General features: G+C 74.2%; 103 protein-coding genes and 3 tRNA genes (1 of these 106 only partly in view). 62 read left to right on the top strand and 44 right to left on the bottom strand.

Features of this window, described 5'->3' with window-relative positions:
- Positions 1–170, bottom strand: partial view of a histidinol-phosphate transaminase gene (gene hisC / locus AFE02nite_RS16700; protein WP_052114111.1) — the beginning only. Its footprint begins 889 nt before the window's first position; the window shows 170 of its 1059 coding nt (coding positions 1–170); its start codon is at positions 168–170; its stop codon lies off the left edge, out of view.
- Between the two features lie 88 nt (positions 171–258).
- Here hisC and AFE02nite_RS16695 point away from each other — a divergent pair, with 88 nt between their 5' ends.
- Positions 259–630 carry a phage holin family protein gene (locus tag AFE02nite_RS16695; RefSeq protein ID WP_034249392.1) on the top strand — a complete coding sequence of 124 codons (372 nt, stop codon included), beginning with the start codon at positions 259–261 and terminating at the stop codon, positions 628–630.
- A 7-nt stretch (positions 631–637) separates the two neighbouring features.
- Here AFE02nite_RS16695 and AFE02nite_RS16690 read toward each other — a convergent pair whose 3' ends face one another.
- From AFE02nite_RS16690 to AFE02nite_RS16660, 7 genes are all read right to left on the bottom strand, one after another.
- Complete coding sequence (locus tag AFE02nite_RS16690) at positions 638–2164, bottom strand: hypothetical protein (protein WP_146820072.1); 1527 nt, start codon at positions 2162–2164, stop codon at positions 638–640.
- 86 nt (positions 2165–2250) lie between these two features.
- Complete coding sequence (locus tag AFE02nite_RS16685) at positions 2251–2493, bottom strand: hypothetical protein (RefSeq protein ID WP_146820071.1); 243 nt, start codon at positions 2491–2493, stop codon at positions 2251–2253.
- A 75-nt stretch (positions 2494–2568) separates the two neighbouring features.
- Positions 2569–3222 (bottom strand): hypothetical protein, encoded by a 654-nt coding sequence (locus tag AFE02nite_RS16680; protein ID WP_146820070.1) that lies wholly within the window; start codon positions 3220–3222, stop codon positions 2569–2571.
- A gap of 16 nt (positions 3223–3238) precedes the next feature.
- Positions 3239–4693 (bottom strand): DUF58 domain-containing protein, encoded by a 1455-nt coding sequence (locus AFE02nite_RS16675; RefSeq protein WP_146820069.1) that lies wholly within the window; start codon positions 4691–4693, stop codon positions 3239–3241.
- Positions 4693–5628 (bottom strand): AAA family ATPase, encoded by a 936-nt coding sequence (locus AFE02nite_RS16670; RefSeq protein WP_034250231.1) that lies wholly within the window; start codon positions 5626–5628, stop codon positions 4693–4695. The genes AFE02nite_RS16675 and AFE02nite_RS16670 overlap by 1 nt, the downstream gene beginning before the upstream one ends.
- A 122-nt stretch (positions 5629–5750) precedes the next feature.
- Positions 5751–6284 carry a hypothetical protein gene (locus tag AFE02nite_RS16665; RefSeq protein ID WP_146820068.1) on the bottom strand — a complete coding sequence of 178 codons (534 nt, stop codon included), beginning with the start codon at positions 6282–6284 and terminating at the stop codon, positions 5751–5753.
- Positions 6281–7312 (bottom strand): DUF4129 domain-containing protein, encoded by a 1032-nt coding sequence (locus AFE02nite_RS16660; protein WP_034248635.1) that lies wholly within the window; start codon positions 7310–7312, stop codon positions 6281–6283. Before AFE02nite_RS16660 ends, AFE02nite_RS16665 begins: the two co-directional genes overlap by 4 nt.
- 263 nt (positions 7313–7575) lie before the next feature.
- Here AFE02nite_RS16660 and purB point away from each other — a divergent pair, with 263 nt between their 5' ends.
- The gene (purB, locus tag AFE02nite_RS16655; protein WP_034248632.1) at positions 7576–9027 is read left to right on the top strand and encodes an adenylosuccinate lyase; all 1452 of its coding nucleotides are present in this window, start codon (positions 7576–7578) and stop codon (positions 9025–9027) included.
- 74 nt (positions 9028–9101) lie between these two features.
- Positions 9102–9482, top strand: coding sequence for a VOC family protein (locus AFE02nite_RS16650; RefSeq protein ID WP_034248630.1), 381 nt, complete (start codon positions 9102–9104; stop codon positions 9480–9482).
- A gap of 13 nt (positions 9483–9495) precedes the next feature.
- Here AFE02nite_RS16650 and AFE02nite_RS16645 read toward each other — a convergent pair whose 3' ends face one another.
- Together AFE02nite_RS16645 and AFE02nite_RS16640 are read right to left on the bottom strand one after the other, a co-directional pair.
- Positions 9496–10143: an RDD family protein gene (locus AFE02nite_RS16645; protein WP_052114011.1), complete on the bottom strand. Its 648-nt coding sequence runs from the start codon at positions 10141–10143 to the stop codon at positions 9496–9498.
- Between the two features lie 165 nt (positions 10144–10308).
- Positions 10309–11583: a glutamyl-tRNA reductase gene (locus AFE02nite_RS16640; protein ID WP_146820067.1), complete on the bottom strand. Its 1275-nt coding sequence runs from the start codon at positions 11581–11583 to the stop codon at positions 10309–10311.
- A gap of 48 nt (positions 11584–11631) precedes the next feature.
- Here AFE02nite_RS16640 and hemE point away from each other — a divergent pair, with 48 nt between their 5' ends.
- The 8 genes from hemE to hemL all read left to right on the top strand — a co-directional run bounded on the left by hemE (position 11632) and on the right by hemL (position 20510).
- Positions 11632–12711: a uroporphyrinogen decarboxylase gene (gene hemE, locus AFE02nite_RS16635; RefSeq protein WP_034249746.1), complete on the top strand. Its 1080-nt coding sequence runs from the start codon at positions 11632–11634 to the stop codon at positions 12709–12711.
- 1 nt (position 12712) lies between these two features.
- Positions 12713–14137, top strand: coding sequence for a protoporphyrinogen/coproporphyrinogen oxidase (locus AFE02nite_RS16630; protein ID WP_146820066.1), 1425 nt, complete (start codon positions 12713–12715; stop codon positions 14135–14137).
- 73 nt (positions 14138–14210) lie between these two features.
- A complete protein-coding gene (gene hemQ / locus AFE02nite_RS16625; RefSeq protein ID WP_034249498.1) occupies positions 14211–14891 on the top strand; it encodes a hydrogen peroxide-dependent heme synthase in 681 nt (226 codons plus the stop codon).
- Positions 14888–16027 carry a ferrochelatase gene (locus AFE02nite_RS16620; RefSeq protein WP_034249499.1) on the top strand — a complete coding sequence of 380 codons (1140 nt, stop codon included), beginning with the start codon at positions 14888–14890 and terminating at the stop codon, positions 16025–16027. Before hemQ ends, AFE02nite_RS16620 begins: the two co-directional genes overlap by 4 nt.
- Positions 16028–16034: 7 nt before the next feature.
- Positions 16035–17063 (top strand): hydroxymethylbilane synthase, encoded by a 1029-nt coding sequence (gene hemC / locus AFE02nite_RS16615; RefSeq protein ID WP_146820065.1) that lies wholly within the window; start codon positions 16035–16037, stop codon positions 17061–17063.
- Positions 17060–18103 (top strand): uroporphyrinogen-III synthase, encoded by a 1044-nt coding sequence (locus AFE02nite_RS16610; RefSeq protein ID WP_146820064.1) that lies wholly within the window; start codon positions 17060–17062, stop codon positions 18101–18103. Before hemC ends, AFE02nite_RS16610 begins: the two co-directional genes overlap by 4 nt.
- Entirely contained in the window at positions 18100–19086 is a 987-nt protein-coding gene (hemB, locus tag AFE02nite_RS16605) for a porphobilinogen synthase (RefSeq protein WP_034249888.1), read from the top strand. Before AFE02nite_RS16610 ends, hemB begins: the two co-directional genes overlap by 4 nt.
- Positions 19083–20510 (top strand): glutamate-1-semialdehyde 2,1-aminomutase, encoded by a 1428-nt coding sequence (gene hemL, locus AFE02nite_RS16600; RefSeq protein ID WP_146820063.1) that lies wholly within the window; start codon positions 19083–19085, stop codon positions 20508–20510. Before hemB ends, hemL begins: the two co-directional genes overlap by 4 nt.
- Positions 20511–20586: 76 nt before the next feature.
- On the opposite strand, the gene AFE02nite_RS16595 is transcribed toward hemL, so the two are convergent.
- Together AFE02nite_RS16595 and AFE02nite_RS16590 are read right to left on the bottom strand one after the other, a co-directional pair.
- Positions 20587–22161, bottom strand: coding sequence for an HNH endonuclease signature motif containing protein (locus AFE02nite_RS16595; RefSeq protein ID WP_052113766.1), 1575 nt, complete (start codon positions 22159–22161; stop codon positions 20587–20589).
- Between the two features lie 170 nt (positions 22162–22331).
- Positions 22332–22742 (bottom strand): TraR/DksA family transcriptional regulator, encoded by a 411-nt coding sequence (locus AFE02nite_RS16590; RefSeq protein WP_261765683.1) that lies wholly within the window; start codon positions 22740–22742, stop codon positions 22332–22334.
- A gap of 173 nt (positions 22743–22915) precedes the next feature.
- On the opposite strand from AFE02nite_RS16590, the gene AFE02nite_RS16585 reads away from it, so the two are divergent.
- The 8 genes from AFE02nite_RS16585 (at position 22916) to AFE02nite_RS16550 (ending at position 33781) form a co-directional block, all read left to right on the top strand.
- Complete coding sequence (locus AFE02nite_RS16585) at positions 22916–24490, top strand: hypothetical protein (protein ID WP_034247037.1); 1575 nt, start codon at positions 22916–22918, stop codon at positions 24488–24490.
- A 186-nt stretch (positions 24491–24676) separates the two neighbouring features.
- Complete coding sequence (locus AFE02nite_RS16580; RefSeq protein ID WP_034247035.1) at positions 24677–24958, top strand: metal-sensitive transcriptional regulator; 282 nt, start codon at positions 24677–24679, stop codon at positions 24956–24958.
- A gap of 84 nt (positions 24959–25042) precedes the next feature.
- Complete coding sequence (locus tag AFE02nite_RS16575) at positions 25043–25273, top strand: heavy-metal-associated domain-containing protein (RefSeq protein WP_034247032.1); 231 nt, start codon at positions 25043–25045, stop codon at positions 25271–25273.
- A gap of 133 nt (positions 25274–25406) precedes the next feature.
- Positions 25407–27938 (top strand): heavy metal translocating P-type ATPase, encoded by a 2532-nt coding sequence (locus AFE02nite_RS16570; protein ID WP_146820061.1) that lies wholly within the window; start codon positions 25407–25409, stop codon positions 27936–27938.
- 47 nt (positions 27939–27985) lie between these two features.
- Entirely contained in the window at positions 27986–28801 is an 816-nt protein-coding gene (locus tag AFE02nite_RS16565) for a CPBP family intramembrane glutamic endopeptidase (RefSeq protein WP_034247030.1), read from the top strand.
- A gap of 106 nt (positions 28802–28907) precedes the next feature.
- The gene (locus AFE02nite_RS16560; RefSeq protein ID WP_146820060.1) at positions 28908–30833 is read left to right on the top strand and encodes a sensor domain-containing diguanylate cyclase; all 1926 of its coding nucleotides are present in this window, start codon (positions 28908–28910) and stop codon (positions 30831–30833) included.
- A gap of 73 nt (positions 30834–30906) precedes the next feature.
- Positions 30907–33444, top strand: a complete 2538-nt coding sequence (locus AFE02nite_RS16555; RefSeq protein ID WP_146820059.1) for a lysylphosphatidylglycerol synthase transmembrane domain-containing protein — start codon at positions 30907–30909, stop codon at positions 33442–33444.
- A gap of 82 nt (positions 33445–33526) precedes the next feature.
- Positions 33527–33781 carry a hypothetical protein gene (locus tag AFE02nite_RS16550; RefSeq protein ID WP_034248974.1) on the top strand — a complete coding sequence of 85 codons (255 nt, stop codon included), beginning with the start codon at positions 33527–33529 and terminating at the stop codon, positions 33779–33781.
- Between the two features lie 49 nt (positions 33782–33830).
- On the opposite strand, the gene AFE02nite_RS16545 is transcribed toward AFE02nite_RS16550, so the two are convergent.
- A complete protein-coding gene (locus tag AFE02nite_RS16545; RefSeq protein WP_222594429.1) occupies positions 33831–34346 on the bottom strand; it encodes a DUF5680 domain-containing protein in 516 nt (171 codons plus the stop codon).
- 95 nt (positions 34347–34441) lie between these two features.
- On the opposite strand from AFE02nite_RS16545, the gene AFE02nite_RS16540 reads away from it, so the two are divergent.
- Complete coding sequence (locus tag AFE02nite_RS16540; RefSeq protein ID WP_261765682.1) at positions 34442–35038, top strand: helix-turn-helix domain-containing protein; 597 nt, start codon at positions 34442–34444, stop codon at positions 35036–35038.
- Between the two features lie 58 nt (positions 35039–35096).
- Here the strand turns inward: AFE02nite_RS16540 and AFE02nite_RS16535 are convergent, their stop codons facing one another.
- A complete protein-coding gene (locus AFE02nite_RS16535) occupies positions 35097–35765 on the bottom strand; it encodes a ClpP family protease (protein ID WP_052113930.1) in 669 nt (222 codons plus the stop codon).
- A 138-nt stretch (positions 35766–35903) separates the two neighbouring features.
- Between AFE02nite_RS16535 and AFE02nite_RS16530 the strand changes: the two genes are divergently transcribed.
- Complete coding sequence (locus AFE02nite_RS16530) at positions 35904–36641, top strand: DNA alkylation repair protein (RefSeq protein WP_186814594.1); 738 nt, start codon at positions 35904–35906, stop codon at positions 36639–36641.
- A 53-nt stretch (positions 36642–36694) separates the two neighbouring features.
- Here the strand turns inward: AFE02nite_RS16530 and heR are convergent, their stop codons facing one another.
- Positions 36695–37477: a heliorhodopsin HeR gene (heR, locus tag AFE02nite_RS16525; RefSeq protein ID WP_052113928.1), complete on the bottom strand. Its 783-nt coding sequence runs from the start codon at positions 37475–37477 to the stop codon at positions 36695–36697.
- Between the two features lie 222 nt (positions 37478–37699).
- On the opposite strand from heR, the gene AFE02nite_RS16520 reads away from it, so the two are divergent.
- Entirely contained in the window at positions 37700–38302 is a 603-nt protein-coding gene (locus tag AFE02nite_RS16520) for a histidine phosphatase family protein (RefSeq protein WP_034247891.1), read from the top strand.
- A 3-nt stretch (positions 38303–38305) separates the two neighbouring features.
- On the opposite strand, the gene AFE02nite_RS16515 is transcribed toward AFE02nite_RS16520, so the two are convergent.
- A complete protein-coding gene (locus AFE02nite_RS16515) occupies positions 38306–39469 on the bottom strand; it encodes a class I SAM-dependent methyltransferase (RefSeq protein WP_034247890.1) in 1164 nt (387 codons plus the stop codon).
- 67 nt (positions 39470–39536) lie between these two features.
- Positions 39537–40913 carry a replicative DNA helicase gene (gene dnaB, locus AFE02nite_RS16510; protein ID WP_146820056.1) on the bottom strand — a complete coding sequence of 459 codons (1377 nt, stop codon included), beginning with the start codon at positions 40911–40913 and terminating at the stop codon, positions 39537–39539.
- Between the two features lie 335 nt (positions 40914–41248).
- Here dnaB and AFE02nite_RS16505 point away from each other — a divergent pair, with 335 nt between their 5' ends.
- Complete coding sequence (locus AFE02nite_RS16505; RefSeq protein WP_261765681.1) at positions 41249–42607, top strand: MATE family efflux transporter; 1359 nt, start codon at positions 41249–41251, stop codon at positions 42605–42607.
- 178 nt (positions 42608–42785) lie between these two features.
- Here the strand turns inward: AFE02nite_RS16505 and rplI are convergent, their stop codons facing one another.
- The 5 genes from rplI to AFE02nite_RS16480 all read right to left on the bottom strand — a co-directional run bounded on the left by rplI (position 42786) and on the right by AFE02nite_RS16480 (position 47299).
- Positions 42786–43241: a 50S ribosomal protein L9 gene (rplI, locus tag AFE02nite_RS16500; RefSeq protein WP_034249369.1), complete on the bottom strand. Its 456-nt coding sequence runs from the start codon at positions 43239–43241 to the stop codon at positions 42786–42788.
- 15 nt (positions 43242–43256) lie between these two features.
- Positions 43257–43493 (bottom strand): 30S ribosomal protein S18, encoded by a 237-nt coding sequence (gene rpsR, locus AFE02nite_RS16495; protein ID WP_034249367.1) that lies wholly within the window; start codon positions 43491–43493, stop codon positions 43257–43259.
- Between the two features lie 101 nt (positions 43494–43594).
- Positions 43595–44089: a single-stranded DNA-binding protein gene (locus AFE02nite_RS16490; protein WP_034249365.1), complete on the bottom strand. Its 495-nt coding sequence runs from the start codon at positions 44087–44089 to the stop codon at positions 43595–43597.
- A 60-nt stretch (positions 44090–44149) separates the two neighbouring features.
- Entirely contained in the window at positions 44150–44440 is a 291-nt protein-coding gene (gene rpsF / locus AFE02nite_RS16485; protein ID WP_034249363.1) for a 30S ribosomal protein S6, read from the bottom strand.
- Positions 44441–44656: 216 nt separating this feature from the next.
- The gene (locus AFE02nite_RS16480) at positions 44657–47299 is read right to left on the bottom strand and encodes a transglycosylase domain-containing protein (protein ID WP_146820054.1); all 2643 of its coding nucleotides are present in this window, start codon (positions 47297–47299) and stop codon (positions 44657–44659) included.
- A 355-nt stretch (positions 47300–47654) separates the two neighbouring features.
- Here AFE02nite_RS16480 and AFE02nite_RS16475 point away from each other — a divergent pair, with 355 nt between their 5' ends.
- The 3 genes from AFE02nite_RS16475 to AFE02nite_RS16465 all read left to right on the top strand — a co-directional run bounded on the left by AFE02nite_RS16475 (position 47655) and on the right by AFE02nite_RS16465 (position 50698).
- Entirely contained in the window at positions 47655–48287 is a 633-nt protein-coding gene (locus tag AFE02nite_RS16475; protein WP_034245636.1) for a PadR family transcriptional regulator, read from the top strand.
- A gap of 18 nt (positions 48288–48305) precedes the next feature.
- On the top strand, positions 48306–49400 hold the full coding sequence (locus AFE02nite_RS16470) for an inositol-3-phosphate synthase (protein ID WP_034245638.1): 1095 nt from the start codon (positions 48306–48308) through the stop codon (positions 49398–49400).
- Between the two features lie 353 nt (positions 49401–49753).
- The gene (locus AFE02nite_RS16465) at positions 49754–50698 is read left to right on the top strand and encodes a type IV toxin-antitoxin system AbiEi family antitoxin domain-containing protein (RefSeq protein ID WP_052113629.1); all 945 of its coding nucleotides are present in this window, start codon (positions 49754–49756) and stop codon (positions 50696–50698) included.
- 71 nt (positions 50699–50769) lie between these two features.
- Here AFE02nite_RS16465 and AFE02nite_RS16460 read toward each other — a convergent pair whose 3' ends face one another.
- From AFE02nite_RS16460 to AFE02nite_RS16450, 3 genes are read right to left on the bottom strand one after another with little or no spacing between them, the layout of a single operon-like run.
- Positions 50770–52128 (bottom strand): hypothetical protein, encoded by a 1359-nt coding sequence (locus AFE02nite_RS16460; protein ID WP_034245640.1) that lies wholly within the window; start codon positions 52126–52128, stop codon positions 50770–50772.
- The gene (locus AFE02nite_RS16455) at positions 52118–52699 is read right to left on the bottom strand and encodes an RNA polymerase sigma factor (RefSeq protein ID WP_146820052.1); all 582 of its coding nucleotides are present in this window, start codon (positions 52697–52699) and stop codon (positions 52118–52120) included. Before AFE02nite_RS16455 ends, AFE02nite_RS16460 begins: the two co-directional genes overlap by 11 nt.
- A gap of 54 nt (positions 52700–52753) precedes the next feature.
- Positions 52754–55612: a cation-translocating P-type ATPase gene (locus AFE02nite_RS16450; RefSeq protein WP_146820051.1), complete on the bottom strand. Its 2859-nt coding sequence runs from the start codon at positions 55610–55612 to the stop codon at positions 52754–52756.
- A 144-nt stretch (positions 55613–55756) separates the two neighbouring features.
- Here AFE02nite_RS16450 and AFE02nite_RS16445 point away from each other — a divergent pair, with 144 nt between their 5' ends.
- The 5 genes from AFE02nite_RS16445 to AFE02nite_RS16425 all read left to right on the top strand — a co-directional run bounded on the left by AFE02nite_RS16445 (position 55757) and on the right by AFE02nite_RS16425 (position 60374).
- Positions 55757–56203, top strand: a complete 447-nt coding sequence (locus AFE02nite_RS16445; RefSeq protein WP_261765680.1) for a nitroreductase family deazaflavin-dependent oxidoreductase — start codon at positions 55757–55759, stop codon at positions 56201–56203.
- Positions 56204–56244: 41 nt separating this feature from the next.
- A complete protein-coding gene (locus AFE02nite_RS16440) occupies positions 56245–57540 on the top strand; it encodes an MFS transporter (RefSeq protein ID WP_034245655.1) in 1296 nt (431 codons plus the stop codon).
- Between the two features lie 212 nt (positions 57541–57752).
- Complete coding sequence (locus tag AFE02nite_RS16435; protein WP_034245656.1) at positions 57753–58418, top strand: PadR family transcriptional regulator; 666 nt, start codon at positions 57753–57755, stop codon at positions 58416–58418.
- Between the two features lie 166 nt (positions 58419–58584).
- Positions 58585–59595 (top strand): daunorubicin resistance protein DrrA family ABC transporter ATP-binding protein, encoded by a 1011-nt coding sequence (locus AFE02nite_RS16430; protein WP_034245658.1) that lies wholly within the window; start codon positions 58585–58587, stop codon positions 59593–59595.
- Positions 59592–60374 (top strand): ABC transporter permease, encoded by a 783-nt coding sequence (locus tag AFE02nite_RS16425; protein WP_034245660.1) that lies wholly within the window; start codon positions 59592–59594, stop codon positions 60372–60374. Before AFE02nite_RS16430 ends, AFE02nite_RS16425 begins: the two co-directional genes overlap by 4 nt.
- Before the next feature lie 218 nt (positions 60375–60592).
- Here the strand turns inward: AFE02nite_RS16425 and AFE02nite_RS16420 are convergent, their stop codons facing one another.
- A complete protein-coding gene (locus tag AFE02nite_RS16420) occupies positions 60593–62122 on the bottom strand; it encodes a CCA tRNA nucleotidyltransferase (protein WP_034245662.1) in 1530 nt (509 codons plus the stop codon).
- Between the two features lie 40 nt (positions 62123–62162).
- On the opposite strand from AFE02nite_RS16420, the gene AFE02nite_RS16415 reads away from it, so the two are divergent.
- From AFE02nite_RS16415 to AFE02nite_RS16390, 6 genes are all read left to right on the top strand, one after another.
- The gene (locus AFE02nite_RS16415; RefSeq protein ID WP_146820050.1) at positions 62163–62708 is read left to right on the top strand and encodes an NUDIX hydrolase; all 546 of its coding nucleotides are present in this window, start codon (positions 62163–62165) and stop codon (positions 62706–62708) included.
- Between the two features lie 4 nt (positions 62709–62712).
- Positions 62713–64854, top strand: coding sequence for a DUF6049 family protein (locus AFE02nite_RS16410; protein ID WP_146820049.1), 2142 nt, complete (start codon positions 62713–62715; stop codon positions 64852–64854).
- Positions 64851–68621, top strand: coding sequence for a murein biosynthesis integral membrane protein MurJ (locus AFE02nite_RS17880; RefSeq protein WP_261765679.1), 3771 nt, complete (start codon positions 64851–64853; stop codon positions 68619–68621). Before AFE02nite_RS16410 ends, AFE02nite_RS17880 begins: the two co-directional genes overlap by 4 nt.
- 157 nt (positions 68622–68778) lie before the next feature.
- A complete protein-coding gene (gene trxB, locus AFE02nite_RS16400) occupies positions 68779–69780 on the top strand; it encodes a thioredoxin-disulfide reductase (RefSeq protein WP_034245471.1) in 1002 nt (333 codons plus the stop codon).
- A complete protein-coding gene (gene trxA / locus AFE02nite_RS16395) occupies positions 69777–70106 on the top strand; it encodes a thioredoxin (protein WP_034245474.1) in 330 nt (109 codons plus the stop codon). Before trxB ends, trxA begins: the two co-directional genes overlap by 4 nt.
- A 336-nt stretch (positions 70107–70442) precedes the next feature.
- A complete protein-coding gene (locus tag AFE02nite_RS16390) occupies positions 70443–71672 on the top strand; it encodes an aminotransferase-like domain-containing protein (RefSeq protein WP_456047860.1) in 1230 nt (409 codons plus the stop codon).
- Positions 71673–71884: 212 nt separating this feature from the next.
- On the opposite strand, the gene AFE02nite_RS16385 is transcribed toward AFE02nite_RS16390, so the two are convergent.
- The 8 genes from AFE02nite_RS16385 to rpmH all read right to left on the bottom strand — a co-directional run bounded on the left by AFE02nite_RS16385 (position 71885) and on the right by rpmH (position 78794).
- The gene (locus AFE02nite_RS16385) at positions 71885–72982 is read right to left on the bottom strand and encodes a ParB/RepB/Spo0J family partition protein (RefSeq protein ID WP_034245477.1); all 1098 of its coding nucleotides are present in this window, start codon (positions 72980–72982) and stop codon (positions 71885–71887) included.
- Positions 72982–73995: a ParA family protein gene (locus AFE02nite_RS16380; protein ID WP_307726062.1), complete on the bottom strand. Its 1014-nt coding sequence runs from the start codon at positions 73993–73995 to the stop codon at positions 72982–72984. The genes AFE02nite_RS16385 and AFE02nite_RS16380 overlap by 1 nt, the downstream gene beginning before the upstream one ends.
- A 116-nt stretch (positions 73996–74111) precedes the next feature.
- Complete coding sequence (gene rsmG, locus AFE02nite_RS16375; protein ID WP_052113616.1) at positions 74112–74804, bottom strand: 16S rRNA (guanine(527)-N(7))-methyltransferase RsmG; 693 nt, start codon at positions 74802–74804, stop codon at positions 74112–74114.
- A gap of 1187 nt (positions 74805–75991) precedes the next feature.
- Positions 75992–76513: a Jag family protein gene (locus tag AFE02nite_RS16370; protein ID WP_034245479.1), complete on the bottom strand. Its 522-nt coding sequence runs from the start codon at positions 76511–76513 to the stop codon at positions 75992–75994.
- A 23-nt stretch (positions 76514–76536) separates the two neighbouring features.
- Positions 76537–77904, bottom strand: a complete 1368-nt coding sequence (gene yidC, locus AFE02nite_RS16360; protein WP_186814593.1) for a membrane protein insertase YidC — start codon at positions 77902–77904, stop codon at positions 76537–76539.
- A gap of 17 nt (positions 77905–77921) precedes the next feature.
- Complete coding sequence (gene yidD, locus AFE02nite_RS16355) at positions 77922–78200, bottom strand: membrane protein insertion efficiency factor YidD (protein ID WP_034245481.1); 279 nt, start codon at positions 78198–78200, stop codon at positions 77922–77924.
- Positions 78201–78256: 56 nt separating this feature from the next.
- Positions 78257–78646 (bottom strand): ribonuclease P protein component, encoded by a 390-nt coding sequence (rnpA, locus tag AFE02nite_RS16350; RefSeq protein ID WP_034245483.1) that lies wholly within the window; start codon positions 78644–78646, stop codon positions 78257–78259.
- A gap of 10 nt (positions 78647–78656) precedes the next feature.
- On the bottom strand, positions 78657–78794 hold the full coding sequence (gene rpmH / locus AFE02nite_RS16345; protein ID WP_034245485.1) for a 50S ribosomal protein L34: 138 nt from the start codon (positions 78792–78794) through the stop codon (positions 78657–78659).
- Between the two features lie 533 nt (positions 78795–79327).
- On the opposite strand from rpmH, the gene dnaA reads away from it, so the two are divergent.
- The 13 genes from dnaA (at position 79328) to AFE02nite_RS16285 (ending at position 93625) form a co-directional block, all read left to right on the top strand.
- Positions 79328–80791, top strand: coding sequence for a chromosomal replication initiator protein DnaA (gene dnaA, locus AFE02nite_RS16340; RefSeq protein ID WP_407643108.1), 1464 nt, complete (start codon positions 79328–79330; stop codon positions 80789–80791).
- A 604-nt stretch (positions 80792–81395) separates the two neighbouring features.
- Positions 81396–82526 carry a DNA polymerase III subunit beta gene (gene dnaN / locus AFE02nite_RS16335; protein ID WP_034245490.1) on the top strand — a complete coding sequence of 377 codons (1131 nt, stop codon included), beginning with the start codon at positions 81396–81398 and terminating at the stop codon, positions 82524–82526.
- A gap of 10 nt (positions 82527–82536) precedes the next feature.
- Positions 82537–83448 carry a phosphogluconate dehydrogenase (NAD(+)-dependent, decarboxylating) gene (gene gnd / locus AFE02nite_RS16330; RefSeq protein WP_034245493.1) on the top strand — a complete coding sequence of 304 codons (912 nt, stop codon included), beginning with the start codon at positions 82537–82539 and terminating at the stop codon, positions 83446–83448.
- Between the two features lie 56 nt (positions 83449–83504).
- Complete coding sequence (recF, locus tag AFE02nite_RS16325; protein WP_034245496.1) at positions 83505–84755, top strand: DNA replication/repair protein RecF; 1251 nt, start codon at positions 83505–83507, stop codon at positions 84753–84755.
- A complete protein-coding gene (locus AFE02nite_RS16320) occupies positions 84748–85395 on the top strand; it encodes a DUF721 domain-containing protein (protein WP_261765678.1) in 648 nt (215 codons plus the stop codon). Before recF ends, AFE02nite_RS16320 begins: the two co-directional genes overlap by 8 nt.
- A 335-nt stretch (positions 85396–85730) precedes the next feature.
- Positions 85731–87803, top strand: coding sequence for a DNA topoisomerase (ATP-hydrolyzing) subunit B (gene gyrB, locus AFE02nite_RS16315; RefSeq protein WP_034248371.1), 2073 nt, complete (start codon positions 85731–85733; stop codon positions 87801–87803).
- A gap of 205 nt (positions 87804–88008) precedes the next feature.
- Positions 88009–90678, top strand: a complete 2670-nt coding sequence (gene gyrA, locus AFE02nite_RS16310) for a DNA gyrase subunit A (RefSeq protein ID WP_407643107.1) — start codon at positions 88009–88011, stop codon at positions 90676–90678.
- The gene (locus AFE02nite_RS16305; protein ID WP_222594428.1) at positions 90675–91385 is read left to right on the top strand and encodes a DUF3566 domain-containing protein; all 711 of its coding nucleotides are present in this window, start codon (positions 90675–90677) and stop codon (positions 91383–91385) included. The genes gyrA and AFE02nite_RS16305 overlap by 4 nt, the downstream gene beginning before the upstream one ends.
- 87 nt (positions 91386–91472) lie before the next feature.
- Positions 91473–91546 (top strand) — tRNA-Ile (locus AFE02nite_RS16300).
- Positions 91547–91571: 25 nt separating this feature from the next.
- A complete protein-coding gene (locus AFE02nite_RS17640; RefSeq protein ID WP_222594427.1) occupies positions 91572–91691 on the top strand; it encodes a DLW-39 family protein in 120 nt (39 codons plus the stop codon).
- A gap of 30 nt (positions 91692–91721) precedes the next feature.
- Positions 91722–91797, top strand: a tRNA-Ala gene (locus AFE02nite_RS16295).
- A gap of 259 nt (positions 91798–92056) precedes the next feature.
- Positions 92057–92953 carry a hypothetical protein gene (locus AFE02nite_RS16290; RefSeq protein ID WP_146820046.1) on the top strand — a complete coding sequence of 299 codons (897 nt, stop codon included), beginning with the start codon at positions 92057–92059 and terminating at the stop codon, positions 92951–92953.
- Between the two features lie 54 nt (positions 92954–93007).
- A complete protein-coding gene (locus tag AFE02nite_RS16285) occupies positions 93008–93625 on the top strand; it encodes a GNAT family N-acetyltransferase (protein WP_034247260.1) in 618 nt (205 codons plus the stop codon).
- On the opposite strand, the gene AFE02nite_RS16280 is transcribed toward AFE02nite_RS16285, so the two are convergent.
- Together AFE02nite_RS16280 and AFE02nite_RS16275 are read right to left on the bottom strand one after the other, a co-directional pair.
- Positions 93614–94159, bottom strand: a complete 546-nt coding sequence (locus AFE02nite_RS16280; protein WP_034247252.1) for an AAA family ATPase — start codon at positions 94157–94159, stop codon at positions 93614–93616. The genes AFE02nite_RS16285 and AFE02nite_RS16280 overlap by 12 nt on opposite strands.
- Positions 94160–94256: 97 nt before the next feature.
- Entirely contained in the window at positions 94257–95057 is an 801-nt protein-coding gene (locus tag AFE02nite_RS16275; protein ID WP_186814592.1) for a hypothetical protein, read from the bottom strand.
- A 158-nt stretch (positions 95058–95215) separates the two neighbouring features.
- On the opposite strand from AFE02nite_RS16275, the gene AFE02nite_RS16270 reads away from it, so the two are divergent.
- On the top strand, positions 95216–95755 hold the full coding sequence (locus tag AFE02nite_RS16270) for a peptidylprolyl isomerase (protein WP_034247250.1): 540 nt from the start codon (positions 95216–95218) through the stop codon (positions 95753–95755).
- A 15-nt stretch (positions 95756–95770) separates the two neighbouring features.
- Positions 95771–96685, top strand: coding sequence for a rhomboid family intramembrane serine protease (locus tag AFE02nite_RS16265; RefSeq protein WP_261765676.1), 915 nt, complete (start codon positions 95771–95773; stop codon positions 96683–96685).
- Between the two features lie 298 nt (positions 96686–96983).
- Here AFE02nite_RS16265 and AFE02nite_RS16260 read toward each other — a convergent pair whose 3' ends face one another.
- Entirely contained in the window at positions 96984–97229 is a 246-nt protein-coding gene (locus AFE02nite_RS16260; protein ID WP_034247248.1) for a cell division protein CrgA, read from the bottom strand.
- A gap of 116 nt (positions 97230–97345) precedes the next feature.
- On the opposite strand from AFE02nite_RS16260, the gene AFE02nite_RS16255 reads away from it, so the two are divergent.
- From AFE02nite_RS16255 to AFE02nite_RS16245, 4 genes are read left to right on the top strand one after another with little or no spacing between them, the layout of a single operon-like run.
- The gene (locus AFE02nite_RS16255; RefSeq protein WP_034247246.1) at positions 97346–98107 is read left to right on the top strand and encodes a DUF881 domain-containing protein; all 762 of its coding nucleotides are present in this window, start codon (positions 97346–97348) and stop codon (positions 98105–98107) included.
- Positions 98104–98940: a class E sortase gene (locus AFE02nite_RS16250; protein WP_034247244.1), complete on the top strand. Its 837-nt coding sequence runs from the start codon at positions 98104–98106 to the stop codon at positions 98938–98940. Before AFE02nite_RS16255 ends, AFE02nite_RS16250 begins: the two co-directional genes overlap by 4 nt.
- On the top strand, positions 98940–99095 hold the full coding sequence (locus AFE02nite_RS17545) for a hypothetical protein (protein ID WP_034247242.1): 156 nt from the start codon (positions 98940–98942) through the stop codon (positions 99093–99095). The genes AFE02nite_RS16250 and AFE02nite_RS17545 overlap by 1 nt, the downstream gene beginning before the upstream one ends.
- Complete coding sequence (locus AFE02nite_RS16245) at positions 99096–99752, top strand: aminodeoxychorismate/anthranilate synthase component II (protein ID WP_034247239.1); 657 nt, start codon at positions 99096–99098, stop codon at positions 99750–99752.
- A gap of 241 nt (positions 99753–99993) precedes the next feature.
- On the opposite strand, the gene pknB is transcribed toward AFE02nite_RS16245, so the two are convergent.
- The 7 genes from pknB to AFE02nite_RS16210 are packed head-to-tail and all read right to left on the bottom strand — an operon-like array spanning position 99994 to position 108846.
- Positions 99994–102033 carry a Stk1 family PASTA domain-containing Ser/Thr kinase gene (pknB, locus tag AFE02nite_RS16240; protein ID WP_146820044.1) on the bottom strand — a complete coding sequence of 680 codons (2040 nt, stop codon included), beginning with the start codon at positions 102031–102033 and terminating at the stop codon, positions 99994–99996.
- On the bottom strand, positions 102033–103424 hold the full coding sequence (locus tag AFE02nite_RS16235; protein ID WP_146820043.1) for a serine/threonine-protein kinase: 1392 nt from the start codon (positions 103422–103424) through the stop codon (positions 102033–102035). The genes pknB and AFE02nite_RS16235 overlap by 1 nt, the downstream gene beginning before the upstream one ends.
- Positions 103421–104878 carry a peptidoglycan D,D-transpeptidase FtsI family protein gene (locus AFE02nite_RS16230; protein ID WP_034248818.1) on the bottom strand — a complete coding sequence of 486 codons (1458 nt, stop codon included), beginning with the start codon at positions 104876–104878 and terminating at the stop codon, positions 103421–103423. Before AFE02nite_RS16230 ends, AFE02nite_RS16235 begins: the two co-directional genes overlap by 4 nt.
- Positions 104875–106323, bottom strand: coding sequence for an FtsW/RodA/SpoVE family cell cycle protein (locus AFE02nite_RS16225; protein ID WP_146820042.1), 1449 nt, complete (start codon positions 106321–106323; stop codon positions 104875–104877). The genes AFE02nite_RS16230 and AFE02nite_RS16225 overlap by 4 nt, the downstream gene beginning before the upstream one ends.
- A gap of 37 nt (positions 106324–106360) precedes the next feature.
- Positions 106361–107611, bottom strand: a complete 1251-nt coding sequence (locus AFE02nite_RS16220) for a PP2C family protein-serine/threonine phosphatase (RefSeq protein ID WP_146820041.1) — start codon at positions 107609–107611, stop codon at positions 106361–106363.
- Positions 107612–107621: 10 nt separating this feature from the next.
- The gene (locus AFE02nite_RS16215) at positions 107622–108128 is read right to left on the bottom strand and encodes an FHA domain-containing protein FhaB/FipA (RefSeq protein WP_034247767.1); all 507 of its coding nucleotides are present in this window, start codon (positions 108126–108128) and stop codon (positions 107622–107624) included.
- Positions 108129–108138: 10 nt separating this feature from the next.
- Positions 108139–108846, bottom strand: coding sequence for an FhaA domain-containing protein (locus AFE02nite_RS16210; RefSeq protein WP_034247768.1), 708 nt, complete (start codon positions 108844–108846; stop codon positions 108139–108141).
- A gap of 239 nt (positions 108847–109085) precedes the next feature.
- Here AFE02nite_RS16210 and AFE02nite_RS16205 point away from each other — a divergent pair.
- The 6 genes from AFE02nite_RS16205 (at position 109086) to AFE02nite_RS16185 (ending at position 114402) form a co-directional block, all read left to right on the top strand.
- Positions 109086–109169, top strand: a tRNA-Leu gene (locus tag AFE02nite_RS16205).
- Between the two features lie 365 nt (positions 109170–109534).
- Positions 109535–109954 (top strand): hypothetical protein, encoded by a 420-nt coding sequence (locus AFE02nite_RS16200; protein ID WP_146820040.1) that lies wholly within the window; start codon positions 109535–109537, stop codon positions 109952–109954.
- A 103-nt stretch (positions 109955–110057) separates the two neighbouring features.
- On the top strand, positions 110058–111242 hold the full coding sequence (locus AFE02nite_RS16195) for a site-specific integrase (RefSeq protein WP_034247770.1): 1185 nt from the start codon (positions 110058–110060) through the stop codon (positions 111240–111242).
- Between the two features lie 867 nt (positions 111243–112109).
- Positions 112110–112415 (top strand): hypothetical protein, encoded by a 306-nt coding sequence (locus AFE02nite_RS17540; protein ID WP_186814591.1) that lies wholly within the window; start codon positions 112110–112112, stop codon positions 112413–112415.
- Complete coding sequence (locus AFE02nite_RS16190) at positions 112412–113860, top strand: alpha/beta hydrolase (RefSeq protein ID WP_034247773.1); 1449 nt, start codon at positions 112412–112414, stop codon at positions 113858–113860. The genes AFE02nite_RS17540 and AFE02nite_RS16190 overlap by 4 nt, the downstream gene beginning before the upstream one ends.
- A gap of 95 nt (positions 113861–113955) precedes the next feature.
- A complete protein-coding gene (locus AFE02nite_RS16185; RefSeq protein ID WP_146820038.1) occupies positions 113956–114402 on the top strand; it encodes a hypothetical protein in 447 nt (148 codons plus the stop codon).
- Positions 114403–114846: the final 444 nt, after the last annotated feature.

Genomic DNA, 114846 nt, shown 5'->3' with positions numbered 1-114846 from the left:
TAGCGGTTGAGGTCGGCGGACGCGCGCGCGACGGCCTCCCGCACGCCGTCGAGCGGCGGGAACGGGTTCTCGTTGGACGAGAGCTTGTACGCACCGTCCGCGCCGGGGCGGGCGCCGGGGACGTAGGCGGGGATCTGCTGGACCACGCGTCGCGGGGCTGGACCGGTCACCGCGCCAGCATGCCAGCGCCGCGCGGCCGCCGAAGGTCCTGCCCGGATGGCGTTCCGCTCGGCGGGACGACCTGCCACGATGCCGACCATGAAGTTCCTGCTGAAGGTGATCATCAACGCCGTCGCGATCTGGCTCGCGACCCTCGTGCTGAGCGGGCTGGAGGTGGTCGGCGGCGACGAGACCGCCCAGCGCGTGCTCGTCTTCCTGGCGGTCGCCCTGGTGTTCGGCGTGGTCAACGCGATCGTCAAGCCGGTGGTCAAGCTCCTCTCGCTGCCGCTGTACATCCTCACGCTCGGCCTGTTCACCGTGGTGGTGAACGCGGCCATGCTGTGGCTCGTCGGGTGGCTGAGCGAGCAGACCGACTACGGCCTGCGGATCGACAACTTCTGGACCGCGGTGGTGGGCGCGCTCATCATCTCCGTGGCGTCCTTCGTCATGTCGCTGGTGGTCCGCGACTAGCACCGGGCTAGCCCCGTTCGGGCACGCGGGCGACCAGGAACGACTGGCTGGTCGCCCGCGACCCCTCGCCGAGCACGCGGTCGAGGGCCGCCCGGAAGCCGTCGACCGACGGGTCGGCGAGCCGCTCGACCTCCGCCGCCGTCCCGGCGTACTCCCACGCGCTGTGCGCCTGCCCGAGACCCGCGGGCGTCAGCCCGAGCTGCGTGCCCGCGACCGCCGCCCCGCCGCCGGGCAGCGTGCGGACAACGGTGGTGCGGTTCACGGCGTCCGGGTTCGGGGCGCCGTCGAGCGCCGGGACCCAGTCCTGCGCGTGCTCGAGGTGCAGCGCCGTGACGCCGGCCGGGACGGGCATCGACCCCACGGGCGAGCCCGCCGTCAGCACCGCCTCGATCGTGAACGTGCCCTGCAGCGACGTCGCCAGGCGCGTGGCGACCATGCCGCCCTGGCTGTACCCGGCCAGCAGCACCGGGTCCTGCGGGCCCACCCCCGCACGCAGCATCGCCTCCTCGACGCCGTCCGTCATCGCGTCGGGCAGGCCGGCCATGAGCGCGGCGTTCGTCGCGTTGTCCATGGGGTCCACCCCCGGCACGACGGCGCCGCTGCGCATTCCCGGCACGCTCACCACCCAGCCGGTCGAGCCGTCGGGGTGGTCCAGGCGCTGGACGCCGACCACCGGCCCGGGCGCGTCCCCGAGCTCGGCCACGCGGTGCATGACGTCGCCGATCCCCTCGGGCGCCGGCTCGCCCCGGCTCCCGCCCGCGCCACCGGTTCCGCCCGCGCCACCGGCCCCGCCCTTCCCCCGCGCGCCGACGAGCGGCGCGACGAGCACCTCCAGCGGGGGCCGCCCGCGCAGGGCTGCCCAGCCCGCCACGGTCACGCTCAGCAGCCGCGTCAGGTCGGCCACCGGGCGGGCCGTCGGCACCCATACCCCCGGCTGCGCACCCAGCGCGAAGGCCGCGAGGCCGAGCACCACCAGCTCCATCGTGTCGCCGTACGGGAGCCCGAGCCCGTCGGGCAGCAGTCCGCCGGCACCCGTCGCGGCGCCACCGAGCCAGCCCGCCGCGCCGGGCAGCCCGGAGAGGTCCGGGGCGTCGCGGAGCAGCAGGCCGAGCAGCCCCGGCGAGCCCCGGAGCGCCCGGAGCAGCGAGACCTGCGCCAGCGCCACCCCCGCCGACCCCGCGGCGCCCAGCCCGACCAGCCCCCACCACGCCGGTCCCAGGTCGCCGAGCGTGCCGCCCGTGGCGATCGCGACCGCGGCGAGCCGCGACCGGGCGTCGTGGTCGGCGTCCTCGTAGGCGCGCAGCGCCGCCCGCAGCCCGACGGCCAGGCGCGCGGCGCGCTCCGCGCACGCCGGGAGTCCGCCCGCGCCGTCGTTGACGTCGCCGAGCACCTCGGCCGGCCAGGGCCCGCCGCGGGCGCGGTGCACGCACTCGGCGGCCGAGGCGAGCGCACCCACCGCGCGCGTCACCCGGGCGGCGGCCGCCGCCACGCCCTCGAGGCTCGCCCGCGTGCCGCCGACGCCGCCGCGCACCACCAGCCCGAGCCCGCCCGCCCCGTCATCTGGCCCCAGCCCATCGGGCCCACCGGGCCCCGGCCCACCCGCCCTGTCCGACCCGCCGCCTACCACCGCCACGAGACACACCCGCCGCCGCCGTCGCGCGCGGCCACCACCAGCGCGCGCCCGCGCTCGAGGCGCCGTGAGGCCCGGACCAGCTCGTCGAGCAGCTCCTCGACCGCCTCGCCGAACCGTTGCGCCGCGGGGCCGTGCCACTCGACGCGCGCCGCGGCCAGCAGCTCCGCCCGCGCGTCGGCGATCCGCTCCGCCGCGGCCGCGCAGAGCCGCGCCACCTCGCCGTCGTCCATCCGCCACCTCCCGCGGGGGAGGCTAGGGACGCCGCCCCGACCCGACGGCGAGAGGCCCGTCCCGCCTGTGGACGGTCAGTCCTCCGGGGGCGGGGTGCGGCGACGACTCACCCACTCGCGCGGCACGAGCAGGAGCGCCGCGACCACGACGGCGAGCACCGCCACCCCACGCAGCAGCTCGAGGTTCCCGAGCACGCCCGTGCGCACCCACGCGACCAGCAGCAGCGCGCTCTGCGCGACCGCCTGCGCCGCGCCCACCGAGCGCGCGGCCCGGCCGAGCACGGCCGCCTCGACGAGCGTCGTCCAGCCGACGTGCGAGGCGAGCGCCGACGCGACGAGCAGCAGGTGCACGGCGAGCACCAGCGCCGCGAGCCGCCCCACGCCCGGGACCGCGCCCGTGACGGGATCGGCGGCGAGCCGGTTCCCGTCCGCCACCAGCCAGAGCGCAGCGAGGCCCACGTACCCGGCCGCCACCTGCGGCCGCGGCCGCGCGACCAGCCAGACGGCGCCGACGGCCGCCAGGACCCACCACGCCTCGCGGCACCCGGCGAGCGCCGCCACGACCAGCGCGAGCACGCCCGGCGTCAGCCGCACCAGCACCCCGGGCAGGGTCCGCCCCATCCGGACGACGACGCGCGGCACGGGCGGCACCGCCACGCCGTCGCGCGGCGGCAGCGGGGCGAGCCCGAAGAGCGCCCGCGCCCGGTTCCGCAGCAGCCAGAGCCTCATCGCACGCACCCCGCCGTCATCGGAGCGTCCCCGGCCGCCGGTGCGAGCGCCGCGCGGCCCGCTGGAGGGCCTGGGTGGTGCCGGCGACGTCGGCCCAGTGCAGCACCTCGACCCCCGCGGCGGCGAGCTCGTCGAGGCGGTCCTGGCGCTCGAGCGTGACGAGGCGGTACGCGAGCCAGTGCCGCGCGTCGAGCCGTCCGGTCCGCACCCGCGGGAGCACGTCGACGGCCAGCACCGTCGTCCCGGACCGCCGCCACGCGCGCGCCATGTCGGCAGCCTCCGGGTCGAGGAAGGTCGAGAAGACGTACACGAGCGACGCCGACGACAGCCGCGGCGGGCGCACCCGGCGCGACGGCTCCCCCTCGGGCGCCACCATCGCGAGCTGCTGCACCACGCGGTCCAGGTGCCGACGCCCGGTGCCGGGCCGCAGCGTGCGGCGGCGCACGCCCAGGTCCTCCACCGCGACGCGGTCGCCGACGGCGAGGTACCCCTCCGCCACGCTCATCGCCGCCTGCCGCGCGATGTCCAGGCTCGTCGCGTCGTCGGGCCGGATCGACTGGATGCCGCCCCAGGTGACGGGGTCCGGCCCGACGTCGTCCCGCGAGTCGAGCACGAGCACGACGGCGGCCTCGCCCAGCGCCATGGTGCGCCGCACGTACAGCTGCGTCAGGCCCGGGCTGCGGCGTGCGGTGACCTTCCAGTCGACCTGACGGACCGAGTCGCCGGGCGTGAACGGGTGCACGTCCCGCAGGCCGCCGCCCTGGCCCGGTCGCCGCGAGTCGTGCTGGCCGGTCAGGCCGCGCAGGCGCTGAGGGAGGGGCAGCGCCGGCATGCCGCGCCCGTGCGGCAGGACGGTGACGAGCTCGGCCGCCTCCACCCCGACCTCGCCGACCAGCAGCCCCGCCGCGCCCAGGCCCTGGTGCTCGATGCGGAACAGCGGCTGCGGCCCGGTGCGCACGGACGGCGCGGCGATCTCCAGGACCCGCCGGCCCGGGACCGCGACCAGAACCTCGGTGGACCCGTGCTCGACGCGCGCGGCCCGCAGCCGCACGGCCGTGCAGCCGGGCGGCACCAGGAGCCGGTAGCGCCCGCACAGCTCGTCGACGACGGCGCCCCCCGCCGCCGCGACGCCCGGCCGGTCGCCGTCCTCCCCGTCGAGCTGCTCGTTGCCGCGCTCGCCCTCCGCGGCGTCCCCCAGGACGGCGTCCACCCACACCTCGCCGCGCGGGCGGACCCACACCGCGTACGCCGCGGTGACGGCCGGGGCGACCCCCAGCAGCGCGACGTCGGCCCGGCCGACGAGCGCGCCCAGCAGGAGCAGCAGCAGGCCCGCGCCGGCCGTCCAGACGAGCGCGGCGTCCGGCAGCCAGGGCGCGCCGGGAGGGCGCGGGGCGTCGGCGAGACGCGGCCGCGCGGGCCGTTCGTCGTCGCCGGCCCACCCCTGCGCGGGCAGCCCCTCGGCGTCCGGCATCAGCGGCTCCGGACCGTCGCGGGCCCGGCGACGCGCTTGAGCACGTCGGTGATGACGTCGTCGGCGTTCACGCCCGCGGCCCAGGTGGCCGGGGTGAGCGTGATGCGGTGCGCGAGCGCGGAGACCGCGACCTCCTTGACGTCCTCCGGCGCCACGAACCGGCGCCCGTCGATGACGGCGAGCGCCCGCGCGACCAGCATCAGCGCCTGCGACCCGCGCGGGGACGCGCCGATCTCGACGGCCTCGTGGCTGCGCGTGGCGGCGGCCAGGTCCACGCAGTACCGCACGATGTCCGTGTCCACGTGCACGGCCTCCACGCCCGCCTGCATCGCGAGCAGCGCCCGCGCGTCGACCACGCGGCGGACGGGCGCCTCCTCCTGGCGGCGGGCCAGGCGCCGGGTGAGCACGTCCACCTCGGCGTCGTGGTTCGGGTAGCCGACCGCGATGCGCACCATGAAGCGGTCGAGCTGGGCCTCCGGGAGGGGGTACGTGCCCTCGTACTCCACCGGGTTGGAGGTCGCCATGACGTGGAACGGCCGCGCCATCGGGTAGGTGGTGCCGTCCACGGTGACCTGGCGCTCGGCCATCGCCTCGAGGAGCGCCGACTGGGTCTTCGGCGCGGTGCGGTTGATCTCGTCGGCCAGCAGCAGGCCCGCGAACACCGGGCCGGGCCGGAACCGGAACCCCATCGCCTGCGGGTCCCACACCGCCGAGCCCGTGATGTCGCTCGGCAGCAGGTCCGGCGTGCACTGGATCCGCCGGAACTCCAGCCCGAGCGCCGTCGCGAGGCTCCGCGCGGCGAGCGTCTTGCCGAGGCCCGGGACGTCCTCGAACAGCACGTGCCCGCCCGCAAGGACCGCCGCCAGGGCGATCCGCAGCGGCTCGAACATCCCGACGACGACGGTCGCCACCTCCTCCAGCACGGCGGCGGCGATGTGCGAGACCTCCTCCGGCGACGGCGGCGCAGCCGGGGCGGGCTCGGCGGGCGCGGGCGCGGCGGCGGCGGGCGCGACCGGGGCGGGCTCGGGCTGCTGGGCGGCGGGCGGGGTGGGTGCGGTCACGAGAGGCCTCTCGTCGTCGGGGCGGGCGGGGCTGGTGGCTCGAGGCGCTCGACGACCTCGACGCAGTGCGCGATGTCCGCGAGGGACGGCATCGTCCCCCCGGGCGTGGTGAGGATGAACCAGGCGCGGTCGCCGAGCAGGGCGCGCGCCTGGCTGCGGACGTCGTCGCTCACGTCCGGCGAGGTGCGGGTCGCCGCGCCGAGACCGCCCGGCACGACGACGCCGCGCTGGGCCAGGCGCCGCGTCGCGTCCAGCCGCACGCGGCGCACGGCGAACTCGCTCACCCGGCCCTCGCGGCCGATGAACGACCAGGTCAGGGCCATGACGTCACGCCGGGTGCCGGACTGGTCCGGCGGGCGGTACCGCGGCCAGGGGTCCGTCTCGCCGGCGCCGAGCGCCGACGCGACCAGCGCGACGACGCCCGCCGCGAGACCAACGAGGGCGGCGTCGCCCCAGCGCAGTCCCACGACGGCGGCGCCGAACGTCAGGCCCACGAACACGAGCACCGGGCGCCACGGTCGGAAGTTCATGCGCGCCCCTCCTCACCGGGCTCGCGGGCGCTCTCCGGACCGGGCTCGCCGTCCGGCTGCGGCTCGCCGTCCGGACCGCGCTCGCCGGGACCCGGCTCGCCGTCCGTCTGCGGCTCGCCGTCCGTCTGCGGCCCACCGAGCGTCGGGACGCCGCCGGGCTCCTCGAGCACGACCTCGACCTCGTCCAGGTGCGCGGCCTCGGGGTCGCCGAGCCCGTCGGCGAGGGTGGTCAGCGCCGCGAGCGCGGTGGCGACGTCGGCCGGCGTCATCGGGTCGTCCCCGAAGCGCGCCCGCAGGTAGAGGCCGAGGAGCGCCCGCGTGGCCGCGGGGTCCACCGGGGTGCGGTCGAGGACGTCGACCGTGAACTCCGTCGGCGTCTGGGTGCGCTTGCGCGGCACGCCGGAGCGCCCGGCCGCGTCCTCGAGGTGCACCCACGCGGCGACGACCGCCTCGGTGGGCGGCACCCGGCGTCGGACGAGCAGGTCCGCACCTGCGACGGCCGCGCGCAGGGACGGCAGGTCCGGTTGGGCGACGCCCGGGCCGCGCAGGGTGTCCCCGCGGTCCAGGCCGGCGTCGTCGGGCGCCTCGGGGGGAAGCTGCACGGGATGGCGGCGGAGCCAGCGCGCGACGAGGTAGGCCGTCCACGCGAGGACGACGGCCAGCAACCCCAGGCCCAGCCACGTGAGGTCCCACGGCTGCACGTGCTCCCGGCCGATCAGGTCGGCCAGCCGCAGCTCCGGCTGCGCCTGCTGCGGGACGGCGATCTCGACCGGCTCGGGCGGCTGCCACGGGATGAGCGACTCGGTGCGCGTCGGCGGGTTCCAGGGCCCGGCGAGTGCCGCGGCGAGCACCGCGACGACCAGCAGCGCGACGACGGCCGCGAGCCGACCCGGCGGGTCCGGCGGGCCGTGCCGCTCGGGACGCTCGGGACGCTCCGGACGCTCCGGACGGCCGGGCCGGTCGGCACGCCAGCGGCCACCGCCCCCGGACCGGGGCGGAGTGCTCCCCGCGTCCTCGCGTCGCGCCACCCGCACATTCTTGCCCTGCCCGCCTGCCCGACGCCGCAGGCTTTCCCACTTCACCCGTCCGCCGCGGCGTCCGGCGAAGGGTTCCTTCCGGATATCGGGAGGAACCCTTCGTCCAGGCGACTGCCCCCGGGCGGGGGGAGCGAGCCGCTGCGCGGGGAGGGGCCGCTGCCCGGGGGTGGGAGAGGAGGGGCCGCGGGCGAGGCCGCCGGGCGACGCGTGGACGGGCCGCCGCGCGTCGGGCGGGCGGTGGGAGGATGACGGCCATGCCTCACGACGTGACTCCCGCTCCGCGCCCGCGCCGCAGTCTCGCCGAGACCGGCATCGCCCTCGGGCCGCTCGACGGCCGGTACCGCGCCGCGGTCGCGCCCCTGGTCGACCACCTCTCGGAGGCCGCGCTCAACCGCGAGCGCGTGCACGTCGAGGTCGAGTGGCTCGCCCACCTCTGCGCGGCCGGCGTCGTCCCCGGCGCCCCCGCCCTGTCCGACGCCGACGTCGCCTACCTGCGCGCGGTCGTCGACGAGTTCGACGCCGCGACGGTCGCCGAGCTCGCGGAGATCGAGCGGGTCACCGTGCACGACGTCAAGGCGGTCGAGTACCTCATCCGCCGCCGCATCGACGCGGCGCCGGCGGTGCTCGGCGACTCCACCGTTCTTCCGCGCGTCGCCGAGCTCGTGCACTTCGCGTGCACCAGCGAGGACGTGAACAACCTCGCGTACGCGCTGATGGTGCAGGGCGCCGTCGGGCAGGTCTGGCTCCCCGCGGCCCGCGCGCTGGTGGGCGACCTCGCCGAGCTGGCCCGCGCGCTGGCCGACGTCCCGATGCTCGCCCGCACGCACGGCCAGCCGGCCACGCCCACCACCCTGGGCAAGGAGCTCGCGGTCCTCGCGCACCGGCTCGACCGGCAGCTGCGCCGCATCGAGCGCGCCGAGTACCTGGGCAAGCTCAACGGCGCGACCGGCACCTACGGCGCGCACCTGGCCGCCGTCCCGGGCGCGGACTGGCCGGAGATCTCCCGCACGTTCGTGGAGGGCCTGGGCCTCACCTGGAACCCGCTGACCACGCAGATCGAGTCGCACGACTGGCAGGCCGAGCTCTACGCCGACGTCGCGCGCTTCAACCGGATCCTGCACAACCTCGCGACCGACGTCTGGACGTACATCTCGCTCGGCTACTTCGCGCAGGTGCGGGGTCAGGGCACGGTCGGCTCATCGACGATGCCGCACAAGGTCAACCCGATCCGGTTCGAGAACGCCGAGGCGAACCTCGAGATCTCCTCCGCGCTGCTCGACACGCTCGGCGCGACCCTGGTCACCTCGCGGCTGCAGCGCGACCTCACGGACTCCACGACGCAGCGCAACATCGGCCCGGCGTTCGGCCACTCGCTGCTCGCGATCGACAACGTGCGCCGCGGGCTGGCCGGCCTCGACGCCGACCCCGCCGCGATGGCCCGCGACCTCGAGGCCAACTGGGAGGTGCTCGGCGAGCCCATCCAGACGGCGATGCGCGCCGCCGCCGTCGCGGGCGTGCCCGGCATGGAGAACCCGTACGAGCGCCTCAAGGAGCTCACCCGCGGCCACCGCGTGACCGGGGACGACCTGCGCGCGTTCGTGGCGGGGCTGGGCCTGCCCGACGACGTCGCCGCGCGCCTCGCGGCGATGACGCCCGCCTCCTACACGGGGCTGGCCGCCGCGCTGGTGGAGCGCTACCTCGCCTGAGCGCCTCCACGTGCCGCGCCCACCGCGCGGACGTAGCGTCGACGGGTCCGCGACCTGACGCCCGGGAGCCCGCGATGACCCTGACCCCTTACCTCACCGTGCACGACGGCGTCGCCGCCCTCGCGTACTACGCCGCCGCCTTCGGGGCCCGCGAGGAGGGCGAGCGCTACGTCGAGGGCGACGGCCGCATCGGCCACGCCACGCTCGTGATCGGCGAGGACGTGCTCTTCGTCTCCGACGAGTTCCAGGAGTTCGGCGCGTACAGCCCCGCCACCGTGGGCCACGCCACGGGAGCGGTCGTCCTGGAGGTCGGCGACGTCGACCGCGTCTACGCCGCGGCGATCGCCGCGGGCGGGACCGCGGACCGGGAGCCCAGCGGGGAACCGGGGGCGCGCGAGGGCTGGCTCGTGGACCCCTTCGGCCACCGGTGGGCCCTGCGCCAGGCGCGGGCCTGACCGCGCCCGTGGGCTAGCCCTCGACGACGACCGTGCTGAGGATCTTGTCGGAGAACGTCTGCCGCTTCGGGTCCCACAGCGGCCACAGGTAGCCGAGGTAGAGGAACCCGTCGACGACGTGGCACAGGTCGCGGGCGAACGACATGCCCGGCCCGACGGGCGCCATCGTGCGCTCGGAGAGCAGGCGGATCCCCAGCGCGCGCTTCCCGAGCGACTGGCCGGTGCGGCCCTGACGCACCCACCGGTTCCAGACCTGGATGCCGATGGCCGTCCCGTAGCCCAGCAGGAGCGCGACGACCCCCGCCGCGGACGGCTCGCTGACGGTGCGCCCGTACATGTCGACCCCGGTCTCGCGGACGCTGACGGCCATGAGCACCGCGCCGACGATGACGAACGGCAGGATGACGAGGACGTCGACGAGCATCGCGAGGACGCGCTTGCCCCAGTGGGCCAGCGGCGGCAGCACGACCGCCGGCGCCTGGCCCCCGGCGGCGTACCCCGCGTAGGCCGCGTACGAGGGTGGCTGCTGGTACGCCGGCGCCTGCGGGACGCCCGGCTGCCCGTACCCGGGCGCCGGAGCGGGCTGCGGGTACGGCTCGTACGGCGGGTACGGCTGGCCCTGCTGGTCCTGCGGGAACCCCTGCCCCTGCTGCTGTGTCACGCTCGCTCCCTCTCCTCGGTCCGACGGCCGTCGTCCCGCTGCCGCCCGCGCGTCCTGCCCGTCGCGCGAGCGCGAGTATCGCAGGGGTGGCACGTCGCGGGGTGGCGGTCCACAGCCCCGTTCGGGTGAGCCGTCGCGGTCCGCCGCGCTGCCGCGGTCCGGTGATCAGCCCTGGGGCGAGCCGTCGTCGTCGAGCTCGACGCCGAGCAGCGTCTCGACCGCCTCCCGGTACTCCGCGGCGGTCCCGCGCCGGGCGTGCTCGCGGGCCCGGACGGCCGTCGTGTGCAGCAGCCGGCCGGCGAACCGGCGCAGGGCCCGCTCGGTCTCGGGCGAGCCCGACCGGCTCCGCCGCAGCTCGTCGTCGAGCACCTCGTGCACGTAGGTCCGCAGCGCGACGACGGCGGGCACGACGTCGCGGTCCGCGAGCGTGTCGGCGAACGTCGCGGCGTGCTCGGCGACGATCTGCCACCCGTCCGCGACCTCGGGGGCGACGAAGCCCGCGTGCTGCTGCACCGTCGCGAGGTCGACGAACGTCACGCCCGGCAGCGTGGCCACCGCGGGGTCGACGTCGTGCCGCAGCGCCAGGTCGACGATCGCGACCGGGCGCCCGTCCGGCCGGGCCGCGCGGACGTCACCCGGCCGCAGCACCGGCCCGCGCGCCCCGCTGCAGGTCACGACGACGTCGGCGGCGGCCAGCGCGGCGACCAGGCCGCCGTCGGGCACCGCCGCGAGCCCGCGGGCTGCGGCGAACTCCGCGGCCCGGCCCGAGGGGGAGTACACGGCGACGTCGCGCACGCCCCGCCGCTCCAGCGCGCCGAGCACCGCGCCGGCGTAGGTGCCGGTGCCGACGACGAGCGCGCGCCGACCCGTCAGGGCGTCCTCCCCGTGCCCGCCGAGCCCGTCCCCGGCGAGCCCGTCCCCGGCGAGGTCGAGGGCGACCGCGACCACGGACCGCCCGGACGCGCCCAGCGAGGTCGCGGCGCCGACCGCGCGCGAGGCGCGCGACGCCCACTGGAACAGCCGCTCGAGATCGGAGCTCGTGGTCCCGTCGTCGCGCGCCGAGGCCAGCGCCCGGCGGACCTGCCCGGCCACCTCCCGCTCGCCGACCACCATCGAGTCCAGACCGGAGGCCACCCCGAACAGGTGCTGCGCGACGGCGGACATGCCCGTGCGCGGGCGCAGCGCGTGCGCGACGTCGTCGGCGGGCAGGCCCGTGGCCTGCGCGACGGCCTCTACCGCCGTCTTCGTGGCGATGTCCTCGCGGCCGTCGACCGCGTCCAGGTAGAGCTCGAACCGGTTGCAGGTGGCCAGCACCACGCACCCGTCGAGGCACGACTCAGCGACGGCCGTCGGCCCGACGGAGTTCGCGCCCGAGCTCAGCTGCTCCAGAACGTCGAGGTCGAGGTCGTGGTGGCTCGCGGAGAGTGCCAGGAGGACCACAAGGCCTCCGATTCAACCAAACCAGAACAGCACCGGCACAATCGATCCGTGCCCCTCGCCTCCACGCACCCCCTCGCGGCCGGCCGGACCGCGGACGCCCCACTGGTCCGCGCGCTGCGCGGCGAGCGGGCCCCGAGCGGCGCCGTCCCCGTGTGGTTCATGCGGCAGGCGGGGCGCTCGCTGCCCGAGTACCGCGCCACGCGCGCGGGCGTGCGGATGCTCGACGCGTGCCTCGACCCGGCCCTGGCCTCGGAGATCACGCTCCAGCCGGTGCGCCGGCACGGCGTGGACGCGGCGATCTTCTTCTCCGACATCGTGGTGCCGCTCGCGCTGGCGGGCGTGGACGTGGACATCGTCCCGGGCACCGGTCCGGTCTTCGCGCACCCGGTCCGCACGGCCGACGACGTCGCCCGCCTCCCCCGGCTCGCCCCGGAGGCGCTCGCACCGGTCGCCGAGGGCGTCGCGCGGACGGTGGCCGCGCTGGCGGAGCTGGGCCGCGGCGACACCCCGCTCATCGGGTTCGCGGGCGCGCCCTTCACGCTCGCGGCCTACCTCGTCCAGGGCGGGCCCTCGAAGGACCAGCTCGCGGCCCGCACGCTCATGCACGCCGACCCCGCCGCGTGGGACGCCCTCCTGGCGTGGGCCGCGGACGTCACGGGCGCCTTCCTGCGCGCGCAGGTCGAGGCCGGAGCGAGCGCGGCGCAGCTCTTCGACTCCTGGGCGGGCGCCCTCTCCCTCGCCGACTACACCGCGCGCGTCGCCCCCGCCTCCGCCCGGGCGCTCGCCCCGATCCGGGACCTGGAGGTCCCGGTGATCCACTTCGGCACGGGCACCGGCGAGCTCCTCGCCGCGATGCGCGACGTCGGCGCGGACGCCGTCGGCGTGGACCACCGGCTGCCGCTCGACGAGGCCGACCGCCGGCTGGGCGGCCGCGCCGTCCTGCAGGGCAACGTCGACCCCGCGCTCCTCTTCGCGCCGTGGCCGGTGCTCGAGGCGCACGTCCGCGACGTCCTCGCGCGCGGCCGCACCGCCCCCGCGCACGTGCTCAACCTGGGCCACGGCGTGCCACCCGAGACCGACCCCGACGTCCTGACCCGCATCGTCGCGCTCGCGCACGAGGGCGCCTGAGATGACGGTCGCGGTCGTCGGCGGGGGCGTGGCGGGCCTGGTGGTCGCCCGGGACCTCGCGGCGGCCGGTCGCGACGTCGTGCTGCTCGAGGGCGGCGAGCGCCTCGGCGGGTCGGTCGCCTCGCACGAGGTCGCGGGCCTGGTCCTGGACTCCGGCGCCGAGTCCTTCGCGACGCGCACGACGGCCGTCGCCGACCTCCTCGCCGACCTCGGCCTCGCCGACGACATCGTCACCCCGAGCCCGGCCGGCGCGTGGTTGCAGCTCCCCGACCGCGCCGTCCGCCTGCCCGCCACCGGGGTGCTCGGCATCCCGGGCCGCGCGTGGGCGCCCGACGTGCGCGACGTCGTCGGGCCGCTCGGCGCGGCGCGCGCGGCCCTCGACCGGCTGCTGCCCGGCGCGTGGGGCACGACGCCGGGCGCCAGCCTCGGCGCGCTGGTCCGCACGCGCATGGGCCGCCGGGTGCACGACCGGCTCGTCGCGCCCGTGGTGCGCGGCGTGCACTCGGCCGACCCGGACGACCTCGACGCCGACCTCGCCGGCCTGCGCGTCGACACCCGCCGCCGGGGCTCGCTCGCCGCGGCGGCCGCGGCGGCGCGCGCCGCCGCACCCGCGGGCTCGGCGGTCGCCGGCATCCGCGGCGGCATGCACCGGATGGTCTCCGCCCTCGTCGACGACGCGGTGCTGCACGGCGCCGACCTCCGCACGGGCACGCCCGTGCACGGGCTGGCCCGCGACGCGGACGGGTGGCTGCTCGGCGTCGGCGCCCTGGGCTCCCCCCCGGAGGCTCCGCGGACGGCGGTGCGGGCGGACGCCGTCGTGCTCGCGGTCCCCGGCACCGTGCTGGGGCGGCTGCTCGTCGACGCGCTGCCCGAGGCGCTGCCCGGGCCGGCGCCGCGCCCGCGCCCGCGGGTGGTGCTCGCGACGCTCGTGGTGGACGCGCCGGCGCTCGACGCGGCGCCCCGCGGTACGGGCGTGCTCGTGGCCGACGGCGCCCCCGCGGCCGGGCCGGTCTCCGCGCGCGCACTGACCCACGGGACGGCGAAGTGGGCGTGGCTCGCCGAGGCGGCCGGGCCCGGCCGGCACGTGGTGCGGCTGTCCTACGGCCCGGCGGCCGCCATCGGTGGCCTGCCCATGAGCGCCGTCCCGATGGCGCAGCTCACCGAGCGGGCCCGGGAGGACGCCGCGAAGCTGCTGAGGGTGCCCCTGCCGCGGGACGCCGTCCTCGGCTCGGCCCGCACCGTCTGGCCCGGCGGCATGCCGCCCGCGGGTGCCGTGCAGCGCCAGTGGCAGGCGCTCGTCGCGGAGGCCCTGGCCGCCGTCGGGGGGCTGCGCGTGGCGGGTGCGTGGACGGCGGGTACCGGGCTCGCGTCCGTCGTCGCGCACGCGCGCGGCGTCGCGGCGGAGCTCGCGTCGCCCTCCGCGTGAGTCGCGTCACACCTCGCGCACGGGCCGTACCGGTTTTGTCGCGATGATCATCTATCTGACGGACACTCGTCTCATGTCATCTCCCGACGCCACGCCCGTCGAGCCGGGCGCCTGGACCCTGTGGACGGTGCTGCGCCGCACCCACCACACCCCGCCGCTCGAGCCCACCCTGCCGGTGCTGAGCGAGGCGCTGGACGACGTGCCCGACGGCGTCGTCGTCCGGGGCCTGTACGACGTCTCCGGGATGCGGGCGGGCGCCGACCTCATGGTCTGGCTGCACGGTGACCGGCCGGAGGACCTGCAGGCCGAGATCCGCCGCCTGCGCCGCACCACCGAGCTCGCGCCGCTCGGCACCGCCTGGTCGGCGATGGGCGTGCACCGGCCCGCGGAGTTCAGCGCGTCGCACGCGCCCGCGTACATGCGTGACACCGAGCCGCTCGCGTGGCTGACCGTGTACCCGTTCGTGCGCTCCTACGACTGGTACCTGCTCCCCCCGGAGGACCGCGGCGCGATGCTGCGCGAGCACGGCCTCGCCGGACGCGAGTTCCCGCAGGTGCTGTCGAACACGGTCGCCGCCTTCGCGCTGGGCGACTACGAGTGGCTGCTCGGCCTGGAGGCGGACGACCCGACCTCGCTCGTGGACCTCATGCGGCACCTGCGCGCCACGGGGGCGCGCCGCCACGTGCGCGAGGAGATCCCGTTCTTCACCGGCCGCCGCATCCAGGCCGACGAGGTCGCGGAGGTGCTGCTGTGAGCGCCGGGTACGACGCGCTGCTCCTCGTCTCGTTCGGCGGGCCGGAGGGCCAGGACGACGTCCTGCCGTTCCTGCGCAACGTCACCGCGGGGCGCGGCATCCCCGACGAGCGCCTGGAGGAGGTCGCGCACCACTACCGCCACTTCGGCGGGGTGAGCCCGATCAACGACCAGAACCGCGCGCTCAAGGCCGCGCTCGAGGCCGAGCTGGCGGCCCGCGGCATCGACCTGCCGCTGTACTGGGGCAACCGGAACTGGTCGCCCTACCTGGCCGAGGCGGTCCAGCAGGCGTACGACGACGGCCACCGCCGCCTCCTCGCCATCGTCACCTCCGCGTACTCCTCCTACTCCTCGTGCCGCCAGTACCGCGAGGACCTCGCCGCGGCCCTGGAGACGACGGGGCTGGCCGGCGAGGTCTCGATCGACAAGGTGCGCCAGTACTTCGACCACCCGGGGTTCGTGACGCCGTTCGTCGAGGGTGTGCGCGCGGCGCTGGGCCGGGCGCGGGCCGCCCTCGGGAACGGCGACGTCGCGCGCGACGCGCACGTCCTGTTCGTGACGCACTCCATCCCGACCTCCACCGCGGTCACGTCCGGCCCGCCTGGTGCGGGGCTCGCCGACGACGGCGCCTACGGTGCCCAGCACCGCGCCGTCGCCGAGGTGGTCATGGCGGCCGTGGAGTCGGGCGCCGACGTGGCCGGCGACACGGGCGGGGCGCCCTGGTCGCTCGTCTTCCAGTCGCGCTCGGGCGCACCGACGACGCCGTGGCTCGAGCCCGACATCAACGACGAGATCCGCCGGCTCGCCGCGGCCGGGACGCGCGCGGTGGTGATCGTGCCGCTCGGGTTCGTGTCCGACCACATGGAGGTCCTGTGGGACCTCGACGAGGAGGCCATGGAGACGGCCCGCGAGGCCGGCGTCTGGGCCGAGCGGACGCCCACGCCGGGCGTCGACCCCGCGTTCGTCGCGGGCCTCGTGGACCTGGTGACCGAGCGCACCGCCGGGGCGCCGCGGCCCGCCCTCACCGCGCTCGGCCCGTGGCACGACGTCTGCCCGGCCGGCTGCTGCGCGAACCCGCGCGGGGTGCGCGCCACCGTGGCCGGTGCGGACGAGCCTGCACCGGTCGCTGGCGGATGATGGCCCGGTGACCGGCACCCCGCCCCTGCGCCTCGGGACGCGCGGCAGCGCGCTGGCCCTCGCCCAGTCACAGATGGTGGCCGACGCCGTCGAGCGCGCGCTGGGGCGGCCCGTGGAGCTGGTGCGCGTGCGCACGGAGGGCGACCGGCTGACCGGCTCGCTCGCCACGCTCGGTGGCACGGGTGTGTTCGTCGCCGCCCTGCGGGAGGCCCTCGCCGACGGCCGCTGCGACCTGGCCGTGCACTCGCTCAAGGACCTGCCCACCGCTGACGCGCCCGGCCTGCTCGTGGCGGCGATCCCCGAGCGGGCCGACCCCCGCGACGCCCTGTGCGCGCGCGACGGCCGCACGCTCGGCGGTCTGCCCGACGGCGCCCGCGTGGGCACCGGCTCGCCGCGGCGGGCCGCGCAGCTGCGCGCCCTGCGGCCCGACCTCGACGTGGTCGACATCCGCGGGAACGTCGACACGCGCCTCGCTCGGGTCCCGGGGCTGGGCTCGCCCGGCGGCCAGGCCGCGCCGGAACGTCACGCCCCGCCGCGGGGCGACCTCGACGCCGTCGTGCTGGCGGCGGCGGGGCTCGCCCGCCTGGGCCGCTCGGGCGTGGCCAGCGAGCTGCTCGACCCCACCGCCGTGATGCCCGCACCCGGCCAGGGTGCGCTCGCGGTGGAGTGCCGCGCCGCGGACACCGCGCTGGTCGCGGGCCTGGCCGCGCTCGACCACCTGCCGAGCCGCCTCGCCGTGACCGCCGAGCGCGCCCTGCTGGCTGCGCTCGAGGCCGGCTGCGCGGCGCCCGTCGGCGCGCTGGGCACGCTCCGCCCGGACGGCGTCCTCGTGCTCGACGCCGTCGTCTGCCGCCCCGACGGTGGCGCCCGGCTCGCGCGCACGGCCGCCCTGCCGGTCGCGGGCCTGGGGCACGACGCCGTCGCGGCCGCCGCCGCCCTCGGCACCCGCCTGGCCGCCGACCTCCTCGCCGCGGGTGCAGCGGACCTCGCCCCGCTCGGCCCCGCGCCCACCCCCGCCGACGGGACGCCCGCATGAGCGGCACTCGCGAGGGCGATGGCGAGGGCGCGACGCCGGCCGCGACGGGCCCTACCCCACCCACCCCCGGCGCCCTCGCGGGCTGGCGCGTCCTCGTGCCCCGCAGCGGCGAGTGGGGCGAGCGGGTGCGGGCCCGACTCGCGACGCACGGGGCGACAGCCGCCGTCGTGCCGGTGATCGAGTTCGCGCCGCCGGCTGACCTGCCCGCCGTCGATGCCGCCGTCGGCCGCCTGGCCCGCGGCGAGTACGACTGGCTGACCGTGACCAGCGCGACGACCGTGCTCGCCCTCGCCGGGCGCGCCGCCGCGGTGGTCGGGGGACCGGCGTCGGAGGCGCTGTCCGCTGTGGTCGGCCGCACTGCGGTCGCGGCGGTCGGGCCGGGGACCGCCCGCACGCTCGAGCGCCACGGCGTGGTGCCGACCCTGGTGCCCGAGGAGCACTCGGCGCGCGGGTTGCTCGCCCGGCTCGTCGAGCAGGCGCCCGCGGGCGCGCGCGTGCTCGTGCCGCAGTCCGACCTCGCCGAGCTGACCCTGGCCGACGGGCTGACGGCGGCCGGCTGGTCGGTCGACGTCGTGCTCGCCTATCGCACCGTGGCTGCGGAGCGACCGCCCGCCGCGGTGGCCGACGACCTGCGCGCCGGGCGGTTCGACGCCGTCCTGCTGAGCTCGACGAGCACGCTCGCGGGTCTCCTCGAGCTGGTCGGGACCCCGCCGCCGTCGACGGTCGTCGCATGCATCGGCCCGCTCACGGCGGCGGCCGCGACGGCTGCCGGACTGACGGTGAGCGTCGTGCCGGAGGTCGCCTCCGGCGAGGCCCTCGTCGACGCCCTCGCCGCGCACGCCGCCCCTGCCGCGCACGACGCCCCTGCCGCGCACGCCGCCCCCGCCCTGGGCGCCAGGGTCACTGATCCCCCTGAGCCGCCCGATCCCACCGGTCTCACCGACGCCACCGATCCCGCCGACCCCACCGGTCCCACCGACCTCACTCGTCACCGTCCCGGCACGCCCGACGCCGCCGGGTCGGAGGAGGGCACGCCATGACCCACCCGTACCTCCGTCCACGCCGTCTGCGCGCCACGCCGGCGCTGCGGCGGCTGGTCGCCGAGACCCGCGTCTCGCCCGCCGAGCTGGTGCTCCCGATGTTCGTCCGTGAGGGCGCCGCCGGCCCGGTGCCCATCGCATCCATGCCCGGGGTCGTGCAGCACTCGCGCGACTCGCTGCGACGCGCGGTGGCGGAGGCCGCCGAGGCCGGTGTGGGCGGCGTGATGCTCTTCGGCGTCCCGGAGCGGCGCGACGCCGAGGGCACCGCCGCGTGCGACCCGGGCGGCGTGCTGAACGTGGCGATCGCCGACGCCGTCGCGGAGGCCGGCGACGCGCTCGTCGTCATGGCGGACCTGTGCCTCGACGAGTTCACGGACCACGGACACTGCGGCGTCCTCGCGGCGGACGGCACCGTCGACAACGACGCGACGCTCGAGGTCTACGCGCGGATGGCTCTCGCCCAGGCGGAGGCCGGCGCTCACCTGCTGGGACTCTCGGGGATGATGGACGGCCAGGTCGCCGCCGTGCGCGCCGCTCTCGACGAGGAGGGCCGCACCGACGTCGTGCTCCTCGCGTACGCGGCGAAGTACGCGAGCGCGTTCTACGGCCCGTTCCGCGACGCCGTCGAGTCGACCCTCACGGGCGACCGGCGGACGTACCAGCTCTCCCCGTCCAACGGCCGCGAGGGCGTGCGCGAGGCGATGCTCGACGTCGCCGAGGGCGCCGACATCGTCATGGTGAAGCCTGCGGCGTCCTACCTGGACGTGCTCGCCGACGTCGCCGCCGTGAGCGAGGTGCCCGTGTGGGCCTACCAGGTCTCCGGCGAGTACGCGATGGTCGAGGCGGCCGCGGCGAACGGCTGGATCGACCGCGATCGCGCGATCGAGGAGTCGGTCCTCGCCATCCGCCGTGCCGGCGCCGAGGCCGTGCTCACCTACTGGGCCGTCGAGCTCGCCGAGCGCCTGCGCAGGGACGCCCGATGACGCCGCCCACCCCGCTCAGCCCCGCCACACCCACCCCGCCCACCCCGCTCAGCCCCGCCACACCCACCCCGCCCAGCCCGCCCGCCCCGCCCACCCCGGCCTCCACCACCAACGCCGCGGCTTTCGACCGCGCGCGGGCGGTGCTTCCTGGCGGCGTGAGCTCCCCGGTGCGGGCGTACGGCTCGGTCGGCGGGGTCCCGCGGTTCCTCGCGAGCGCGCGCGGGGCGTACGTGACCGATGTCGAGGGCCGGCAGTACGTGGACCTCGTGGGCTCGTGGGGGCCCGCGGTCCTCGGCCACGCACACCCGGAGGTGGTCGCTGCCGTCCAGGCGGCGGCCGCGCGCGGCCTGTCGTTCGGGGCACCGACCGTCGCGGAGGCCGAGCTCGCGGAGGAGGTCGCCCGGCGCGTGCCGTTCGTGGAGCGCCTCCGCCTGGTCTCGACGGGCACCGAGGCGACGATGACCGCCGTGCGGCTGGCGCGGGGAGTGACCGGCCGCCCGCTCGTCGTGAAGTTCGCCGGCTGCTACCACGGGCACGCGGACGGGCTGCTCGCGGCGGCCGGCTCGGGCGTCGCGACGCTGGGTCTGCCCGGCTCCGCCGGCGTGACGGAGGCGACGGCCGCCGAGACGATCGTGCTGCCGTACAACGACCTCGCCGCTGTCGAGGCGGCCTTCGACGCACACGTCGGCCGGATCGCCGCCGTGATCACCGAGGCGGTGCCGTGCAACATGGGCGTCGTCCCGCCGGCCGAGGGCTTCAACCGCGGCCTGCGCGAGATCACGGCCCGGCACGGCGCGCTGCTCGTCCTCGACGAGGTGCTGACGGGCTTCCGCTTGAGCGCCGGCGGTTGGTGGACCTTCGCGGCCGAGGGCTGGGCACCGGACCTCGTCACCTTCGGCAAGGTGCTCGGCGGCGGGCTGCCCGTGGCGGCGCTCGGCGGTCCGGCGTCGGTCATGGATGCGCTCGCTCCTCTCGGTCCGGTGTATCAGGCAGGCACCTTGTCCGGTAACCCCGTTGCCGTCGCGGCGGGCCTCGCCACGCTTCGTCTCGCCGACGGCGCCGTCTACGCCCGCCTCGACGAGGTGGCCGACGCCCTGCGCAGGGCCGTCCGTGATGCCCTCGACGCCGTCGGGCAGCCGCACCACGTCGGCGCCGTCGGGAACCTCTTCTCGGTCTTCCTCGGTGAGGCGCCCGCCGCAGCCGGTGTCGCCACCTACGCCGATGCCCAAGCGCAGGATGCGTTCCGCTACCGCGCGTTCTTCCACGCGATGGCCGACGCCGGCATCCTGCTCCCGCCGTCTGCGTTCGAGGCCTGGTTCGTCTCCGCCGCCCACGACGACACCGCCCTCTCTCGCATCCTCGATGCCCTCCCCGCAGCGGCCGACGCAGCGGTCCGGGCAGCGCCCCCTGCATCAGCTCGCTGATCAGGTCAGCCGGAAGCCGCCGCCGCAAGCCGCCCTCGACCCGCTGGACCTTCGCCGCCGGCGTCCCGGCGAATCGCTAGCCCGCGCGCGCCAGCGCATCCAGCGGCCGCTCGTCCGGCCCTGACTGTGTGCTCGCCGCACCCGAGTGCACGGCTGCCGCACCCGGCGGCCGTCGCTCGTCCTGCGTGGGCGCGACTCTCACCGCCCCGGGCGGCGCGTTGACCTCGTGTCCGTCGCGCCGACGGAAGAGGTACCTGCACGGCTCACCGAGCACCGGCCCGCGGGTCGGTGGTCGTCCCAGCCGAACGATCCGCAGGTCGTGCTGGTGCACCACGTGGTGGTGGTGACTGCACAGCAGGACACCGTTCTCCACGGACGTCGGGCCGAGATCGCGGTCCCACCACCGGATGTGGTGCACCTCGCAGTACGCGGCGGGCACATCGCACCCGTTCCAGGCGCAGGACCGGTCGCGCACGATCACCGCCCGGCGCTGTTGCCCGGTGTACAGGCGCTGCGTCTGGCCGAGGTCCATCGGCACGCCGTCGGCGGACATCACGATCCGGCCGACCTCGCTGTCGCAGAGCACGCGGGCCAGCTCGGACATCGCCACGGGCGTGCCGTCCTCGAGCAGCGCGGGCTCGACGGCCCGCCAGTCGTCCATGTCGTCCGAGTCCGCACGGCGGTCGGCGCGCCGACGCTGCACGCGCTGGAGCTCGGCGAAGGTCTCGGCCGGGACGAGGACGGACACGGCGGGCCGGCTCGCCACGCCGGACACCCGCGCATCGGCGGCGTCCTGCTCGGCGTCCGGCAGCAGCGTGCCCGACGGCGTGGTGCGTCGGGCACGCACACCCGCCATCCCGGAGACCGCCCGCTCGGCGAGCGCCACCAGGGCGTCGGCGTCGGCCTGCGGCTTGGTGCGCCCGTCGTCGGGCGCCATGCCCACCGCTGCGATGGCGGTGCGCACAACCTCGGCGGACACGTGGTCCAGCCGCCCGCGCAGGAACGTGCCCTCGGGCTGACGGGACATCACGAAGAACCGCTCCCGGCGCTGTGTGGCCGACGCCTCCTCGAGACCAGCCGGGTCGAAGGAAGCCACCAGCCGTGCCGCCGCGGCGGCGAACTCCCGCAGCGAGCTGCGCTCGGCCATGCGCACCAGCCGCTCCTGCGTCTCGGGCCGAGCCAAGGCCACCGTGGCGCGCTCGCCTGCGCTCTCAGCAACCCGACCGAGCACGTCGAGGTGCGGCAGGGGCACACGCCCGGCGCCCACCGCCTCGGCGACCGACGGCATCGCCGTGAGCGTCTCCGCCTGGCGGACCTCGCGGCGCGCCTCGCCGAGGCCGGTCCGACTGGCACGTGCGCGCGCCGCGAGGAAGTCGCGGTCACCGATCCCGACCGCCGTCTGCGCCCGCTGCTCCGCCGTCACGAGCGCCGCCCGGACCCTGGCCAGCGCGCCCGCCACCTGGTCCAGCCGCGCCAGCGCCCGACGCCGGTCGCCGCCACCCCAAGTGCCGCACCCCGCGACACCGGACGTGAGCTCCGCGGTGGACGCGACGACGAGGTCGAGGCGCGCGAGAACCTCGTACGCCTCGGGCGCAGCAGGCTCGACGGGCCCGAAGGACCCGCCGTCGACCGGACCGCGCGCTTGAAACATGTGTTCGACATTATCGCGTCGTGGCGACTCGATCAAGCCTCTGACCTGCGGAAATGTTTCCACAAGGCCCTGCCCGTCGGGCTCGTCCACAGGCTCGGCGGGCCCATCACGCAGGGCTGATCGATCCGCTCACACCATGGCCGCGTGCGTCCCCGATCCCATCCGCGATGTCATCGAGTCGCGCGCCGGCCGTCCGCACACGCCACGCACATCCGCGCCGTCGGCCGTGCCACCAGTCGTTCGTCCCCGATGGACCCACCACAGACCTCGCACAGGCCGAAGGTGCCCGCTGCCACCCGCGCCCGCGCAGCGGCCAGCTCGACGGCCTCGTCCTCCGCCTGCCGCAGGAGCGCCGCCACCTGCTGCCTCTCGAAGGCCAGCGTTGCGCCCTCGGGGTCGTGCTCGTCGTCCGCGTTCGACCCCGCGGCCGCCTCGACGGCGCCGCGCAGCTGGTCCGCCAACCCGCCGGCACGCTCGCGGGTCTCCGCCTCTCGGGCAGCGAGCGCGGCGAGCACCTCCGGCGAGACCGTCGCCGCACTCGCCGCACTCGCCGCACTCGCCGCACCGTCCGACGTCGTCACTCGCTGCGCCTCCTCGCGTCGTCCCGATCCGATCACAGCACCCGGGCACGCCCGACGCCTCCCCACCGCCCCCACCCCGGAAACCCCACGTCGCCCGCCCATCGCCCGCTACCGTGCGGGCCGTGGGCCGCGCGGGCATCAGACGCAGGACCGACCGCCGGCGCGACGAATCGGTGGACGGCCAGCGGCGCAGCCCTGCGCAGAGGTGGCTGACCGAACCACGCCCCGAGACGCCGCGGCAGCGCGAGCGTCGTCTGAGCCGCCGCACGTGGCGCTGGGTCTGGCTCTGGCCGCTGCCCGCGACGGCCGTCCTCCTCGCCGGCGGCATGGCCACCGAGCCCTACCCGGCCGGCACCACGAAGGAGTACGTGCTGATCAGCGCGCTCGTCGTGCTCGCGGTGCCCGGGGCGGTGATGCGGTTGCGCGAGGCGGTGCGCCGCGCCCGTCGGCCCGTCGAGGAGCGCCTCGCGGAGCAGCGGGAGGCGGACCGCTCCCGGGGCCGCACGCCGCACCCGCTCGCGGACGAGGCGATCGACCCACCGCCCGGCCTGCTCGACGAGCTCGGCGCATGGGCACTGGGCTGGGGGTTCGCCCAGGCCCTTCTGGCGATCGGCCTCGGCGCGCTCCTCACGGCACTGCCCGTCGCCGAGGACTGGAACACCGCACCGCTGGTCGTCGCGGTCCTCGGACTGCTCCCGCCGATCGCACTCCTCCTCGGCTGGCTCGCGGTCGCGGGCGTGTCCGTGCTGCGGGCCGGCATCTCCCGCGCCGACGTCGACGGCGTTCCGGGCCGAGGCGGAGCCGAGCCGCTCCTGCGCGCGCTGGTCCTCTCGCTCGGCGCGTGCCTGCTCGGCCTCGCGACGTTCGGGATCCCGTACGCCGTGGTCTCCGCTGGCGACGCCGACCTCCCGCGAGGCTCGCTCCTCGCCCTCGCCCGGTACGCGGCGAGCGACCTCGACGCCGCACCCGGCTGGGTTCTGGCCCTGCGCGTGACCTGCGTCCTGATCTACGGCGGGCTCGCCGGCGTCGCCGTCGCCTCCCCCCTTCTCCTCCTCCGCGCCCTCCGGGATCGCCCCGTGCCCGACGCGCTGCCCGACGCCGCCACCGAGGCGGGCGTCGCCGAGGCGCCCGTCGCACCATCGCCGGCTCGGCCCCCCAAGCCCGTTCGCGCCTTCCGGCCGATCAGCCCCGCGAGCCTGCGCCGGCTCCGTCGACACGAGCGGAGGCAGACCGCCGTCACCGCCGAGGAACGGGCCGTCGCCCTGTTGCGCGCCCGTCAGGTCGTGGCGATCACGACGGCGGGCGCCGCTCTCGCCGTCGGCGTGGCACTGTGGCTCGCCTGCGTGACCGAGCGCGAGTACGTGCTCTGGACACTGGTGACCGCCGGGCGTTTCAGCGGTCGCGTCGAGACCGTCACCGTTGCCCGTGACGACCTCGTGGTGTTCGCACTGGGGCTGTCCGGCCCTCCGGTGCTGCTCGCCGTGACCGGCTGGTTCCTCACGCGACGCACGACGTCCCACGTCACCGGCTGGTCGGGCCCCCGCGCGTCGGAGCTCTCCGTCCTCGCGGTCATGCTCACGGTGACCCTCGTCCCGGGCCTCGTGGGCTGCTACCTGGTCTCCCACTGGCTGGGACCCACCAGCGACCTCGTCCTGCTGCCGGGCGCCTGGGCACAGCTCGGCTTCTTCGGCTCGATGTTCGGTGCGGGCGTCTGGTTCACCCGACGGCGGGCCCGAGGCCGCGGATGAGGACCTCGACATCCTGGTGGACGGTCTTCCGGCACTGAGCCCCCCGGTCCGGCCCCCGTCCCGCCGCAACCACATATCCACGGGGACCGCACCACCGCGCGTCGGGCAAAGAGGGACTTCCGTCCCTTGCCGGAATACCCTACGGGGGTATGGTGTTCTTCCTGGCACGCGGCGACGGGAGGCACCATGCACGGCTACACGGGCAGCAAGGACGACTACCTCAAGCGCCTGCGGCGCATCGAGGGCCAGGTCCGCGGCATCGCGCGCATGGTCGACGAGGACGAGTACTGCATCGACATCCTCACCCAGGTCTCGGCCGTCACGAAGGCCCTGCAGGCCGTGAGCCTCGGACTCATGGAGGACCACCTGGGCCACTGCGTCGTGCACGCGGCCCGCGAGTCCGACGACGCCGGCCAGGCCAAGGTCCGCGAGGCCGCCGACGCCATCGCGCGCCTGGTCCGCAGCTAGCCCGACGCCGCAGGGCGCACCCACGACCCCACTCCCCACCCAGCACCACCAGGCCCCGACCGGGCACCGAACGAAGGAGCACCCATGAGCACCCAGACCGTCTCCGTGCAGGGCATGACCTGCGGCCACTGCGTGAAGTCCGTGACCGAGGAGGTCTCGGCGATCCCCGGCGTCACCGACGTCGCCGTCGAGCTCGTCAACGGCGGCACCTCGACCGTCACCATCACCGCCGCCGAGCCCGTCTCCGACGAGGCCATCGCCGCGGCGATCGACGAGGCGGGCTACACGATCGCCCCGCCCCGCTCCCTCATCTGACCCACCCCGTCCCGCCTCAACCGGTGCACCACGGCGGCCGTTCCGCTCACGTGGAGCGATCCGGCGCCCTCGTGCTCCAGTTGAGGGGGACAGACCCGACCAGCGCACCCGACAGCGCATTGGACGTGACGTCATGACCGACCAGACCACCCGCACCACCGGCACGACCGCCGCCGCCGGCACCGCCACCGGCGTGCCCGACGCGACGGCCGTCGTCGGCACCCTCGACCTCGCCGTGAGCGGCATGACGTGCGCGTCGTGCGTCGCCCGCGTCGAGAAGAAGATCAACAAGGTGCCGGGCGCGTCCGCGCTGGTGAACCTCGCCACCGAGACCGCGCGCGTGGAGCTGACCGGCGACGTCGACGCCGCCGACGTCGTCAAGGCCGTCGAGGCCGCCGGCTACGGCGCCACGGTCATGCGCGACTCGCGGGCGACCAAGCACGCGGGGCACGGGGAGGGGCACGGCGAGCACGACGACGCCGAGCACGCGCTCTCGGGCCACACCATGGCCCCCGGGCACGACATGGTCGAGGGCGAGGACACGTCCGCGCCCGTCCCCGACCGAGGCGCCGACCTGCGCCGTCGCCTCATCGGCGCGGCCATCCTCACCGTCCCGGTCGTGCTGCTCTCGATGATCCCGGCGCTGCAGTTCGACGCGTGGCAGTGGGTGGTCGTCGCGCTGGCGCTGCCGGTCGTGACGTGGGGGGCCTGGCCGTTCCACCGGGCGGCGGCGCGCGCGGCCCGGCACGGTTCGTCGACCATGGACACGCTCGTCTCGCTCGGCGTGATCGCCGCGAGCGCGTGGTCCCTGTGGGCGGTGCTGCTGGGCGGAGCCGGCGAGATCGGCATGCGGATGGAGCCGACGCTCATCCCGCGCGCCGCGATGGCCGGCATGGAGACCCCGGAGCTGTACTTCGAGGTCGCGGCCGTCGTCACGACCTTCCTGCTGGCCGGCCGCTACGCCGAGCACCGTTCCCGCCGACGCGCGGGCGACGCCCTGCGGAGCCTGCTCGCCCTGGGCGCGACCGACGTCGCGCTCCTGACCACCGACGACGCCGGTCGCCGCACCGAGCGCCGCGTCCCGGTGGCGTCGCTGCAGGTGGGCGACGTGTTCGCCGTCCGGCCGGGGGAGAAGGTGGCCACCGACGGCGTCGTGCTCGAGGGCACGTCCGCGCTGGACACCTCGCTCCTGACGGGCGAGCCGGTGCCGGTCGACGTCGGGCCGGGGTCGCAGGTCACGGGCGCGACCGTGAACACGTCCGGTTACCTCGTGGTCCGCGCGGAGCGGGTCGGCGAGGAGACGATGCTCGCCCAGATCGGGCGGCTCGTGACGCAGGCGCAGACCGGCAAGGCCCCGGTGCAGCGGCTCGCGGACCGGATCTCGGCGGTGTTCGTGCCCGTCGTCATCCTCATCGCGCTCGGCACGTTCGGCGTCTGGGTCGCCACGGGTGGCGGGCTGCAGGCGGCGTTCACCGCTGGCGTCGCGGTGCTCATCATCGCCTGCCCGTGCGCGCTCGGCCTGGCCACCCCGACGGCGCTGCTCGTCGGCACCGGCCGCGGCGCCCAGCTCGGCATCCTCATCAAGGGCCCGGAGATCCTCGAGTCCACCCGCCGCGTCGACACCGTGGTGCTCGACAAGACCGGCACGGTCACCGAGGGCCGCATGCGCGTGGTCGAGGTCATCGTCGGCGAGGGCGCACCCGCCGACGACGTGCTCCGGTACGCGGGCGCGGTCGAGGCCCGCTCCGAGCACCCCATCGCCCAGGCCATCGCGACGGCCGCCACCACCCCCCTCCCCGCTCAGGTGGAGCACGGTGGCGGCGGATCGGCTCAACCGGTGCACGATGGCGCCACCGCGCTCCAGTTGACGGAGGGTGAGCGGACCGGTGACGTCGAGCTCGACGTCACCGAGTTCGAGAACGTGCCCGGGCGCGGCGTCGTCGCGCTGGTCCGGCCCGCGCACGTGGGCGTCGAGCTGGCGCGGCGCGTGCTCGTCGGGCGGCCGACCTGGCTGCGGGAGCAGGGCGTCGTCACGGACGTGCTCGACGCGGCGTTCGACGCCGCCGAGGGCGCCGGGGCGACCGCCGTCATGGTGGCGTGGGCCGGGCGGGCTCGCGGCGTCGTCGTGCTCCGCGACCCGCTCAAGGCGACCTCCCGCGTGGCGGTCGACGAGCTCCGGGCCCTCGGCCTGCGGCCCGTCCTCCTGACCGGCGACAACGCGGGTGCGGCGCGCGTCGCGGCCGGCGAGGTCGGCATCGAGGAGGTCGTCGCGGAGGTCCTGCCGGCCGACAAGGTCGACGCCGTCCGGGCGCTCCAGGCGCAGGGCCGGGTCGTCGCGATGGTCGGGGACGGCGTGAACGACGCCGCCGCGCTCGCCCAGGCCGACCTCGGCCTGGCCATGGGCACGGGCACCGACGTCGCCATCGAGGCCGCCGACATCACCCTGGTGCGCGGCGACCTGCGGGCCGCCGGGCAGGCGATCCGGCTGTCGCGGCGCACCCTGCGGATCATCAAGCAGAACCTGTTCTGGGCGTTCGCCTACAACGTCGCGGCGATCCCGCTCGCGGCGCTCGGCCTGCTCAACCCGATGATCGCGGGCGCCGCCATGGCGTTCAGCTCGGTCCTGGTGGTGACGAACTCGCTCCGCCTCCGCCGCGCCGCCTGACCCCGGGGGCTCAGGTGGCGCACAGCCGGCTCACGTAGGTTGGGCCCGTGCACGACGCCGTCCCCCCCGCCGCGCAGGTCGACGCGCCGTCCGCTGCCCCGCCCGACCAGCGCCGCGCCCGGCTGCGGGCCGAGGTGTGGATCGTCCTGGGCCTCTCCGTCGGGCAGTCCGCGGTGTACGCGCTGGTCCGCCTGCTCGACCGGCTGACGCGCGACGTCCCGATCGGCCAGCAGGTCACCACCCTCAACCCGTCCCAGAACGAGCGCCCCTGGCTGGACCTCATCTACCAGCTGCTCGACGTCGTGTTCACGCTCGTCCCGGTGGCCCTGGCGCTCTACCTGCTGTCCACGCCTGGCCGGGCGGTGCTCCGCCGCATCGGCCTGGACCTCGCCCGCCCGTGGCGCGACCTGGGCACGGGCGCCGCCCTGGCCGCCGTCGTCGGGATCCCGGGGCTGGGCCTGTACGTCGTGGCGCGGGCCCTCGGATGGAGCGTCGCGATCCAGACGTCGGGCCTCGACCCGCACTGGTGGGCCGTGCCCGTCCTCATCCTGGCGGCGCTCAAGAACGCCCTGCTGGAGGAGGTCGTCGCGGTCGGCTACCTGGTCGAACGCCTCGGGGAGCTCCGCTGGGGCGTGCCGGCGATCATCACGGCGAGCGCGCTCCTGCGCGGCACCTACCACCTCTACCAGGGGCCGGGGATGGCGGCCGGGAACGTCGTCATGGGCGTGCTCTACGCCTGGTACTACGTGCGCACCCGCCGGGTCGCACCGCTGGTCGTCGCGCACACGACACTGGACGTGGTGGCGTTCCTGGGATACACCCTGCTACCAGGGCCGGTGCTCGAGGCGCTCGGGATCACCTGATCGAGCACGTCGGCGCCCGGGCGTCGACGCTCATGTCCAGGCCTCGACGCGCCGATCACATCATGGGCGGGCAGGCTGGGGCTGCCCCCGACGACGGAGCGTGGACGTGCCGAGAGCAGGGAACCTGCGCACGAGCGTGGCGGCCATCGCCGCCCTCGTCGTCGCGCTGCCCGTGCTCATGTGGCTCGAGCACCTGGACCTCGTGCTCGGCGACCCGGTGGTCGTGGCGCTGCTGCTGCCCCTGACCATCCTCGTCGCGAACGACAGCGCCCAGCCGTCGCTCGGGTCCGGCCGGCTCGAGGAGCGGCACACGCTGCGCCTGCTCCTGTCGGCCGCGCTGGTCACGGCCCTGTGCTGGAACGCGGGCTGGACGCTGCTCGTCCCGGCGGGCGTCATCACGACGGCCGTCCCCCTGCTGCAGCGCGCGAGCGCCCGCCTCGCGCTCGTCGCCGGCATCGCCGCGACCGTCCTCACCGCGGCCGGCGAGACCGCCGTCCAGCTCGACCTCCTGCCCTCGGTCATCGGCACCGGCCCGAGCCACGTCGCGGCGGCCGCGCTCCTCGCCGGCGCGTGGGCGGCGGGGTACGCCGTCGCGCGGGGCGCGAAGAGCCAGCGCGGCTACGCGCACGCCCTCGCGCGCGCGGAGGCGCGCCTGCGGGCCCTGATGGAGAGCTCGACCGACGTGCTCACCGTCAGCAACGGCGGCGGCATCCTCACCTACGTCAGCCCGGCCGCCGAGCGCGCCATGGGCTATCGGCCCGCGGAGCTCCTGGGCCGGCCGCTCCTGGACATCGTCGACGCCGAGCACCGGCCCGCCGTGGCGGCTCGCCTCTCCGAGCTGATGCAGCGCGGCGAGGACGCCCGCTCGAGCATGGACGTGCTGGTGGTGCACGCGAGCCTCGAGCACCGCTGGTACGAGTGGACGTTCCACAACCTCCTCGCCGACCGGCTGGTCGAGGGCATGGTGGTCCAGCAGCGGGACGTCAGCGAGCGCCTCGGCGCGCAGCGCGCCCTCGCGCACGCCGCGTCCCACGACGACCTCACGAGCCTGCCCAACCGCGGCGAGCTGCTCCGCCGGATGACCGCGTCGCTGCCGCAGGCCGGCCCTGGGGCGGCGGTCGCCGTGCTCTTCGTGGACCTCGACCTCTTCAAGGACGTCAACGACAACCTCGGGCACCAGGCCGGCGACGACGTCCTCGTCGTCGTCGCGAAGCGCCTCACCGCCGCGCTGCGCGCGCACGACCACCTCGGCCGCCTCGGCGGCGACGAGTTCGGCGTGCTCCTCACCGAGGTGCGCGACGAGCAGGAGGTGCGCACCGTCGTCGGGCGCCTGGTCAGCGCGATCGAGCAGCCGATCACCCTGTCCAGCGGCACGGTCGCGATCGGCGCCAGCGTCGGCTACGCCATCTCCGCCGACCCGCGGATGCCGCTCGACCGCCTCCTCGCCGCCGCCGACCAGCGCATGTACCAGGTGAAGAACCGCCGCCACCGCGAGAGCGGCGTCGTGCCCCACGGCGCGGCGCACGCGCCCGGGACGCACGCGGCCGCGCCGGCCCCCGACCACGCGCCCGCACCCGCACCCGCCAGCCCGCCCGCCCAGGCCACCCCGCCCGCCCCGTCCCCGCGGACGACGCCGGCCCACGCCGCCCGCTCGGCCCCCGCCCCCGCGCCCGAGGCAGCCCCCGCGCCCGTCGACGCAGCGCCCGTCCCCGACGCCGCCCCCGCGCCCGTCGACGCGGTGTCCGTCCCCGACGCAGCGCCCGTCCCCGACGCCGTACCCGTCCCCGACGCCGTACCCGTCCCCGACGTGGTGCCGGACGACGTCCCCACCCCGGACGCCATCCCCGCGCCGCTCGACGCCTCCGCGCCCGCCCCCGCGCCCGACGACGTCGACCACGTCCGCACCCGCCTCCCCCTGCCCGACACCGCACCCCCGGACGGGCCGCCCGCCGTCCTGCCCGCCGTGCGCGACGCCGAGGCGCCGCCGCCCGACTCCGTGCCGGGCCTCGCCCCTGACGAACGCACCCCCTGACGAACGCGCCCCCTGACGAACCGCGCGCGGCAGCCGCCATGGCTCGGGTGCCTGCGCGCCTAGACTCGCCAGCATGTCCAGCCCGCCTACGGAGCGCGTCGCCAGCGCACGTAGCCGCGTCGGCTCGGACCACGGGGTGCGGATCATCGACACGCCCGCCGTCCGGGTGCACCACCCCGCCGACCTCATGGGGTCGGTGCTCTCGCTCGTCGGCATCGCCGTCGTCGTCGTGCTCTCCGCCTACGCCCACGGCACGACGCGCGGCATCGCGGAGGACGTGCGCGGGGTCGCGGACATCGTCCGCAACCTCGTCATCTTCCCCATCGCGGTGCTCGAGTGGATCGTCACCGTGGCCGCCCCGATCGCGGTGCTCGCGGAGCTGTTCTGGCGGCGGCTGATCCGCCAGGCCGCCGAGGCGGTCCTCGGCGCCATCGTCGCGCTGCTCTCGGCTCGCCTGGCCATCTGGCTCATCGAGACCTGGGCGATCACGGCGCTGCAGAACGAGTTCTCCGTCTGGGCGAACGGCAGCTGGGCGGTCACCATCCCGCCGCTGCTGGCGGCGGTCGCGGGGATGCTGACGGCGTCGGGCACGCGCAGCCGACGGCGGTCCGCGGGCTGGTCCTGGAACTTCCTGTGGATCGTCCTGGGCGTCGCGATGATCACCGGGCTCATCACGCTCCCGGGCGCGCTGCTCACCGTCCTCATCGGGCGCGCGAGCGGCCTCGCGCTGCGCTACGCGTTCGGCGTGCAGAGCGAGCGCGCCTACGGCCGCGCCCTGGTCGAGGGCATCCGCCGCGCGGGCTTCGCGCCGACGCGCCTCATCCGCGTGCGCGACGTCGGCGCCGACGGCAACGACACCGGCGAGCTCGTCACCGACCTCGCCGCGATCGCCATCACCCGCGCCGGCGACAACCGCGTCTACGCGATGACGACGGCGGACGGCGAGCGCCTCGACGTCGTCGCGCTCGACGGCGACCGGCAGGTGGTCGGCTTCCTCACCCGGCTGTGGCGCTCCATGCGCCTGCGCGGCATCGAGGGCCGCGCCGTCGTCTCCCTGCGCCAGGCGGCCGAGCGCGCGGCGCTCCTGTCGTACGCGGCGTGGTCGGCCGGCGTGTGCACCCCGCGGCTGCTCGGCATGGCCGAGGCCGAGGACTCGATGCTGCTCATCCAGCAGCACGCGCGCGGCGCCGTCCCCGTCCGCGACCTGCCGCCCGAGGCGCTGTCCGACGACGTGCTCGACGCCGTGTGGGAGCAGCTCGCGATCGCCCACTCCGCCGGGCTCACGCACCGCGCGATCACCTCCGACGTCGTCCTCGTCAACATGCGTCCGAACGCCTGCCCGCCGGACGCGCCCGCGCGCACCCACCACGAGCCCGGCGCGCCGGTCGTGCTGCTCACCGGGTGGGAGAACGGCGACGTCGCGTCGTCGGAGCTGGCGCGGCGGATCGACGTCGCGACGCTCCTGACCGTGCTGGCGCTCAAGGTGGGGCCGGAGCGGGCGGTCGCCTCCGCGGTGCGCACCATCCCGGACGACCTCGCGACGATCGGGCCGCTGCTCCAGCCGATCGCGTTCCCCCGCGCCACGCGGGACGAGGCGCGCGAGAACCGGCACATGATGGGCGAGCTCCGCGAGGCGCTGCTCGCGCGGCTGCCGAAGGCGGTCGTGGAGCCGGAGCGGATCGTGCGCTTCGGTGCCCGGACCATCCTCATGATCGTGCTCGGCATCGCCGCCGCGTTCGCCGTCATCACGTCGCTGAACCTCGAGCAGGTGCTGGACGCCGTCCGGCAGGCCTCGCCGGTGTGGGCGCTCGTGGCGTTCGTCCTGGGTCTGGTGACGTTCGTCGGGTCGGCGCTGGCCATGGTGGCCTTCGCGCCCATCAAGCTCTCGGTCTGGCGCACCACGCTCGTCCAGGCGGCCGCGGCCTACCTGTCGCTCGCGGCGCCCGCCGCCGTCGGGCCCGCCGCGCTGAACATGCGGATGCTCACGCGCAGGGGCGTCTCGAACGCCCTCTCCGTGGCGTCCGTCGGCCTGGTGCAGCTGGCGCAGTTCGTCACGACGATGCTGATGCTGGTCGGGCTGTCGATCGCGACCGGCACGGACCAGCTCGGCAAGTCGCTGCCGCCGCGGACGATCCTGCTGGCCATCGCCGTGATCGCGGTCGCCGCGGCGGCCCTCATGCTGGTGCCCAGCGCCCGTCACTGGGCGAGCGAGCGCGTCGTCCCCATCTGGCAGACGACGTGGCCGCGGCTCGTCCAGCTGATCGGCCAGCCGCGCCGGTTCGTCGTCGCCATCGGCGGCAGCCTGCTCATGTCGCTCGGCTACGTGGGGGCGTTCTGGGCGAGCCTCGCGGCGTTCGGTCAGGCGGACCGTCTCTCGCTCGTCGACATCGCGATCGTGTACCTGCTGGGCAACGCCGTCGGGGCGATGGTGCCGGTGCCCGGCGGCCTCGGCACGGTCGAGACGGCCCTGAGCCTCGCGCTCGCCGGCGCCGGGATCCCGATCGCCATCGCGACCCCGACGGTCCTGGTCTTCCGCGCCGTCACGTTCTGGGCGCGCATCCCGATCGGCTGGGTCGCGATGCGACGGCTGCAGAGGACCGGAGAGCTCTGAGAGCTCTGACCCACGGCTGCGGCCGGGTTTTCACCCTGTTCCCCAGGCGTGACCATGAAGGGCCCGTGCGAGCCTGGCCGGGATGATCCTCTTCTTCGGCACCCGGCTCCGCCGGCGCGTCCTCGGCGTCGGCACGTTCGACTGCCCCCACTGCGCGGTGGTGCGCGCCGTCGAGCGGGTCGCCTCGCGCGTCTGGGCACACCTGTTCTGGATCCCCCTGTTCCCCCTCGGCACACCGCGCGTGTCGCTGCAGTGCACCGCCTGCCACGGCGAGTGGCCCCTGTCGCCCGGCGGCGGTGCCGGCGCCGTCGGCGGCCTGTCGATGCCGCAGGCCTGACGCGCGGCCGTCGCCCAGCGTCCGGTGCGCCGATCGCCTCGGGCAGGCGTCAGGCGAGGATGCGCCCGCCGACGTAACGCAGCTCGTACAGCAGCCGACCCGCGCGCTCGATGCGCTCCCAGCCCGTGAAGCGGCCGACGTCGCCGGCCGTGACGTCCACGTAGTCGTAGCCGAGGGCCTCGTACCGCCAGCCGCCGAGGAAGCGCCCCTGGGCGTACAGCGCCCCGAGCGCCCGCTTGATCACCTGCCCCGCCGTCGCGGCGTCGAGCGCGTCGGGGTCGACGAGGTAGCCGTAGTAGGTCATCGCCCACACGGGGTCGCCGTCCCGGTAGACGACCTCCTGGCCCTGGAAGTCGGTGCCGCCCACGTAGCTGTCGTGGTACGCCCACCGGCCCTGCACGTACTGGAGGTCGTGGCTGCCGAGCCGGTAGGGCAGGAGCGTCGCGCCGTCCCCCGCGTAGGTCGCGGCCTTCGCCGCGACGACGAACGCCGTGAGCCCGTCGACGTCGGGCACCGCCGGCGGGGCGGGCACGGCAGGGAGCGGCGGCTGCAGGGCGTCGATCATGGCCGCCATCCTGGCGGCCACCACCGACACGTCTTCGCCGAGGGCAGAACGTCGTTCCAGCCGGGATGTCGGGATGCGCTGTTAGCGTCCTGAAGGTGACCCCAGCTCCCGCAGGCGGCCTCCGGGCCCCCGCCGTCGCCCGACGCGCGGCGACGCCCGCCCGCGGCCCGGCGCGCCCGACGGCGGCCCAGCGGCCGACGGCGGCGCAGCGGCCTGGGAACCCAGTCGCGCCCGAGCGGAGCGAACCCCTGCTGCGCCTGCTCGTCGGCTCGGCGTTCCGCCGCCGGCGGGAGGAGCAGGGCCGCACGCTCGCCGCCGTGGCCTCCGAGGCGCGGGTCTCGATCGCCTACCTCTCCGAGATCGAGCGCGGCCGCAAGGAGCCGTCCTCCGAGGTCCTGCTCGCGGTGTGCCACGCCCTGGGGATGCGGCTCGCCGACCTGCTCCTCGACGCGGCCCGCGAGCTGCGGGCCACCGAGCTGCACGCCACGGACCTGCGCGCCACCGAGCGTCGCACCGCCGACCTGCGTACCGCCGAGCGTCGCGCGAGCCGCTCGGTGCCGGCCGGTGCACGTGACCGGAGTGCGACCGCGGTGGCACCGGTCCTCGTGGACGTCCGCTCGGTCACGGAGCGGGCATCGGACGACTCGGACGACGGCGACGGCACGCCCCGCGCGCTGCTCTCCGTCGCCTGAGCCGCCGCCCGCCCCCGCAGCCGGCCCGTCACGGCTCACCCCGTCACAACGCTGCCCGTCACAACCCGGCGGGGCGTACGGCGTCGGGCCGGACGTCGTCGAGGTGCTCGACCACGCGGTCGACGAGCCCGTACTCGCGCGCCTCCTCGGCACTGAACCAGCGGTCGCGGTCGGAGTCCTTCTCGATCCGCTCGACCGTCTGGCCGGTGTGCTCGGCGGTGAGCGCCTGCATCGTGCGCTTGGTGTAGCGCAGGTTCTCCGCCTGGATGGCGACGTCGATCGCCGTCCCGCCGATGCCGCCCAACGGCTGGTGCATGAGGATCCGCGCGTGCCGCAGCGCGAACCGCTTGCCCGGCGTCCCGGCCGACAGCAGGAACTGGCCCGCGCTCGCGGCCAGGCCCATCGCGAGCGTCGAGACGTCGTTCGGGACGAGTCGCATCGTGTCGTAGATCGCGAGCGCGGCCGAGATCGAGCCGCCCGGGGAGTTCACGTAGAGCGCGATGTCCCGGCGCGGGTCCTCGGCGGACAGCAGCAGCAGCTCGGCGCAGATCCGGTTGGCGATCGCGTCGTCGACCTCCTGACCCAGCACGATGATCCGCTGGTGCAGCAGGCGGCTGGCCAGGTGGTCGTCGAACGGCGCGAGCCCGGGCGCCTCGGCGCGCAGCGCGGGCGCGGCGGCGCGCAGCGCGGGTGCGGACGCCGTCGTCGGGCGGGGTAGGGGCAGCATGGTGACCTCCTCGGGTGCGGACGCCTCCACGGTGGCACCGCGCGGCCCGCGCGCGCCCTGGGCTCTGCCTGCAGCGGATACGCCCCGGGCAGAAGGTGCGGCGCCCGGCCCGTCATCGCCCCGGCTACGGTGACGCGCGTGGACACCGTGCCGACGGCCGCCGGCCTCGACGCGGCCCTGCGGGCGCAGGCCGACGACGACGCCGCCGTCGGCTTGGCGCGCTACTTCCAGACCGGGCCCGGCGGCTACGGGGAGGGCGACCGCTTCCTCGGGCTCACGGTGCCCCGGGTCAAGGCGACGCTGCGGCCGTACCGCGCGCTGCCGCCCACCGAGCTCGAGACGCTCCTGGCCAGCCCGTGGCACGAGGTCCGCACCGCCGCGCTGGAGATCATGGCGCACCAGGCTCGGGTGGCCCGGACGCCGGAGGACCGCCGCCGGGAGCTGTTCGAGCTCTACCTGCGCCGGCACGACCGGATCGACAACTGGGACCTCGTGGACCGGGCCGCGCGCGACGTCGTCGGGCGCTGGCTGCTGGCCCACCCAGATGGCGGGGCCACGCTGGACCGGCTCGCCGCGTCCGCCGTCGTCTGGGAACGCCGCACCGCGATGGTCGCGACGATGGCGTACTCCGACGCCGGCCAGGTCGCCGAGGTGCTCCGGGTCGCGGAGCTCCTGGTCGACGACGGGCACGACCTCCTGCGCAAGGCCGTCGGCTGGCTGCTGCGCTGCGCGGGCGACGTCGAGCCGGCCGCGCTGCTCGGGTTCCTCGACGCGCACGCCGCGACCATGCCGCGCACCGCCCTGCGGTACGCGCTCGAGCACCAGGCCGGGGACGTCCGTCGCCACTACCTCGGTCTGCGGGCGCGCACCCGCTGACGCCCGTCGGCGCCGGCCGGCAGGTCGCCCCGCGCGGCCGGCGCCGTCGTCGGTCAGCCCGCGAGCGTGCCCGCGAAGACCTGCCAGGCCAGCAGCGACTTCGCCACGAGCGAGAGCGTGATGTACGTGCGCTCACCCACGAGGTAGTCCTTCCAGCGCCCGACCTGCTTGTACTGCAGCCACTGGACGATCGCGAAGATGTTGAAGAACACGAAGAGCGACACGACGATGCCGTACACGAACCCGGGCACCTCGCCCGTCCCCTCGTAGCCCGGGCGCAGGACGACGACCAGCAGGATCAGCAGCCACGGGATCGCGCCCGCGAAGCAGCCGAACCAGAACGGCAGGAAGCCGCGCTCGCCGGGCACCTCGTACTTCTCCTGGAGCCAGCCGAACAGGATCATGCAGGCGTTCACGGCGAAGATCGCGACGAGCGCGGTGACGTCGGCGATGCCGCAGACCTGCGCGATGAGCCAGATCATCACCGACGACGACAGCGAGTACTCCACCCAGCGGGCGTCGTTGCGCTGCTGGGCGAGGTCCGTGCCGTACCGGCGGAAGCCCGGCCCCGCGACCCACGCGTGCGCGAGCGCGCTGAGCACGAAGAAGAGCGCGACGCCCCACGCGAGTGGCACGTCCCACAGCGTCGTCGTGGTGAAGGCGTCGCTGCCGGGCGGGCCGTCGAGGTAGGAGGCCGTGACCGGCAGCGTGAAGTCGCTCGCCAGGACGACGACGGCCACGGCGGACGCGGCGTGCAGCACGCCCGCGCCGATGTTCCAGCGGCGCAGGTTCCTCAGCCGCTCGGCAGGGATCACGAGGGTCTCGCGGGTCGCCATGGCGCCTCCCGGGGTCTCCGACGACGGACCGCCCGCCGTTGGGCTCGAACCATGATCAGTCCTGGTGAGAGCGTCGCACGCTCGTGATCACCAACGACAGTGGTCGCCCGGATGATTCCCGGGACGCGGCGGCGGCGTCGGCAGGCCAGACGACGGCGTAGGCGGGCCAGGCGGCGACGGACGTCCCGGCTCCTGTCGCGCCGACCCCGGGAGAATCGGGGGATGCGGCTGATCCTCGTGCGCCACGGCCAGACGACTGCCAACGTCGCCGGGCTCCTGGACACCGCGCACCCCGGCGCCCACCTCACGGACCTCGGCCACGAGCAGGCGGCAGCCCTGCCCGCGGTGCTCGACGGCGCCACGATCGACGCCTTGTACGCCTCGTCGTTGGTGCGGACGCAGCAGACGGCCGCACCGCTCGCCGCGGCGCGCGGGCTAGACGTGCAGGTGCGGGACGGGCTGCGCGAGATCAGCGCGGGCGACCTGGAGATGCTCGGCGACGCGGCGTCGGTCGAGCGCTACCTCGCCACGAGCCTGGCCTGGGTGGCCGGCGACCACGACGCGGCCCTGCCCGGGGGCGAGACGGCCCCCGAGGTCCTCGCCCGTTTCGACGACGTGGTGACCGAGGCGGCCGCGTCGGGCGCCGAGACCGTGGTGATGGTCAGCCACGGCACGGTCATCCGGTCCTGGGCCGCCATCCGGGCCGGCATCCCCGCGGACGAGGCCGCGCGGTCGCGCCTCGGCAACACCGACGTCGTCGTGCTCGAGGGACACCCCGCCGAGGGGTGGCGCGCGCTCAGCTGGGCCGGTCGCTCGCTCTCCTGAGCGTCACGCCTTCGTCGACACCGCCTTGGTCGACACCGCCTTCGTCGACACCGTGACCGTGAACTTGGCGTTGCGGTCGGCCTGCCGGGTCGGGCCGACGAGCGTGGTGAGCACCGGCCGGTACTGCAGGTGCGAGTTCCAGACGACCCACAGCTCGCCGCCCGGGCGCAGCACCCGCGCGGCGTCGGCGAACAGGCGCCGGGCGATACCCGAGTGCACGGTGGTCCCGACGTGGAACGGCGGGTTCAGCACGACGAGGTCCACCGAGGCGTCCGGCACGCCCGCGGCGGCGACGTCCCGGGCGACGGTGACGCGGTCCGCGACACCGTTCGCCTCCGCGGTCGCCCTCGCCGAGGCGACGGCGGCCGCCGACTCGTCCGTCGCGGTCACGCGCAGCGCGGGCCGCGCCTGCGCGAGGCTCACGGCGAGCACGCCCGTACCGCAGCCGAGGTCGAGCGCCGTCTCGGCGGCCGGCGCCATCTGGTCCTCGCTCGCGAGCAGGAACCTCGTGCCGATGTCGACGCCCGTGCCGGCGAAGACGCCCCCGTGCGCCAGGACGGTGAGCCCGAGGTCGTCGTGCCGCTCGGCGGCCGGCCAGTCCGGCGCGGGGCGGTCCCCGGCCGGGCGCGGCGCGGCGGCGACGAGCACCCGGGACTTCTGCCGTGCGAGCCGGGCCTGCACGTCGGAGAACCATCGCCCGAGCACGTCGTTCATGCCGTGGGTCATGTGCTTGACCCGCCCACCGGCGTAGACCCGCACCTCGGGATGGGCGTGCGTCGCGATCGCCTCGGCCACCTCGTCGAGCTCGTCGAGCGAGGCGGGCAGCTGCCAGAGGACGACCCGGGCGCCCGCGAGCGCGCCGTCGTCGAGGAGGTGGGTCGTGAAGGTGCCGGACAGGCCGAGCCGCTCGGCGTTCGCGGTGAGGGCCTGCTCGCCGACGAGCCGGTCCTGGTGGGTCCGCACGCCCGTCACCCCGTGCAGGGCCACCGCACCGAGGGTCAGCGCCCCGTACCTGTCGCCGACGACGCAGACCGTGCCGGCCGGGGCCGTCGCGAGATCCGCGGCAGCCTCGTCGAGGATCAGGCGATCGGTCGCGTCGGCGGCGACGAGGTTGACCGCCTCGACGTCAGGGAAGCGGCGCAGGTCGTCGAACGAGAAGGTGGTCACCGGGCCATCGTCCCAGGCTCCGTCCGCGCGCCCGGCACCGGCCGCGCTCCCTCGCACGGACACCGGCCTAGAGGCCCGCCGACATGTTGACGAACCGGGAGTAGTGCAGCTGGCTCGAGACGACGATCGTGTCCGTCGGGCCGTTACGGTGCTTGGCCACGATGAGGTCGGCCTCGCCCGCGCGCGGGGACTCGCGCTCGTAGGCGTCCTCGCGGTGCAGCAGGATCACGACGTCGGCGTCCTGCTCGATGGCGCCCGACTCGCGGAGGTCGGAAAGCATCGGCTTCTTGTCGGTGCGCTGCTCGGCGCCACGGTTCAGCTGCGAGATCGCGATCACCGGCACCTCGAGCTCCTTGGCGAGCAGCTTGAGCGCACGGGAGAACTCGCTGACCTCCTGCTGGCGCGACTCGACGCGCTTGCCCGAGCTCATCAGCTGGAGGTAGTCGATGACCACGAGCTTGAGGTTGTGGCGCTGCTTGAGGCGGCGGCACTTGGCCCGGATCTCCATGAGCGACATGTTCGGCGAGTCGTCGATGAACAGCGGCGCCTGCGACAGCCGGCCCATCGTCGCCGCCAGCTTCTGCCAGTCCTCGTCGCGCATGGTGCCCTTGCGCATGTTCTGCAGGGGGACCTGGGCCTCCGCGGACAGCATGCGCATCGTGAGCTCGTTGCGGCTCATCTCCAGGGAGAACACGACGGACGTCTGCTGGTGCTTGATCGCCGCCGAGCGCACGAAGTCCGCCGCGAGCGTCGACTTGCCGATGGCGGGACGCGCGGCGACGACGATCATCTGGCCCGGGTGCAGGCCGTTCGTCAGCCGGTCGAGCTCGATGAAGCCGGTGGGCACGCCGATCATGCCCTCGCCGCGGTGCCCCGCGGCCTCGATCTCCTCCATCGTCCCGTTGATGATGTCGGCGATCGGCAGGTAGTCCTCGGACGACTTGCGGTCCGTGACCGCGTACACCTCGGCCTGCGCGCTGTTGACGATGTCCTCGACGTCGCCGCCGTCGGCCGCGTAACCCAGCTGCACGATGCGGGTGCCCGCCTCGACCAGGCGACGCAGCACCGCGCGCTCGCGCACGATGCGTGCGTAGTAGCCGGCGTTCGCGGCCGTCGGCACCATCGAGATCAGCGTGTGCAGGTACGGCGCCCCGCCGATGCGGGCGATCTCGCCGCGCTTGGTGAGCTCCGCCGAGACGGTGACGGCGTCAGCCGGCTCGCCGCGCCCGTAGAGGTCGAGCACGGCGTCGTAGATGAGCTCGTGCGCCGGGCGGTAGAAGTCCGGCCCGCGCAGCTGCTCGACGACGTCGGCGATCGCGTCCTTGCTGAGCAGCATGCCGCCGAGCACGCTCTGCTCGGCAGCGATGTCCTGCGGCGGCGTGCGGTCGAACCCGGGTTCGGGGCGGTTGAGCGAGAGGCCCCGTTCGAGTTCCTCGATGCTCATGCCTGCTGCACGCCCCCCACCGGGTCCGCCGGAATCGTCTCGAACTGATGTTCTCAGGCCCCTGCGACATCGCCAGGGACATCCCCCGCGATGCCGGCCTACCGGTGGTCCCGTCGAACTGCTGACCAGACCCTAGTGAGGTCCGGCGGCACCGCTCAACGCGGCACCCGCGCATCCTGTGCAGCGTCCTGTGGGCGGCTTGTGGGTGACGTGTGGACCCGTGCGGGAGGTCTTCCACAGGCTGGGAACAACGCTGTGGATATCGTGGGATGAAAGTGCCCGGCCCCCGCGTCGAGCACCGGATTCGCCGTGCACCGACTGTGGACAGGAACTCGTTGCCCGACCTCTCACCATCCGGACCGCCGGTCTCGCCACCAGGTGGACGGGCCCTCGACCGGCGCATCGTCGCGCTCGCCCTCCCGGCGCTCGGCGCCCTCGTCGCCGAGCCGCTCCTCGTCCTGATCGACTCCGCGGTCGTCGGTCACCTCGGCGCCGCCGAGCTCGCCGGCCTGGCCCTGGCGGGCACCGTGCTGACCACCGTCGTCGGGCTGTGCGTGTTCCTCGCCTACGCGACCACGGCGGGCGTGGCGCGGGCGCTGGGCGCGGGTGACCGGCGTCGGGCGCTGCGGCTGGGGGTCGACGGGACCTGGCTGGCGGTGATCCTGGGTGCGGTCCTGGCCCTCCTGCTCATGGCGGCCGCGGGGCCGGTGGTCGACGCCCTCGGTGCGCCCGACGACGTCCGCCCGCACGCCCTCGCGTACCTGCGCTGGTCCGCGCCCGGCCTGCCCGGGATGCTCGCCGTCCTCGCCGCCACGGGCGCGCTGCGCGGCCGCCTGGACACGCGGACGCCGCTGTGGGTCGCCGCCGGCGGCGCAGTGCTCAACGCCGGCCTGTCGGTCGGCCTGGTGCTCGGCGCCGGGATGGGCGTGGCCGGCTCGGGCCTGGGCACCGCGATCGCCCAGACGGCGATGGCGGCGGTCCTCGTGCCGGTGGTCGCGGCCGGGGCGCGCACCGACGACGTCGGGCTGCGGCCCTCCTGGGCCGGGCTGCGGTCGGCGACCCGGGCGGGCGTCCCGCTCCTGCTGCGCACCGTCTCGCTGCGCGCGGGCATCCTGCTGGCCGCGTGGGTGGCCGCCGGCCTGGGCACGGCCGCCCTCGCCGGGCACCAGGTGGTGATGGCCGTCTGGAGCTTCGCCGCGTTCGCGCTGGACGCGCTGGCGATCGCCGCGCAGGCGCTCGTCGGGCAGGCGCTGGGTGCGGGGGACCGGGCGACCGCCCGGGTGGTGCTGCGCCGCACCCTCACCTGGGGCGTGGGTGCGGGCGCGGTCCTGGGTCTGGTCCTCGCGGCCGGGTCGGGCGTGGTCGGGCCGCTCTTCTCGCCCGACGCCGCGGTGCACGACGCCGTCGCCCCCGCGCTGCTGGTCGTCGCCGTCGGGCTGCCGATGGCCGGCTGGACGTTCGTGCTCGACGGTGTGCTCATCGGCGCCGGGGACGGGCGCTTCCTCGCCTGGGCGGGCGTGGCCACGGTGGCGGCGTACGCGCCGGCGGCTCTCGCCGTCCGCGCCCTGGCCCCCGACGGCGCCCGGGGCCTCACGTGGGCCTGGCTGGCCTACGCAGGGATCTTCATGGGCGCGAGGGCCCTGACGACGGGCCTGCGCTCCCGCACGGACGCCTGGGCCCGCCTCGGCGCCTGACCGCCGGCCAGCCCGCCCAGCCGCGCCCCTCCGCCGAGAACGAGGGTTTGCCGCGACGACGAGGGTTCGGACCCCTCGTACTGGCGCCAATCCCTCGTTCTCGCGGCAGGACGGGGAGCCGCAGATGCGCGGAGGCCCGGTCCCCTCGGGGACCGGGCCTCCGTCAGTCTCGCCAGGCTCAGGCCTGGGGCACCACGCGGACGTCGATCTGCGCGGTCACGTCCTCGTGCAGGCGGACCTGCACCGTGTGGTCGCCGAGCGACTTGATCGCCTGGGCGATCTCGATCTTGCGGCGGTCGAGCTTCGGCCCACCGGCGGCGGCCACGGCCTCCGCGATGTCCGCCGTCGTCACCGCACCGAACAGGCGGCCCGACGCGCCGGCCTTGGCCGGGACGACGACCGGGGCGGCCTGGAGGCGGTCCTTGACGGCCTTGGCGTCGTCGAGGGTCGCGATCTCGCGGGACTTGCGCGCCCGGCGGATCGCCTCGACCTGCTTGGCCGCACCCTTGGTCCACGCCGTGGCCAGGCCGCGGGGGAACAGGTAGTTGCGGGCGTAGCCGTCCTTGACCTCGACGATGTCGCCGGGGGCGCCGAGGCCGGTGACCTCGTGCGTCAGGATGATCTTCGTTGCCATGTCAGGGGCCCCCGATCAGCGAGCGGAGCTCGAGTAGGGGAGGAGCGCCATCTCGCGGGCGTTCTTCACGGCCCGCGCGATCGCGCGCTGCTCCTGCACGGAGACACCGGTCACCCGGCGCGCGCGGATCTTGCCGCGGTCCGAGATGAACTTCCGCAGCAGCGCGGTGTCCTTGTAGTCGACCGCCTCGATCTTCGCGACCTTCAGCGGGTTCTGCTTCTTCTTGGGCTTGCGGACGACCGGCTTGGCCATCGTGAGTACTCCTCGGGGTACTGCGGGTCGGCCGCTCGGGCCGTCCCGGCTCAGTCAGTAGGTGTCGATCGGGCGTCCGTCGGACGCCCGTCGAGGCTCGATCAGAACGGGGGCTCGTCCATGGCCGCGCCGCCGCCAGGGGCGGGCGTGGCCCACGGGTCGTTGTCGAAGCCGCCGCCACCACCGGAGGACGCGCCGCCGCCGAAGCCGCCACCGCCGCCGCCGCCCGAGCGCTGGGCCCGGGTGACCTTCGCGGAGGCGTACCGCAGCGAGGGGCCGACCTCGTCGACCTGGAGCTCGACGACGGTGCGCTTCTCGCCCTCACGCGTCTCGTACGACCGCTGGACGAGCCGGCCCTGGACGATGACGCGGGTCCCCTTGGTCAGGGACTCGGCCACGTTCTCGGCCGCCTCGCGCCAGATCGAGCAGCGCATGAACAGCGTGTCGCCGTCCTTCCACTCGTTGCTCTGGCGGTCAAACGTGCGCGGCGTGGACGCGACGGTGAAGTTCGCGACCGCGGCGCCCGACGGCGTGAAACGCAGCTCGGGGTCCCCAGTGAGGTTCCCGACCACCGTGATGACGGTGTCACCAGCCATTGCGGCTCTCCTCGGTTCGGTGAGGCGTTGGTGGAGTTCTGATCTGTGGCTCGGCTGAGGTCAGCGAGCGTCGGGGCGCAGGATCTTCGTCCGCAGCACGGCCTCGTTGAGGCGCAGCTGACGGTCGAGCTCCTTGGCGGTGTCCGGCGTTGCGGTGAAGTCGACCACCGCGTAGATGCCCTCGGACTTCTTCTTGATGTCGAAGGCAAGGCGCCGGCGTCCCCAGATGTCCACCTTGTCGACGGAGCCGCCGGCAGTGGTCACCACCGAGAGGTACTTGTCGAGGGACGGGGCGACGGTGCGCTCCTCGATCTCAGGGTCGAGGATCACCATCATCTCGTACTGACGCATGCGGGTACCCACCTCCTCTGGTCTAGGCGGTCACGGTCTTTCCGTGACAGGAGGGTCGTGCGTCGTCGTGCCTGGGGCCCGCGGTGATCGGCACCGCACTACCCAGGCAGCGACCGCCCATCGTACAGGGTCGGCCGGGCGCTGCCGCGCGCGTCCCCAGGCGGGCTTCCGGGGCGGCGGCCCGGCCCCGCGGGACCGTGACCGCCGACGCGCGGGTCAGCCGCCCGCGCCCGGTTCGACCGGCGGCGGCGACGGGTCCCCGCCCCCGCCCCCGCCCCCGCCTCCGCCGGCGGGCCCGGTGGACACGACGATCGTCACGGTGCTGCCGGGCGGGGCAGTGCCACCGGACGGGTTCTGGGAGATGACGTCGCCGGCGGCGATGGCGTCGTCGGCCGCCTGCTGGACCGTCACGGCGAAGCCTGCGCCCGTCAGCCGGGAGCGCGCGTCCGCCTCCGAGAGCCCGACGACGTTCGGCACGTCCGTCTCCCCCGGTCCGGTGGAGACGACGATCGTCACGGCGCTGCCCTGCTCGGCCTCCCCGCCGCTCGGGTTCTGGCTGACGACCACGCCGACCGGCACGGTCGGGTCCGCCGCCTGCTGTGCGCTCACCGTGAAGCCGGCGGTCTGGAGCTGCGACGTCGCCTCGGCCTCCGGCAGCCCGACGACGCTCGGCACCGGCACCATCGGCGGCGTGTTCGGCTCGCCGACGTCGGCACGCGGCGGGAACTGCAGCACCTCGCGACCCTCCATCGCCCGCGTCATGTACGCGGTCCACAGGTCCAGCGGCGCCGAGCTACCCGTGATCTGGCCGTTCACGTACGGCCCGAACGGCGTGATCGTCTCCGCGACGGGCTTGCCGTCCGCGTCGACGCCCGCCTGGTACATCGCGACGGCCGTCGTGAGCTGTGGCGTGAAGCCGATGAACCAGGCGGACCTGTTCTCGTTCGAGGTGCCGGTCTTGCCAGCCACCGGGTGGCCCACGGCCTGGGCCTTCTCGCCGCTGCCGCGCTCGACGACCTGGGTGAGGGCGTACGTGGTGTCAGCCATGACGTCGGCGGCGAACACCTGCTCGCTCTCGTGGCCGTTCTCGTACGCGACGTCGCCGTCGGGGTAGGTGACCTGCTCGACGATGTACGGCTCGGTCCGCACGCCCTGGTTCGCGAACGTGTTGTAGGCCTGCGCCATGTCGAGCGGGTTCGGCGACGACGTACCGAGCACGTTCGACGGCACCGCCTGGTTGTCGAACAGCGAGCAGTCCTGCTCGGCGCGGGCCCAGCTCGCGCACACGCCCGCCCGGGTCGCGGCGTCGAGCGTCTTGTCCGGCCCGACCTCGACGTTCATCGCCCCGTAGACGGTGTTGACGGAGTTCGCGGTCGCCGTGACGACGTCGATCTCGCCGAAGCTCTGGCCGTTCCCGCGCCCGAAGTTCTGCAGCGGCTCGGCGGCGTACCCCGGGATGACGATGTTCGAGTTGCCGTTGTACTTCGACTTCAGCGAGCCGCCGTTCTCGAGGTAGGCGACGAGCGCGAACGGCTTGAACGTCGAGCCGGCCTGCATCGTGTCCTGCGTGACGGCGTTGCGGGACTGGCTGATGAAGTCCGGGCCGCCGTAGAGCGCACGGATGGCGCCCGTCGCCGGCTCGAGCGTGACGAGCGCGGTGCGCAGGTTCGGCGAGTGGTCCGGCGGGACGGCCGCGACCGACTCGACGGCCATCTGCTGCAGGGCGGGGTCGATGGTCGTCACGATCCGGTAGCCGGTCTGGTCGAGCTCCTCCTCGGTGAAGCCCTCGGCGACGAGCTCCCGGCGGACCATGTCGAGCAGGTAGCCGGGCGGGCCGGCGTACGTGTCGGGCTTGGTGAACTCGACGGTCTGCGGGTAGACGAGCGCGTCACGCTCGGCCTGCGTGAGCGTGCCGGTCGTCACCATGCCGTCGACGACGTAGTTCCAGCGACGCTCCGCGTTCTCCGGGGAGATCCGCGGGTCGAAGTTGTTGGGCGACGGGATGAGGCCCGCGAGCAGCGCACCCTGCGAGACGTCGAGCTGGGCGGCGGGGATCCCGAAGTAGGCCTGGGAGGCGGCCTCGATGCCGTACGCGTCGCGACCCCAGTAGATGGTGTTCATGTAGTTGGACAGGATCTCGTCCTTGTCCTCCACCCGCGCCAGCTTCACCGCGAGGAACGCCTCGCGGATCTTGCCGGGGATGTCGGTCGTGGTCTGACCCACGTAGTACCGCTCGGCGTACTGCTGGGTGATCGACGAGCCGCCCTGCGTGTCCTGCCCGGTGACGTTGAGGTAGAGCGCGCGCACGATGCCGGCCGGGTTGATGCCCGGGTTCTCGTAGAACGTGCGGTCCTCCGCGGCGACGACGGCGTCCTTGACGTGCTGCGGGATCTGGTCGCTCGCGATGATCGTGCGGTTCTGCTCGGCGAACCGGCCCATCGGCGTCGTGCCGTCCGCGTAGTAGACGGTCGTCGTCTGGAACTCGGCGAAGTCCGACGGGTCGGGGATGTCGACGCTCTGGTACGCCCAAACGAACGCGCCCACCACCAGCGCGACGAGCACCAGGAACGTCCCGCCGACCAGCCGCCACGACGGGAGCCAGCGACGGACGCCCGTCTTCCCCTGGCGCGGGTAGTCGATCAGCCGACGGCGGCCCGACCCCGCGCCCCCGCCGCGTCCGGCCGCGGCGCCACCGGCCGCGCGTCGTCCGCCCGTCCCGGAACCGCCCCCGGAGCGCGAGCCCCCGGAGCGCGAGCCGCCCCCGGCGGAGCCGGCCGCGCGTCGTCCGCCGGCCGCGCCGGAGGAGGCGCGCGAGGCGCCGGTGGGGGAGTACGACGGCGGGGTCGCCCCGCCGCCCATGACGCTGCGTCGCTGGGGGCCGGGGTGACCGGTCCCGCGAGTCGGGTCGCTCGGTGTCACGAGTGCCTTCCGTCAGCCGGGTGCGCGCCGGCAGGGTGGCCGGCCCAGTGATCAGGGTACGGACCGGCCCTGTGCGAGGCGCGTCGGGTTCCGTGAGGCCCGGTGAAGACCTTGTAGGAGTTCGCCCGCCGGCGCGGGGCGCGGGGAACGCAGTTCACCGGGTGTTTGCGTGCAGGGCGGCACACGTCTAGCATCCCCTGATGTATCGAACTGATACATCAGTCCGTTGGGTCGTTCCGATACTTGACTGTCCGACAGCCCGTACCGACCGACCCGACACCAACCCGGAGGCAGCGTGCGCAGTCGTTCCGACGTGCTCGAGCTGGCGATCCTCGGCCTTCTCGCCGAGACGCCCATGCACGGGTACGAGCTGCGCAAGCGACTCAACCTGCTGCTGGGGTCCTTCCGCGCACTCTCGTACGGCTCGCTGTACCCAGCGCTGAAGACCCTAGCCGACCGTCACCTCATCGTGGGGGCGGACGGACCGCAGACGCCGCCGCCGCACGCCCTGTCGGGCAAGCGGGCGCGGATCGTCTACCAGCTCACCGCCGAGGGCAAGGAGCACCTCGGGGAGATGCTGGCGACGGCGGGCCCGTCGTCGTGGGAGGACGAGCACTTCGGGGTGCGGTTCGCGCTGTTCGCCCAGACCGACGCCGAGACTCGGCTGCGGATCCTGGAGGGCAGGCGGACGCGGCTGACCGAGCGGCTGGAGCAGGTGAGGCAGTCGGCGACCCGCACGCGGGAGCGCATGGACGCCTACACGCTCGAGCTGCAGCGGCACGGCCTGGAGCAGGTGGAGCGCGAGGTCAAGTGGCTCGACGGGCTGATCGACAACGAGCGCGGCGCCTGGCGTCGTGCCGACGAGAAGGGGCTCGGTCGCTCGACCGGCCCCGACACCGCTGACGGCGCACCCGCGTCGCAGCGCTGAGAGATCTGAAGGAGCGAGATGAGTTCCATCCGCGTCGCCATCGTGGGCGTGGGCAACTGCGCAGCATCGCTGGTGCAGGGCGTCCACTACTACGCGGACGCCGACCCGCAGAGCAAGGTCCCGGGCCTCATGCACGTGCAGTTCGGCCCGTACCACGTCAAGGACATCGAGTTCGTCGCTGCGTTCGACGTCGACGCCAAGAAGGTCGGCTTCGACCTCTCCGAGGCGATCGCCGCCAGCGAGAACAACACGATCAAGATCGCCGACGTGCCGCCGCTCGGCGTCACCGTGCAGCGTGGCCACACGCTCGACGGCATGGGCAAGTACTACTCGCAGACCATCGAGGAGTCCGACGCCGAGCCCGTCGACGTCGTGCAGGTCCTGAAGGACAACAAGGTCGACGTCCTCATCTCCTACCTGCCGGTGGGCTCCGAGGAGGCCGACAAGTTCTACGCGCAGTGCGCGATCGACGCCAAGGTCGCCTTCGTCAACGCGCTGCCCGTCTTCATCGCCTCCGACCCCGAGTGGGCCGCGAAGTTCGAGGAGGCCGGCGTCCCGATCGTCGGCGACGACATCAAGTCCCAGGTCGGCGCGACGATCACGCACCGCGTGCTCGCCCGCCTCTTCGAGGACCGCGGCGTCATCCTCGACCGCACGTACCAGCTGAACGTCGGCGGCAACATGGACTTCAAGAACATGCTCGAGCGCGAGCGCCTGGAGTCCAAGAAGGTCTCGAAGACCCAGGCCGTGACCTCGAACCTCCACGACGGCCCGCTGGCCGGCAAGAAGGAGGACCGCAACGTCCACATCGGCCCGTCGGACTACGTCGCGTGGCTCGACGACCGTAAGTGGGCGTACGTGCGCCTCGAGGGCCGCGCGTTCGGCGAGGTGCCCCTGAACCTGGAGTACAAGCTCGAGGTCTGGGACTCCCCGAACTCGGCCGGCATCATCATCGACGCGCTCCGCGCGGCGAAGATCGCCAAGGACCGCGGCATCGGTGGCCCCATCCACGCCGCTGCCACGTACTTCATGAAGTCCCCGCCGATCCAGATGGAGGACACCGAGGGCCGCGAGCGGCTCGAGAAGTTCATCCGCGGCGAGGTGGAGCGCTGACGCTGTCGTCGGACACGGCGCGGCGCCGGGCTGACGCTCGGCGGGTGACTCGCTCCACACGCTGAGCGTGCTCGACCCGGGGCCCGGGTCCCTCCTCCGGGAGGGACCCGGGCCTTTCTCACGCCCACGGGCACGCCCCACCGAGGGCCGCCCCCCGCGGCGCTGCCCCCGACCCCGGCGGGCGGAAGGCTCCGGACGGAAGGCTCCGACCGGTATGCGAACGGAAGTCTCCGGCGCGACGGTCGCGCGCCCGCCGCGCGCCCGGGGGTGCACAGGGAGCCGTCGTCGTGGGTCGTCCACCGGGCGGGCGGGCCGGTGGCGGCGAGGCAGACGTCAGCCCCGACGCTCGGCGTGTGCGCCTCTCCCGCGACCTCGTCACCGCCCTCGCGACGCCGCACGACGGCGTCCTGACCCGCGCACAGCTCCGTGCAGCGGGTGCAGACGACTCGTGGATCACCCGACGCGTCGAGGCCGGGGACTGGCAGCGCCTGCACCGCGGCGTCTTCGCCACGTTCTCCGGGCCGGTGCCGTGGATCACGAGCGCCTCGGCCGCCCTCGCGTACGCGGGCGAGGGGGCGGCGCTGAGCCACCGTTCAGCGGCTCGGCTGCTCGGGTTCACCGCGAGACCGCCGCGCGTCGTCGACGTGACCGTCCCGGAGTCGCGCCGTGTGACGCCGACCGACGGCATCGTCCTCCACCGGCGCACGACCATGCCGGCAGTCGGGGGACGGCCACCACGCACGCTGGGCGCAGACACCGTCCTGGACCTCGTGGCGGCTGCGCGCGACGTCGACGACGCGGTGGGCTGGCTCTGCGCGGCCGCCCGCGCCGGCGTCCCTCCGGGTGCCGTCGCAGGAGCCGCGTCCCGGCGAGGTCCGTTCCCCAGGCGCGGGCTCCTGCTCGAGCTCGTCGCCGAGGTGGCCGCCGGAATCGAGTCACCGCTGGAGCGGCGCTATCACGGCGACGTCGAACGGCGGCACGGTCTCCCGTGCGCTGTGCTCCAGCGCCGCGACGTCGTCGGCGGTCTCTGGATCCGCGCCGACTGCGTCTACGAAGGGCTCGGCGTGCGCGTCGAGCTCGACGGCTGGCTCGGCCATCCCGGCGCACGCACCGACGCCGACACATGGCGCGACAACGCCGTCCTCCTGGCACGCGGGGACCTCACGCTGCGGTACCGCTGGCGGCACGTCACGGTCACACCCTGTTCGACGGCGACGCAGGTGGCGGCAGCGCTCGCGGCCCGCGGATGGTCGGGGAACCCGCGTCCCTGCGGCCGCACCTGCGTGGTGGCCAGGTGAGCGAGTCTCTCCGCTCGGAGACCTCCACCCGCCAGGCGAGCGGAGGTCTCCGAGCGGAGCGGCCATCCCTGCTACTCGGCGACCGTCCAGGCGATCAGGCCGTCCCAGACCGTGCCGGGCTCGCCCGGACGCCAGTCGGCCGGTGCGGGCTCGAGGAGCCGGGACCCGCCCGTGGTGAGCTCGTGCGCGGTGAGCGTGGCCGCCCCGCCCTCGCCGGTGCAGCCCGGGGAGGCCTGGACGTACGCGACTCCGTCCACCACGCGCACGTCGAAGGAGTTCTCCCCGGCCTCCGGCCGCTGCAGCGCCTGGAACCCGTCGGGGGTCCACAGGTCCACACCGGTCCAGCAGCCGTAGGGGCCACCGGTCTCGGAGCTGAACGCCACGACGCCGTCGCGGACCGCGATGCCCTCGCCGGCGCTCGGCAGCGGGTCCCCCTCGGCGAGGGTCCGGACCTCCGCGACCGACAGCACCCGGGCACCGTCCAGGTCCACCTGCACCAGGACCGGGTGGTAGTCCCACTCGGTCCCGCCGACGTCGAGGCCGCCGTCGGTGAGCATCGACGCGTCGAGGCACAGCGCGAGGAACGACTGCTCGCCCAGCCAGCCCACCGGCGAGCACACCTTGCCGGGCACGGCATACCCCAGCTGCGCACTCGCCCCGCCGTCCGCCGCCGAGAGAGTGAACGTGTCCGCGTACTCGATGCTGATCCCACGGCCGGACGGGCTGCGCGGCACGTCCAGCGAGGTGTCGGGCGGCCAGATCGCGTCGCCCTCACGCTCGGTGAACGCCCGGGTGCGCAGGTCGTAGGTCGCGGCCATGAGGTCCTGGTCCGGCCGCTGCTCCAGGTACCCGGCAGTCAGGGTGTCGACGACGACGTCGACCGTCGGGCTGCCCGCCCGCCACGCGACCGGGTACACGTTGGCGTCGGCGTCGAACTTGCCGACCAGGAAGTGCGTGCCGTCCGGCGCGACCAGGAACATCGCGTTGACCAGCACGTCGAACTCGGCGTCGATCCCGGCGTCCGCGTCGTGGCGCGACGGCCGGTGCACCGTCACGAGCCAGCCCGGGCCCGTCTGCTCGAGCAGGCCGTCGGGCAGCTCGTAGTAGGTCGGCAGCCCGGGCTCGTCGATCGGCTCCCCGAGCACGACGTCGTCGGTGCCGTCGTCGTCCGGCGTCGGGACGACCGGCTCCTGGGTCGCCGGCGGCGGGTCGGGCTGGTTCATCCTGTCGAGGCCGAACCAGCCCACGGCGACCAGGGCGGCCACGACCGGGACGGCCACGGCCCCCTCGCGCACGTGGCGGGCCGTCCGGCCGCGGCGCACCCGCGAGCGCAGGCGGGCCAGGTCACCGGCGTCGGGGGTCAGGCCGTCCAAGGACTGCGAGCGCTCACCCACCGCGCCCCACATCAGGTCACCGAGGTCACGCGTCATGACGCACCTCCTTCCGGGTCGACGTTCGTCGGGGGATCGGGCCGGCGGCGACGGCCGGCGTCACGGGCAGCTGCTCGGCCACCTCCGCGTCCAGCGCAGCGGTGAGCGCGGCGACGCCGTCGGACAGGTAGCGCTTCACGGCGCCCTCCGACAGCCGCAGCAGCTGCGCCGTCTCACGCGTGGACAGGTCCTCCATGTGCCGAAGCACGACGCACGCGCGCTCCCGCGGGCTCAGCAGCGCGAGCGCCGCCTCGACCTCCGGCGCCAGCCCGACGCTCGGCGGCTCGACGGCCGTCGCCGCCGCCAGGCCGATCTGCCGGGCGAGCGCCTTGCGCTCGCTGCTGCGCCGCCGCCCCGCGTCGACGAACCTCGACGCGACGGCCCGGCGCACGTACGCCTCGGCCTGGCCCTCGGTCGCGAACCGGGCCCGGCCCGAGAACGTCGCGACGAGCGCGTCCTGGACGAGGTCCTCCGCGTCGACCCGCGTGCCGGTCAGCAGCATCGCGTACGCCACCAGTCGCGGGTATCTGTGCGCGACCACGTTCTCGAGCAATGGTTCCCACTGGCTCATGCCCACACCCTTCCGTCGACACAAGAACGGAGGTGGGTGATCTTGAGGTTGGGGTCAGCCGCGCGCCGCGTCCCGACGGCGGAGCACCACCTTGCGCAGCTCCTCCAGCCAGAGCACGGCGCTCGCGAGCACCAGGCACACCAGCCACTGGTCGGCCGACAGGGCCACGGTGCCGAACGCGTGCTGGAGGAACGGCACGTGCACGACGGCGACCTGCAGCCCGGCCGCGAGCGCCACCGCCCCCCACAGCCAGCGGTTGTGCGTGCGCGTCAGCGCCGAGTGCTCGCCCGAGCGCGCGTTGAACGCGTTGAACAGCTGCGCCAGGACGAGCACGGTGAACGCGGCGGTCCGGGCGAGGTCCACGCCGTCGTCGCCCTCGACGAGGCCGCCCGGCAGGTGGATGTCGATGGCGAGCAGCGACACCACCGCCATGACGGCGCCGATCCACAGGACGTCGCCCCACATCCGCGCGTCGATGACGCGCTCGGTCAGCCGCCGCGGCGGCCGCGCCATGACGTCCTCGGTCTGCGGGTCCACGCCCATCGCGAGCGCCGGCCCGGTGTCCGTGAGCAGGTTGATCCACAGGATCTGGGTGGCGAGCAGCGGCACCACGACCACCTCGCCGTGCCCGGCCAGCCCGAGCACCCCCGCGAGGACCACGCCCAGGAAGACCGTGAGCACCTCGCCCATGTTCGAGCTGAGCAGGTACCGCAGGAACTTCTTGATGTTCGCGAAGATGCCGCGGCCCTCGCGCACGGCGGCCACGATCGTGGCGAAGTTGTCGTCGGCCAGGATCATCGCGCCGGCCTGCCGGGTCACCTCGGTCCCGGTGACGCCCATGGCGACGCCGATGTCGGCGGACTTCAGCGCCGGGGCGTCGTTGACGCCGTCGCCGGTCATCGCGACGACCAGGCCGTCCGCCTGGAGCGCGTCGACGATCCGCAGCTTGTGCTCCGGCGACACCCGCGCGAACACCGACGTGGTCCGCACGACCTCGCGCCAGCCGTCGTCGTCGAGCGCGTCGAGCTCGAGCCCGGTCGCGGCCCGGGCGCCGTCGGGCACGATGCCGAGGTCGGTCGCGATGCGCAGCGCCGTGCGCGGGTGGTCGCCGGTGATCATGATCACCCGGATGCCGGCCCGCCTGGCGGCCGCGACGGCGTCGCGCGCCTCCGGCCGCGGCGGGTCGATGATCCCGACGACGCCGCACCACACCAGCTCCTGCTCGAGCTCCGCCTCGAGCACGTCTCCGTCGAGGTCGACGACGGCGTCGGGCGCGAGCTCGGTGACCCGGACCGCGACGCCGAGCGTGCGCAGCGCCTGCCCGGACATCTCCTCGACGGCCGCGAGGACGGCGGCGCGCCGCGCGTCGTCCAGGGGGACCGCGTCGTCGCCCACGAGCACCTGGGTGCAGCGCCCGAGCAGGACGTCGGGCGCGCCCTTGGTCACCACGGTGACCCCGACGGCGCCCTCGACGTCGACCACCGGCTCGACGGGCGCCTCGATGCTCGACATCAGCTTGCGCTCGGACGTGAACGGCACCGCCGCCACCCGCCGCGAGCGCGCGAGCCGCGCCTCGCGCAGCCCGTCGAGCTTGCGCTCGGCGACGAGGAAGGCGCCGTCGGTCGGGTCGCCCTCGAGCGCCCAGGTCCCGTCGGGCTCCGCGCGCAGGACGGCGTCGTTCGCGGCGCTGCCGCCGGCGAGCACCGCGGCGACCTCCGCGCGCAGCGCACCGCCCTCGGCAAGGTCGGTGCCGTCGTCGGCGAGCACCGCGCCGACGGGCGCGTACCCGGCCCCCTCCAGCCGCACCGACCCCGACGCCGTCACCACGCGCACGAGCGTCATCTCGTTCTGGGTGAGCGTCCCCGTCTTGTCGGAGCAGATCACCGACGCCGACCCGAGCGTCTCCACCGAGGCCAGCCGCTTCACGATGGCGTTGCGCCCGGCCATCCGCTGCACCCCGACGGCGAGCACCACCGACAGCACGGCCGGCAGCCCCTCGGGCACCGCGGCGACCGCGAGCGAGACGCCCAGCAGCAGCACGGTCACGTAGTCCGCGGCGGTCTGCAGGTCGGAGATCAGCAGCACGGTCACCACGACGACGATCGCGATGACCACCACCGCGATCCCGAGCATCCGCCCGACGCCGGACACCTCGCGCTGCAGCGGCGTCGGCTCCTGCTCGGTCTCGGCGAGGAGCTGCGCGATCTTGCCGGTCTCCGCGGCCATGCCGGTCGCGGTCACGACGGCGCGGCCGGACCCGCGGGTCACCGCCGTCCCGCCGAAGGCCATGTTCGTGCGGTCGCCGAGGGCCGTCGGACCGGCGAGGGGCGCCGTCTGCTTCGCGACCGCCTCGCTCTCGCCGGTCAGCGCCGCCTCCGCGACCTGGAGCGAGGAGACCTGGACCAGCCGCGCGTCGGCGGGCACGGTGTCGCCCTCCGCGAGCACGAGCAGGTCACCCGGCACCACCTCGCGCGCGGGCACGCGCCGCTGCTCGCCGCCCCGGACCACCGACGCCGTCGGTGCGCTGATGCGGGCGAGCGCCGCGACGGCGTCCTCGGCCTTGCGCTCCTGCGCGACGCCCAGCACCGCGTTGGCGACGACGATCACCGCGATCACGACGGCGTCGACGGGCACCCCCTCCGCGCCCTCGGCCAGCCACGCCCCGACGGACACCGCGACGGCCACGAGCAGCAGCACGACGAGCGGGTCGCGCAGCTGCGCGAGCAGCCGGCGCCACGTCGGCACGGGCGGGTCGGCGCGCAGCTCGTTCGGGCCGTGCTCGGCCAGTCGGCGGGCGGCCTCGTCGGGAGACAGGCCGGTGGTGAGGTCGCTGCCGAGGGCAGCGGCGACGTCGTCGCGGTCGGTGAGCCAGGGGTCGAGAAGCCGGTGCTTGCTGCCGTCGTCGCGTGGCATACGACCATCCTGCCCCTGGGTTCCCGGCGGAGCGGCAGGTCCTGGCCGCGACGTCCCGGTGGCGGGTGCCCCGGATCTGCGGCACGGTCGGGCGCGGGGGTGAGGACCATGGGGGACGGACGACCCGCACCGCCGAGGGGCCCGATGCGCGCCCTCCTGCGCGCGCCGCTCCTCCTGTACCGCTGGCGCCTCGGGTGGCTGCTCGGCGGTCGCTTCCTGCTGCTCGAGCACGTGGGCCGCGTGTCGGGCGCCACCAGACGGACCGTGCTCGAGGTCGTGGACCGCGGCGCGGAGGGGCACGTCACGGTCGCGTCCGGATGGGGCCCGGGATCGCAGTGGTACCGCAACCTGCGCGCGCACCCCGAGGCCACGATCCAGGTCGGGCGCCGCCGCACCCCGGTCACCGCGACCTTCCCCGACGCCGACGACGTCGCCCCCGCCCTCGCGCGGTACGCCGGGCGGCACCCGCGGGCGGCGCGGGCGCTCTTCCGGTACATGGGCGCCGGTCCGGTCGACGGCAGCCCCGAGAGCCTGCGCGCGGCCGCCCACCACATCCCGTGGGTGCGCTTCGTCCCTCGTCCGGGCGACTAGCCTGCGCTGGTGAGCACCGACCGGCCCGCCAGGGACCAGGCATGAGCGTCCTGTCGGACCTGCGGACCGTCGCCGTCCACCGCGACTTCCGCAAGCTCTTCGCCGTCCGCCTGGTGTCCCAGTGCGGCGACGGCATGTTCCAGGCCGGGCTCGCCACGCTGTTCTTCTTCCAGCCCGAGCGCATGGCGACGGCCGGCGACGTCGCCGTGGCGTTCGCGGTCCTGCTGCTGCCCTTCACGGCGGTGGCGCCCTTCGCCGGACCGCTCCTGGACCGGTGGCGTCGCCGGCAGGTGCTGCTCCTCGGCAACGCGGTGCGCGTGCCGCTCACCCTCACGCTCGCCGTGCTCATGGCGACCGTGGGCATCACGCCTGCGGTCTACGTGCTGGCGCTGCTGACGCTCGGCGTCAACCGGTTCCTGCTCGCGGCGCTGTCGGCCGGCCTCCCCCACGTCGTCCCCCGCCCGCAGCTGCTCATGGCCAACACCATCACCCCGACGCTCGGCGCGGTGTCCGCCGTCGTCGGCGCGGGCCTGGGCGTCCTGCTCTCCCGGGTGACGCCGGAGGGCGCGGTGCGGGACGGCATCGTGCTCGCGGTGGCGGCGGTGTTCTTCGCGGGCGCCAGCGCACTGGCGCTGCGGCTGGGCCGCGACCAGCTCGGGCCGGAGCGTCGCTCGCTCAGCCTGTGGCGCGACGTCGCCGCCACGGCGGCGGACCTGGTCGACGGCGCCCGCTGGCTGGTCCGCCGCCGCACCCCCGCGCTGGGCCTGGGTGTCATGGGCGTGCACCGGTTCCTGTACGGCGTGAACTTCATCGCGCTGATCCTGATGTCGCGGAACCTGCTGTCCGACCCGGCCGACGCCGACGCCGGCATGGCGACGTTCGCGCTGCTCGCGGGCGTCTCGTTCGCGGGGAACGGGCTCGCCATCGTGCTCACACCGATCGCGCACGAGCGGATGCGTCCCGCGACCTGGGTGGCCGTGTGCCTCGGCGTCGGCGTGGTGAGCCAGGCGCTGCTCGCGGTGTCGCACGCGTACGGCGTCGTCGTGGTGTCCGCGGTGCTGCTGGGGCTCTCGGTGCAGGGCGCCAAGATCGCCGTCGACACGATCGTGCAGCGCGACACCGACGACGACTACCGCGGCCGCGCGTTCTCCCTGTACGACATGCTCTACAACGCGGCGTTCGTCGGTGCCGCGGCGCTGGCGGCGGTGGTGCTGCCCGACGCCGGCTGGTCGGCCGCGGTGTTCGCCGCGCTGGCGGTGACGTACGGCGCGACGTCGGTGACCTACCTCCGCGCGAACACGGCCGCGGAGTCCCGCCTGGGCACCCCCACGGACTGACCCCTCTCACCGCGCGTCCGGCCCGTCCCGCGCCCTCGGCCGCCCGGCCCCCGCGACGAGGTCGAAGGTTGTGGCCGAGATCGAGGGTCCGGACGCTCGACCTCGGTCGCAACGTTCGACCTCGCGGGGTGCGGGGGGAGTGGGCGCAGGCCGGGGGTTGCTTCCGTGGCCTGGAACGCGTAATACTCCATTCCGAGTATACGGAGGTGAGTATGTCGCGTTCCTCGTCGAGCAACCCGCTCGCGCTGGCCGTGCTGGCCACGCTGATCGAGGAGCCGATGCACCCCTACCGCATCACCCAGGTGCTGCGCGGCCGCGGCAAGGAGCACAGCATCCGGCTCAACTGGGGGTCGCTCTACTCCGTCATCGCGTCGCTGGAGAAGAACGGGCTCATCGAGGCCCAGCGCGCCGAGCGCGAGGGCGCCCGCCCGGAGCGCACCGTCTACGCGATCACCGACGCCGGCCGCGCCAAGGCGATGGGCTGGCTCCGCCGGATCCTCGAGGTGCCCGCCAAGGAGTACCCGGACTTCGAGGCGGGCCTCTCGCTCATCGGCCTGCTCACGCCGGAGGAGTCGCTCGCGCTGCTGCGCCGCCGGCTCGAGCTGCTCGACGCGCGGATCGACGAGCTCGCCGAGGCGGCCCGGTACCCGCTGCCCGAGGTCTTCCTCGTGGAGAACAACTACGAGCTCGCGATGGTGCGCGCGGAGCGCGTCTTCGTCGCGGACCTCGTCGACCGGCTCGAGCGCGGCGCCGTCGGGGGGCAGGCGCTGTGGGCGGAGATGCACCGGCGCCTGGCGGCCGGCGAGGAGGTCGGCGACCTGCTCGCGGACTACGAGGGCCATCTCACGGCGGAGGGAGCCCCACCCCCAGCACCGTGAACCAGAGCTCTCCGCCGAGACCCTCGGGGGAGAAGAAGTGGTGGCCCGGGTGCGGCAACACCCGAGCCACCGAAGTCACGAGCCGACCGCGAAGGCACGCACCCGAGACCCCACCTCATCGTATCCGCGTGCCTTCCTCCGGCGGCTCACCACCCAGGAGGAACCCATGGCACCACCGCACACCACCGGCCCGACGACGGCGCTCCTCGCCGACGCGCTGGTCAAGACCTACCGCTCCGGACGGCGGACGCCGCCCGTCCGCGCGCTCGACGGCCTGTCGTTCGAGGCCGAGCCCGGCACCGTCTTCGGGCTGCTCGGCCCCAACGGCGCGGGCAAGTCGACGACCGTCAAGGTGCTCTCGACGCTCACCAGGCCCGACGCCGGCCGCGCCGTCGTCGCGGGCGTCGACGTGCTGCGCCACCCCGAGAAGGTGCGCCGCGCCATCGGGCTCGTGGCGCAGCGACCCGTGAGCGACCCCATGCACACCGGCCGCGAGAACCTCGTCCTCGCGGCGCGGCTGCAGGGGATGTCGGGGCGCGACGCGCGGGCGCGCGCCGACGAGCTGCTCGACCGCTTCGGCCTCGTCGACGCCGGCGCGCGGCTCGCGAAGACCTACTCGGGCGGCATGGCCCGCAAGCTCGACGTCGCCATGGGCCTGGTGCACCGGCCGCGCGTCCTCTTCCTCGACGAGCCGACGACGGGGCTGGACCCCGAGGCACGTGCGCAGATGTGGGCCGAGCTGGAGGCGGTGACGCGCGCGGAGCTCACCACCGTGCTGCTCACGACGCACTACCTCGAGGAGGCCGACCGGCTCGCGCGGCGGCTCGCCATCGTCGACCGCGGGCGCGTCGTCGCCCACGGCACGCCTGACGAGCTGAAGGACGACCTGCGCGGCGACGCCGTCGTCGTGCAGGTCGGCCGCGAGACGGGCGACCCGTCGGCGGTGGCGGCCGCGCTGCGCACGCTCGAGCGGGTGCCGGACCTGCGCGACGTGACGTCGTCGGGCCGGACCGTGCGTGCGCGGGCCGACCGCGGCGGCGCAGCCCTGCCGCACGTCCTCGCGGCGCTCGACCAGGCCGGGATCCAGGTCGCGGCCGCCAGCGTCGCGCGCCCGAGCCTCGACGACGTCTACCTGCGCCACACCGGCCGCACCCTGGACGAGGAGGTGGCCGCGTGACCGCCGTCGTGCACACCGCGCTGCTCACCGGGCGGAACCTGCGGGCCTTCGCTCGGATGCCCGTCTACCTCTTCATGAACCTGGTGCAGCCGATGATGTGGCTGCTCCTGTTCGGGGCGCTGTTCGAGAACGTCGTGCGGCTTCCGGGCTTCGGGGAGGCGGCGGCGCCGTCCTACCTGGAGTTCCTGACGCCGGGCGTCGTCATGATGATGACGCTCTTCGGGAGCGCCTGGGCCGGCACGGCGTTCGTCGAGGACATGAGCCGGGGCGTCATGGACCGGTTCCTCGCCTCCCCGACGAGCCGCGGCGCGCTGGTGGTCTCGACGCTCGCCTACCAGTCGGTCCTCGCGGTGCTCCAGACGGTCGTCGTGCTCGCGGTCGCGTGGCTCGCGGGCGCGCGGCTCGACGGCGGGCCGGCCGGCATCGCGCTCCTGCTGCTGGGGGTGGTGCTGCTGACGTCCGCGCTGTCGGCGATGTCGAACGCCGTCGCGCTGCTCACCGGCACGCAGGAGGCGCTGATCGGGATCTCCCAGCTGGTCGGCCTGCCGCTGATGTTCGTGAGCTCGGCGATCATGGACACGCGGCTGTCGCCCGCGTGGGTCGGGGACGTGGCGCGGTTCAACCCGTTCGAGTGGGCCGTCGTCGTCGGCCGCGAGGCCCTGTCGGACGACCGTGACCTCGGCGCGCTCTGGGGCCACGTCGGCCTGCTCGCCGCCCTGGCGGTGGTGCTCACCTGGCTGGCCACCCGCGCCTTCCGCGCGCACCAGCGCTCCTCCTGACCGGGTCGCAGCGCCGGCCGCGGGCACCCACCGCCGCTGATGGGACGGGAGTGACCCGTGTGACGGGTGAGCCGTCACACGGGTCACCCTGACCACATCGGTCACAGGAGCGGCGGTGGGTGTCCGCGCGGCGCGTCGGACGGCGGGACAGCGGCGGTCCGGCGCCGGGCCGCCGGTCAGGACTCGCGGGCTGCCCGTCAGGACTCGCGGGCCGCCGGTCAGGACTCGCGGGCTGCCCACCACTCGCGCAGGGCCGCCTCGCTCTCCTCCGCCGGGCGCGGGCCCAGCTCCATGCGGCGGTCGAGGAGGAACCGGTACGCCTCGCCGACCTCGCGGCCCGGGCCGATGCCGAGGATCGCCATGATCTGCTGCCCGTCCAGGTCGGGCCGGATCGAGGCCAGCTCCTCGGCCTCGCGCAGCTCGGCGATCCGCGCCTCGAGGTCGTCGTAGGCGTGCCAGAGCCGCTCCGCCTTGCGGCGGTTGCGCGTGGTGCAGTCCGAGCGCGTGAGCCGGTGCAGCCGCTCGAGCAGCGGGCCGGCGTCGGTCACGTAGCGGCGCACGGCCGAGTCGGTCCACTGGCCCTCGCCGTAGCCGTGGAACCGCAGGTGCAGCTCGGTCAGGCGCGCGACCGCCTGCACCGTCTCCTTGTCGAAGCGCAGCGCCTTCAGCCGCCGCGCGACGAGCTTCGCCCCGACCACCTCGTGGTGGTGGAAGCTCACGCCGCCCCCGCCCTCGAAGCGCCGGGTGGCGGGCTTGCCGACGTCGTGCAGCAGGGCGGCGAGCCGCAGCACCAGGTCGGGCCCGGGCACGGGACCCGTCGGCGCCTCCACCGTGCCGGTCTCCAGCGCGATGGCCTGCGCGAGCACCGTGAGCGAGTGCTGGTAGACGTCCTTGTGCCGGTGGTGCTCGTCGATCTCCAGGCGCAGGGCCGGCAGCTCCGGCAGCACGTGGTCCGCGAGGCCGGTGTCGACGAGCGCCTCGAGCCCGGGCCGCGGATCCGCCGCGAGCAGCAGCTTGGTGAGCTCGTCGCGCACCCGCTCGGCGGACACGATCTCGATCCGGCCGGCCATCGACGTCATCGCCTGGCGCACGTCGTCGTCGAGCCGGAAGCCCAGCTGGGCGGCGAAGCGCGCGGCGCGCATCATCCGCAGCGGGTCGTCGTCGAACGACTGCACCGCGCCCACGGGCGTGCGCAGCCGCCGGGCCGCGAGGTCCGCGAGCCCGCCGAACGGGTCGACGAACGTCAGCGCCGGCAGCCGCACCGCCATCGCGTTGACCGTGAAGTCGCGCCGCGAGAGGTCGCCCTCGAGGGTATCCCCGAACGCCACCACCGGCTTCCGGGAGGCCGGGTCGTACTCGTCGGTGCGGTAGGTGGTCACCTCGACGACGACGTCGGCGCTCGCCCCGGTCCCGTCGCCCGCCCCGCGCGCGAACCGGCGCGCACCGATGGTGCCGAACTCGCGGCCCATGTCCCAGTGCGCGTCGCCCCAGCGGGCGAGGATCGCCTCGGTCTGGTCGGGCGTGGCCGAGGTCGCGAAGTCGAGGTCGTTGCTCGTCCGGCCCAGGAACGCGTCACGCACCGGCCCGCCGACGAGCGCCAGCTCGTGCCCGGCGGCCGCGAAGGCCTCCCCGAGCTCGATGGCGGCGGGCGCGAGCCCGGCGAGCACGCCGAGGGCCCGGCGCTGCAGCGCGGCGAGGGTCGGCGCGGGCTGCTGGGCGTCGGCGGCAGGGCGGGAGTCGGCAGGCACGGTTCCCCATGGTCCCAGATGCGGTCGTTACAGTGTCGGCATGTCGAGCGTCCTGCCCGAACCCGGCGGTGGGCCCGTGCCCACGCCGCCCGGCGGGCACGCGCTGCACCTCGAGCGGGCCCGTTCCCCGCGCTCCCGGCACCTGCCGGTCGTCGAGGAGACGTCGGCGGGGGGACTCGTCGTCGTCCGCGAGCGCGGAGAGGTGCACGCGGCCGTCATCGCCCGCCGCAACCGGGCCGGCCGCCTCGAGTGGTGCCTGCCGAAGGGGCACCTCGAGGGCGAGGAGACGCCCGAGGAGGCCGCCGTCCGCGAGATCGCCGAGGAGACCGGCATCCGCGGTCGCGTGGTGCGCGCGCTCGGCACGATCGACTACTGGTTCACCGGCGACGACCGCCGCGTGCACAAGGTGGTGCACCACTTCCTGCTGCACGCGACCGGCGGCGAGCTCACGGTGGCGGGTGACCCCGACGGGGAGGCGGAGGACGTGGCGTGGGTACGCCTGGTCGACCTCGACGAGCGGCTCGCCTACCCGAACGAACGCAGGCTCGCCGCCGCCGCCGGCGTCGTGCTCGCCGAGTGCGGATGACCCCATGAGCCGCACGACCGGCCGGGCCGGCGCTGTCGGCCGGGCGCTCACCGTCCTCTGGCTGACGGCCGCGGCCGCGCTGGCGGGCCTCGCCGCACCCCCCGCCGCGACGGCCGCCGACGAGCCGGACGACGGTCTGCCCCTCGACGTGCGCGTCGCCGCGGTCACGCCCCAGGTGCTCCAGCCCGGCCAGGACCTGACCGTGACCGTGCGGGTGCGCAACGACGGGCCGACGGCCGTGGAGCAGCCGCGCGTCGTCCTCTCGATGGACCGGACGGCGTTCATCGGCCGCTTCTCCCTGGACCGGTGGCGCACCGCGGCGCCGACGGACCCGGTCGGGACCGACCTGGTGGTGGCCGACCTGCCGGCGGCACTGGCGCCCGGTCAGCAGACCACCGTCGACCTGGTGCTCCCGGCGAACCAGGTGCGGCTGTCCACCCGCGCGACCTCCTGGGGGGCCCGTGGCCTGGCGGCGAGCGTCGTCGACCGCGCGGACCCGGCCCGGGTGCGCCTCGGCGTCGTGCGGACGTTCGCGCTCTGGTTCCCCCCGCAGGAGGTCAACGCGACGCGCGTCAGCGTGCTCGCACCGGTCGTGGGGCCCGCCGCCGACGCCACCACCGACGCCTGGGTGCCCGCCCTCGAGGCGGCGACGTCGCCCGGCGGGCGCCTCGCCGACGTCCTCGAGGCGACGGCGGACGCCCCGGGCGTCACCTGGCTGCTCGACCCGTGGCTGCTCGACGCCGCGGCGCTGGGCGGGGTCGCGACCCGCGCCTGGGCCGACGAGCTGGTCGCGGGCATGACGGACCGCGAGGTGCAGCTGCTGCCGTACCTGGACACCGACCTCGCCGCGATCGCCCACACCGGGCGCAGCACCCTGGTCGCCACGGCGGTGCAGCGCAGCGAGGCGGCCGCCCGGCAGCACGACCTGCCCGACGCCGCCCGCGTCACCCTCGCGCTGCCCGCCGACGACGAGCCGGACCTCGCCACCGCGGCGATCGCCGGCGCCGCCGACGACCTCGCGCTGCTCGTCGGCCCGGGCACGCTGCCCTCGCCCGCCGTGCTCACCTACACCCCCAGCGGCCGCGCGACGGTCAGCGCGGGCGGCCGGGACGTCACGGTCCTGGTGCCCGACGCGCGGCTGTCGGCCGCCCTGACCACGGGCCGGGTCGCCGTCGACGACGCCCTGCTCGCCCCGACCGGGGCCGTGACGCCCGCGAGCGCGGTGCAGGACCTGCTCGCCGAGCTCGCCGTCATCACGCGCGAGCGGCCGAACGACAGCCGGCACGTGCTCCTCACGCTCCCCCGCGACTGGACCCCGGACGTCGACGTCGCCGCGGCCCAGCTCGCCGCGCTGGCGACGACGCCCTGGGTGCGGGGGGAGCCGGTGTCGGCCCTCGTCGGCCTCGCCGACCCGGAGATCGACCGGGGCACGCTGCCGACGCGCTCCGTCGTGGACACCGAGACGACCGGCACGGAGATCGACACGCTGACCACGACGCTCGACCGCCGCGGGCAGCTCGTGGGCATGCTCGCGGACCCGCAGTCCGCGCTCGGCGACGTCGAGCTCGAGCTGTTGGCGCCGCTGTCGGTCGCCTGGCGGGCGGACCCGGCGGGCCGCGCGGCCCTGGTGGACCGCGCCCGCACCTCGACGGACGCGCTGTCGGACGCCGTCACCGTCGCCCCCACCACCGACGAGGGCATCAACGTCCTGTCGACGTCGGCCGAGCTGCCCGTCAACGTGACCAACGACCTGGCGGAGCCGATCACCGTCGCCGTCCGGTTGCGGCCCGACGACTCCCGCCTGCGCGCCGACGACCCGGTGGCGGTGACCATCCCGGCGCAGACCCAGGTCCTCGTGCGGGTGCCGGTGCACGCGGTGCAGAGCGCGGACGTCCAGGTCACGGTCCAGGTGCTGACCCCCGGTGGGACGGTGGTCGACGACGACACCTCCTTCCTCGTGCGCGTGCGCGCCGAGTGGGAGGGCATCGGGACGGCCGTCGTCGGCTCGCTGCTGGCGCTCGGCCTCGTCGTCGGTCTCGTGCGCACCATCCGGCGCGGCCGCACGGCCCGGCGAGCGGCCCCCGAGCCCGACGCCGGGCCCGACGCCCTGTCGCCGGAGGAGGACGAGGAGGAGGCCCGCCCGTGAGCGAGGAGGTCAGCGCCCGGTCGCTCGGGCGCAGCACGGCGGTGATGGCCGCCGGCACGGCCGTGTCGCGCGTGCTCGGCTTCGTCCGCGGCACCCTGCTCGTCGCCGCGGTGGGTCTCACGAGCGCCCGGGCCGGTGACGCGTTCACCGTCGCGAACACGCTGCCGAACATCTTCTACATGCTCATCGCGGGCGGCGTGATCAACGCCGTCCTGGTGCCGCAGGTGGTCCGCGCGTACCGGTCGGCGAACGGTCAGGAGTACGTCGACCGGCTGCTCACGGTGTCGTTCGTCATCCTCGGCGGCGCGACGGTGGTGCTCTGGGCCGCGTCGCCGCTCATCGTGCGGATCTTCCTCGACGGCGAGCAGGCAGCCCTCGCGACGTCGTTCGCGCTGTGGTGCGTGCCGCAGGTGTTCTTCTACGGCGTGTACACGCTGCTCGGGCAGGTGCTGAACGCGCGCGGCAGCTTCGGGCCGTACATGTGGGCGCCCGTCGTGAACAACGTCATCGCCATCGCGGGCCTCGTCGTGTTCATCGCCGCGTTCGGCACGTGGGAGAAGCCCGCGCACGGGGCGGTCGAGGACCTGTCGGTGTGGACCGGCGGGCGGGTGTCGCTGCTGGCCGGAGTGGCGACGCTCGGCGTCATCGCCCAGGCCGTGGTGCTGATCTGGCCGCTGCGCCGACTGGGCTTCCACTACCGGCCGCGGCGGGGCTGGCGGGGCGCGGGGCTCGGCTCGGCCGGCCGGGTGGCCGGGTGGACGTTCGCCGCGCTCGCCGTCGGGCAGGTGGGCGCGTTCGTCGTCATGAAGATCGCCGCGCTGGCCCCGAACGTGGACCGCACCCAGCTCGGCGTCCCCGGCAACATCGCCTACACCAACGCGTTTACGATCTTCATGCTCCCGCACTCCCTGGTGACGGTCTCGCTCATCACGGCGCTGTTCACGCGGCTGTCGGACCACGCCGCCGCCCGCGACGTGCGCGCCGTCCGCGCCGACTTCTCGCACGGCCTGCGGACGATCGGCGTCTTCACGCTGTTCACCGCGCCGGCCATCGCCGTCATCGCGGTGCCGCTGCTGCGCGCGCTGTACCCGAGCACGGCGCAGTCCGACGCGGCCTCGATGGCCCCGATCATCGTCGCGTTCATGTGCGGCCTCGCGGCCGTGGGCGCGTGGTCGCTCGTCCAGCGCGTGTTCTACGCCTACGAGGACGCCAAGGGCCTGTTCCGGATCCAGGTCGCGATGGCGGGCGTCGTCGTCGCGGTGTCGGTGCTGGGGTGGCTCGTGGCCGAGCCGCGGCACTGGGTGGCCTGGGCCGCGGCGGGCATGTCGCTGTCGTACGTCCTCGGCGCCGTCTGGGGCGGCGCCCAGGTCTGGCGGCGCCTGGGCGGCGGGCTGAGCCGGATCATCCGCCTGCACGTGCGGGCCGGGCTCGCCGCCGCGATCGCCACCGGCCTCGGCTGGCTGATCAGCCGGGTCTTCGGGAACCTCGCGGGGTCGTCCTGGTTCGTCGCCGTCTTCGCGTGCGCGCTGGTCGGCGTGGTGATGGTGGTCGCGTACGGGCTGGCGCTGCGGTGGCTCGGGGTCACCGAGCTCGACGACTTCCTGCGGCCGCTGCTCGGTCGGCTGGCACCTCTCACGCGGCGCCTGGCGCCGATCACGTCCCGCCTCGGGCCGCTCGGTGCGCTGCTGGCGCCCCCGGCCGAACCGTCGCCCCGTAGCATGGGCTCGCCCGGCACGGGCACGCCCGGACCTGCGGCGGCGCCGTCGGCCGTCGCCCCGGCCGTGGTGCCACCCGGGGTGGGGTACGGGCGCTTCGGGCGCCCCGAGCGCGGAGGTGATCGTCTGGACGCCGTCATCGGGCGTGGCACGCTGCTGGCCGGGCGCTACCGGCTGCACCAGCCCGTCGCCGCCGACCTCCCCGACGCCCAGACCTGGACCGCGCGCGACCAGATCCTGGACCGCCCGGTCCGCGCGCTCATCCTCACGGGCGGTGGTGCCGGCCCCGCGCAGGACGCCGCCCGCCGGGCCGCCCTGGTCTCCGACCCGCGACTGCTGCGCGTGCTCGACGTCGGCGACCACGAGGGCGTCGCGTACGTCGTGACCGAGCCCGTCGTCGGCCAGGACCTGGGCCGGCTGACCGCCAACGGCCCGCTGCCCGCCGACCAGGCCCGCGCCATCGTCGGCGAGGCCGCCGCGGCCCTCGAGGTCGCCCGGCGCCGCGGGGTGCACCACCTCGCCCTGCGCCCGGAGGCGGTCCACGTGACGCCCGACGGCGCCGTGCTGGTCACCGGCCTCGCCGTCGACGGCGAGCTGTTCGGCAACGCGCACGGCGACGCCAAGTCGACGTCCCGCGCGGACACGGTCGGGCTCGTCGCCCTGCTCTACCTCGCGCTGACCGGCCGGTGGCCGGCCGCCTCCGACGCCGCCGGCACGCCGGGCACCACCGAGGCGGGCACGACGCCGGTCGCGCCATCCGTCGCGGGGGCGCCCGTGCCGCCCGCGGAGCTCAGCCCCGCCGTCCCGCCCGACCTCGACACCCTGTGCGCCGTGACCCTCGGGCCGCACGACGACGGCCCGCACAGCCCCGGAGAGCTCGTCCGCGAGCTCGAGCCGTGGCCCGCGATCGACGCGGCCGCCATCTACGACTCGCTCGACGCCGCCGCACGCGCGGCCATCGTGCCGTCCGGCCCGTGGGACGAGGGTGGCCCTGGGGGCGAGCCCGGCGCGGCCGCTCCTGGCGGCGCCGGTGACGCCCGTGACGCCGGGCGCCCCGGCGGAGCTGCGGGGCCCGGCGGCCCGGGGGCTGCGCTCGGATCCGCGCCGGCGGCGGCGCGCGTCCAGCGGCAGTCCGTCCGTCAGTCCGTGCGCCCGGCCGCCCCGGCGGGGCAGCTCCCGCCGACGGGCGCCGTCCCCGGTGCCGTCCCGCCCGCGGCCGGCGGCCTCGTGACGGGGGTGCCGGCGTCGGTCCGTGGACCCGTCGGGTCGGGTGCCCTGCCGCCGGCGGTGCCGCCCGTCGTCCCGCCGTCGGGCCCGCGCCCGGTGGGTGCCGGGACCCCGCGCGGCTACGACGCGGGCTTCGACGCGCTCCTCGACGAGCCCGTCCCGCTGGCGCGTCGACGCTTCAACGCGACGCCGATCGTGCTGGGTCTGGTCGGCCTGCTCGTGGTCCTCGGGCTGGTCTGGGCCTGGAACGCGCTCATGGCGCCCGCACCGCCGCTGGGCGGTGAGGAGGGCCTCGGCCTGACCGAGCAGACGCCGGGTCCCGACGAGTCGGCGTCGGAGGAGCCGAGCGCCACCCCGACGACGCCACCCGCCGAGGAGGGGGCCGCCCCGGGGGCCGCGCCCGTCATCGCGAGCGCCCAGATGCTCGACCCGCCGCCGGGCGGCGACAACAACGAGCACCCCGAGGCCGTGCCGCTGGCCATCGACGGCGACCCGTCGACGTTCTGGTTCACGCGCACCTACGCCTCGTCCACGTACGGGATGAAGGAGGGCATCGGCTACGCCGTGACCCTCGCCCAGCCCGCGACGGTGTCGACCGTGCGCCTGCAGGTCAACGGCACGGGCGGGATGGTCGAGGTCCGCGCGACGGATCCGGCGACGCCGACCACGGGCGAGGTGCTCGCGCACGGCGCCCTGTCACCGGACACGGTCCTGACCCTCGACCCGCCCACCGAGACCCAGACCATCGTGCTGTGGTTCACGGAGCTGCCGACGACGCCCGACGCGCGGATCCGCCTCGAGCTCCTGGAGCTCCAGGTCTCCTGAGCGCCGCCGTTGCCACGGGTTCACCCAGCGGTCGCCCGTGCGTCGGAGGGGCGTGGGAACATGGCACATCTAGGATCTGTTGACGCCATCGGCACAGCATGTTGTGGCGGGACCAGGAACCGCTGACCGCCCGAGAACTCCAGCAGTGAGGACGAACGTGACCGAGAACCCCCGCGACCTCGTCATCGTCGGGTCCGGACCGGCCGGCTACACCGCGGCCATCTACGCCGCGCGGGCGGGCCTGGCGCCCGTCGTCGTCGCCGGGTCCGTGACCGCCGGTGGCGCGCTCATGAACACCACCGACGTCGAGAACTTCCCCGGCTTCGTGGACGGCGTCATGGGCCCGGACCTCATGGAGACCATGCGCAAGCAGGCGGAGCGCTTCGGCGCCGAGATCCTGTACGACGACGTCACGCGGCTGGAGCTGGACGGCCCGGTCAAGACCGTGGTCACCGGTGGCGGCGAGACGTTCCGCACGCGCGCCGTCATCCTGGCGATGGGCTCCGCGTACCGCGAGCTCGGCCTGCCCGAGGAGAAGCGGCTGTCGGGCCACGGCGTCTCGTGGTGCGCGACCTGCGACGGCTTCTTCTTCCGCGGCCAGCACGTGGTCGTGGTGGGCGGCGGCGACTCCGCGATGGAGGAGGCGACGTTCCTCACCCGCTTCGCCGAGACCGTGACCGTGGTGCACCGCCGCGACGCGCTCCGCGCGTCGAAGGTCATGGCCGACCGGGCGCTGGCCGACCCCAAGATCCAGTTCGCGTGGAACAGCGAGGTGGCCGCGATCTCCGGCGACGCCAAGGTGTCGGCCGTGACGCTGCGGGACACCGTGACGGGCGCCGAGCGCGAGATCCCGGCGACGGGCGTGTTCGTCGCCATCGGACACGTGCCGCGCAGCGAGCTCGTCACCGACCAGGTGGCCGTGGACGCGGAGGGCTACGTCGTCACCGGCGGCGAGGGCCGGCGCGGGACCGCGACGAGCGTCCCCGGCGTCTTCGCGTGCGGCGACCTCGTGGACCACACCTACCGTCAGGCGATCACGGCGGCCGGCTCCGGCTGCTCCGCGGCGCTCGACGCCCAGCACTACCTGGCGGCGCTCGTCGACTCCGTCGAGCCGCCGACGCCCGCCACCCTGCCCGAGAAGATCGAGGAGACCCTGTGAGCACTGTCCACGTCACCGACGACACGTTCGAGGCGGAGGTCCTGAAGTCGGACGTCCCCGTCCTCGTCGACTTCTGGGCCGAGTGGTGCGGACCGTGCCGCCAGGTCGCCCCGATCCTCGAGGAGCTGTCCGACGTCTACGCGGGCCGGGTGAAGATCGCGAAGATCGACACCGACGCCAACCCGCGCATCGCGCAGGCCTACGGGATCATCTCGATCCCGACCCTGAACGTGTACCAGAACGGCGAGCTCGTGAAGCAGATCGTCGGCGCGCGGCCGAAGCCGGCCCTGGTCAACGAGATCGAGGACGTGCTCGCCAACGCCTGACGCACCCGCGCCCGTCCCGCGCGCAGGCGTAGGGTCGCGCGGCAGCAGTTGACGACCGACGGCCCGTGGGAGGTGCTCCCGCGGGCCGTCGGCGTCTGCGGAGCGGCCCGGACCCGCCCGCCGTCCCGCGATGCGGACACTCGCGACGCCCCGGTGGGACGAATGCTGTGCAACGTCGCCCGGCGTGCGTGGCAGACTCGCTTCATGACTCCCCAGACCGGCGAGCCGATCGGGCAGGTGACGCCTGCCACCGGTGGCGCCGCCCCCATCGCCCAGCCCGTCAGCGGGACCCGCCTCGACCCGTGGTTCGGCACCTACGCCGAACGAACCCACGGCATGCGCGCGTCCGAGATCCGAGCCCTCTTCGCCGTCGCGAACCGGCCCGAGGTCGTCTCGCTCGCCGGGGGCATGCCCTACCTCGACGGGCTGCCCCTGGAGGCGCTCGCCGAGTCGGCCCACGAGCTGGTGCTGAAGCGGGGGACGACGGCCCTCCAGTACGGCGCCGGCCAGGGCGACGAGACCCTGCGTGAGCAGATCCTCGAGATCATGCGGATGGAGCACATCCACGCCCATCCCGACGACGTCGTGGTCACCACCGGCTCGCAACAAGCACTCGACCTTGTGACGCGGCTCTTCGTGAACCCGGGCGACGTCATCGTCGCGGAGGCCCCCAGCTACGTCGGCGCCCTCGGCGTCTTCAGCTCCTACGAGGCCGACGTCGTGCACGTGCCCCTCGACGAGGACGGCCTCATCCCCGAGGCGCTCGACGAGACGCTCACCCGCCTGAAGGCCGAGGGCCGGCGCGCGAAGCTGCTCTACACGGTGCCGAACTTCCACAACCCGGCGGGCGTGACCCTGTCGCCCGAGCGGCGCCCGCGCATCCTCGAGATCGCGCGGCGGCACAACGTCCTGGTGATCGAGGACAACCCGTACGGACTGCTCGGCTTCGAGGGTGAGCCGTACCCGGCCATGCGCGCGATGGACGAGACCGGGGTGGTCTACCTCGGGTCCTTCTCGAAGACCTTCGCGCCGGGCTACCGGGTCGGGTGGGCGGTCGCGCCCCCCGGCATCCGCGAGAAGCTCGTCCTGGCGAGCGAGTCCGCGATCCTGTGCCCGTCCAACGCGTCCCAGCTCGCGGTCTCGACCTACCTGACGAACCACGACTGGCGCGGGCAGATCAAGGCGTACCGCGAGATGTACCGCGAGCGTCGCGACGCCATGGTGGGCGCGCTGGCCGAGTACATGCCGGAGGCCACGTGGACCGTCCCCAAGGGCGGCTTCTACACGTGGGTGAAGCTCCCGTACGGCATCGACGCCCGGGCGATGCTGCCGCGCGCCGTCACCGCCCTCGTCGCGTACGTGTCGGGGACCGCGTTCTACGCCGACGGCCAGGGCTCGGACCACATGCGCCTGTCGTTCTGCTACCCGACGCCGGAGCGCATCCGCGAGGGCGTGCGCCGACTGTCGGGCGTCGTCGCGGCCGAGGCGGAGCTGGTGCAGATCTTCGGCACGGACGCCCACCCCGACGCCGGCCAGGTGCAGACCGCCGGGCCCGAGACCGTCTGACCCGCATCGCCCGGGGAGGCTGCGGCCGGTCCGGTCGTCGGGCGTCCCGCCGTTCTGCGAGGGGGACCGATTGGTGGCGGTCTCGTGCGCGCTGCGAGACCGACTGATCCGGCTCCCCCCCGCGCCGCGGGGCGTGTTCTGACGCTCAGCTGCCTCGTCCACGCCGCTCTAGAGCGAATGCTCTAGAGCGGCGTGGGGGGTCGCGGCGGAGCTCAGCGGAGCAGGCCCGGGTCGTCCGGGGCGATGACGTCGAGGATGCGGTTCAGGTCCTGGACCGAGGCGAACTCGACCGTGAGGCGGCCCTTGGTCTTCCCGAGCGCCACCTTGACCCGGGTGTCGAAGCGGTCGGAGAGCCGCGACGCCAGGTCGTCGAGCGCGGCGATGCGGTCGCCCGGACGGGGCGCCCGCGGAGCCGGCTTGGGCGCCTCCGGCTCCCCGCCGAGCGCGACGATCTCCTCGGTCGCGCGCACGGAGAGACCCTCCGCGACGATCCGCTGCGCCAGCCGCTCCATGGCCGCGGCGTCGGGCAGGCCGAGGAGGGCTCGCGCGTGGCCCGCCGAGAGGACACCGGCTGCGACCCGTCGCTGGACGAGCGGGGGGAGGCGCAGCAGGCGGATGGTGTTCGTGATCTGCGGACGTGAGCGGTGGATTCGCTGGGCGAGCTCGTCGTGGGTGCAGGAGAAGTCGTCAAGGAGCTGCTGGTAGGCGGCCGCCTCCTCGAGCGGGTTCAGGTCGCTCCGGTGGAGGTTCTCGAGGAGCGCGTCGCGCAGCAGGTCGTCGTCGGTGGTCTCCCGGACGATGGCCGGGATGGTCTCCAGGCCGGCCTGCTGGCTCGCGCGCCACCGACGCTCGCCCATGATCAGCTCGTAGCGCGCATCGCCCTCGGCCGGCTCGAGCGGCCGCACGACGACCGGCTGGAGCACGCCGATCTCCCGCACCGACGCGACGAGCTCGACGAGTGCCTCCTCGTCGAAGACCGTCCGGGGCTGCCGGGGGTTGGGCCGGATCTGCCCGAGGGGGACCTCGGCGAACCGGGCACCCGGGACGGGGACCAGCTCGGGGCCGTCGTCCGCGACCGTCCCGGGCGTGGTGTCGGGTCGGGCGAAGGAACCGGCCGCCGCGCCGTCGAGCGGCTCGCGGCCGTCGACCGAACGGCCGTCGCGACCAGCGCCGTCGGCCGCCGACCGCGCGCCATCGGCACCGTCGGGCGGACCGGGGAAGAACACGTCGACGGGCCTGGCGTCGCGCTCGTTCCCCGTCGGGATCAATGCACCCAGCCCTCGGCCCAGACCGCGGCGCTTCTCGGCCATCAGTACTCCTTCGTCTGGACGTCGTCGGCGGCGGCGGCAGCCGGCACGGCGGCGACGGGTCGCGCACGCTCGGCGAGCTCGCGGGCCGCGGCCAGGTACGACAGCGCCCCCGTCGATCCCGGGTCGTAGGTCATCACCGTCTGGCCGTAGCTGGGCGCCTCGGAGATGCGGACCGAGCGGGGCACGGTCGTGCGCAGGGTCTGCTCCGGGAAGTGCTCGCGCACCTCCGCGGCGACCTGCTGCGCCAGGTTCGTCCGGGCGTCGTACATGGTCAGCAGGATGGTCGAGACGTGCAGCAGCGGGTTGAGGTGGTTCTTGATGAGCTGCACGTTCTTGAGGAGCTGGCTCAAGCCCTCGAGCGCGTAGTACTCGCACTGGATGGGGATCAGGACCTCGCGCGCCGCGACGAAGGCGTTGACCGTCAGCAGACCGAGGCTCGGCGGGCAGTCGATGAAGACGTAGTCGAGGCGGTCCTCGCCGACAGCTGCCCGATGCTCGAGGTAGGCGGTGAGCGCGTTGCGCAGTCGGTTCTCTCGGGCGACGAGTGAGACGAGCTCGATCTCGGCGCCGGAGAGGTCGATGGTCGCCGGGGCGCACAGGAGGCGGGGGATCCGGGAGGATCGCTGCACCACCGCGGCGAGCTCCTCGTCCTCCACGAGCACCTCGTACACCGAGGGCGTGCCGGCGCGGTGGTCGACGCCGAGCGCGGTCGACGCGTTGCCCTGCGGGTCGTTGTCGATGACGAGGACGTTGAGACCGGCCTGCGCGAGCGCCGCCGCGAGGTTGACCGCGGTCGTCGTCTTCCCGACGCCACCCTTCTGGTTCGCGATCGTCAGCACCCGCGTCGACTCCGGGCGGGGGAATCGGCGACCGGACAGCTCGATGCGCCGTCGTGCGTCCGCGGCCAGCTGGGCGGCGAGCGGCGTGCTGTCGTCCACCTGGGGCAGCCCGTCGATGATCGCCGCCCGCCGGGCGTCGTCCGAGGCGTCCTCGTGGACCTCGTGGTACTCCACCGCTCCTCCTGCTCTCGGGTCGGTCACATCCTGCCATCCGGGAAGCGCCCGACGGTCCGCCTGCACACCTTCCCGTCCCCCCGAGGCGCGTTCGACGCCCGGGGGGCCGCGCGGCCTCAGCGGCGCCGTGGTCGCTTCGGCTTGCGGGCAGGCGGGGCGGGCCGTACCCGGACCACACGCACAAGACCCGTCGGCTCGACCCCGGCGATCGTCTCCGCCCGGAGCAGCTCCGCCGGTGCACCGCCGAGCCGTTCGATGAGGGACGCGGCGGCGTCGACCTCGTCCTGTGCGCGCGAGCCCTTCATCGCCAGGAGCGATCCACCGACGCGAACGAGAGGGAAGCACCACGTCATGAGGCGGTCGAGAGGCGCGACGGCTCGCGCCGTGACGACGTCCGCCTCCAGCTCACCGTGGACCTCCTCCGCCCGACGCTGGACGACGGTGACCGCGTCGAGCTCGAGCAGCTGGGCCATCTCGCGGAGCCAGGTCGCACGACGCTCCATCGGCTCCACCAGGACGACCTCGAGGTCCGGCCGGGCGCAGGCGATCACGAGGCCCGGCAGGCCGGCGCCGCTGCCGACGTCGACGACCGTCCCGGCGGCCGGGAGGAAGGGGAGGAGCGACGCGGAGTTGAGGAGGTGCCGCTCCCAGAGGCGTGGGAGCTCCCGGGGTCCGATGAGGCCACGCAGCACGCCCTCCGCGGCGAGAGCATCGCCGAACGCGGCGATCTTGTCGTACCCCTCACCGAGGAACTCCTTGGCCTGGCGGCCGACCTCGTGATCCACCTCGCCGGCCGGCACGCTCTCCATCCCCCGAGTGTTTCACGTGAAACGAGACCCACGATCGAGCTGTCCTCGCATCCGACCCCACGGCTCGGCCTAGTCCGGATCCTGCCCAGCAGAAGAGCCGTACCAGCAGCACGAGCCTGTGCTGTCACGGCCGCCCGATGCGCCGCACGCTGCCGCACTGAGGTGTCTCGTCGTCGCAGAGTGACCGCCGCCACCTCGACCCCTGCTGTGGGCTCAGCACTGGTCCAACCTGAAGAGGGGAGGCGAGGAATCACCTGCGCCGACCTGGCTTGGGGAACCCGGCCTGGTGCATCCCGCTCGAACCATCCAGCTCGACTCAGACAGCTCGGGCCATCCGGCGCGGTCAACCCGGCTCGGCCCGCCCGCTTGGTTCACCTGGCTCGGTCCACGCAGGACCGTCCGCCCGGCTCGGGCCACGCGGGACCGTCCACCCGGCTCGGTCGACCCGGCACGGGATCTTCGCGTGCCTGTCGCATGCCGACGCGCGGCCTAGGTCTCGAGGCACGCCAACCAGCCAGCGGCAGTGCGGCGCAACGGCCACCACACAGGCCTTCGCTCAGGGCTCGACCGGGTGAACGCTCAGGCGGCATGTCGACACCACGCGGGGCACAAGGCAGGCCGCGCCGGGAAGACGGACGTAGCGACACGACCACGGCAGCGTCCGTGGAGGCCTCCGCGTTTCACGTGAAACACGGAGGTGCCCTGGGTACGTCCAACTGTCGCGGAGGCTCCGCCACGACCAGCCACGATGTGGCTCAGCCCCTCGCGTCGCGGCTCCGGCCCGGACCACGCCAGATCGACCGGACGCCGACCGCGGCCTGACGAGCTTTCGTGGCACCACAAGCCAGCCCCGCCAGGGAGAGCTCCTCGGCTGAGAGCACGGGCAGGGGACCGGTACTCGACACGTGCCTGGCCCATCGCAGGTGTACGCACGACCCAAGGCCGGCGATGCATCGGTGAAGCCCGGTCACAGACGGGCGGAGTGGAAGCTCGGCGAACCCGGCCTCGTCGGCCTCGCTGTTTCACGTGAAACCGGAGATCCGTCACTGACCTTCGTGCGCTTGCAGGAGTGCCTCCATGAGTCACAGCCTTCGCGAAGACGTCCGCTTGTCAGCCCCTGTGGACCTGGATACGAACGAGGCCCCGGTTTCACGTGAAACCGGGGCCTCGGGGCTGACGTCAGTGCCTCAGTCGGCGGGGTGGATCACCACGTGACGGTCAGGCTCTTCGCCCTCGCTGTCGCTCACCAGTCCGGCTGCCGCGACGGCGTCGTGCACCACCTTGCGCTCGAACGGGTTCATCGCGTCGAGAGCGACCTTGCTGCCCGTGGCGCGCACCCTCGCGATCGCCTCCTTCGCGACGTCGACGAGCTCTGCACGACGACCGGCGCGGTAGCCGGCGATGTCCAGCATCAGCCGGCTGCGCTCGCCCGTGCGCGTCTGGACCGCCAGACGGGTCAGCTCCTGGAGCGCCTCGAGCACCTCACCATCGCGCCCGACGAGCCGCTGGAGGCTACGCCCCGCCGACCCCTCTGCGACGATCGCGAGCGAAGCACGCTGGTGGTCGACGTCGATGTCGATGTCACCGTCCGCGTCCACGATGTCGAGCAGCTCCTCGAGGTAGTCCGCGGCGATCTCGCCCTCTTCCTCGAGACGCCGAGTCAGGCTGTCGTCAGGGGTCGCGGCTGGTGCCGTTGCCGAGTCGGTCATGTCTCTCCTCGAAGTCCCGTCGGTCACTTCTCGTCCAGGTCCGGCGCAGCGGCGCCGGGTGCATCAGGGGTGTCGGCCGGCGTCTCCGACGTCGGACGCGTCGGGCGGGGACCCTTCGACCCCGGGGCCTTGGGGGCCGTGGCCTTCCCGCCGGCGGCCTTACCGCCAGCAGGCTTCGCACCGGTTGCCCTTCCGGTGCCGGATGCCGAGCCGCCGGCGCCTGCAGGCTTCTCGCCAGCAGGCTTCCGGCCTGCAGGCTTCTCGCCAGCAGGCTTCCCGCCGCCCGCCCTTGCCGCAGGCGTCTTCCCGCCAGCGGCTGAAGCGCTGGTCGAGCCACCCGTCGACGGCTTCGCGCCAGCAGGCTTCGCACCAGGCTTCGCACCGGCAGGCTTCGCACCGTCGGGCCGCGCGCCGGCGGGACGCGCAGCACCGGTCCCACCAGCCGCCGTCGTGGGCCGTGCGCGGTCCTTGCGAACCGGCTGCTGACGCTGACCGCGGGGCTTCTCCGGCTCGGCCGCCTCTTCCTCGAGCACGATGCCGTGCTTCGCGGCCTTGCGCGCACGCCGCTCCTTGAGCAGGCGCTCTGCCTCCGAGCCCGGGGTCGGGTTGCGTCGGATCACGTAGAACTGCTGGCCCATCGACCACAGGTTCGTCGTGGTCCAGTAGATGAGGACACCGATCGGGAAGTTCACACCGGAGACGGCGAAGATGATCGGAAGGACGTAGAGCAGCATCTTCTGCTGCTGCGCCATCGGGCCCTGGAGGGCCGTCGCCGGCATGTTCTTCTGCGTGAGCTGCTTCTGCGTCGTGAACGTCGTGAGCGACATCGCCACGATGAGCACGACCGTCACGATCTTCACGGACGTCGTCGCCGTCGGCGAGAAGAAGTAGGACGAGATCGGGGCGTTGAAGACCTCGGCGTTCTCGACCGAGCTCGCGGTCGCGCGGTCCATGGGGCCGACGGTGGGGTACTTGCCGCTGGCGATGTTCGGCAGGTTGTTGAGCAGCCGGAACAGCGCGAAGAAGATCGGGGACTGCGCCAGGATCGGCAGGCACGACGAGAACGGGTTCGTCCCGTGCTTCTGGTACAGCGCCATCGTCTCGCGCGTCATCGCCTCGCGGGACGCGGGGTCGTTACGACCCTTGTACTTCTTCTGCAGCGCCTGGAGCTCGGGGGAGAGCATCTGCATCGCGCGCGCGGACCGGATCTGCCGCACGAACAGCGGGATCAGCAGCGCACGCATGATGATCACGAGCGCGACGATCGACAGCGTCCACGTCACGCCGGAGTCGGCCCCGAGCCCGAGGTTCGCCAGGAGGTCGTGGACTCCGACCATGATCCACGCAACCACGATCATGATCGGTTGCAGGAGGGTGTCGTACCAGGACATGAAGGAGTGCTCCTCGGTCAGTGGGCCCCGTGGGCGTGCAGCCCCTCGGGGTGGGCAAGCGTGTGGTCACGCGCCGGCGGCACGTCGTCGATCCCACCCGGTGTCCAGGGGTGGCAGCGCCCCAGGCGCCGGACCGCGAGCCAGCCGCCGCGCACCAGCCCGTGTCGCTGCAGCGCCACGACGGCGTAGCTCGAGCAGCTCGGGTAGTACCGGCACGACGGCGGCGTCAGCGGCGAGATGAAGGTCTGGTAGCCGCGCACCAGTCCGATCAGGATCAGCGCCGGAAGGCGCCGCACGACCGAAAGCGCAGCAACGGGCCGGTCGGCGGGTGACAACGGGGGAGCGTCGACGCTCATCGCGCGTCACCCCGGTCCCCGCCCGGCTGGACGGACTCCATACCGGCCCGACGTACGGCCGCGCGCAGCGCGGAGCGGAAGTCGTCGGTCAGCGTCCCGTAGGCGGCGCCGCTCGACGGGGGAAGGGCGCGCACGACGACGTCCGCCCCCGCGGGGAGCGTCGCTCGCTGCTCGACCACGACACCTCGCAACCTGCGCCGGACCTGGTTCCGGACAACCGCGCCGCCGACGGCACGTGACACGACGAGCCCGACCCGTGTCGCGGCATCGGCGTCGGACACGGCTCGGCAGTGCACGACAAGCGTGCCTCGCCCCGCCCGCGCGCCACGCCGTACGGTCGCCTCGAAGTCGGCGGACCGCCGCATGCGCAGCTCGGCAGGGAGCACGCCGCGCGGGTCAGGCGGAGAGGTTCTCGCGGCCCTTGCGCCGACGCGCCGCGATGATGGCACGGCCGGCGCGCGTGCGCATGCGCAGGCGGAAGCCGTGGGTCTTCGCCCGGCGCCGGTTGTTCGGCTGGAAGGTGCGCTTCGACACGTCAAGCTCCGTAAGGTCGTCCGGTCACCGCCTCGACGGCGGACAGCTGCGCCTCTCCCGACCACGGACGCGCTGGGCGGCGCGCCACGACCTCACGGGAATCCGGGGGGTGGGCACGCCAGCAGGAACCGACGGGAACGGCTGTGCCACGGTACGCGGCAGCACGGGCAAGGGTCAAACGAGTCGGGTCCTGGCCGGGCGGCCACCGAACGGACCAGAATGCACCCGTACGGCGGATTCGCGGTCCCGACACTCCGGGCACCATGTGGATCGGCGATCGCGCGGGCACCTGCCAAGGTCCTCGGATCGCCGTCTCCTGAGCACACCGGAGGGGCCCGCGCGCCCGCCCCTCGTCATGGTCATGCTCCGCACACAGTCTGTGGAGAACTGTGTGGACGACGCGCGGCCGTGCGAGACTTCGCAGGCTTGACGGCGTATCCGAGGCAGCACAGGAGCAACAGGTGGCAGCACAGGACGACTCGGTCGCCCAGATCTGGGACAGGGCGGTCGGGCAGCTGGCCACCGACCCCGCGATGACGTCGCAGCAGCTCGCGTTCATCCGCCTGGCCAGGCCCGTCGGCCTCCTCGACGGCACCGTGCTGCTGTCCGTGGACAACACGTTCACGAAGGACTACCTCGAGACGCGCGTCCGCGGCGAGCTCATCGGCGCCCTCAGCGACGTCCTCGGGCAGGACGCCCGGATCGCCGTCATGGTGGAGGAGGGTCCCGCCGCCGACGCGCAGGACCGCACCGCCGGCCGTCCTCAGGACCGCGCGCCGGTGCGTCCGCTGGCCGACGACCACGCGGCCGACCTCGGGCACACCGACTCCGCGCGTCCCGACGGGCCCCGGCCCGGCGAGCAGGAGGACTTCGACCGGCCGGCGGGGCCCGCCCCCGAACCGCGCCGGTCGGACGAGTACCGCCAGCACGGGTCGGGCAACCACCACCGTGCGCCGGCCGAGCAGCCGCGCCTGAACCCGAAGTACCTCTTCGAGACGTTCGTCATCGGCTCGTCCAACCGGTTCGCGCACGCGGCGGCGGTCGCTGTGGCCGAGGCGCCGGCCAAGGCCTACAACCCGCTCTTCATCTACGGGGACTCCGGGCTGGGCAAGACCCACCTGCTGCACGCCATCGGGCACTACGCGTTCTCGCTCTACCCGGGTGTGCGCGTTCGCTACGTGAACTCGGAGGAGTTCACCAACGACTTCATCAACTCCATCGGCGAGGGCAAGGCCGGCGCGTTCCAGCGGCGCTACCGCGAGGTCGACGTGCTCCTCGTCGACGACATCCAGTTCCTGCAGGGCAAGGAACAGACGATGGAGGAGTTCTTCCACACGTTCAACACCCTGCACAACGCGAACAAGCAGGTCGTCATCACGTCCGACGTCCCGCCCAAGCAGCTCGCCGGGTTCGAGGACCGCATGCGGTCGCGGTTCGAGTGGGGCCTGATCACCGACATCCAGCCGCCGGACCTCGAGACGCGCATCGCGATCCTGCGCAAGAAGGCCGCGAGCGAGCGGCTCCAGGCGCCTGACGACGTGCTGAGCTACATCGGCTCGAAGATCTCGACGAACATCCGCGAGCTCGAGGGCGCGCTCATCCGCGTGACCGCGTTCGCGAACCTCAACCGGCAGCAGGTCGACCTGGCCCTCGCGGAGATCGTCCTCAAGGACCTCATCACCGACGACGACACGGCCGAGATCACCGCCGCCACGATCATCACGCAGACGGCCAACTACTTCGGCCTCACCATCGACGACCTCTGCGGCTCGTCCCGCTCGCGCGTTCTCGTCACCGCGCGCCAGATCGCGATGTACCTGTGCCGCGAGCTCACCGACATGAGCCTGCCGAAGATCGGGCAGCAGTTCGGCGGCCGCGACCACACCACCGTGATGCACGCAAACCGGAAGATCCGTGAGCTGATGGCCGAGCGCCGCTCCATCTACAACCAGGTGACCGAGCTCACGAACCGCATCAAGCAGCAGCACCGCGGCTGAATAGTCACGGCGAGAACACGGCTCTGTTCACACCTGTGGACATCTTTGTGGATGCCCGTGGACGACACGCATGAGCAATGTGGACGCAGCGCCGCGTTCTGGTGGACGCCCGGTGAACGACAGATCGCCGTCCACCGCGCACGGCCGTCGTCGACAGGCTCGTCGACACCCGGATCCACACCGTCGCCAGCACGCTGACCTGCACAGACGGGCGTCCTCCACACTGTCCACACCACCGATGACGATGACGAACTGTTTCTGTCAGAGGGATTCCACACACCTTCATTGCCTGTCCCGGCCCGATGGCGCCATGCCGGACGGGCGAGCTCCTCGCCTCGGGCCCTCCTGACGGGAAACGACAGCGCCCCGCCCCTCGCGGGCGCACGCTCCTGTCGTTCTCACGACACGACGTCCCACGTCATGCCGTGGTTCGGGCCGCGCGTCGTTCCCCGGATCGGGTGGTGTCCCTTCGTCAGCGCTCTCGCGTACTGTTCACCACGTACTCCGCGCCCCTGCGGCCGATCGCGCCATGCCCCGGCCCCCCCAGGGGCGCACGCTGCACTGCCGCGCGGGCACCAGGTTCGCCGGCCAGAAGGGATGACGCATGAGGTTCCGGGTGGACCGTGACGTCCTGGCGGAGGCCGTGACCTGGACGGCCCGTTCGCTGCCGACCCGTCCCCCGGTGCCGGTCCTCGCCGGGGTGCGCATCGACGTCGACGACTCCGGTGTGGTGCAGCTCTCGAGCTTCGACTACGAGGTCTCCGCACGCTCCGAGATCGCGGCCGAGGTGTCCGAGCAGGGCACGGTCCTGGTCTCCGGGCGCCTGCTGGCGGAGATCTCCCGCGCGCTCCCGGCCAAGCCGGTCGACATGGTGCTCGACGGCACCAAGGTCTCCGTGACCTGCGGCGCCAGCCGGTTCACCCTGCTCACGATGCCGGTCGAGGACTACCCGGCCCTCCCGGCGATGCCCGACGTCATCGGCACGGTGGCCGGCGACCAGCTCGCCGAGGCCGTCGCCCAGGTGACCGTCGCCGCGAGCCGCGACGACACGCTGCCCCTGCTCACCGGTGTGCGCATGGAGATCGAGGGCGACACGATGGCGCTCCTCGCCACCGACCGCTACCGCCTCGCGCTGCGCGAGCTCCGCTGGACGCCGGCCCGCACCGACATCTCGCAGGTCGCCCTCGTGCGCGCCCGCACCCTGAACGACGCGGCCAAGTCCCTCGGCGGGTCCGACCAGGTGACGATCGCGCTCTCGACGGGCGCGGGCGTCGACCTCATCGGCTTCGAGGCCGGCGGCCGCCACACCACGTCGCTCCTGGTCGACGGCGACTACCCCGCCGTCCGCCGGCTCTTCCCGGACGAGACGCCGATCCACGCCGTCGTCGACAAGGCCGCACTCACGGAGGCCGCGCGCCGCGTCGCGCTCGTCGCCGAGCGCAACACCCCGATCCGGCTCGCGTTCTCGGAGGGCCAGGTCGTCCTCGACGCGGGCCAGGGCGACGACGCCCAGGCGTCCGAGGCGCTCGAGGCGACGCTCGTCGGTGAGGACATCACCGTCGCGTTCAACCCGCAGTACCTCCTGGACGGCCTCGGCGCGATCGCGACGCCGCTGGTCAGGCTGTCGTTCACCCACCCGAACAAGGCGGTGGAGTTCACCGGCCAGGCCGAGCTCGGCGGCGACGACGACAAGAGCTACCGCTACCTGTTGGTGCCCATCCGCTTCGCGAGCTGAGATGGTGCGTATGCACATCGGTCTCGTCGGTCTCGGCAAGATGGGCGCGAACATGCGCTCCCGGCTGCGCGCGCACGGGATCGAGGTGACCGGGTACGACCGGAACCCCGACGTGTCGGACGTGCCGGACCTCGCGGCGCTCGTGGCGGCGCTGCCGACCACGACCACCGACGGCGCACCGGCGCCGCGCGTCGTCTGGGTGATGGTGCCCGCCGGGGCTCCGACGCGCGGGGTGGTGAGCGAGCTCGGCGAGCTGCTCGCGCCCGGCGACGTCGTCGTCGAGGGCGGCAACTCGCACTACACGGACGACCTCGAGCACGCGGCGCACCTCGCCGAGCGGGGCGTTCGGTACGTCGACGTCGGGGTGTCGGGCGGCGTCTGGGGCGCGGAGAACGGCTACGGCCTGATGGCCGGCGGCGACCCCGACGACGTCGCGACCCTCATGCCTGTCTTCGACGCGCTGCGGCCGGAAGGTCCGCGCGACGAGGGCTTCGTGCACGCCGGCCAGGTCGGCGCCGGGCACTTCGCGAAGATGGTGCACAACGGCATCGAGTACGGCCTCATGCAGGCGTACGCCGAGGGGTACGAGCTGCTCACCGCGTCGGACCAGGTCACGGACGTGGCCGGGACGATGAAGGCGTGGTCGCGCGGCACCGTCGTGCGGTCCTGGCTCCTGGACCTGCTGGTCGCGGCGCTCGAGGCCGACCCCGAGCTCGGCTCGATCGACGACTGGGTGGAGGACTCGGGCGAGGGCCGCTGGACCGTCGACGAGGCGATCGACCGCGCCGTCCCGCTCCCGGTGATCTCGGCGGCCCTCTTCGCCCGGTTCTCCTCGCGGCAGTCGGCGTCTCCCGCGCTCAAGGCGGTGGCCGCGCTGCGGCAGCAGTTCGGCGGGCACGCCGTCCGGCCGGCGGAACCGTGAGCCGTCCCCCGGCCCCGGGGTCGTCGGCGCCGGCCCCGCGACAGGCGGGCTGAGGAGTGCACGTCAGCCACCTCGCCCTGACGGACTTCCGCTCGTACGCCGAGCTGGACCTGCCGCTCGAACCCGGGGTCAGCGCGTTCGTCGGTCCGAACGGGCAGGGCAAGACCAACCTCGTCGAAGCCATCGGGTACGTCTCGACCCTCTCGAGCCACCGCGTCGCGGCGGACTCCACGCTGGTCCGCGCGGGCGCGCCGCGCGCCGTCGTGCGCCTGCGTGCCCGACGCGCGGACCGCGAGACCCTCATCGAGCTCGAGATCAGCCCCGGCCGCGCGAACCGCGCGCAGATCAACAGGTCGCCCGTCCGCCGCACGCGCGACGTGCTCGGCATCGTGCGCACCGTGGTCTTCGCACCCGAGGACCTGGCGCTGGTCAAGGGAGACCCCGACGGCCGTCGGCGGTTCCTCGACGCGCTCCTCGTGCAGGTGTCGCCGCGGATGGCCGGCGTGCTCGCGGACTACGAGCGCGTGCTGCGGCAGCGCGGCGCGCTCCTGAAGTCCGCCGGCGGCCTGCGCCGGCACGCCCGGGTCCCCGCCGGGGCCGAGCCGGGTGGCGCCGGGGACCTCGGCACCCTCGACGTCTGGGACGCCAAGCTCGCCCAGCTCGGCGCGGAGATCCTCGCGGCGCGGCTGCGGCTCGCCGAGCAGCTCCGCCCGCACGTCGCCACCGCGTACGAGCAGGTCAGCGACGGTGGCCGGGCCACCCTCGGCTACCGGTCGTCGGTGGAGCGCACCGACCGGGCCGACGACGACGCCTGGCCGGGGCCGGCGGAACCCGGTGCGGCCGCGGCCGGGGACGTCCTCCCGCACGCCGGCGCCAGCGCGGCGGAGCTCGAGGCGCAGATCCTGGCGGCGCTCGCCCGCGTGCGCCGGCAGGAGCTCGATCGCGGGGTCAACCTCGTGGGCCCGCACCGCGACGACCTGCTCCTCGGGATCAACGACCTGCCCGCCAAGGGCTACGCGAGCCACGGCGAGTCGTGGTCCCTCGCGCTCGCGCTGCGCCTGGCCTGCTACCACCTCCTCACGCACGGCGACGACGACGCCATCGGCGGCTGGGTGGAGGGGTCGGCGCCGATCCTCGTGCTGGACGACGTGTTCGCCGAGCTCGACGACGACCGGCGCGACCGTCTGGTGCACCTGGTCGCCGACGCCGAGCAGGTGCTGATCACGGCCGCCGTGCCGCACGACGTGCCGGCCGGGCTGTCCGGCCAGCGCTACGCCGTGCTGGGCGGGACGGTGCGTCGTGCCTGAGCGGCGGGAGCGCCGCGCCCCCGACGGCCGCGCCCCCGAGCGCCGCGCCCCCGACGGCACCGCCCCCGACGGCCGCACGCCCGACCCCGCGTCCGACGGCACCCCCGAGCCCTCGGCCTTCACGGTCCCGCCCGCGGAGGCGCTCGGCCTGACCCCGGCGTCGGAGGTGGCCCGCGCCGCGCTCAACAGGGCGAAGGCGGCGGCGCGCGCGCGCGGCGCCCAGCCCGGCAAGCCCGTCCCGCGCCGCGCGTCGGGCCCGGTGGGCGACGTGCGCACCGGGAGCGGCCGGGACCCGGTGCTCGTGGGCGACACGCTCTCCCGTCTCGCGTCCGAGCGCGGCTGGAGCGAGCCGCTCTCGGTGGGGGGCGTCGTCGGGCGGTGGCGGGAGGTGGTCGGCGACGACGTCGCGGAGCACTGCACCCCGGAGACGTTCGACGACGGCCTGCTCGTGGTGCGGGCGGACTCGACGACGTGGGCGACGAACCTGAGCCTGCTCGCTCCGCAGCTGCTGGGGCGGCTCGCGGACGAGGTGGGGCCCGACGTCGTGCGCGAGGTGCGCGTGCTGGGACCGAGCGGCCCGCGCTGGGCGAAGGGCAAGCGCTCGGTGCCTGGCCGAGGCCCGCGCGACACCTACGGCTGACCCGACGCGAACCCGGTCTCCGGCGCCCGCGACGGACCCCGGAGCGCGTCCCGCGCGTGCCGCGCCCTCATTGCGCCCTCTGACGCGAGAACCCCGGCCCGGCCACCCCCTGGTCACCCCCCGGATCCGATCGCGCGTCCAGGCTGTGCGGAAGCGGCCCAGAGGGGCATCACACGGTAGACTTGAGCCCGTCATTCCTGGTGTTCGCGCGCGCCGCGCCGCGGGCTCGGCCGATCGGCGTGCCCGCTGGTGCTGCCTCGCAGCCGCCAGGTCCCTGCGCCCGCGCACCCTCCCGGTCCGCGCGCGCGTCGCACGCACGAGGAGCACCTTCGCCCGTGGCTGATCCCACCGCCAGCACCCTCCCCGTGACACCCCCGGAGCCCGCTTCGCCGGGCTACGACGCGAGCGCCATCACGGTGCTCGAGGGTCTCGAGGCCGTCCGCAAGCGCCCGGGCATGTACATCGGCTCGACCGGTCCGCGCGGTCTGCACCACCTGGTCTACGAGGTCGTCGACAACTCGGTCGACGAGGCGCTCGCCGGGTACTGCGACCACATCGAGGTCACGCTCCTGGCCGACGGCGGCGTGCGCGTCGCCGACAACGGCCGCGGCATCCCGGTCGGCATCGTCGAGAGCGAGGGCAAGCCGGCCGTCGAGGTCGTGCTCACCGTGCTGCACGCGGGCGGGAAGTTCGGCGGCGGCGGCTACGCGGTGTCGGGCGGCCTGCACGGCGTCGGCGTCTCCGTGGTGAACGCGCTGTCGCACCGCCTCCGGGTCGAGGTGCGTCGCGAGGGTCACGTGCACAGCCAGGACTACCGCGACGGCGTCCCGCAGGCGCCGCTCGAGGTGGGCGAGGAGACCGACGTCACCGGTACCACGGTCACCTTCTGGCCGAACGACGACATCTTCGAGACGGTCGACTTCGACTTCGAGACGCTGCGCTCGCGGTTCCAGCAGTACGCGTTCCTCAACAAGGGCCTGCAGATCACGCTCACCGACGAGCGCCCGCAGCACACCGGCACCGAGGACGAGATCACCGACGCCGTCGCGGCGAAGACCGCGCACGAGGCCGACGGGATCACCGAGGCCGGCAACGGCACGCCGGCGCGTACGGTCGTCTACAAGTACGACGGCGGCCTCGTCGACTACGTCAAGCACCTCAGCTCCACCAAGAAGGTCGAGCTCGTGCACCCGGAGGTCATCGACTTCTCCGCGGAGGACACCGAGCGCCGCATCTCCGTCGAGATCGCGATGCAGTGGACCACCGCCTACTCGGAGTCCGTGCACACCTACGCGAACACGATCTCGACCACCGAGGGCGGCACGCACGAGGAGGGCTTCCGCGCGGCGCTGACCACGCTCATCAACAAGTACGCGCGCGAGAAGAACATCCTCAAGGAGAAGGAGGACAACCTCACGGGCGACGACGTCCGCGAGGGCCTGACCGCCGTCATCTCCGTCAAGCTCGGCGAGCCCCAGTTCGAGGGCCAGACCAAGACCAAGCTCGGCAACACCGAGGCGCGCACGTTCGTGCAGAAGGTCGTCGGCGACCAGCTCGCCGACTGGCTCGACGCGCACCCGGGCGAGGCGCGCGACGTCATCCGCAAGTCGATCCAGGCGTCCCAGGCGCGGATGGCGGCCCGCAAGGCCCGCGAGGCCACGCGGCGCAAGGGCCTGCTCGAGTCGGGCGGCATGCCGGGCAAGCTCAAGGACTGCCAGTCCAACGACGCGTCCGAGTCCGAGATCTTCATCGTCGAGGGTGACTCCGCAGGCGGCTCGGCCGTCCGCGGCCGCAACCCGCGCACCCAGGCGATCCTGCCGCTGCGCGGCAAGATCCTGAACGTCGAGCGGGCCCGGCTGGACCGCGCGCTCGGGAACGCCGAGGTCCAGGCGCTCATCACGGCGTTCGGCACGGGCATCGGCGAGGACTTCGACATCGCGAAGCTGCGGTACCACAAGATCGTGCTCATGGCCGACGCGGACGTCGACGGCCAGCACATCACGACGCTGCTGCTCACCCTGCTGTTCCGGTACATGCCCGAGCTCATCACCAACGGGCACGTGTACCTCGCGCAGCCGCCGCTCTACCGCATCAAGTGGTCGAACTCCCCGCACGACTACGTGTTCTCCGACCGGGAGCGCGACGCCGTCCTCGCGGCTGGGCAGGCCGGCGGCAAGCGGATCCCGAAGGAGAACGGGATCCAGCGCTACAAGGGTCTCGGCGAGATGGACTACCACGAGCTGTGGGAGACCACGATGGACCCGGACCACCGGATCCTGCTGCAGGTCACCCTCGACGACGCGGCCGCGGCCGACGAGATCTTCTCGGTGCTCATGGGCGAGGACGTGGAGTCCCGACGCTCCTTCATCCAGCGCAACGCCAAGGACGTGAGGTTCCTGGACATCTAGCGATGGCCGACGGCGGCCCGCGCGCCCTGCGCGGTCGCCCCCCAGGAACCGGACGAGACGAGGACACGTGAGCGAGCAGACCCCCCCGAACGACGGCGAGCCGACCGGCGCCGAGCCGACGACGCCGACGACGTCCGAGCCGACCACCACCGAGGTCGAGGCCGCCGACACCGAGCCGACGGTCGACCGCGTCCAGCCGGTCGACCTGCAGCTGGAGATGCAGCGGTCGTACCTCGACTACGCGATGAGCGTCATCGTCGGCCGCGCGCTGCCGGACGTGCGTGACGGCCTCAAGCCGGTGCACAACCGCGTCCTGTACGCGATGTACGACGGCGGCTACCGCCCCGACCGGCAGTTCTCCAAGTGCAGCCGCGTCGTCGGCGACGTCATGGGCAAGTACCACCCGCACGGCGACGTCGCGATCTACGACGCGCTCGTCCGCCTCGTGCAGGACTGGACCATGCGGTACCCGCTGGTCCAGGGCCAGGGCAACTTCGGCTCGCCGGGCAACGACCCCGCCGCCGCCCCGCGGTACACCGAGTGCCGGATGGCGCCGCTCGCCATGGAGATGGTGCGCGACATCGACGAGGACACCGTCGACTTCCGCGACAACTACGACGGGCGCACCAAGGAGCCCGTCGTCCTGCCCGCGCGGTTCCCGAACCTGCTGGTCAACGGCAGCGCCGGCATCGCCGTCGGCATGGCGACGAACATCCCGCCGCACAACCTGCGCGAGGTCGCGTCGGGCGTGCAGTGGTACCTGGAGCACCCGGAGGCCACCAAGGAGGAGCTGCTCGAGGCGCTCATCGCGCGCATCCCCGGGCCGGACTTCCCGACGGGCGCGACGATCCTCGGCCGGCGCGGCATCGAGGAGGCGTACCGGACGGGCCGCGGCTCGATCACGATGCGCGCGGTGGTCACCGTCGAGGAGATCCAGAACCGCACGTGCCTGGTGGTCAGCGAGCTGCCGTACCAGGTGAACCCCGACAACCTCGCGTCGAAGATCGCGGACCTCGTCAAGGAGGGCCGGGTCGCCGGGATCGCGGACATCCGCGACGAGACCTCGGGCCGCACCGGCCAGCGCCTCGTCGTCGTGCTCAAGCGCGACGCCGTCGCGAAGGTCGTGCTGAACAACCTCTACAAGCACACCCAGCTGCAGGACACGTTCGGCGCGAACATGCTCGCGCTCGTCGAGGGCGTCCCGCGGACCCTGTCGATCGACGCGTTCGTGCGGCACTGGGTGAACCACCAGCTCGACGTCATCCAGCGGCGCACCCGGTTCCGCCTGCGCCAGGCCGAGGAGCGCGCCCACGTGCTGCGCGGCTACCTCAAAGCGCTCGACGCGCTCGACGAGGTCATCGCGCTCATCCGCGCGTCGGCCACCGTCGAGGACGCGCGCGAGGGCCTGATGGGGCTGCTCGAGGTCGACGAGATCCAGGCCCGCGCGATCCTGAACCTGCAGCTGCGCCAGCTGGCCGCCCTCGAGCGCCAGAAGATCCTGGACGAGTACGAGCAGCTCATGGCGAAGATCGCCGACTACAACGACATCCTCGCCAAGCCCGAGCGGCAGCGGGACATCGTCGGCACCGAGCTGGGCGAGATCGTCGACAAGTACGGCGACGACCGGCGGACGCAGATCCTGCCCTACGACGGCGAGGTCTCCATGGAGGACCTCATCGCCGAGGAGGAGGTCGTCGTCACGATCACGCGCGGCGGGTACGTCAAGCGCACCCGCAGCGACCAGTACCGCGTGCAGAAGCGCGGCGGCAAGGGCGTGCGCGGGGCGCAGCTGCGGGCGGACGACGTCGTCGAGCACTTCGGCGTGACGACGACGCACCACTGGCTCCTGTTCTTCACGAACCTCGGCCGCGTGTACCGCGCGAAGGGCTACGAGCTGCCCGAGGGCGGCCGCGACTCGAAGGGCCAGCACGTCGCGAACCTGCTGGCGTTCCAGCCGGGCGAGCAGATCGCGAAGGTCATCGACCTGCGCGACTACGAGCAGGCCGAGTACCTCGTGCTCGCCACCCGCCGCGGCCACGTGAAGAAGACGCGCCTGTCGGAGTACGACTCGCCGCGGTCGGGCGGCCTCATCGCGATCAACCTGCGCGAGGACGAGGACGGGGCGGCGGACGAGGTGGTGTCGGCCGTGCTCGTGGACGACGGCGACGAGCTGCTGCTGGTCTCGCGCCTCGGCCAGGCCGTGCGGTTCCGCGCCGAGGCGGACCAGCTCCGCCCGATGGGCCGCGCCACGGCCGGCGTCACCGGCATGAAGTTCGAGGGCGACGACGAGCTGCTCGCGATGGACGTCATCCGCGAGGGCTCGTACCTGGTCACCGTCACCGACGGCGGCTACGCGAAGCGCTCGGACATGCACCGCGTCAACGCCCAGGGTCACCTGGACTACCGGCGCACCAACCGTGGCACCAAGGGCGTGCGCGCGGTCCGGCTGCCCGACGGCCGCGGCAACCTCGTGGGCGCCAAGATGGTCGAGCAGGGCGACGAGGTGCTCGTCGTGATGGAGAGCGGCAAGGTCGTGCGCTCGAGCGTCGACGAGATCCCGGTCTACGGCCGCGACTCCGCCGGCGTCATCCTCGCGAAGCCCGACGCCGGGGACCACATCCTCGCCGTCGCGCGCAACGTCGAGCGGAACCTCGGTGGCGAGGACGTGGAGAACTCTGGCGAGAACGGTGACGAGAACGACTCCGTCCCGGGCTCGACCGGCGCTCCGGCCGCTGATGCGGCTACCGTTGACCCCGCCGCGGGCACGCCCGGGCAGACCGACGACACCACGGACGACCCGGGTGCGCCGGCCGACGAGCAGGGGACGGCTGAGTCGACATCGGCTGAGGCGGACCCGACCGAGGGAGACCGATGAGCAGCGAGCGGACCCAACCGCCCTCGATCGCGCCGAAGAAGACGCCGGCGCCTCGAGGCGACCGCCCGGCGGGCGCGCCGATCGACGACGTCCCGGGCGTGCGCCCGGTGAGCGGACCGGTCAGCGGCGGCAGCGCGCCGTCCATGGGCGAGCGCATCCGCCGCAGCGCCGACTCGCTCCGCGGCGGGCGGCCCGAGGCCCCCACCCGCGAGAGCGTGACGGAGGCGCCGGTACGGCAGTCGGCGACGACCGGCGTCGGTGTCGGTGGCGCCTCGCTCGGCGGCGCGACCGCGGCGCCGGTGCGCGCGGAGTCCCCGCGGCCGACGGCCTCGACGTCCAGCGGCGGTGCACGCAAGGTGCGCCTCGCCGTCGCGCGCATCGACCCGTGGTCGGTGATGAAGCTGTCGTTCCTGCTGTCCGTGGCGATCGGCATCATGATCGTGGTGGCCGCCGCCGTCGTGTGGCAGACGCTCGACAACATGGCCGTGTTCACCTCGGTCAACGAGACGATCGCGACCATCGCGGACGACCCGGAGTTCTTCAACCTGCTCGAGTACGCCGCGTTCCCGCGCGTGCTCTCGCTGGCCACGATGATCGCCGTCGTCGACGTGGTGCTCCTGACCGCGCTCTCCACGATCGGGGCGTTCCTGTACAACATCGTCGCGGCGCTGGTCGGCGGCATCACCGTCACCCTCACCGACGACTGACCGAGGCCGCCCGAGCGTGCGCCCAGGCCCTTCGAACTTGGGCCGCGGCGTCACGCTGGGGTAGTCTCGACCGGCGCGACTGCGCACGGGCCTATAGCTCAGACGGTTAGAGCGCTTCCCTGATAAGGAAGAGGTCAGAGGTTCAAGTCCTCTTAGGCCCACTCCCCCGACCCGCCGGAGGATCCCATGAAGAAGCTCCTGGTTGCGGCCCTGCTGGCCGGCGTCGGCTACGTCGTCTACCGCGCGTACACCGACGAGCGGGACGACCGCGAGCTCTGGACCGAGGTCACCGACGACGTCGAGTGACCCACCCGCCCCGGCTCGCCGGGGCACCGCGGGGCCATGGCGCAAGTGGTAGCGCACCTGCTTTGCAAGCAGGGGGTTAGGGGTTCGAGTCCCCTTGGCTCCACCATCGGCGGGTCGTCCGCTGCGCGCGTCGTGGCCGCCGACGAGCGCTGACCGTGGCGCCACGCGTGCGGGAGTCTCCCGTCGGAGGGTTCCGTTCACCAGGCGATCGGGAGTCTCCAGTCGGAGAGTTCCGCTTGCACCGCAGCGATGAGTGACGTGTCGAATGCGCATCGGTCCGGGACACATTCGATGACGAAGACGTCCATGTGGCCCCCTCACTGCGAACAGCGGCGCTACCGTCACGGCAGCGGAGGGGGTGCGCGATGAGGAGCACGCCGGCGGTGCGGCGTCGTGGGGCGTGGGTGGCTGTCGTCGTCGTCGGGCTGGCGCTCGGCGGGTGCGCGACCGGGACGGCCGGTAGCGGGCCGGGCGCGGGCGATCCCGACGGTCCCTGCGCGGGCGGGGCTCCCGTGCGCAACGAGCTCGATGGGCCCGAGACCGTGACGGAGACGCCCGAGCTGATCGCGGCGCAGGACGAGCTCATGGACCTTCTGCCCCGTGCCGAGGGCCTGGCCGGCAACCGGCTCGGCGGGCTGTGGATGTCCTGGACGCCGGAGCTGCACCTCGTCGTCGAGGTCACGGAGGGTCCGGTGATCCCCGACCTCGACGCCCTCGCGGAGGAGGAAGGGCTCGTGGAGGTCCGCTACACGGCGACGATCACGCGGGCGGAGCTCATGGCCGGCGTCGACGAGGCCAACGCCATCGTCGCCGCGAGCGATCTCCCCTGGACGGGCAGCTCGGGCGACGAGCTCAACGGGCGCTGGGTGCTCAGCGTGCCCGCCGGCGACGACGGCGGCGCCGCGACCTGCACGGCCTTCCGCGAGCTGCTCGCCGACGTCGACATCCCGTGGGCATTCGAGGTGGTCGACGCGCCGGAGGAGTCGACGGTGCGCGGGCCGGTCGCGATCGGGGAGGCCTTCGTGTCCGACGGACCAGGGCTGCAGCTCACCGTCGGCTCGTGCAACGGCGACCCCGAGGTGACGGTCCTCGAGCAGACCGACACGGAGGTCCGCATCGAGGTGACGTCGACGACTCCCGCCCCGGGCTGGCCGGGAGCCGACTGCCTCGACGGGCTCGAGCTGACACTCGACGCACCCCTCGGCAGCCGGACGCTCATCGACGTCACGACGGGCGACGTCGTCGGCGTCCGCCACACCTGACGGTCCCGGGCGGCCGTCACGCGACCGCCGCCGGTCGATGGCACGATGCGCGGCATGACGAACGGTGAGCGGATCCTGCGGGCCGACGATCCCTCGGCGGATGCGCTGCTCGCCGCCGGATGGGCGGTGGCCGCGCGCTCCTGGGCGGCGCAGCTGACGGCCGCGTCGTGCGAGCGCGCGCGGTTGCTGGAGCTCCGTAGCCGTGCCGGCGGCGTCGGGCACCTGCGGCCACTCACCACCGACGACCTGGCGGCGATCCTCGAGCTGGACGCCGCCACCCTCGCCGACTACCCGGGTGGCGCCGCGACGTCGCACGCGCCGCTGACCCTGGAGCGCGCCCGCGCGAGCGCTGGACGACGTGCGCACGGTGTCGTCCCCAAGGGCGGCCCGCTGGCCGCGATGACCTTCGTCGACGTCGACCCCGACGGCCGCACGGCTGAGGTCGACTTCACCGTGGTGGCGCCCCCGTACCGCCGCCGGGGGTTGGCGACGGCGGTGAAGGCGGCGTCGGTGCTCGACCTCCTGCACGACGGGGTCACGGTGGTCCGCACCGGCGGGTCGGCCGACAATGCCGCCATCCTCGCCGCGAACACCACGCTGGGTTTCGTGGTCGACGAGGAGTGGCTCACCCTCGTGGCCCCGTGGTCGCACACGGCGGGCTCAGCCACCTGAGCGCGCCGGCTCCCACGCGAGCACGGCGTCGCGGAGCTCCGCCGTCGGGCGGGCGCTGTCCAACCGGAGCACAGGGCAGTCGAGCGTCGCGAGCCACCGCTCGTGTGCCGCGCGACTGCGGCCGTCGAACGACGGGTCGTCGTAGCCGCGCGCCCACGCGAGGAATGCCTCTACGGCGTCCTCGTCCACCGGGCCCGACTCGCGGCGCACCTCCTCCCGCGCCTCGAGCCTGCGCAACCGCTCGGCCGGGTCGAGCGTGAGGAGCACGACGGCGTCCGCGCGACGCACGACGTCGTCACCCCAGCCGAGCATCGAGCCGGACACGACCCAGGCCTCGCGCGCGAGGAACACCTCCGCCATCAACACGACGCGCTCCGCCACGTCCCGCTTGGTCGTGAACGGCGGGTCCGTGGGGAGCCAGAAGTAGTCGTCCGCGTCGGCGTGCGGGACCGCCCACGCATCGGCGACCGCCCGGCCCAGTGTCGTGGTGCCGGATCCGCTCGCGCCCGTGATGTGCAGCCGCGAGCGTCGCATGCCGCGATCCTGCCACCGGGCCGCGCATCGGCGGGGACAAAATGGCGCCCCGGGGATCGCTCCCCGGGGCGCCGTCGTCCTGCTCAGGCGGTGCGCGTCACTCGGTCGGCGCGGCGTCGCCCTCGGCCGTCTCGGCCGCAGCGTCCCCGGCCGTCTTGCGGGTGCGGGTGCGGCGGGGCTTGGCCGCCTCGGCGGCGTCGCCCAGCTTCTCCGTGGTCTCCTCGGCCGCGGCGACGGCCTCGGCCTCGGCAGTCTCGAGCCCGCGCTCGGCGACAGCGGCCGCCTCGTCGGCGACCTCGGCAGGCGGCGGGACCTCGTCGAGCGCCGCGGACGCGCGGGCCTCGAGGTCGGCCTCGGCCTCCTCCCACGGCTCCTCGGCCCACGGGTCGGTCGTCGGTCGGTTGCGGCGGAACGCCGCGACGACGGCGCCCACGATGGCCAGACCGGCGATCGACCAGAACACCTTGGCGCCCGTGTGCTTCTTCGGCGGCGGCGCGATGTGCGCGAGCTCCGTCAGCTTGGCGTCGGCCACGTCGCGGGCCTTGTCGGCACCGACGGCGGCGGCACCCGCGGCGGCCGTGATGGCGGCGACGAGCTTGGGCAGGATGTCGTCCACCAGGCGGTCGTGCGCGGTGTCGACCACCGGGATGGCCTTCTCCGCGGCGGCCTCGATCTTGGGCCCGGCCGCCTTGCGGCCCTCGTGCCAGGCCTTCTCGGCGCGCGGCGCGGCCCAGTCCTTGGCGTGCAGGGCCGCCTCCCTCGCCTGCTCGGCGAGCTGCTCGGCGGTGAGGCCGGCGCGCGCGGTGACGTCGGACAGCCGAGCGCCCACGTCCGCCGCCTGGCTCTTCAGACGGTCGGCGTCGAGCGTCGGGCGGGAACCTCGCAGGCGATCGAGCATGGGCATCTCCCCGGGCACACGGTCGAACACGGCAGCGGACCTGCCGTTGCTGCCCATGCTGCCACCCTTCGCGTGCCGGTGCCCGGCCTCCATGCTCTCGGCGAACGCCCGCGGAGCGGGCACCGCCCGGACGGGGTCCCCGTGGGAGGATGTCGCCCATGTTCGCGACCCTGCACACGACCGCCGGTGACATCCGCGTCGAGCTCCTGCCGAACCACGCACCCAAGACCGTCCGGACCTTCGTCGGGCTGGCCACCGGGGGTACCGCGTGGACCGACCCCCGCACCGGTGCGCAGCGCACCGACCCGCTCTACGCGGGCGTCATCTTCCACCGGGTCATCTCCGGCTTCATGATCCAGGGCGGCGACCCGCTCGGGAACGGCCGCGGCGGCCCCGGCTTCCAGTTCGACGACGAGATCCACCCCGAGCTCGCGTTCAACGAGCCCTACCTGCTCGCGATGGCGAACGCCGGCAAGCAGCGCGACCCGATCACGGGCCGCATCGGTGGCACGAACGGCTCGCAGTTCTTCATCACCGTGAGCACGCCCGACTGGCTGAACGGCAAGCACACCATCTTCGGCCGCGTGGCCGACGACGAGAGCAAGGCCGTCGTGGACGCCATCGCCACCACGCCGACGGGCCCCGGCGACCGCCCGCTCCAGGACGTCACGATCACGTCCGTCACGATCGACGAGTGACCTGAGCACCCTTCGGTGAGCACGCCTGACGACGCCCTCGGCCCGGTCGACCCGATCGACCGGGCCGAGGGCTCTGCTCGTCCGGGCGGGCCGGCCGACGGCCCGCCCGTCTGCCCGCGGCACCCGGACCGCGTGTCGTACGTGCGGTGCCAGCGGTGCGGGCGGCCGACGTGCCCCGAGTGCCAGCGCCCGGCCGCCGTCGGGATCCACTGCGTGGACTGCGTGCGCCAGGCCGCACGGACCGCGCCGCAGCGCCGCACCGTCTTCGGGGCCCCCGTGCGCGACGGCGCCCCGGTCGTCACGTACACGATCCTCGGCCTGACGGTCGCCAGCTTCCTGCTCCAGCTCGCGCTGGGTCGCCGGTACTCCGACCAGCTGATCTTCGCCCCCGTGGTCGGCGACACCGAGCCGTACCGGTTCGTGACGTCGGCGCTGCTGCACTCGACGGGCGGCAGCTTCGGCCTCACGCACATCCTGTTCAACATGTACGCCCTGTGGATCCTCGGGCCCTCGCTCGAGCGGGCCTTCGGGCGCCTGCGCTTCCTCGCGCTCTACCTGCTGTCCGTCGTGGGCGGGCACGTCATGGTGCTCCTGGTGGCCTCCCCGCTCGACCTGTCGTGGCGCCAGGGCGTCGTCGGGGCGTCCGGTGGCATCTTCGGGCTCTTCGGCGCGGTGCTCATCGCCCAGCGACGGATCGGCGGCGACCTGCGCGGCATCGCCGTCATCCTCGGCCTGAACCTGGTCATCACGTTCCTCGTGCCGGGCATCTCCTGGCAGGGGCACGTCGGCGGGCTCGCCACGGGCCTGGCCCTCGGCGCCGTCTACGCGTACGCGCCCAAGGAGCGCCGGATAGTGCTGCACGCGGCCGGGACCGCCGCCGTCATCGTCGGGCTCGTCGCGCTCGCGGTGCTGAAGTACTCCTCCTTCTGACCGACGGCGTCCGCCGTCCGTCCGGCCCGGGTCGCGTGTGGATCCGGCGCTTCGCCGCACCCGCCGGAACCGGCATCCACAGGCTTCATCCACCGTGTGGATCGGAATCACATCGAGGGAATCACAACGGTGTAGTTATCCACAGAGTTGTGCACTCCTGGGGACAGAGCGGGTGAGAGACGGCGCTGACGTGCACGGATGCGGACGCGCGAAAGCACACCCGGGCCGGCTCGACCGACGGCGGGCGGAGGGGAGCGCTGTCAGGCGTGCGGCAGCGCGGGGTCGGGCAGGGCCGGCGTCAGCGCCAGCGCATCGTCATCGCGAAGCCCGAGATCATCAGGGCGAAGCCGATGGTGAGGTTCCAGTTGCCGATGCCCGGGACCGGGTAGTCGCCGCGCATGATGTACGTGGTGACCACCCAGGCGAGGCCGGCGATCATCAGCGTCAGCATCGTCGGAGCCCACCAGGACGGGCTGGCCTTCGGCTCGTGCGCCGCCGGCGGCGGGGTGTACGTGGCCTTCTTGCGGGACCGGGACTCGGGCACGGGTCTCTCCTGACATGTGACGGCCCGTGCGGGCACGGGCCGGGATCCGTCGTCTAGCGTAGTGGCCACCGCCCCGGTACCCCGCCGGGCCCCGCGCGGCGAAGGGAGCAGTGCCCATGCCGGAGCGACGTCTGCGTGCGCGCGGACACGGCTGGGGCTCCCTGGGCGTCGCGGCGGTGCTGGCGCTCTCGATGGTGCTCTTCGCCGCGAACGCGCGCCTCGCCGGTGGCGTGGACGCGCGCCAGCCGCAGGACCTCGCAGGCCTCCTCGACGCCGAGGAAGGGCGGGTCGCCGAGCTCCAGGAGGAGGTCGACGAGCTCCTGGCCGAGGTCGACGCGCTCACCGCGGTGCGGCCGGTGGACCTGCCGGAGCAGGACGCGGCGACCCTCGAGCTCACTGCCGTCGCGGCCGGCCGCGTGGCGGTGACGGGTCCCGGCGTCGTCGTGCGTCTGTGGGACGCCGAGCCGGCCCGCAACCTCCCGAGCTGGGTGACGAACGACGACCTGGTGGTGCACCAGCAGGACCTGGAGGCGGTCATCAACGCGCTCTGGGCGGGTGGTGCCGAGGCGATGACGCTCCAGGGTGAGCGGGTCATCGCGACGTCGGCCTTCCGCTGCGTGGGGAACGTGCTGCGCCTGCACGGTCGCCTCTACTCCCCGCCCTACGAGGTCCAGGCCATCGGCGACCCGGACGCGCTGCTCGAGGCGCTCGACGACTCGACCACCGTGCAGGTCTACCTCGACTACGCCGACCGGCTCGGGCTCGGGTGGTCGGCCGACGACGCCGAGTCGCTCACCCTGCCCGCGTACGCCGGCGAGCCCACGCTCAACCACGCCCGGGTGCCGGACGACGTCGACGTGCTGGGGGACGAGGCGTGACCGAGCAGACGACGCCCGTCGTCATCCCTGACGAGGCGCAGCCTCCTGCGGAGCGACGCGCGGACCGGCGCCCGCGCCGCGCGGACCGGCGTCCGCGCCGTGGGGGCGTCGCCGCGGCCGTCGGTGTGCTGGGCGAGCTGCTCATCACGCTCGGCGTGCTGCTCGGCCTGTTCGTCGTCTGGCAGCTGTGGTGGACGGACGTCGTCGCGAACCGGCACCAGGAGGAGCTGATCGCGGATCTCGGCTGGGCCGAGATCACGCCGACGCCCGTGCCGACGCAGGAGCCCACGGCCGAGCCGGTGGACCCGCGCCGGTACGACGCCCCGCCGGTGATCGCCGAGCCGGCGGTCCGCACGACGTTCGCCACCTTGCGCGTCCCGCGCTGGGGCCCGGACTACCTCCAGGCGATCTCGCAGGGCACGTCGCGCTCGCAGGTGCTGGACGAGCTCGGCATCGGGCACTACGAGGGCACGGCGATGCCCGGCGGCATCGGCAACTTCGCCGTCGCGGCGCACCGGGTGACCTACGGCAAGCCTTTCAACCGGATCGAGGAGCTGCAGGTCGGGGACGCGCTCGTCGTGCAGACCGAGGAGACCTGGTACGTGTACCGCGTCGCGTCGACGGAGATCGTGAGCCCGCGCCAGGTCGAGGTCGTCGCGCCCGTGCCGGGCCAGCCGGGCGTCGCACCCACGGCGGCGATGATGACGATGACCACGTGCCACCCGATGTACTCGGCGCGCGAGCGGTACATCGTGCACGCGACCTTCGACTACTGGATGCCGACGGACGCGGGCCTCCCGCCCGACCTCGACGCGGCGAACGGAGGGGCCTGATGTACGGCTGGCTGTGGCGGGCGCTGCCCGGGCCGCGGTGGGGGCGGGCGGGAATCCTCGTCGCGCTCGCCGCGGTTGTGGTGGCAGTGTGCTTCACCTGGGTGTTCCCGGCGATCGCCCCGCTCATGCCCTTCAACGACACCACGGTGGACTAGATGACCCGCATCCTCGTCGTCGACAACTACGACTCGTTCGTCTACACGATCGTCGGGTACCTCGACCAGCTCGGGGCCCAGACGGTCGTGGTGCGCAACGACGCCGTACCGCCCGTCTCTGAGCGCGAGGGGTACGACGGCGTCCTGGTCTCCCCCGGGCCGGGCACGCCGCGGTCCGCGGGTGCGTCGATGCAGGTGATCGAGGACTGCGCGGCCGCCGGCCTGCCGATGCTCGGGGTGTGCCTGGGGCACCAGGCCCTGGGCGAGGTCTTCGGTGCGACCGTCACGCACGCGCCCGAGCTCATGCACGGCAAGACGAGCGCCGTGGTGCACGACGGCGTCGGCGTCCTCGCCGGCCTCGGCTCGCCCTTCACCGCCACCCGCTACCACTCGCTCGCGGTGGTCGACGGCACCGTGCCCGACGAGCTCGTCGTCACCGCGCGCACGGCGCCGCGGCCCGACGGCGCCCCCGGCGTCATCATGGGCCTGCAGCACCGTGAGCTGCCGCTGCACGGCGTGCAGTTCCACCCCGAGTCCGTCCTCACCGAGGGCGGGCACCGCCTGCTGGCGAACTGGCTCGAGCTGTGCGGGCTCGACGGCGCCGTCGAGCGGTCCGCGGGCATGGCTCCGCTCGTCCGGGAGACCGCGCGCGCCTGAGCTGCGGAGCCCGGCGTCCGACGTGCACGAGTCCGACGGGCAACGGGGCGTCGGACGAACAACGTGCGTCGGACGAACAACGGTGCACCCTACGAACAACGGTGCACCCTACGAACAACCGTTGTTCGCACGGGGGACGCTTGTACGCACCGGGGACGGTTGTTCGCGTCTAGACCTCCGGATCGGCGACGAACGACGAAGGGCCTGGCCGTGCGGCCGGGCCCTTCGTCATTGCTGGTGCTTACGGCTCCTCGGGCGGGGTGCTCGCGGGCGGCTCCACGGTCAGCGTCACGGTCGTGCCGACCGGGACCTGCTGCCCGCCGGCGGGGTTCGTGCTCTTGACGATGTCCGGGTTGTTGGCGCGGTCGCCGTTCGCGTAGCGGCAGTCACCGTTGAGCTGGGCGCTGCCGAGCGCCTGGAGCGCGTCCTGGCACTTCATCCCGACGAGGCCTGTCGGCACCTGGGTCATCTCGACCTGGCGCTCCTGACCCACGGTGATGGTCACGGTCGCGCCCTGCTCGACCGGTCCGGCGGGACGGCTCTGGTCGAAGACCTTGCCGACCTGCGCCGGGTCGTCGACGTCCTCGTACTTGACGTCCGCGACCAGGTTGAGGTCCTGGAGGATGGCGCGCGCCTCGGCCTCAGTCTTGCCGTTCAGGTCGACCATGTCCACGAGCCCGCTGGAGAGGTAGACGGTGATCGGGCCGGTCGGGTCGACGAACTGGCCGGCGGGCGGATCGGTCTCCACGACCTGGTCCTTGAGCACGTCGGCGCTGTTCTTCGTCGGCCAGCTGATGTTCTCCGCCTTGAACCCCAGGTCGAGCAGCGCCTGCTGGGCCTGCTCACGCGTGAAGTTCGTCATCACCGGGATCTGCACGGCGTCCGGGCCGGACGAGATGACGACCTCGACCTCGGTGCCCGGGTCGGCCATCTCGCCGCCCTCGGGGTCGGTGCTGACGACCGTGCCCTCCTCGGCGGCGTTCGGCTCGCGCACGGGCTTCACCTCGAAGCCGGCCTCCGTGAGCAGGTCGCGCGCCTCGGCCTCGGTCCGCCCGACGACGTCGGGCACCTCCACCTGCTCCACCGGCGTCTCGGCGGCGTTGCCCTTGGTCAGCAGCCAGATGATGCCGATGATCGCGACCACGGCGACGCCGATCAGGGCCCACATCACCCACGGCCGGCGCGGCTCCTCGTCCTCCGGCTCGACCGGGGCGCGGCCGTAGCCGGCGGCGGGGGGCGCCGTCGTCGTGCCGAGCGGGGCCCAGCCCGGGGCGCCGGCGGGAGCCACGGCGGCCGGGGTCGCCGTCGGCTGCATGACCTGCGTCGCGGCGGCCGGCGGCTCGAACCGCTGCGTCGCGGCGGCGGCGCCCGCGCCGAGCGCCGCGGCGCCGAGCGCACCCACGACGGGCGCGCTCACGTGACCGCCGCGCAGGGCGGCCTCGAGGTCGGCGCGGAACTCCGCCGCCGAGCCGTACCGCTCGTTGCGGTCCTTGGCCAGTGCCTTCATCGTGATGCGGTCGAGCGCCTCGGGGACGTCGGAGGCGAACGCGCTCGGCGGCTGGGCCACCTCGCGCGCGTGCTGGTAGGCCACGGCCACCGGGGAGTCACCGACGAACGGCGGGCGCCCGGTGAGCAGCTCGAACAGCAGGCAACCGGTCGAGTAGAGGTCGGACCGCGAGTCGACGGCCTCGCCGCGCGCCTGCTCCGGGGAGAGGTACTGCGCGGTGCCGATGACGGCCTGCGTCTGCGTCATCGTGCCGGCGGCGTCGGCCATCGCGCGGGCGATGCCGAAGTCCATCACCTTCACCGCGCCAGCGGGCGTGAGCATGACGTTGGCGGGCTTGATGTCGCGGTGCACGATGCCCGCGTGGTGGCTGTACTCGAGCGCGGACAGCACGCCGGCCGTGATCTCGACGGCCTCCTCGATGGGGACGGCGGCGCCGTCGCGCAGGATGTCCCGCACGGTGTGGCCCTCGACGTACTCCATGACGATGAACGGCACGTGCGACACGGCGCCGCTCGGCTCGACCGACACGTCCTCGCCGGTGTCGTACACCGCGACGATGGCCGGGTGGTTGAGGGCGGCGGCCGCCTGCGCCTCGCGGCGGAAGCGGGCCTGGAAGGACGGGTCGCGCGCGAGGTCGGAACGGAGGATCTTCACGGCCACCGTACGGCCGAGGCGCGTGTCGTGGCCGATGTGGACCTCGGCCATGCCGCCGCGCCCGATGAGCTCGCCGACCTCGTACCGGCCGCCCAGGATCCGGGGTGCGTCTGCCACCACTACTGGTCCCTCGCTGTCGTCTCGACCCTCTCGGGGTTGTTGTCGATGATCCCACGGGCGCGCGCCCACTCGGGGGAGCCCAGCACCAGGATCTGCGATCCCGCGTCGTCGGAGGGGGGCGCGGAACGGGACCGACCCCACAGGCTATCCGCAAACGCCGCGCCCAAGGCGGCGAAGAGCAGCATGAGGACGAGGGCGACGAGCGGGCGGGACACCTTCCCCCACCGTCGCCCGACCCCGCTGCCGTCCGGGACCGGAGCGGCGAACACCCGACGGGCCGCGCCCAGCCAGCGGCGCGCGACGCTTCCCGCCGCCGACGCCGCGGCGCCCGCCGCCTGCGCGGCCGTCCGGGCCGGGGCCGGGAACGCGGGCGGCGTGGACGCGGGCGGCTCCGCGACGGGCTCGTCGCGGCCGGGCACCAGACGGGCCGCCGCACCGGTGGGGCGCGGCGGCGGTGCAGGCGACACGAGCTGCGGGAACGTGTCGAGCGCGAGCGCGCCGGTGCTCACGGCGTCGACGACGTCGACGGGCCGCGCGTGCCGGCCCAGCTCGGTGGGGATGCCGTGCCCGGGCGTGCGCACGGCCATGTCGTCGAGCACGCGGGCGAGCGACGCGGCCGAGCGCGGGCGCTCCTCCGGGTCCTTCGCCAACATGCGCATGACCAGGGCGGACAGCTCCGGGTCCACGTCGGCGGGCATCGGCGGCACCGGGGTGTTCACGTGCGCGACCGCGATGTCGACGGCCGTCGGGCCGGTGAAGGGCCGGTGCCCGACGATCGCCTCGTACGCGACGATGCCGAGCGCGTAGATGTCGGACTGCGCCGTCGCCGCCTTGCCGATGGCCTGCTCCGGCGACAGGTACTGGGCGGTGCCCATGACCATGCCGGAGTCCGTCATCGGGATGCGGCCGGTCGCCGTGGAGATGCCGAAGTCCGTGATCTTCACGCGCCCGGAGCGCGACAGGATGATGTTGCCCGGCTTCACGTCGCGGTGCACGACGCCGGCGACGTGCGCGGCGTGCAGCGCGCGGGCGGTCTCGGCGAGGATCGGCAGCAGGCGCCGGGTCGGCAGCACCGGCTCGCGGTCGAGCAGGTCCGACAGCGGTTCGCCGAGGATCAGCTCCATCACGAGGAACGCCGAGCCGTCCTGCTCGCCGTAGTCGTAGAGCTGGGCGATGTTCGGGTGGCTCAGCTGCGCGCAGTTGCGGGCCTCGGTCCGGAACCGCTCGAGGAAGCCCTCGTCGCCCGCGTACTCCTCACGCAGCACCTTCACGGCCACGTCGCGCGCGAGCGACTCGTCGTGCGCCTGCCACACCTCGCCCATGCCCCCGACGGCGATCCGGCTCACCAGGCGGTACCGGTCGCCGAGCGCGACACCCTCGCCCGGCTTCACGGCGTCCTCGCCAGGGCTGCCTCGATGACCGCGCGCGCGATCGGGGCGGCGACGGCGCCGCCGGTCGCCTCGCTGCCCATGGACCCGCCGTTCTCGACGACGACGGCGACGGCGACGCGCGGCGCCTCCGCCGGGGCGAAGGCGGTGAACCACGCGTGCGGGGCGACGTCGTCGGTGGTCTGGGCGGTGCCGGTCTTGCCGGCGACGGTCACGCCGGGGATCTGCGCGCGCTGGCCCGTGCCGTCCGCGACGACGCCGACCATCATGTCCCGCAGCTGCGTGGCGGTGGTCGCGGAGATCGGCCGGCCGAGCTCGCTCGGGTCGGTCTCGTCGACGACCGTGAGGTCCTGGCTGCGGACGGCCTGCACCAGGTACGGCGTCATCTGCACGCCGCCGTTGCCGATGGCTGCGGCCACCATCGCCATCTGGAGCGGGGTCACGCGCACCTCGTACTGCCCGATCGCCGAGAGAGCCGTCTGCGGCGCGTCGGGGTCGGTCGGGAAGCGGCTCTCCGTGACATCCATCGGCACGTTCAGCGGGGAGCCGAACCCGAAGGCCTCAGCCTGTGCGCGAAGTTCATCCGCCCCGAGGTCGATGCCGATCTGGGCGAACGCGGTGTTGCAGGAGATGCGCAGCGCGTCGGCGAGGGTCATCGCCCCGGTGGACGAGCACGCGGAGCCGCCGAAGTTGCGCAGCACGGTCGAGGTCTGGGGCAGCGTCAGCTCGCGGGGCGCGGCGACGGGCGTCTGCGCCGTCATGCCGTTCTCGAGGGCGGCCGCCGCGGTGATCAGCTTGAACGTCGAGCCCGGCGGGTAGGTGTCGCCGGCGATGGCGCGGTTCACGAGCGGGTCGCCCGGGTCGGCCAGCAGCGACTCCCAGGCCGTGCGCACCGAGGCCAGGTCGTGGCTCGACAGCACGTTCGGGTCGTAGCTCGGCTTGGAGACCATGGCGAGGATCGCGCCCGTGGTGGGGTCCAGGGCGACGACGGCGCCGCGCTGGTCGCCCAGCGCGTCCCACGCGGCCTGCTGCACGGTGGGGTCGATGGTGAGCTCGACCGACGCCCCGCGCGTCTGGCGCCCGGTGACGAGGTCCTGCAGGCGCTCGTAGAACAGCGAGTCCGCCGAGCCGTTGAGCTCGGTGTTGAACCACTCCTCGATGCCGGTGCGCCCGTAGACCACCGAGTAGTAGCCGGTGACGGGCGCGTAGAGGAGACCGTTCGCGTATGACCGCTGGTAGCCGAAGGAGTCGTCGACGGGCGTCGAGGTCACGATCGCCTCGCCCCCGGCCACGATCGGCCCGCGGAAGTTCCCGAACTCGCGGTAGAGGGTGCGCACGTTGCGCTGGTCGCTGTTGAGGGACGGCGCCTGCACGAACTGCACCCAGGTGGTGCCCACCATGAGCGCGAGGAACATCACCGTGACCACGGTGGCGAGGCGGCGCAGCGGGGTGTTCACGCCGGCCTCACCTCGATCACCTCGGTGGCGTGGTCGGAGCCCATGGGCAGCACGGGCGGTGCGGCGTAGGCGTCCGCGGGGTCGGCCCCGGGCACCGGGTCGGCGGCGGGCGCCGGGCGGCGCGCGCTGTCGGAGATCCGCAGCAGCAGGGCCGCGATGATCCAGTTCGCCAGCAGCGACGAGCCGCCGTAGGCGAGGAATGGCATCGTCAGGCCGGTCAGCGGGATGAGGCGCGTGACGCCACCCACGACGACGAAGCACTGGAACGCGATGACGAAGCTCATGCCGCCCGCGAACAGCTTGCCGAACCCGTCCCGCACGCCGATGGCGGTGCGCAGGCCGCGCTGGGCGAGCACCACGTACAGGACGAGCAGCGCGAGCAGGCCGGTCAGGCCCAGCTCCTCGCCGAGCGACGCGACGATGAAGTCCGACTCCGCGTAGGGCACGAGGTCCGGGCGGCCCTCGCCGAGGCCCGTGCCGAACAGCCCGCCGTTCGCCATCCCGTACAGGCCGCGGACGAGCTGGCCCGAGCCCGGGCTCGCGTTGAAGACGTCGTCGTCCAGCGCGTGCAGCCAGACGTCGAAGCGCGTCGCGACGTGCGAGAACGCCCGGGCCGCCAGCGCGGCGCCCCCGATGAACAGCCCGACGCCGATGACCACCCAGCTGATCCGCTCGGTCGCGAGGTAGAGCATCCCGACGAACAGCCCGAAGAACAGCAGGGAGGTGCCGAGGTCCCGCTCGAAAACGAGGACGGCGAGCGAGACGCCCCAGGCGAGGATGATCGGGCCGAGGTCCCGGATGCGCGGCAGCTGGAGGCCGAGGATGCGCGGCCCGGCCAGCGCGAGGGTGTCGCGGTTGGTCACGAGGTAGCCGGCGAAGAACACCGCGAGGACGATCTTGGCGAGCTCGCCGGGCTGGAACGACGCCGGGCCGACGTGGATCCAGATGCGGGCGCCGTTGATGGTCCGCCCGATGCCCGGCGCGAGCGGCAGCACGAGCAGCAGGAGACCGGCGACCATCGCGGTGTAGGTGTAGCGCCGCAGCGTCCGGTGGTCCCGCAGCACCACGAGCACGACGACGGCCGCCACCACCGAGATCGCGGTCCAGCTGAGCTGCCGCTCGGCGAACGTCGCGTTCTGCCGGCCCGCGGCTGCGTACGCGAAGTCCAGCCGGTAGATCATCGCCAGCCCGATGCCGTTGAGCGCGACGCCGACGGGCAGGATCACCGGGTCCGCGTACGGCGCGCGCCACCGCAGCACCACGTGCATGCCGACGGCGAGGGCGACGAGGCCGACGCTGTAGCCCACGATGTCCGCCGGCATCGAGCCGGCCGTCGCGACGCCGACCAGGGCGTACGCCCCGACGCCCAGCACGAGCGCGATGAGCAGCAGGCCCAGCTCGAGCGACCGACCCGGCCGCGCGACGTGCGGGCTGACGGTCGCCATCAGCGCACCCGGGCGGCGCCCGGCCGCCGTCGTGAGGTCACCGATCGGCCTCCCGCTCGAGCGAGTCGACGCGGTCGCGGGCGTCCGCGAGGTCGTCGGCGGGCAGGGTGTCCGCGAGGCGGTCGCGGAAGTACGCGGGCAGGTCGTCCACGCGGACGTCGCTCTTCTCGACGACCTCCGAGAGCGCGAGCGGGCCCACGCTCTGCGGGATGCCCCGGTAGACCGCCACCCGACCGTCGGCCACGCCGACGTAGTACTGCGTCTGCGTCCACCGGTAGCCGAGCCACCCGGCGGTGACCGCGCCGGCGAGCACCGCGACGACGACCAGCACCGTCACGATCCGCCGGGCGCGGCTCCGGGTCGGGACCAGGTCCTCGTCGTCGACGAACGCGGGGGCGGCGGCCGCCGTCGGCGGGTGGGTGCGGGCGCGCGCCGCGGCCGAGTGCTCGGCGGCGCGGGCGGCGGCGCCCCGGCCCCCGCGCGTCGGACGGTTGCGGTCGAGCGCCGCGGCGCCGACGACGTGGCTCGTGGTCTCCGGCGCGGCGCCGTCGGGCAGGTCGTCCAGCTCGACGACGTCGCCGACGACGACGGTCACGTTGTCCGGCGCGCCGCCGCGCAGCGCGAGCTCGACGAGCTGCTCCGCGCACGCGCCGGCGTCCGGGACGTCGCGCATCGTCTCGGCCAGGGTGTCGTGGCTCACGACGCCGGACAGGCCGTCGCTGCACAGCAGCCACCGGTCGCCCGGGCGGGCCTCGCGCACCGACAGGTCCGGGACGATCTCCATGTCGAAGTCGCCGAGCACGCGCAGCAGGACCGAGCGCTGCGGGTGGTGCTCCGCCTCCTCCGGCGTGAGCTTGCCCGTGTTGACCAGGTGCTGCACGAACGAGTGGTCGGTGGTCACCTGCGCGAGCTCGCCGTCGCGCAGCAGGTACGCGCGGGAGTCGCCGATGTGCGCCATCGCGAGCTTGTTGCCCGAGCGCAGCAGGGCCGTCACGGTGGTGCCGAGGCCCGCGAGCTCGGGGTTCTCCTCGGCGAGCGCGAGCAGCTCCTCGTGCGCCGTGGACAGCGCCGCGGCCAGCTCGTCGAGCGCGTCGTCGGGCCCGTGCGCCTCGTCGTCGAGCGGCGCCAGGTGCGCGACGGCGACGGACGAGGCGACGTCGCCGCCCGCGTGCCCGCCCATGCCGTCCGCGACGACGAGCAGGTGCGGCCCGGCGTAGGCCGAGTCCTGGTTGTTCGAGCGCACCAGGCCGACGTCGGAGCGGGCGGCGTAGCGCAGGGCGATGGTCACGTGCGTCCCCTCACCGCTGCAGCTCGAGCGTCGACTGGCCCACCTTGACCTGGCTGCCGATCGTCACCGGCGTCGGCTGGTCGATCTTCTGGCGCCCGACGAACGTGCCGTTGGTCGAGCCGAGGTCCTCGACGTACCACTGACCGTTCTCCGGGTAGATGCGGGCGTGCCGCGACGACGAGTAGTCGTCGTCGAGCACGAGCGTGCAGGACGGCGCGCGGCCGATGAGGATCGCCGACGTGCCCAGCGGGAGGGTGGTCCCGCGCAGCGGGCCGGCGGTGACGACCAGGCGGCGGGGGACGGCGTCGCGCTTGGGGATCGGCGCCGGAGCGGCGGCACCCGGCGGCGGCGCGGGGACCGGGGCCCGCTCGCTGCGGCCGCCGGGGCGGCGCAGGCGGCGGCTGACGATGCGCGTCCCGTACAGGTCCCGGCGCAGCACGGAGATCGCGGCGAGCACGAACACCCAGAGCAGCACCAGGTAGCCCAGCCGGAGCAGGGTGATCGTCAGCTCACTCATGTGGGACGGATCACCGGTCCTCGTCGTCGTCGCTGCCGGTCCAGAAGAGGATCCGCGTGCGGCCGATGGTGATCGTGTTCCCGTCGACGAGCGTGGCGGCGGGCACGTGGTGGCCCTCCACGTACGTGCCGTTGGTCGAGCCGAGGTCGGTGGCGATGACGGCGTCGGGCGTCACGCGGATCTCGAGGTGCCGGCGGGAGACGCCCGGGTCGTCCACGATGATGTCCGCCTCGCTGCCGCGCCCGATGACCGTGACCGGCCCGGTGAGCAGGTAGCGCTGCCCGTCGATGTCGATGAGCGGGTGCCGCTGGCTCGCGGCGACCGTGGTGGCCGGCGCGACCGCGCCGCGGACGGTGGCGCTGCGGACGAGGAAGCGGCCGGTCTCGAGCTCGTCGTTCTCGACGAACGCGACGGTCACCGGGCCGAGGAACGCGTACCGCTGGCCGGTTGCGTGCTCGGTGACGTTCGCGGCGAGCTCGTCCGCGAGCGGCTCCGCGCCCCACTCGACGACCTGCTCGTGGTCGACCGGGGACAGCTCGATGACGAACTCGTTGGGGACCACCGTCCGGTCGCGGCCGACGACGGCGGCGCGGTCGTCGATCTCGCGCCGGAGCGCGCTCGCGAGCTCGACCGGCTTCACCTCGCTCTTGAAGGCCTTCGCGAACGCGTTGCTGACGACGCGCTCCACGCCCTTCTCGAACTTGTCGAGGACTCCCATGCCACCTCCTCCCGGCCGCCGTGCGGGGCGGGCCCGCTGACGTCGTCGTGCCTGGTGGCGGGTCGTGGGCCGGACCTGGGTCGCCCAGGTGGGGTGCCTCGCAGCTGTCGGGGTGGTGGCTGCGCGGCGTCCGGCATCGGACCGCCTCCTGGTCCGCGTCCGATCGTATCCGCCGGGCGGCGCCGGGGTCGCACCACCGGTCCAGGGCGCGCGGGTGACGTGCTAGCCTTTCTCGGCGCGCGCGAGTGGCGGAATAGGCAGACGCGCACGGTTCAGGTCCGTGTGCCCGAAAGGGCGTGGGGGTTCAACTCCCCCCTCGCGCACAGAAACCTGGGAGATCTCCCAGGGTGATCGAGAGCCGGGGACTCCAGGGTCTCCGGCTCTTCGTCGTCCTGGGGACGGGAGCAACGCCGGTCCCGACGGCCATGGATGGTCCGGGGGCGTGGCGCCGGCGCAAGGTGCCCAGGGTCTGGGCGCCTTGGTTGATGACGGCGCTGATGTGGGGACTGCCCCCGCGGCCGGTGAGCGGACCGGTGACGTCATGGCACACGGTCTTGACACCCTCCACCGCACCCGGGCACAGCTGACGGCGATCAAGGGCGGGCGGCCCGCCGGCGCTGCCCAGGTCCCGTCCCCTGCGGCCCTCGCGGCTCTCCCGACGGCACCGTCCTGGCCATCGCGTGACGGTGTGAAGCGTGCACTCGGGGCACCGGCGATGGATGGCCAGAACCGCATCGCGATCGTCAAGCTCGCCTCGCACCTCGGCTGGGCGGACGGTACGGACCTCGTGGTGTGCGTCGAGCGGGGGCGGGTCCGGGTGTGGCCCGGCGTTGTGAGCACGCCGGCAGAGCTGCCCTCGCAGTACCGGGCTGGCCGCATGACCCTGCCGGCCGCTGCCCGGGCCCGGCTGGACGTCGGCGTAGGCGACATGGTGTTCGCCAGCACGGCAAGCAACGGGGAGCTGCTGCTCCTGAGCGGGGCGGACGTCGCGCAGGCGATCGACGCCGACGCCGAGCCAGTGCCCGCCCCGGTGTCGGCGCCTCTGCCTGCCGCGAAGCGCGGCGGCGTGAAGCCCGCTTGGCGAGCTCCGGTTGCGTCGGGCGGGTGAAGTTCCGAGGACCAGGCATGTGGCGACTGACAGGCACCGGGGGGACCGCACGGTACGCCCTGCGCCGGGAGGTCCGGTGCCAACGAGGACAAAGGAAACGACCATGAGCACCCAGCTCACCCCGGGCGACGAGCCCACCATGAAGGACGCGCTCGACCTGATCGCCACGCATGGCGCCCAGCTGGCCGAGCTGAGCCAGGCACTGCGTCTCCTCGCCGACGGCGCGCTCATCGCCGGTGCGACGGCTCGCGGCGCGGGCGACCGGATCAAGGTCACGGACCTGGTCGCCAAGGCAGACGCGTCGATGACCACGAACACGCGACGCACGTACCTCGGTTACATGAAGCTCCTGGCCCACGGAGACCCCACGCTGACCGGCCCGGACGGGCTCCCGTGGGCAGGCATCGGGCACATGTGGGCCGACGAGGTGTTGCCCAGCCACATCGACCAGGCCCTGAAGGTCGTCGCGCAGCGGGCCGCCCGCCGTGCTGAGGCCCGCGCGGAGCAGCGCGAGGCCGCGGGACGTGTCATTCGCCGAGCCAGCGGCGACGGGGCCCGGTACAACGCGATCGGCGCCTGGCGCTGCTTGTTCGAGGTCGCGATCCGTGATCGCCACCTCGCTGAGGGCATGAACCCCGCGTCGAAGTTCAAGAGGCCGAAGCGGGAGAAGGGCGGGTCGCGGATGGCCTTGGAGTGCGAGCACTACGACCAGATGGTTGCGCTCCTCTCCTCGACCGGGGACGACCCGGAGCTGGACGAGCTGATCCTGCGCTTCCTCGACATCACCGGTGCTCGTCAGGAAGGCGTCCTGAACTTGCGGATCGAGGACATCGACCCGACGGAGTGCACCGTTCGTCTGCGCGAGAAGTTCGGCACCGACATCGACCAGCCGGTCCCCGACTGGTTCGTCCAGGAACTCCTCGCGTTCGCGCAGCGCCGTGGCGCCGTGCTCCGCGGAGACAGCGTGTTCCGAAAGCGGGTCGGGCCCGGGCTCTACAAGCCGATCGGGAGGCGTCGCTTCAACTACGTCTTCTGCGACCGGCTGCAGTCGTCGTACGAGTGGGCCGACAAGATGCAGGTCACTGCACACACGCTGCGCCACCACGCCATCACGAAGGTTCAGCGCCACGCTGGCAGCGCCGTCTCCACGGCCTTCGCCCGCCACGCGATCGTCGAGACCAACGACATCTACACCGAGGCGAGCCAGAAGGAGGTCGCGAAGGCGGTCGTCGACCTGCACGGCGGCGACCACCCGTGGCTGCACCGGGAGCCCCGCCCGCGGCGCTGACGGCGGGGAAGTGGCAGGCATGGAACGACGGGCCCAGGTGATCCTGGGCCCGTCGTCGTCCTACTGGAGGAAGGCCGGGAGCGGTAGCCCGGCCTCGGTGATGATTCGGCGGACAGCGTCTCGCGTCTCCGCCACCTGCTCGGGCGTCGAGGGCGCGGTCGATGCTCGCCATGTTGCGCCGCAGGTGCAGCCCGGCGTCGAGCACAGGACGATGCCGAGCATCTTGGCGAGGTCCAGGAGCAAGAGCCGGTGCCCCCCGAGGTCGTGCGGGCAGTAGGCGCAGGGCTGTGGCGTGCTCTGGGTCACTGGCCCACCGCCTGGTGATGGGTTGTGCGAGGCGCCGACGGGGTGCCAGCGCACAGGCTGCATGCGGGACTCGAGCCGCCGGGCGGGTGCAGGCCTCGGGGTCGCTGGATTGCCCAGACGGCGATCCAGTGCGCGTAGGCGCGTGGAAAGGCCAGGCGCATCCGGTCCTCAACGCAGACCATCGCCGACCACAGCCGGCCTGTGGACTGGCCGTGGCTCCGTGCCGCGCTGATCAGGGCCTCGAGCTCCTCGTGCTTGCGCACGAGGCGCTGCAGCTCCGGTGGCCGGACCCGAGCCGCTCGGCGTGGGTGCGCTGGTGGGACGTGACGGTTCACAGGGAACCTCCTTGGTTGGGCACGCCCGGTCCCGGGTCGGGGCGGTCGCGCGGAGCCCGTGGGCTCGCCGACCGACCGTTGACGCCTGCCGCCCACCGCCAAGCCGCGCCCTGACGTGGCGGGACCGTAAGGGCTCCCCTCGCACGCTCGTGCTCGGGTGCTCCGATCGAGTGTTGTGCGCCGGTTTCACCCGATCATGAGTTGGCTTCTCTGGGAGACTCCCGGCATGGCAGGGGGCTTGCAGGTTGCTGGCGATCGTGTGCGCACGTGGGCTGCCGTCGTCGCGTCGGCGGGTGCGGAGATCACGCCCGCGGGCGTCCAGGCGGCGGCGAGCCGCGTCGGCGGAGCGGTGCCCGGCTCCCAGACGACCGGGGCGTTCACGGAGTTGGCCGGTCAGGTCGAGGCTCGGGTCCGGGCGCTGAGCCGGGCGTGTGAGGCATGGTCGCAGGACGTCGGGGCCGCTCTGCGGGAGTTCGAGGACTCGGACGAGTACGCCGCGGACCGGGCGCGCCGGGCGGGCAGGCCGCTGTGAGCGTGCGGGCCAGCGTCCTGCTGGGGTGGAATCCGTCTGCGCTGGACGAGGCAGCGGACGACGTCGAGTCGACCCGTCGCCGGGTGGAGTCGGCGGTCGGGGATCTGGAGCGCGTGATCGCCCAGCTCGGGGATGCCTGGGAGGGGGACGCGGCCGCGGCTGCGGCCGCGGCGTTGCGCCGCCGTCGGGACGAGGGCGTGCGGGTCGAGCAGACGCTGTCGATGGTGCGCCGGGTGGATGCCGCCCGGGCGTTGCGGGCCGCCTGGGCGGCCGCCCAGGACGGCTCGACACTCGACGAGGCGGACCGCCGCCTGGTCTCGGCGGTGGCCGACCGGGTGCTGCCAGAGCCGGGCACCCCGCCGGCACAGGTCGCGGCCTGGTGGGCGTCGCTGTCGGCCGGAGCCCAGGCACGGCTGATCGCCGGGGATCCGTCGGCGGTGGGCGCGCTCAACGGCGTCCCGATGGCGGCGCGGGACCGGGCGAACAGGCTCGTGCTGGCGCGCGAGCTGGCCGGGTGCGAGCAGCGGATCGCCGACCTGCAGGCGCAGCTGGCGGCGGCGGGGCCGATCACCGGCCGGGCTGGGCCGTCGAGTCCTCAGGTGCAGATCGGTGCGCAGCTCGCTGAGGAGTACGAGCGGCTGCGGATGCTGTCCGCGGTGAACGACCAGCTCGAGGCGGGCGGGCGTGACTACCACCTCGTGCTCTTCGACCCCGCCGGTCGTGGGCGAGCCGCGATCGCGCTCGGGGACGTGGACACCGCCGACCACGTCGCCGTCCTGGTCCCCGGGTTCTCCTCGGCCGTCACGAACTACATGCCGATCATCACGGGCAACGCGGACGGGCTCCAGGACCAGATGGAGCAGATGGCGCGCGTTACCGGATCAACCGAGACCGTGGCGACTGTGGCATGGATCGGATACGACGCCCCGCTCGACTTCGACGTGCTCACCAGGGGTGACGCGGAGGACGGGGCGCGTTTGCTGACAGGCCTGGTGGATGGGATCCACGCCTCACGAGCAGTGGCGGGATCCGATCCTCACCTCACGATCGTGGGGCACTCCTATGGATCGCTCGTCACAGGGATCGCCGCCGCAGGCGGCCCGATCCGCGCCGATGACCTGGTGCTGATCGGCTCGCCCGGTGTCGGTGTGCAGACGGCACAGGAGCTGGGGTTCACGGACGATCACATCTACGTGGGCACCGGTGATCGCCACTCCGATCCGATCGCGGAGTCAGGCTTCTTCAGTCGCAAGCTCCAGTCGGACTACTTCGGGGGCACGCAGTTCCAGACCGATGGCGGCGCCAACTCGTGGGTCGGTGGGGAGATGGCGGAGGCTACGGGACACTCGGAGTACTACAGGCGAGGAACGGAGTCGCTGTGGAACATGGCGGCGGTGGTCTCCGGGCACCCGGAGCTGGTGACGACGATCGAGGGGGACGGATGACTCTCCCCGGGAGCGAGTCCGGAGGGTCTCCACGCCGTCGGTCCGCGTGGGTACTGGGCGTTGTCGGTGTCCTGGTTGTCGTCGCGATCGGTGTGGTGATCGCTGACCGGGTGGCCGCGGCGCGTGAGCGGGACGAGGACGATGCGTTGGAGCCGACGGCGTGGGAGAACCGTGTGCAGATGGAGCCGGTGCTCGTCGAGACGGCTCGGCAGCTCGGGATCACGAGCGAGCCTCTGCCAGAGAGTGATGCGCCGCTCGGTTGCGAGCGTCGAGACGGGCGGCAGGGCCTGAGCTACGACCTGCCCGAGCTCGAGGGGGCAGCGCTCGACGATCCGGAGTCAGCCCTGACTGACGTCGCGCGGGCATGGGAAGAGCTGGGGTACGCCGTCTCCAGTGTGGGCGGCGGTGCGGGCGACGTGTGGCGGGTGAACGCGGAGACGCCGGAGGGCGCGATCGTCGAGGTGCTCACGGGGCCGGCGGCGACGATCGTGTCAGGCGAGACTGGCTGCTTCCTCGAGGACGGCGCGCCGGACGAGGCCTGACGTCCGCACGGCGCCAGTCAGAGTCCCCCTGGCTCGCTGGGCGCGGCCGCGTGCTGCAGGCATCGTCGGCAGAGCCTGGGGTCAGCGTCCTCGATCCGACCGCTGGGAGGGACCCGTAGAACGGGTCCGCTGAGGTCGAGCGCGACTCCCGCGCCGCAACTCGGCCGGTCTGCGGTCTCCGGTCTGGACCATCGGGTGTCGCCGCTCCGTACGTGCCACCGTGCAGCACCGCCCGAGACGGGAGCTCGGAACGGCACGTCCGCAAGCACATGCTCCTCGGACCGGAGCTCCTCGAGGCGCTTGGCGTAGAACGCCTCGGTGTACTGCACGCATCGACGGCACACCCGGCCATCCACGGCGGACGGCAGGACTCCAAGTGGTGGGACCAGCGCCTCACCCCCGACGTCTAGGTGTAGTGCCCATGGACGTTGTTGACATGAGGGA

Source organism: Actinotalea fermentans (assembly GCF_007991475.1).
GTDB classification, from domain to species: domain Bacteria; phylum Actinomycetota; class Actinomycetes; order Actinomycetales; family Cellulomonadaceae; genus Actinotalea; species Actinotalea fermentans.
This window is presented reverse-complemented; position numbering and strand designations above follow the sequence as displayed.

Coding starts and splice junctions, on each gene's coding strand:
- AFE02nite_RS16695 (WP_034249392.1), top strand. CDS start 259: ATGAAGTTCCTGCTGAAGGTGATCATCAACGCCGTCGCGATCTGGCTC.
- AFE02nite_RS16685 (WP_146820071.1), bottom strand. CDS start 2,493: ATGGACGACGGCGAGGTGGCGCGGCTCTGCGCGGCCGCGGCGGAGCGG.
- AFE02nite_RS16680 (WP_146820070.1), bottom strand. CDS start 3,222: ATGAGGCTCTGGCTGCTGCGGAACCGGGCGCGGGCGCTCTTCGGGCTC.
- AFE02nite_RS16675 (WP_146820069.1), bottom strand. CDS start 4,693: ATGCCGGACGCCGAGGGGCTGCCCGCGCAGGGGTGGGCCGGCGACGAC.
- AFE02nite_RS16665 (WP_146820068.1), bottom strand. CDS start 6,284: ATGAACTTCCGACCGTGGCGCCCGGTGCTCGTGTTCGTGGGCCTGACG.
- purB (WP_034248632.1), top strand. CDS start 7,576: ATGCCTCACGACGTGACTCCCGCTCCGCGCCCGCGCCGCAGTCTCGCC.
- AFE02nite_RS16650 (WP_034248630.1), top strand. CDS start 9,102: ATGACCCTGACCCCTTACCTCACCGTGCACGACGGCGTCGCCGCCCTC.
- AFE02nite_RS16630 (WP_146820066.1), top strand. CDS start 12,713: ATGACGGTCGCGGTCGTCGGCGGGGGCGTGGCGGGCCTGGTGGTCGCC.
- hemQ (WP_034249498.1), top strand. CDS start 14,211: ATGTCATCTCCCGACGCCACGCCCGTCGAGCCGGGCGCCTGGACCCTG.
- AFE02nite_RS16610 (WP_146820064.1), top strand. CDS start 17,060: ATGAGCGGCACTCGCGAGGGCGATGGCGAGGGCGCGACGCCGGCCGCG.
- hemB (WP_034249888.1), top strand. CDS start 18,100: ATGACCCACCCGTACCTCCGTCCACGCCGTCTGCGCGCCACGCCGGCG.
- hemL (WP_146820063.1), top strand. CDS start 19,083: ATGACGCCGCCCACCCCGCTCAGCCCCGCCACACCCACCCCGCCCACC.
- AFE02nite_RS16595 (WP_052113766.1), bottom strand. CDS start 22,161: ATGTTTCAAGCGCGCGGTCCGGTCGACGGCGGGTCCTTCGGGCCCGTC.
- AFE02nite_RS16580 (WP_034247035.1), top strand. CDS start 24,677: ATGCACGGCTACACGGGCAGCAAGGACGACTACCTCAAGCGCCTGCGG.
- AFE02nite_RS16575 (WP_034247032.1), top strand. CDS start 25,043: ATGAGCACCCAGACCGTCTCCGTGCAGGGCATGACCTGCGGCCACTGC.
- AFE02nite_RS16570 (WP_146820061.1), top strand. CDS start 25,407: ATGACCGACCAGACCACCCGCACCACCGGCACGACCGCCGCCGCCGGC.
- AFE02nite_RS16555 (WP_146820059.1), top strand. CDS start 30,907: ATGTCCAGCCCGCCTACGGAGCGCGTCGCCAGCGCACGTAGCCGCGTC.
- AFE02nite_RS16550 (WP_034248974.1), top strand. CDS start 33,527: ATGATCCTCTTCTTCGGCACCCGGCTCCGCCGGCGCGTCCTCGGCGTC.
- AFE02nite_RS16545 (WP_222594429.1), bottom strand. CDS start 34,346: ATGATCGACGCCCTGCAGCCGCCGCTCCCTGCCGTGCCCGCCCCGCCG.
- AFE02nite_RS16535 (WP_052113930.1), bottom strand. CDS start 35,765: ATGCTGCCCCTACCCCGCCCGACGACGGCGTCCGCACCCGCGCTGCGC.
- heR (WP_052113928.1), bottom strand. CDS start 37,477: ATGGCGACCCGCGAGACCCTCGTGATCCCTGCCGAGCGGCTGAGGAAC.
- AFE02nite_RS16520 (WP_034247891.1), top strand. CDS start 37,700: ATGCGGCTGATCCTCGTGCGCCACGGCCAGACGACTGCCAACGTCGCC.
- dnaB (WP_146820056.1), bottom strand. CDS start 40,913: ATGAGCATCGAGGAACTCGAACGGGGCCTCTCGCTCAACCGCCCCGAA.
- rplI (WP_034249369.1), bottom strand. CDS start 43,241: ATGGCAACGAAGATCATCCTGACGCACGAGGTCACCGGCCTCGGCGCC.
- rpsR (WP_034249367.1), bottom strand. CDS start 43,493: ATGGCCAAGCCGGTCGTCCGCAAGCCCAAGAAGAAGCAGAACCCGCTG.
- AFE02nite_RS16490 (WP_034249365.1), bottom strand. CDS start 44,089: ATGGCTGGTGACACCGTCATCACGGTGGTCGGGAACCTCACTGGGGAC.
- rpsF (WP_034249363.1), bottom strand. CDS start 44,440: ATGCGTCAGTACGAGATGATGGTGATCCTCGACCCTGAGATCGAGGAG.
- AFE02nite_RS16480 (WP_146820054.1), bottom strand. CDS start 47,299: ATGGGCGGCGGGGCGACCCCGCCGTCGTACTCCCCCACCGGCGCCTCG.
- AFE02nite_RS16470 (WP_034245638.1), top strand. CDS start 48,306: ATGAGTTCCATCCGCGTCGCCATCGTGGGCGTGGGCAACTGCGCAGCA.
- AFE02nite_RS16460 (WP_034245640.1), bottom strand. CDS start 52,128: ATGACGCGTGACCTCGGTGACCTGATGTGGGGCGCGGTGGGTGAGCGC.
- AFE02nite_RS16455 (WP_146820052.1), bottom strand. CDS start 52,699: ATGAGCCAGTGGGAACCATTGCTCGAGAACGTGGTCGCGCACAGATAC.
- AFE02nite_RS16450 (WP_146820051.1), bottom strand. CDS start 55,612: ATGCCACGCGACGACGGCAGCAAGCACCGGCTTCTCGACCCCTGGCTC.
- AFE02nite_RS16445 (WP_261765680.1), top strand. CDS start 55,757: ATGCGCGCCCTCCTGCGCGCGCCGCTCCTCCTGTACCGCTGGCGCCTC.
- AFE02nite_RS16440 (WP_034245655.1), top strand. CDS start 56,245: ATGAGCGTCCTGTCGGACCTGCGGACCGTCGCCGTCCACCGCGACTTC.
- AFE02nite_RS16435 (WP_034245656.1), top strand. CDS start 57,753: ATGTCGCGTTCCTCGTCGAGCAACCCGCTCGCGCTGGCCGTGCTGGCC.
- AFE02nite_RS16430 (WP_034245658.1), top strand. CDS start 58,585: ATGGCACCACCGCACACCACCGGCCCGACGACGGCGCTCCTCGCCGAC.
- AFE02nite_RS16415 (WP_146820050.1), top strand. CDS start 62,163: ATGTCGAGCGTCCTGCCCGAACCCGGCGGTGGGCCCGTGCCCACGCCG.
- AFE02nite_RS16410 (WP_146820049.1), top strand. CDS start 62,713: ATGAGCCGCACGACCGGCCGGGCCGGCGCTGTCGGCCGGGCGCTCACC.
- AFE02nite_RS16390 (WP_456047860.1), top strand. CDS start 70,443: ATGCGCGCGTCCGAGATCCGAGCCCTCTTCGCCGTCGCGAACCGGCCC.
- AFE02nite_RS16385 (WP_034245477.1), bottom strand. CDS start 72,982: ATGGCCGAGAAGCGCCGCGGTCTGGGCCGAGGGCTGGGTGCATTGATC.
- rsmG (WP_052113616.1), bottom strand. CDS start 74,804: ATGGAGAGCGTGCCGGCCGGCGAGGTGGATCACGAGGTCGGCCGCCAG.
- AFE02nite_RS16370 (WP_034245479.1), bottom strand. CDS start 76,513: ATGACCGACTCGGCAACGGCACCAGCCGCGACCCCTGACGACAGCCTG.
- yidC (WP_186814593.1), bottom strand. CDS start 77,904: ATGTCCTGGTACGACACCCTCCTGCAACCGATCATGATCGTGGTTGCG.
- dnaA (WP_407643108.1), top strand. CDS start 79,328: ATGACGTCGCAGCAGCTCGCGTTCATCCGCCTGGCCAGGCCCGTCGGC.
- dnaN (WP_034245490.1), top strand. CDS start 81,396: ATGAGGTTCCGGGTGGACCGTGACGTCCTGGCGGAGGCCGTGACCTGG.
- gnd (WP_034245493.1), top strand. CDS start 82,537: ATGCACATCGGTCTCGTCGGTCTCGGCAAGATGGGCGCGAACATGCGC.
- AFE02nite_RS16305 (WP_222594428.1), top strand. CDS start 90,675: ATGAGCAGCGAGCGGACCCAACCGCCCTCGATCGCGCCGAAGAAGACG.
- AFE02nite_RS17640 (WP_222594427.1), top strand. CDS start 91,572: ATGAAGAAGCTCCTGGTTGCGGCCCTGCTGGCCGGCGTCGGCTACGTC.
- AFE02nite_RS16290 (WP_146820046.1), top strand. CDS start 92,057: ATGAGGAGCACGCCGGCGGTGCGGCGTCGTGGGGCGTGGGTGGCTGTC.
- AFE02nite_RS16285 (WP_034247260.1), top strand. CDS start 93,008: ATGACGAACGGTGAGCGGATCCTGCGGGCCGACGATCCCTCGGCGGAT.
- AFE02nite_RS16280 (WP_034247252.1), bottom strand. CDS start 94,159: ATGCGACGCTCGCGGCTGCACATCACGGGCGCGAGCGGATCCGGCACC.
- AFE02nite_RS16275 (WP_186814592.1), bottom strand. CDS start 95,057: ATGCTCGATCGCCTGCGAGGTTCCCGCCCGACGCTCGACGCCGACCGT.
- AFE02nite_RS16270 (WP_034247250.1), top strand. CDS start 95,216: ATGTTCGCGACCCTGCACACGACCGCCGGTGACATCCGCGTCGAGCTC.
- AFE02nite_RS16255 (WP_034247246.1), top strand. CDS start 97,346: ATGCCGGAGCGACGTCTGCGTGCGCGCGGACACGGCTGGGGCTCCCTG.
- AFE02nite_RS17545 (WP_034247242.1), top strand. CDS start 98,940: ATGTACGGCTGGCTGTGGCGGGCGCTGCCCGGGCCGCGGTGGGGGCGG.
- AFE02nite_RS16245 (WP_034247239.1), top strand. CDS start 99,096: ATGACCCGCATCCTCGTCGTCGACAACTACGACTCGTTCGTCTACACG.
- AFE02nite_RS16225 (WP_146820042.1), bottom strand. CDS start 106,323: ATGGCGACCGTCAGCCCGCACGTCGCGCGGCCGGGTCGGTCGCTCGAG.
- AFE02nite_RS16215 (WP_034247767.1), bottom strand. CDS start 108,128: ATGAGTGAGCTGACGATCACCCTGCTCCGGCTGGGCTACCTGGTGCTG.
- AFE02nite_RS16210 (WP_034247768.1), bottom strand. CDS start 108,846: ATGGGAGTCCTCGACAAGTTCGAGAAGGGCGTGGAGCGCGTCGTCAGC.
- AFE02nite_RS16195 (WP_034247770.1), top strand. CDS start 110,058: ATGAGCACCCAGCTCACCCCGGGCGACGAGCCCACCATGAAGGACGCG.
- AFE02nite_RS17540 (WP_186814591.1), top strand. CDS start 112,110: ATGGCAGGGGGCTTGCAGGTTGCTGGCGATCGTGTGCGCACGTGGGCT.